Annotated in this window: 90 protein-coding genes and 3 tRNA genes (1 of these 93 only partly in view); 36 read left to right on the plus strand and 57 right to left on the minus strand. The window is 71.9% G+C overall.

What is annotated here, in order from left to right; translation table 11 throughout:
- Together CK485_RS27925 and CK485_RS27930 are read right to left on the minus strand one after the other, a co-directional pair.
- Positions 1-229, minus strand: partial view of a class I SAM-dependent methyltransferase gene (locus tag CK485_RS27925; protein ID WP_241968652.1) — the beginning only. 371 nt of this gene lie to the left of the window's left edge; 229 of the gene's 600 nt are visible here — the first part of the coding sequence; it begins with the start codon at positions 227-229; its stop codon lies off the left edge, out of view.
- 76 nt (positions 230-305) lie between these two features.
- A complete protein-coding gene (locus CK485_RS27930; protein WP_241968653.1) occupies positions 306-974 on the minus strand; it encodes a hypothetical protein in 669 nt (222 codons plus the stop codon).
- A gap of 99 nt (positions 975-1,073) precedes the next feature.
- Here CK485_RS27930 and CK485_RS27935 point away from each other — a divergent pair, with 99 nt between their 5' ends.
- Positions 1,074-1,823 carry a GntR family transcriptional regulator gene (locus CK485_RS27935; protein ID WP_109454695.1) on the plus strand — a complete coding sequence of 250 codons (750 nt, stop codon included), beginning with the start codon at positions 1,074-1,076 and terminating at the stop codon, positions 1,821-1,823.
- Between the two features lie 100 nt (positions 1,824-1,923).
- Positions 1,924-2,445: an LURP-one-related family protein gene (locus CK485_RS27940; protein ID WP_109454696.1), complete on the plus strand. Its 522-nt coding sequence runs from the start codon at positions 1,924-1,926 to the stop codon at positions 2,443-2,445.
- Between the two features lie 27 nt (positions 2,446-2,472).
- Here CK485_RS27940 and CK485_RS27945 read toward each other — a convergent pair whose 3' ends face one another.
- Together CK485_RS27945 and CK485_RS27950 are read right to left on the minus strand one after the other, a co-directional pair.
- On the minus strand, positions 2,473-4,101 hold the full coding sequence (locus CK485_RS27945) for an FAD-dependent monooxygenase (protein WP_109454697.1): 1,629 nt from the start codon (positions 4,099-4,101) through the stop codon (positions 2,473-2,475).
- A gap of 145 nt (positions 4,102-4,246) precedes the next feature.
- On the minus strand, positions 4,247-5,062 hold the full coding sequence (locus CK485_RS27950; RefSeq protein ID WP_109454806.1) for a carbon-nitrogen family hydrolase: 816 nt from the start codon (positions 5,060-5,062) through the stop codon (positions 4,247-4,249).
- A 263-nt stretch (positions 5,063-5,325) separates the two neighbouring features.
- Here CK485_RS27950 and CK485_RS27955 point away from each other — a divergent pair, with 263 nt between their 5' ends.
- On the plus strand, positions 5,326-6,150 hold the full coding sequence (locus tag CK485_RS27955; RefSeq protein ID WP_109454698.1) for a maleylpyruvate isomerase family mycothiol-dependent enzyme: 825 nt from the start codon (positions 5,326-5,328) through the stop codon (positions 6,148-6,150).
- A 141-nt stretch (positions 6,151-6,291) separates the two neighbouring features.
- Here the strand turns inward: CK485_RS27955 and CK485_RS27960 are convergent, their stop codons facing one another.
- The 6 genes from CK485_RS27960 to pdhA (CK485_RS27985) all read right to left on the minus strand — a co-directional run bounded on the left by CK485_RS27960 (position 6,292) and on the right by pdhA (CK485_RS27985) (position 12,532).
- Entirely contained in the window at positions 6,292-7,677 is a 1,386-nt protein-coding gene (locus tag CK485_RS27960) for an MFS transporter (protein WP_109454699.1), read from the minus strand.
- Positions 7,674-8,375: a GntR family transcriptional regulator gene (locus CK485_RS27965; protein WP_109454700.1), complete on the minus strand. Its 702-nt coding sequence runs from the start codon at positions 8,373-8,375 to the stop codon at positions 7,674-7,676. The genes CK485_RS27960 and CK485_RS27965 overlap by 4 nt, the downstream gene beginning before the upstream one ends.
- Before the next feature lie 105 nt (positions 8,376-8,480).
- Positions 8,481-8,675 (minus strand): hypothetical protein, encoded by a 195-nt coding sequence (locus CK485_RS27970; RefSeq protein WP_109454701.1) that lies wholly within the window; start codon positions 8,673-8,675, stop codon positions 8,481-8,483.
- Positions 8,676-8,864: 189 nt separating this feature from the next.
- Positions 8,865-10,355: a dihydrolipoamide acetyltransferase family protein gene (locus CK485_RS30120; RefSeq protein ID WP_109454807.1), complete on the minus strand. Its 1,491-nt coding sequence runs from the start codon at positions 10,353-10,355 to the stop codon at positions 8,865-8,867.
- A 57-nt stretch (positions 10,356-10,412) separates the two neighbouring features.
- Positions 10,413-11,387, minus strand: a complete 975-nt coding sequence (locus CK485_RS27980; protein ID WP_109454702.1) for an alpha-ketoacid dehydrogenase subunit beta — start codon at positions 11,385-11,387, stop codon at positions 10,413-10,415.
- Positions 11,384-12,532, minus strand: a complete 1,149-nt coding sequence (gene pdhA, locus CK485_RS27985) for a pyruvate dehydrogenase (acetyl-transferring) E1 component subunit alpha (RefSeq protein WP_109454703.1) — start codon at positions 12,530-12,532, stop codon at positions 11,384-11,386. Before pdhA (CK485_RS27985) ends, CK485_RS27980 begins: the two co-directional genes overlap by 4 nt.
- 462 nt (positions 12,533-12,994) lie before the next feature.
- Between pdhA (CK485_RS27985) and CK485_RS27990 the strand changes: the two genes are divergently transcribed.
- Positions 12,995-14,050 (plus strand): phosphotransferase, encoded by a 1,056-nt coding sequence (locus tag CK485_RS27990; protein WP_109454808.1) that lies wholly within the window; start codon positions 12,995-12,997, stop codon positions 14,048-14,050.
- 36 nt (positions 14,051-14,086) lie between these two features.
- On the opposite strand, the gene CK485_RS27995 is transcribed toward CK485_RS27990, so the two are convergent.
- Positions 14,087-15,763 carry a protein kinase gene (locus tag CK485_RS27995; protein ID WP_109454704.1) on the minus strand — a complete coding sequence of 559 codons (1,677 nt, stop codon included), beginning with the start codon at positions 15,761-15,763 and terminating at the stop codon, positions 14,087-14,089.
- A gap of 398 nt (positions 15,764-16,161) precedes the next feature.
- On the opposite strand from CK485_RS27995, the gene CK485_RS28000 reads away from it, so the two are divergent.
- Entirely contained in the window at positions 16,162-17,808 is a 1,647-nt protein-coding gene (locus CK485_RS28000; protein ID WP_109454705.1) for a protein kinase, read from the plus strand.
- Between the two features lie 208 nt (positions 17,809-18,016).
- Here the strand turns inward: CK485_RS28000 and CK485_RS28005 are convergent, their stop codons facing one another.
- The 8 genes from CK485_RS28005 to pdhA (CK485_RS28040) all read right to left on the minus strand — a co-directional run bounded on the left by CK485_RS28005 (position 18,017) and on the right by pdhA (CK485_RS28040) (position 26,612).
- A complete protein-coding gene (locus CK485_RS28005) occupies positions 18,017-18,577 on the minus strand; it encodes a bacterial proteasome activator family protein (protein ID WP_109454706.1) in 561 nt (186 codons plus the stop codon).
- Between the two features lie 132 nt (positions 18,578-18,709).
- Positions 18,710-19,150, minus strand: a complete 441-nt coding sequence (locus CK485_RS28010) for a hypothetical protein (RefSeq protein WP_146214595.1) — start codon at positions 19,148-19,150, stop codon at positions 18,710-18,712.
- A gap of 350 nt (positions 19,151-19,500) precedes the next feature.
- A complete protein-coding gene (locus tag CK485_RS28015) occupies positions 19,501-20,478 on the minus strand; it encodes an NAD(P)H-quinone oxidoreductase (protein ID WP_109454708.1) in 978 nt (325 codons plus the stop codon).
- Between the two features lie 143 nt (positions 20,479-20,621).
- Complete coding sequence (locus CK485_RS28020; protein WP_109454709.1) at positions 20,622-22,055, minus strand: molybdopterin molybdotransferase MoeA; 1,434 nt, start codon at positions 22,053-22,055, stop codon at positions 20,622-20,624.
- On the minus strand, positions 22,001-22,924 hold the full coding sequence (locus CK485_RS29955) for an NTP transferase domain-containing protein (RefSeq protein WP_109454710.1): 924 nt from the start codon (positions 22,922-22,924) through the stop codon (positions 22,001-22,003). The genes CK485_RS28020 and CK485_RS29955 overlap by 55 nt, the downstream gene beginning before the upstream one ends.
- Positions 22,925-23,002: 78 nt before the next feature.
- Positions 23,003-24,382 (minus strand): dihydrolipoamide acetyltransferase family protein, encoded by a 1,380-nt coding sequence (locus tag CK485_RS28030; RefSeq protein WP_109454711.1) that lies wholly within the window; start codon positions 24,380-24,382, stop codon positions 23,003-23,005.
- The gene (locus CK485_RS28035; RefSeq protein ID WP_109454712.1) at positions 24,382-25,407 is read right to left on the minus strand and encodes an alpha-ketoacid dehydrogenase subunit beta; all 1,026 of its coding nucleotides are present in this window, start codon (positions 25,405-25,407) and stop codon (positions 24,382-24,384) included. The genes CK485_RS28030 and CK485_RS28035 overlap by 1 nt, the downstream gene beginning before the upstream one ends.
- A complete protein-coding gene (pdhA, locus tag CK485_RS28040) occupies positions 25,407-26,612 on the minus strand; it encodes a pyruvate dehydrogenase (acetyl-transferring) E1 component subunit alpha (RefSeq protein ID WP_109454713.1) in 1,206 nt (401 codons plus the stop codon). The genes CK485_RS28035 and pdhA (CK485_RS28040) overlap by 1 nt, the downstream gene beginning before the upstream one ends.
- 196 nt (positions 26,613-26,808) lie before the next feature.
- Here pdhA (CK485_RS28040) and CK485_RS28045 point away from each other — a divergent pair, with 196 nt between their 5' ends.
- Positions 26,809-27,291, plus strand: a complete 483-nt coding sequence (locus CK485_RS28045) for an Lrp/AsnC family transcriptional regulator (protein WP_109454714.1) — start codon at positions 26,809-26,811, stop codon at positions 27,289-27,291.
- 357 nt (positions 27,292-27,648) lie between these two features.
- Here the strand turns inward: CK485_RS28045 and CK485_RS28050 are convergent, their stop codons facing one another.
- Positions 27,649-28,269, minus strand: a complete 621-nt coding sequence (locus tag CK485_RS28050; RefSeq protein ID WP_199239552.1) for a TetR/AcrR family transcriptional regulator — start codon at positions 28,267-28,269, stop codon at positions 27,649-27,651.
- Entirely contained in the window at positions 28,266-29,930 is a 1,665-nt protein-coding gene (locus CK485_RS28055; RefSeq protein ID WP_109454715.1) for a 3-hydroxyacyl-CoA dehydrogenase, read from the minus strand. The genes CK485_RS28050 and CK485_RS28055 overlap by 4 nt, the downstream gene beginning before the upstream one ends.
- 224 nt (positions 29,931-30,154) lie before the next feature.
- On the opposite strand from CK485_RS28055, the gene paaN reads away from it, so the two are divergent.
- Both paaN and CK485_RS28065 read left to right on the plus strand, forming a co-directional pair.
- Positions 30,155-31,864, plus strand: a complete 1,710-nt coding sequence (gene paaN / locus CK485_RS28060; RefSeq protein ID WP_109454716.1) for a phenylacetic acid degradation protein PaaN — start codon at positions 30,155-30,157, stop codon at positions 31,862-31,864.
- A 121-nt stretch (positions 31,865-31,985) separates the two neighbouring features.
- Positions 31,986-32,750 (plus strand): TrmH family RNA methyltransferase, encoded by a 765-nt coding sequence (locus tag CK485_RS28065; protein ID WP_199239553.1) that lies wholly within the window; start codon positions 31,986-31,988, stop codon positions 32,748-32,750.
- Positions 32,751-32,758: 8 nt separating this feature from the next.
- Here the strand turns inward: CK485_RS28065 and CK485_RS28070 are convergent, their stop codons facing one another.
- Both CK485_RS28070 and CK485_RS28075 read right to left on the minus strand, forming a co-directional pair.
- A complete protein-coding gene (locus CK485_RS28070; RefSeq protein WP_241968676.1) occupies positions 32,759-33,976 on the minus strand; it encodes an HTTM domain-containing protein in 1,218 nt (405 codons plus the stop codon).
- A gap of 104 nt (positions 33,977-34,080) precedes the next feature.
- The gene (locus tag CK485_RS28075; protein ID WP_241968654.1) at positions 34,081-34,803 is read right to left on the minus strand and encodes a DUF5819 family protein; all 723 of its coding nucleotides are present in this window, start codon (positions 34,801-34,803) and stop codon (positions 34,081-34,083) included.
- Between the two features lie 799 nt (positions 34,804-35,602).
- On the opposite strand from CK485_RS28075, the gene paaA reads away from it, so the two are divergent.
- From paaA to paaE, 5 genes are all read left to right on the plus strand, one after another.
- Complete coding sequence (gene paaA / locus CK485_RS28080; protein WP_109454717.1) at positions 35,603-36,631, plus strand: 1,2-phenylacetyl-CoA epoxidase subunit PaaA; 1,029 nt, start codon at positions 35,603-35,605, stop codon at positions 36,629-36,631.
- Positions 36,628-36,912, plus strand: a complete 285-nt coding sequence (gene paaB / locus CK485_RS28085; RefSeq protein WP_109454718.1) for a 1,2-phenylacetyl-CoA epoxidase subunit PaaB — start codon at positions 36,628-36,630, stop codon at positions 36,910-36,912. Before paaA ends, paaB begins: the two co-directional genes overlap by 4 nt.
- A gap of 80 nt (positions 36,913-36,992) precedes the next feature.
- Complete coding sequence (gene paaC, locus CK485_RS28090; protein ID WP_241968677.1) at positions 36,993-37,688, plus strand: 1,2-phenylacetyl-CoA epoxidase subunit PaaC; 696 nt, start codon at positions 36,993-36,995, stop codon at positions 37,686-37,688.
- Positions 37,682-38,176, plus strand: coding sequence for a 1,2-phenylacetyl-CoA epoxidase subunit PaaD (paaD, locus tag CK485_RS28095; protein WP_109454720.1), 495 nt, complete (start codon positions 37,682-37,684; stop codon positions 38,174-38,176). Before paaC ends, paaD begins: the two co-directional genes overlap by 7 nt.
- A 9-nt stretch (positions 38,177-38,185) precedes the next feature.
- Entirely contained in the window at positions 38,186-39,313 is a 1,128-nt protein-coding gene (gene paaE / locus CK485_RS28100) for a 1,2-phenylacetyl-CoA epoxidase subunit PaaE (RefSeq protein ID WP_109454812.1), read from the plus strand.
- Positions 39,314-39,410: 97 nt separating this feature from the next.
- On the opposite strand, the gene CK485_RS28105 is transcribed toward paaE, so the two are convergent.
- Positions 39,411-39,743, minus strand: coding sequence for a rhodanese-like domain-containing protein (locus tag CK485_RS28105; protein ID WP_109454721.1), 333 nt, complete (start codon positions 39,741-39,743; stop codon positions 39,411-39,413).
- Positions 39,744-39,832: 89 nt separating this feature from the next.
- The gene (locus CK485_RS28110) at positions 39,833-40,711 is read right to left on the minus strand and encodes a hypothetical protein (protein WP_241968655.1); all 879 of its coding nucleotides are present in this window, start codon (positions 40,709-40,711) and stop codon (positions 39,833-39,835) included.
- Between the two features lie 376 nt (positions 40,712-41,087).
- Here CK485_RS28110 and CK485_RS28115 point away from each other — a divergent pair, with 376 nt between their 5' ends.
- Both CK485_RS28115 and CK485_RS28120 read left to right on the plus strand, forming a co-directional pair.
- A complete protein-coding gene (locus CK485_RS28115; protein ID WP_241968656.1) occupies positions 41,088-43,850 on the plus strand; it encodes a SpoIIE family protein phosphatase in 2,763 nt (920 codons plus the stop codon).
- 150 nt (positions 43,851-44,000) lie between these two features.
- The gene (locus CK485_RS28120; protein ID WP_241968657.1) at positions 44,001-44,495 is read left to right on the plus strand and encodes a MarR family winged helix-turn-helix transcriptional regulator; all 495 of its coding nucleotides are present in this window, start codon (positions 44,001-44,003) and stop codon (positions 44,493-44,495) included.
- A 180-nt stretch (positions 44,496-44,675) separates the two neighbouring features.
- On the opposite strand, the gene CK485_RS28125 is transcribed toward CK485_RS28120, so the two are convergent.
- Positions 44,676-45,050 carry a helix-turn-helix domain-containing protein gene (locus tag CK485_RS28125; protein ID WP_109454723.1) on the minus strand — a complete coding sequence of 125 codons (375 nt, stop codon included), beginning with the start codon at positions 45,048-45,050 and terminating at the stop codon, positions 44,676-44,678.
- A gap of 107 nt (positions 45,051-45,157) precedes the next feature.
- Between CK485_RS28125 and CK485_RS28130 the strand changes: the two genes are divergently transcribed.
- Positions 45,158-45,805: an NAD(P)H-dependent oxidoreductase gene (locus CK485_RS28130; RefSeq protein ID WP_109454724.1), complete on the plus strand. Its 648-nt coding sequence runs from the start codon at positions 45,158-45,160 to the stop codon at positions 45,803-45,805.
- A 196-nt stretch (positions 45,806-46,001) separates the two neighbouring features.
- Here the strand turns inward: CK485_RS28130 and CK485_RS28135 are convergent, their stop codons facing one another.
- Together CK485_RS28135 and CK485_RS28140 are read right to left on the minus strand one after the other, a co-directional pair.
- Positions 46,002-46,577 (minus strand): TerD family protein, encoded by a 576-nt coding sequence (locus CK485_RS28135; protein WP_109454725.1) that lies wholly within the window; start codon positions 46,575-46,577, stop codon positions 46,002-46,004.
- A 155-nt stretch (positions 46,578-46,732) separates the two neighbouring features.
- A tRNA-Leu gene (locus CK485_RS28140) sits at positions 46,733-46,816 on the minus strand.
- Positions 46,817-47,255: 439 nt separating this feature from the next.
- Here CK485_RS28140 and CK485_RS28145 point away from each other — a divergent pair.
- The 6 genes from CK485_RS28145 to pknB all read left to right on the plus strand — a co-directional run bounded on the left by CK485_RS28145 (position 47,256) and on the right by pknB (position 55,437).
- A complete protein-coding gene (locus tag CK485_RS28145; protein ID WP_109454726.1) occupies positions 47,256-48,119 on the plus strand; it encodes a DUF3662 and FHA domain-containing protein in 864 nt (287 codons plus the stop codon).
- Between the two features lie 10 nt (positions 48,120-48,129).
- Positions 48,130-48,639 (plus strand): FHA domain-containing protein, encoded by a 510-nt coding sequence (locus tag CK485_RS28150; protein ID WP_109454727.1) that lies wholly within the window; start codon positions 48,130-48,132, stop codon positions 48,637-48,639.
- Positions 48,640-48,696: 57 nt separating this feature from the next.
- A complete protein-coding gene (locus tag CK485_RS28155) occupies positions 48,697-50,322 on the plus strand; it encodes a PP2C family serine/threonine-protein phosphatase (RefSeq protein ID WP_241968678.1) in 1,626 nt (541 codons plus the stop codon).
- 22 nt (positions 50,323-50,344) lie between these two features.
- Positions 50,345-51,745, plus strand: a complete 1,401-nt coding sequence (locus CK485_RS28160) for an FtsW/RodA/SpoVE family cell cycle protein (RefSeq protein WP_109454729.1) — start codon at positions 50,345-50,347, stop codon at positions 51,743-51,745.
- Positions 51,742-53,199, plus strand: coding sequence for a penicillin-binding protein 2 (locus tag CK485_RS28165; protein WP_109454730.1), 1,458 nt, complete (start codon positions 51,742-51,744; stop codon positions 53,197-53,199). Before CK485_RS28160 ends, CK485_RS28165 begins: the two co-directional genes overlap by 4 nt.
- A 243-nt stretch (positions 53,200-53,442) precedes the next feature.
- Positions 53,443-55,437, plus strand: coding sequence for a Stk1 family PASTA domain-containing Ser/Thr kinase (pknB, locus tag CK485_RS28170; RefSeq protein WP_109454731.1), 1,995 nt, complete (start codon positions 53,443-53,445; stop codon positions 55,435-55,437).
- A gap of 159 nt (positions 55,438-55,596) precedes the next feature.
- Here the strand turns inward: pknB and CK485_RS28175 are convergent, their stop codons facing one another.
- From CK485_RS28175 to CK485_RS28190, 5 genes are all read right to left on the minus strand, one after another.
- Complete coding sequence (locus tag CK485_RS28175; protein WP_241968679.1) at positions 55,597-56,298, minus strand: class E sortase; 702 nt, start codon at positions 56,296-56,298, stop codon at positions 55,597-55,599.
- 101 nt (positions 56,299-56,399) lie between these two features.
- Entirely contained in the window at positions 56,400-57,749 is a 1,350-nt protein-coding gene (locus CK485_RS28180; RefSeq protein WP_109454733.1) for a class E sortase, read from the minus strand.
- Entirely contained in the window at positions 57,746-58,405 is a 660-nt protein-coding gene (locus CK485_RS28185; RefSeq protein WP_109454734.1) for an aminodeoxychorismate/anthranilate synthase component II, read from the minus strand. Before CK485_RS28185 ends, CK485_RS28180 begins: the two co-directional genes overlap by 4 nt.
- Entirely contained in the window at positions 58,405-58,578 is a 174-nt protein-coding gene (locus tag CK485_RS29225) for a hypothetical protein (protein WP_199239555.1), read from the minus strand. Before CK485_RS29225 ends, CK485_RS28185 begins: the two co-directional genes overlap by 1 nt.
- A gap of 135 nt (positions 58,579-58,713) precedes the next feature.
- A complete protein-coding gene (locus CK485_RS28190; protein WP_109454735.1) occupies positions 58,714-59,490 on the minus strand; it encodes a DUF881 domain-containing protein in 777 nt (258 codons plus the stop codon).
- Positions 59,491-59,629: 139 nt separating this feature from the next.
- Here CK485_RS28190 and crgA point away from each other — a divergent pair, with 139 nt between their 5' ends.
- On the plus strand, positions 59,630-59,884 hold the full coding sequence (crgA, locus tag CK485_RS28195; protein WP_109454736.1) for a cell division protein CrgA: 255 nt from the start codon (positions 59,630-59,632) through the stop codon (positions 59,882-59,884).
- 576 nt (positions 59,885-60,460) lie between these two features.
- On the opposite strand, the gene CK485_RS28200 is transcribed toward crgA, so the two are convergent.
- Positions 60,461-61,312 carry a rhomboid family intramembrane serine protease gene (locus CK485_RS28200; protein WP_109454737.1) on the minus strand — a complete coding sequence of 284 codons (852 nt, stop codon included), beginning with the start codon at positions 61,310-61,312 and terminating at the stop codon, positions 60,461-60,463.
- A gap of 132 nt (positions 61,313-61,444) precedes the next feature.
- On the minus strand, positions 61,445-61,972 hold the full coding sequence (locus CK485_RS28205; RefSeq protein ID WP_109454738.1) for a peptidylprolyl isomerase: 528 nt from the start codon (positions 61,970-61,972) through the stop codon (positions 61,445-61,447).
- A 214-nt stretch (positions 61,973-62,186) separates the two neighbouring features.
- On the opposite strand from CK485_RS28205, the gene CK485_RS28210 reads away from it, so the two are divergent.
- Positions 62,187-62,918, plus strand: coding sequence for a DUF5324 family protein (locus CK485_RS28210; protein WP_109454739.1), 732 nt, complete (start codon positions 62,187-62,189; stop codon positions 62,916-62,918).
- A gap of 176 nt (positions 62,919-63,094) precedes the next feature.
- On the opposite strand, the gene CK485_RS28215 is transcribed toward CK485_RS28210, so the two are convergent.
- From CK485_RS28215 to CK485_RS28225, 3 genes are all read right to left on the minus strand, one after another.
- Positions 63,095-64,732, minus strand: a complete 1,638-nt coding sequence (locus CK485_RS28215; RefSeq protein ID WP_109454814.1) for an MFS transporter — start codon at positions 64,730-64,732, stop codon at positions 63,095-63,097.
- A gap of 120 nt (positions 64,733-64,852) precedes the next feature.
- Entirely contained in the window at positions 64,853-68,122 is a 3,270-nt protein-coding gene (locus tag CK485_RS28220) for a BTAD domain-containing putative transcriptional regulator (protein ID WP_241968658.1), read from the minus strand.
- A gap of 159 nt (positions 68,123-68,281) precedes the next feature.
- A tRNA-Ala gene (locus CK485_RS28225) sits at positions 68,282-68,354 on the minus strand.
- A gap of 119 nt (positions 68,355-68,473) precedes the next feature.
- Here CK485_RS28225 and CK485_RS28230 point away from each other — a divergent pair.
- Positions 68,474-69,040 (plus strand): DNA-binding protein, encoded by a 567-nt coding sequence (locus CK485_RS28230; protein ID WP_109454741.1) that lies wholly within the window; start codon positions 68,474-68,476, stop codon positions 69,038-69,040.
- A 14-nt stretch (positions 69,041-69,054) separates the two neighbouring features.
- The gene (locus tag CK485_RS28235; protein ID WP_109454742.1) at positions 69,055-70,317 is read left to right on the plus strand and encodes a serine/threonine-protein kinase; all 1,263 of its coding nucleotides are present in this window, start codon (positions 69,055-69,057) and stop codon (positions 70,315-70,317) included.
- A gap of 37 nt (positions 70,318-70,354) precedes the next feature.
- Here CK485_RS28235 and CK485_RS28240 read toward each other — a convergent pair whose 3' ends face one another.
- The 11 genes from CK485_RS28240 to dnaA form a co-directional block, all read right to left on the minus strand.
- Positions 70,355-71,650 (minus strand): hypothetical protein, encoded by a 1,296-nt coding sequence (locus CK485_RS28240; RefSeq protein WP_109454743.1) that lies wholly within the window; start codon positions 71,648-71,650, stop codon positions 70,355-70,357.
- A 147-nt stretch (positions 71,651-71,797) separates the two neighbouring features.
- Positions 71,798-71,938 (minus strand): DLW-39 family protein, encoded by a 141-nt coding sequence (locus CK485_RS28245; RefSeq protein WP_014143844.1) that lies wholly within the window; start codon positions 71,936-71,938, stop codon positions 71,798-71,800.
- 264 nt (positions 71,939-72,202) lie between these two features.
- Positions 72,203-72,276 (minus strand) — tRNA-Ile (locus CK485_RS28250).
- 58 nt (positions 72,277-72,334) lie between these two features.
- Positions 72,335-72,964 (minus strand): DUF3566 domain-containing protein, encoded by a 630-nt coding sequence (locus tag CK485_RS28255; protein ID WP_109454744.1) that lies wholly within the window; start codon positions 72,962-72,964, stop codon positions 72,335-72,337.
- A 143-nt stretch (positions 72,965-73,107) separates the two neighbouring features.
- On the minus strand, positions 73,108-75,735 hold the full coding sequence (gene gyrA, locus CK485_RS28260) for a DNA gyrase subunit A (RefSeq protein ID WP_109454745.1): 2,628 nt from the start codon (positions 75,733-75,735) through the stop codon (positions 73,108-73,110).
- Between the two features lie 45 nt (positions 75,736-75,780).
- Entirely contained in the window at positions 75,781-77,859 is a 2,079-nt protein-coding gene (gene gyrB / locus CK485_RS28265; RefSeq protein ID WP_109454746.1) for a DNA topoisomerase (ATP-hydrolyzing) subunit B, read from the minus strand.
- Positions 77,860-78,187: 328 nt separating this feature from the next.
- Complete coding sequence (locus tag CK485_RS28270) at positions 78,188-78,682, minus strand: DciA family protein (protein WP_109454815.1); 495 nt, start codon at positions 78,680-78,682, stop codon at positions 78,188-78,190.
- A gap of 206 nt (positions 78,683-78,888) precedes the next feature.
- Positions 78,889-80,028 (minus strand): DNA replication/repair protein RecF, encoded by a 1,140-nt coding sequence (recF, locus tag CK485_RS28275; protein WP_109454747.1) that lies wholly within the window; start codon positions 80,026-80,028, stop codon positions 78,889-78,891.
- A gap of 69 nt (positions 80,029-80,097) precedes the next feature.
- Positions 80,098-80,988 carry a phosphogluconate dehydrogenase (NAD(+)-dependent, decarboxylating) gene (gene gnd, locus CK485_RS28280; protein ID WP_109454748.1) on the minus strand — a complete coding sequence of 297 codons (891 nt, stop codon included), beginning with the start codon at positions 80,986-80,988 and terminating at the stop codon, positions 80,098-80,100.
- Between the two features lie 160 nt (positions 80,989-81,148).
- Complete coding sequence (gene dnaN, locus CK485_RS28285) at positions 81,149-82,279, minus strand: DNA polymerase III subunit beta (RefSeq protein WP_109454749.1); 1,131 nt, start codon at positions 82,277-82,279, stop codon at positions 81,149-81,151.
- 1,063 nt (positions 82,280-83,342) lie between these two features.
- On the minus strand, positions 83,343-85,292 hold the full coding sequence (dnaA, locus tag CK485_RS28290; RefSeq protein WP_109454750.1) for a chromosomal replication initiator protein DnaA: 1,950 nt from the start codon (positions 85,290-85,292) through the stop codon (positions 83,343-83,345).
- Between the two features lie 499 nt (positions 85,293-85,791).
- Here dnaA and rpmH point away from each other — a divergent pair, with 499 nt between their 5' ends.
- The 9 genes from rpmH (at position 85,792) to CK485_RS28335 (ending at position 92,820) form a co-directional block, all read left to right on the plus strand.
- The gene (gene rpmH, locus CK485_RS28295; protein WP_003956500.1) at positions 85,792-85,929 is read left to right on the plus strand and encodes a 50S ribosomal protein L34; all 138 of its coding nucleotides are present in this window, start codon (positions 85,792-85,794) and stop codon (positions 85,927-85,929) included.
- A gap of 18 nt (positions 85,930-85,947) precedes the next feature.
- Positions 85,948-86,325 (plus strand): ribonuclease P protein component, encoded by a 378-nt coding sequence (gene rnpA / locus CK485_RS28300; RefSeq protein ID WP_109454751.1) that lies wholly within the window; start codon positions 85,948-85,950, stop codon positions 86,323-86,325.
- Positions 86,322-86,654 (plus strand): membrane protein insertion efficiency factor YidD, encoded by a 333-nt coding sequence (yidD, locus tag CK485_RS28305; protein WP_109454752.1) that lies wholly within the window; start codon positions 86,322-86,324, stop codon positions 86,652-86,654. Before rnpA ends, yidD begins: the two co-directional genes overlap by 4 nt.
- Complete coding sequence (gene yidC, locus CK485_RS28310; protein WP_109454753.1) at positions 86,655-87,842, plus strand: membrane protein insertase YidC; 1,188 nt, start codon at positions 86,655-86,657, stop codon at positions 87,840-87,842.
- Positions 87,843-87,944: 102 nt separating this feature from the next.
- On the plus strand, positions 87,945-88,472 hold the full coding sequence (locus CK485_RS28315; protein ID WP_109454754.1) for a R3H domain-containing nucleic acid-binding protein: 528 nt from the start codon (positions 87,945-87,947) through the stop codon (positions 88,470-88,472).
- Positions 88,473-88,640: 168 nt separating this feature from the next.
- Positions 88,641-89,378, plus strand: coding sequence for a 16S rRNA (guanine(527)-N(7))-methyltransferase RsmG (rsmG, locus tag CK485_RS28320; RefSeq protein ID WP_109454755.1), 738 nt, complete (start codon positions 88,641-88,643; stop codon positions 89,376-89,378).
- 349 nt (positions 89,379-89,727) lie between these two features.
- Positions 89,728-90,822 (plus strand): ParA family protein, encoded by a 1,095-nt coding sequence (locus CK485_RS28325; protein ID WP_109454756.1) that lies wholly within the window; start codon positions 89,728-89,730, stop codon positions 90,820-90,822.
- Entirely contained in the window at positions 90,819-91,949 is a 1,131-nt protein-coding gene (locus CK485_RS28330) for a ParB/RepB/Spo0J family partition protein (RefSeq protein ID WP_109454757.1), read from the plus strand. The genes CK485_RS28325 and CK485_RS28330 overlap by 4 nt, the downstream gene beginning before the upstream one ends.
- 253 nt (positions 91,950-92,202) lie before the next feature.
- Positions 92,203-92,820 carry a GNAT family N-acetyltransferase gene (locus tag CK485_RS28335; protein ID WP_109454758.1) on the plus strand — a complete coding sequence of 206 codons (618 nt, stop codon included), beginning with the start codon at positions 92,203-92,205 and terminating at the stop codon, positions 92,818-92,820.
- An 80-nt stretch (positions 92,821-92,900) separates the two neighbouring features.
- Here the strand turns inward: CK485_RS28335 and trxA are convergent, their stop codons facing one another.
- The 7 genes from trxA to CK485_RS28370 form a co-directional block, all read right to left on the minus strand.
- Complete coding sequence (gene trxA, locus CK485_RS28340) at positions 92,901-93,224, minus strand: thioredoxin (protein ID WP_199239556.1); 324 nt, start codon at positions 93,222-93,224, stop codon at positions 92,901-92,903.
- Positions 93,225-93,282: 58 nt separating this feature from the next.
- Positions 93,283-94,260, minus strand: coding sequence for a thioredoxin-disulfide reductase (trxB, locus tag CK485_RS28345; protein WP_109454760.1), 978 nt, complete (start codon positions 94,258-94,260; stop codon positions 93,283-93,285).
- A gap of 132 nt (positions 94,261-94,392) precedes the next feature.
- Positions 94,393-95,265 (minus strand): zf-HC2 domain-containing protein, encoded by an 873-nt coding sequence (locus CK485_RS28350; protein ID WP_109454761.1) that lies wholly within the window; start codon positions 95,263-95,265, stop codon positions 94,393-94,395.
- Positions 95,262-95,948, minus strand: a complete 687-nt coding sequence (gene sigM, locus CK485_RS28355; protein WP_109454816.1) for an RNA polymerase sigma factor SigM — start codon at positions 95,946-95,948, stop codon at positions 95,262-95,264. Before sigM ends, CK485_RS28350 begins: the two co-directional genes overlap by 4 nt.
- Before the next feature lie 28 nt (positions 95,949-95,976).
- Positions 95,977-97,704: a protein kinase family protein gene (locus CK485_RS28360; RefSeq protein WP_109454762.1), complete on the minus strand. Its 1,728-nt coding sequence runs from the start codon at positions 97,702-97,704 to the stop codon at positions 95,977-95,979.
- A 120-nt stretch (positions 97,705-97,824) separates the two neighbouring features.
- Positions 97,825-100,152: a murein biosynthesis integral membrane protein MurJ gene (gene murJ, locus CK485_RS28365; protein ID WP_109454763.1), complete on the minus strand. Its 2,328-nt coding sequence runs from the start codon at positions 100,150-100,152 to the stop codon at positions 97,825-97,827.
- A gap of 43 nt (positions 100,153-100,195) precedes the next feature.
- Positions 100,196-102,754: a DUF6049 family protein gene (locus tag CK485_RS28370; protein WP_109454764.1), complete on the minus strand. Its 2,559-nt coding sequence runs from the start codon at positions 102,752-102,754 to the stop codon at positions 100,196-100,198.
- A 139-nt stretch (positions 102,755-102,893) separates the two neighbouring features.
- Between CK485_RS28370 and CK485_RS28375 the strand changes: the two genes are divergently transcribed.
- Positions 102,894-104,372 (plus strand): CCA tRNA nucleotidyltransferase, encoded by a 1,479-nt coding sequence (locus CK485_RS28375; RefSeq protein WP_109454765.1) that lies wholly within the window; start codon positions 102,894-102,896, stop codon positions 104,370-104,372.
- Positions 104,373-104,444: 72 nt separating this feature from the next.
- Here the strand turns inward: CK485_RS28375 and CK485_RS28380 are convergent, their stop codons facing one another.
- A complete protein-coding gene (locus tag CK485_RS28380; protein WP_109454766.1) occupies positions 104,445-105,089 on the minus strand; it encodes a hypothetical protein in 645 nt (214 codons plus the stop codon).
- Positions 105,090-105,129: the final 40 nt, after the last annotated feature.

Here is a 105,129-nt window from a genome sequence, read left to right on the forward strand (position 1 = left end):
ACGCCGGATGTGCCCGCCGGGCCGTCGCCACCATCGCGGGGGACAGGTCGATCCCGACGACCGCCCGCACGCCGTGCTCCGCGAGCCAGCCGGCCACGTGCCCCGGCCCGCACCCGAGGTCCGCCACCGGTGCGTCCGCGACCGCCTGCTCGACCACCGCCGCCAGCAGCGCCCGGTCCAGCGGCTTGTACGCCAACTCCCCGCCGATCCGCGCGAGATACTCCCCCACCACCACGTCATAACTCCGCCGCGCCCGAACGTGGTTGTCGGCAGTCCCCACACGGGAAGCCTGCCACGCCTCCGACTCATCCACGCAGTTCGATCACGGTGCACTCGTTCAGCCGCCGGACCAGCTGAAAAGCACGTACCCATCGGACCGCGGGATCGGTGTACGCGACGGTGACACCTTCGGGCTCCGGAACGGGCCCCCGGCCGGTCGGACGGTAGCGGATGCCGTGCACGCCGTGGACGACACTGCGCCGGACCCGGACAGCGACGAACTGCCCGCGCAGATGGGGGCAGCGCCGAACGGACTCCGTCGCGCAGGGAACGCAGACCGGCGGATGCGTCGCCCCCAGGTCCTCCGGCCAGGTGGACGTCACGCCACGGTCGTCCTTCAGCAGCCAGAGAGCGCCCTCCTCCGTCCTGTCAGCGGCGTTACCGCACACCTGACACAGCATGAGGCGCATCGCCCGCCGCTGCCTCGCCGGGTGGACACGCCCGAGCTCCGGCTTGCCAACCCCACGGCGGATCGCACTGCGCGTCCAGAGCACGCCGTGGGCGTCCCGGTCGTACGGCTGCTCGTCGGCGTAACCGATGCCGTACGGCCCACCGACGACCCGCGCCCTGGGCCCGCGTTCAGCGCTCCAAGCCGCGATGTACGGCACGACCGGCACGTTCGTCCGGCTCTTCACCTGCTGGCTCACGGAAACCCCCCTTGCCAACATCTCTAGAGATGCAGTGAATGCCATCATCTCTAGAGATGTCAAGTGGCGAGATCCGACGTCGGCGACCGCGCCCGGGTCGAGTCGGTCGACACAACTAAGCTGCCTTCAAAGGACGAGGAGAGGCGCATGCCCAGCACGGAAGCCGGTCGGCCCAGGCCCAAGTACCAGCGGATCGCCGACGCGCTGAAGGGTGCCATCGAGGCCGGGGAGTACGCGCCCGGCGACCGGTTGCCCGGGGAGAACGAGCTGATGGCCTCCTACGGCGTCGCCCGGATGACCGCGCGGCAGGCGCTCGGGGTGCTGCGCAACGAGGGGATCGCGGAGGCCCGCAAGGGCTCCGGCGTCTTCGTGCGCGACTTCCGGCCGCTGCGGCGGCTCGGCGTCCAGCGGCTGGCGCGGGAGGGGTGGTCGTCCGGGCGGTCCGTGTGGACGGCCGATCTCGGCGATCGCCAACTGGTCGTCGACCAGGTCGAGGTGGGCACCGGCGTCGCGCCCCAACGCGTCGCCGAGGTGACCGGGCAGGACGTCCTCGTACGCGCACGACGTTTCGTGCTGGACGGGAAGCCCGTGCTGCTCGCGACCTCCTACCTGCCCGCCGCTCTCGTCGCCGGATCCGCCGTCACCCGTGAGGACCCTGGTCCTGGCGGGATCTACGCCCGTCTCGCCGAACTCGGCCACGCGCCTGTCCGGTTCCGCGAGGAGGTGCGGTCCCGGATGCCGTCGCACGAAGAAGCGGACGCCCTCGGCCTCGCCGACGGAACACCCGTCATCCTCATCTGCCGTACCGCCTACGCCACCGAGGACCGCGTGGTCGAGGTCAACGAGATGGTGCTCGATTCGGCCGCCTACGTGCTGGAGTACGACTTCGACGCATGACCCGGCGTCTGAGCGCATCCCTTCACACCGCTTCCCGCGTCACTACTGTGGAACCCGGGTCAACCAGGAACGCGGGAAACGGTGGAAGGCGGGCGGCGGCGTGAAGTATCTGGTGCGCGAGAAGATGTTCTCGATCGGGGACGACTTCTGGATCGAGGACGAGCACGGGAACAAGGCCTTCTACGTCGACGGGAAGGTGCTGCGGCTGCGGGAGACGCTCGTCGTGCAGGACCCGCACGGGCGCGAGCTGGCCGTCATCCACAAGAAGGTGATCAGTGTCCGCGACGCGATGACCGTCGAGCGGGACGGCGAGGTCCTGGTCACCGTGCGCAAGAAGCTCTTCACGCCGTTCCACGACTCCTACCGCGCGGAACTGGCCTCCGGTGACGAGCTGGAGATCCGCGGCGACATCATCGACAAGGAGTACGACATCGAATACGGGGACGAGCGCCTCGCGCGCATCTCCCGCAAGTGGTTCCGGCTGCGCGACACCTACGCGATCCACGTCGACCGCGACGACGCGGACCCCGCCATGCTCATCGCCATCGCGGTCTGCGTCGACCGCCTCGTCGAGCACGAGCACGAGAAGCACGAACGCGAGCGCGAGAACCACGAACGCTGAGGACGCGGCCGACTCGACTGCGCGGAATCACGCGAACGTCAGGCGCAGGTGGTCGCTCACCCGGGCCGTCTGCGCCGCCGCGCCGCGCAGGCCCAGGTAGCCGTCGGGACGCACGACGAACGCCTCGCCGCCGAACGCCCCGTACGCCTCGCGGAATCCACCGGAGGCGTCCCGCAGCGTGGGCGGCGGTACCTCCCGCGCCGTCCACCGCGTCCCCGGCGCCAGCACCGCGAGGACGTCCACCTCACCGTGCGCCGCCTCCCGCGCCGCCGTGGCACAGGCGGCCAGGTCCGGCGTCTGCGCGTCGGCGTCCGCGTACAGCAGCACCACGTGCCGCATCCCGTCCAGCACGTCGAACAACCGCAGCGGGAACGTCATCACGTCGCGTTCCAGCCCGCCGCAGTCCGGTACGCGTTCACCCGGCGCCGGCGAAGAACCGCCATCGGGGCTGACGATCGGGCTGTCGGGATATCCGACGAGCAGCTGGGCCTCTCGCCTGATGATCGTGGAGACGTCGTTGGGGTCCGCCTCGAAGCCGGCCCTGGCGTGCCGCACGGTCCGTCCGACGACCTCCTCGCCGACCGGCCGCCGTTCCGCGTCGTACGAGGCGACCAGTCCCTCGCCGGCCTTCCCGCCGATCGCCAGCGCCAGCTTCCAGGCGAGGTTGTACGCGTCCTGGATGCCGGTGTTCATGCCCTGCGCGCCGGTCGGCGGGTGGATGTGCGCCGCGTCGCCCGCGACCATCACGCGGCCGTCCGCGTAACGGTCGACGATGCGGTGGCTGATGCGGAAGACCGACGACCAGCGCAGGGCGGAGGCCGTCGTGGGTTGCGGGGCCAGGCGGTCCAGCACGGCCTGGATGTGCTGGAGCCCGGGCGTACGGCCCGCCTCCAGGCCGTGCGCGACGCCGTCGTCCGCTGCGCCCCCGGCCCCCGCCGCCGACAGCTCCGGCGGCACCAGCATCGACATCCGGTAGCGGTTGCGGCCCGGCAGCGGGATGCACACCAGCAAGTCGTCAGTACTGCCGTCGTCGGTCTGGTGCAGGGACCGCACGCCGTAGCCGCGCGGCATGTCCCAGTCCACCTCGACGTCCCCGAGCATGTACTCCTCGGGGAACGCGTCACCTTCGAAGGTCAGCCCGAGCCCCTTGCGCACGATGCTGTGCGCACCGTCGCAACCGACCAGATAGCGTGCGGTGACCTCCCGCTCCGTGCCCGAGGCCTCCCGCAGCCGCGCCGTCACGCGGTCGGGGTCCTGCTCGAACGACAGCAGTTCCGTGCCGCGTTCCACCTGCGCGCCCAGATCCGCCAGGTGCTCGGCCAGCACGCGTTCCGTCTCGTACTGCGGCAGCGAGGCGAAGCCGTACGGGATGTCGGGCGGCAGCGTGAGCTCCAGCCGGGCCGCCTGCTCGCCGTTGACGTACAGCAGCTGGCCGAACATCGGCACCGCCGCGTCCAGCGCGCGCCGCAGGATGCCCATCGCCGCCCAGATCTCCAGCGTCCGGGGCTGCACCCCGACCGCCTTCGCGTACGGCTTGCGCTCGGTGAGCCGGTCGACGAGGCGGCACTCCACGCCCCTGCGGCACAGCTCCGCCGCCGCGGTCAGGCCGACCGGCCCGGCGCCCACCACCAGGACATCGACGTCTGTGTCGGACATGGCACGCCACCTCCGTCCTTCCAGCGCAGCACAGACGGGGAGGTTTGTCGAAGCGGCAGGCGCCCTCGTGAGCGGTGAGGGGCGCCTTCCGGGGCGGGGCGCCTTCCGGGCGGGGCCTTCGTGCGCGGGGAAGGCCGCGGGGCCGCTACGCTTCCGGCCTCTTCGGGGCCGGCAGGCCCAGGACGCGGTCGCGCAGGACCGGGAAGTCCGCCCTGGTGCGCTCCACCCGCGCCGGGTCCAGCTCGACGGTGAGGACCTGCTCGCCGGTGCCGGCCTCGGCAATCACCTCGCCCCACGGGTCCACGACGACGCTGTGGCCGGCCTGCTCGACGCCCGCGTGGGTGCCGGCCGAGCAGCAGGCCAGTACGTACGCCTGCGACTCGACCGCGCGCGCCCGGGCCAGCAGCGACCAGTGCTCGCGCCGCCGTGCGGGCCAGCCCGCGCTGACCACGACCGCCTGCGCGCCCGCGTCCACCAGGAGCCGGAACTGCTCGGGGAAGCGCAGGTCGTAGCAGGTGGTCAGGCCCAGGGTGAGGTCAGGACCGGGCAGGCGGGCGGTGACGATGTCCTCTCCCGCCGACATCAGCGCCGCCTCGCCCCGGTCGAAGCCGAAGCGGTGGATCTTGCGGTAGACGCGGCGCAGTTCGCCGTCCGGCGCGAAGAGCAGCGCGGTGTTGTAGAGGGCGTCGCCGCGCTCCGCCGCGCGCTCCACGATCGACCCCGCGTGCAACCACACGCCCGCGTCGCGCGCCGCCGCGCTCATCGCCGCCGCCGTCGGGCCGTCGAGCGGTTCCGCGCCCGGCGCGAAGTCGTCGTAGGCGAACGCCCCGACCGTCCACAGTTCCGGCAGCACCACGAGGTCGGCACCCACCTGGCCGCGTACCAGCCCGGCCGCTCTGGCGCGGCGCGAATCGACCGACTCGTCCGGCTTGACGTCGATCTGGATGAGGGATGCGCGCACGGTACCACCGCCCATGAGTCGAGCCTGCTTCTTCGAAGCCTACGATCGTCACACGAAAGCACTGCCATGGTGCCTGCCCACAGCGTAATTTGGGCGCACACCGCCACCTACGAAGCACCGTCGTACTCACGTACCCACGTACCACCGCAAGCCGCCCCGCCCGCCACACCGCAGTCCGCAACACCGCACAGTCCGCCACATCGCAGTCCGCCACATCGTCGTCTCAGCGCCGCGACCGAGCACCGATCCGTTCGAGGGGTCCCGTGACCGTCCACAGCAAGCTCCAGCCCTACATCGATGCCTGGACCCACTCCATCGAAGCGATATCCGAGTTGGTGACCCCGCTCAGCGAGGGCGAGTGGAACCGGGCGACAGAGTGCCCCGGCTGGTCGGTGCGTGACGTGGTGTCACACGTCATCGGCTTTGAGTGCGAGGCGCTGGGCGACCCGCGCCCGATCCACTCGCTGCCGCGCGACCTGTACCACGTCACGGACGAGTTCAGCCGCTACTGCGAGGTCCAGGTCGACGTCCGCCGCTGCCACACCGCGCCCGAGATGACCTCCGAACTGGAGTACACGATCATCCGGCGCTCCCGTCAGCTGCGCAACGAGACCCGGGCACCGGAGACGACCGTGCGCGGCCTGATGGGCCGTGAGGTCACGCTGGAACTCCAGCTGAGGATGCGTGCGTTCGACGTGTGGGTGCACGAGCAGGACCTGCGCCGGGCCCTCGACCGCCCCGGCAACCCCGACTCGCCCGGCGCGCTGGTCACCCGCGACTTCCTGCTGCCCCAGCTGCCCAAGGTGGTCGCCAAGGAGGCGGGCGCGCCGGCGGGTTCTGCGGTCGTCTTCGACGTGCACGGGCCGGTCGAGTTCATGCGGACGGTACGGGTCGACGCGGAGGGCCACGGGACGATCGACGGCAGCGTGTCGCTGGGGCCCGCGGTGACGCTGGCGATGGACTGGGAGACGTTCGTACGGCTGGCGTGCGGCCGGGTGCGCGGGGAGGCGGTCGCCGACCTGGTGAAGACGGAGGGCGACCAGGAGCTGGCGGCGGCGATCCTCGGCAAGATGGCGGTCACGCCGTAACGCGGTCGCCTGTCGGGGCGCCGGACGGGGCAGGGGTGCCGGGGGGGGAAGGGTGCGCCACGCCACGCCCCCGCGCGCCAGTGCCCGCCCCAGTACGGCGCCACGCCCCTGTACGGCGCCACGCCCCCCGTACCGCCCCCCCTACGCGCCGACCTCCGCCGTGTGCACCGTTTCCACCCTGCTCACCGTGATCGTCTCCCGCTCGCGCCGGGCGGCCTTCGCGCGCAGGCGGAGGATCTGGCTGAGGCCGACCGCCTGGAGGACGAAGACGCTGCACATCGCGACCGCGTAGTCATCCCCCGTGGCGTCGAGCAGTTCGCCGATGGCCAGCAGGGCGATCATCGTCGCGGTGAAGCCGCCCATGTTGACGACGCCGGAGGCGGTGCCGAACCGTTCCGGCGGATTGGCCGGGCGGGCGAAGTCGAACCCGATCATCGAGGCGGGCCCGCACGCCCCCAGCACCGCGCACAGCACCACCAGCAGCCACATCGGCGCGTGCCCCGAGGCGGCGGCGGAGGCGGAGGCCGTCGAATTCGCTCCGGCGTGCGCCCCGGTCGGCCCGCCGTGCCAGGTCAGCACCGCGACCCAGCAGGCCGCCGTGGCCAGCACCGTGCCCAGCGCCAGCGGCATCCGCGCGCCGTGGTGGCGGGCGATGACCTGGCCGAAGACCATGCCGAGCACCATGTTGGAGACCACCACGAGCGTCAGCAGCGATCCGGCGGTGGCGCGGGTCAGGCCCTCGCCCTCGACCAGGAACGGCATCCCCCACAGCAGCAGGAAGACCATCGCGGAGAACTGCGTGGTGAAGTGCACCCACATCCCCAGCCGGGTGCCGGGTTCCCGCCAGGCGTCGGCGAGTTGGCGTCGGACCGCGCCGGGCGCGCGCGGCTGGGCGGGCGGCGGTTCGTGGCCCTCGGGGTGGTCCTTCATGAACAGCAGCACCAGGACGAGGACCGAGGCCCCGCCGACGGCCGTGCCCACGAAGGTCTTCGTCCAACCCTCCGAGTGCAGCATGCGGGCCAGCACGAGGGTGCTGACCAGGTTGCCGGCCATGCCGAACAGCGCGGCGCCCTGGGCTATCAGCGGCCCGCGCCGTGCCGGGAACCAGCGCGAGCCGAGCCGCAGGACGCTGATGAACGTCATGGCGTCGCCGCAGCCGAGCACCGCGCGGGCGGCCAGCGCGGCTCCGTAGGAGTGCGAGAGCGCGAAACCGAGCTGACCGGCGGTCAGCAGGATCACGCCGCAGATCAGGACGCGCTTGGTGCCGAAACGGTCGACCAGCACGCCCACGGGTATCTGCATGCCCGCGTAGACCAGCACCTGGAGGATGGAGAACGTGGACAGCGCGGAGGCGTCGATGTGGAAGCGGTGGGCCGCGTCGATGCCGGCCACGCCCAGGCTGGAGCGGTGCACGACCGCCACCATGTAGACGAAGACGCCGATGCCCCAGACGGCCGCCGCCCGCGCGCCGCCGGGCGGATCCCCCGGCAGCCGCAGCGCCCGCCGGTCGGTCTCGGTCGTGCTCACGCGTCCTCCCCCCTGACGATGGCCTTGACCCGGCCGACGTGCCGGCGCACCGCCGCCGCGGCGCCGTCGGCGTCCCCGGCGCGGATCGCGGCGAGGATCTCGGCGTGCTCGGTGATGTTCCGGGCGATGCGGTCCGGCTCGGCGTGCATCACCTGCACGCCCATGCGCAACTGACGGTCACGCATCTGGTCGTACAGGTGCGCGAGGATGGCGTTGCCCGCGGCCCGCACGATCTCCGCGTGGAAGCAGCGGTCGGTCACCGAGGCGCGGGCGAGGTCGCCGGTCTCGCGGTGCTCCTCGTGCTCGTCCAGCAGTTCCTCGAGGCGGCGCAGCAACTGGTCCCCGGCCGGGATCACCTTGCGCACCGCGTGCTCCTCGATGAGCAGCCGGGTCTCCACCACGTCGGCGATCTCCTGCGCGGAGACCGGCAGCACCAGGGCGCCCTTCTTGGGGTAGAGCTTGATCAGCCCTTCCGCCTCCAGCCGCAGCAGCCCTTCCCGTACGGGCGTGCGCGACACTCCCACGGCGTCCGCGAGATCGCCCTCGGTGAGCAGGGTCCCGCCTTCGTACGACCGGTCGAGGACGGCCTGCTTGACGTGCGCGTAGACCCGCTCGGCGGCGGGGGCGCGCTTGACGGCGTGCGGCCGCGCCTTGCCGACGGGGTCGGGCGCTTCGGCGGTGGTGGTATCGGTAGGCATGATGCGCACATCATAGATACAACACGCATACGGAAGAAGTGCGCGCCCACGATGTGGACCGGACACCGGAGACCCGCCACGTGGACCGCCCGCCCGGCGCCGCGCCTACGGGTGCAGGTGGCCCACCACGCCCGCCGTTGCCGTGATGCCGGACTGGATGGTGGGCGCCAGGCTGGTGCCCGCCAGGGTGAAGCCCAGCAGCACGCACAGCACGGCGTGGGAGAGCTTCAGGCTCCCGGCCCGCAGCAGGATCAGCGCGAAGACCAGGAGGAGCAGGACGACGGAGATGGAGATGACCATGGTCAGTCCTTCGGCGTAACTCCGGCTGCCGGAAGTGGCGAAATCCGATGGATAGGTCTATATCGCCATACTTTCTCTCCGGTGTCCCGTAGGCGCGCGAGGGCGCACGGCACCGGGGCCCGCTCCGCGCACGGCGAAGGCCCGGACGCGGTGGACGCGTCCGAGCCTTCGCCTGCTGGAAACCGACGGCTATGACCAGGTCATGAGCCGCTTCGGGTACTCCAGTACCGCCGCGATGTCGGCGAGGAACTTCGAGCCCAGCTCGCCGTCGACCAGCCGGTGGTCGAAGGAGAGCGCCAGCGTGGTGACCTGGCGGACCTTCACCTTGCCCTTGTGCACCCAGGGCTGGTCCTTGACCGCGCCGAACGCGAGGATCGCGGACTCGCCGGGGTTGAGGATCGGCGTACCGGCGTCGACGCCGAAGACGCCGACGTTGGTGATGGTGATCGTGCCGCCCTGCATGGCCGCCGGAGTCGTCTTGCCCTCGCGGGCGGTGGTGACCAACTCGCCCAGCGCTGCCGCGAGTTCAGGCAGCGTCTTGGCCTGCGCGTCCTTGATGTTGGGGACGATCAGGCCGCGTGGGGTGGCGGCGGCGATGCCCAGGTTCACGTAGCCCTTGTGGACGATCTCCTGGTTGGCCTCGTCCCAGGCGGCGTTGACCTCGGGGTTGCGCTTGATGGCGACCAGCAGCGCCTTGGCCACCAGCAACAGGGGGCTGACCCGCAGTCCGGCGAAGCCCGGATCGGTCTTGAGTTCCTGCACCAGACGCATGGTGCGCGTGATGTCGAACGTCACGAACTCGGTGACGTGCGGCGCGGTGAACGCGCTGGCCACCATCGCCTGCGCGGTCGCCTTGCGAACGCCCTTGACGGGAACGCGCGTTTCACGTGAAACATCCCCGCCGACCGCCGGAGCCACCGCCGGCACCGTGCCGGCCTCCGGGGCGGGCTCGGCGGAACGCAGGGGCTCGGGGGCCGTCGCCGCCGGGGCGGCCGCCGCGTGGACGTCCTCCCGGGTGACGGTGTTGTGCGGGCCGGTCGGGACGACGGTCGCCAGGTCGACGCCGAGGTCCTTGGCCAGCTTGCGCACCGGTGGCTTGGCCAACGGCCGGGCCGGCCCCTCCGCCGGAGCCGCGGGCGCGGACGCGGGGGCCGCGGCGGCAGCCGCGGACGGGGCGGGGGCCGCCTGACCGGCGTGGCCGTTCAGCTCGCCCTGCACGGCCGCGGTGGCCTGCGTCGGCACCCCGGCGCCCTGCTTGCGCGGGCGGCGCTTGGTGGACGACTGGGCGACGCCGTAGCCGACCAGCACCGCCTGGCGCTTGGGCGCCTCGCCCTCGGCCGCCGCGGGCTCCGCCGGGACGGACTCGGGGGAGGTGGGCGCGGACGCCGTGGGCTCGGACGCCACGGCGTCGGTGGCCTCCAGCACCTCGGGGGACGCGGGCCCGGCCGAGGCCGCGCCGGGGGTGGTGTCCACGGTGATGATGGCGGTGCCCACGTCGACGGTCTCCCCCTCGGGGAACCGCACCTCGTGCACCACGCCGTCGAACGGGATCGGCAGCTCGACGGCCGCCTTGGCCGTCTCCACCTCGCAGACCACCTGGCCGTCGGTGACGGTGTCGCCGACGTTGACGAACCACTTGAGGATCTCGGCCTCCGTGAGCCCCTCGCCCACGTCGGGCATCTTGAACTCGCGGTAGCGCTGCCCGGTCTCAGTCACGGTCACTGCTCTCCTCGGCTTTCAGAAGGCCAGTGCGCGGTCGACGGCGTCGAGCACACGGTCAAGGCCGGGCAGGTACTCCTCCTCGACCCGGGCCGGCGGGTACGGCGAGTGGAAACCGCCCACCCGCAGCACCGGGGCCTCCAGGTGGTAGAAGCACCGCTCGGTGATCCGGGACGCGATCTCCGCGCCGGAGCCGAAGAACACCGGCGCCTCGTGGACCACGACCAGCCGCCGGGTCTTCTCCACCGACGCCTGGAGGGTGTCGAAGTCGACCGGGGAGATCGACCTGAGGTCCACCACCTCCAGGCTGCGGCCCTCCTCCTCGGCCGCCGTCGCGGCCTCCAGGCAGACCTTCACCATCGGGCCGTAGGCGGCCAGCGTCAGGTCGGTGCCCTCGCGGGCGACCAGGGCCCGGTGCAGCGGGGCCGGGACGGCGGCCGTGTCGACCTCGCCCTTGTCCCAGTAGCGGCGCTTGGGCTCGAAGAAGATCACCGGGTCGTCGCACTCGATGGCCTGCTGGAGCATCCAGTACGCGTCGGAAGGCGTCGCGGGGGAGATCACCTTCAGACCCGCCACGTGCGCGAACAGCGCCTCGGGGGACTCGCTGTGGTGCTCGACCGCGCCGATGCCGCCGCCGTAGGGGATGCGGATGACGACCGGCACCTTGACCTTGCCGAGCGCCCGGGCGTGCATCTTGGCCAGCTGCGTGACGATCTGGTCGTACGCGGGGAAGACGAAACCGTCGAACTGGATCTCCACCACCGGGCGGTAGCCGCGCAGCGCCAGGCCGATCGCGGTGCCGACGATGCCGGACTCGGCCAGCGGGGTGTCGATGACCCGCTCCTCGCCGAAGTCCTTCTGCAGGCCGTCGGTGACCCGGAAGACGCCGCCGAGCTTGCCGACGTCCTCACCCATCACCAGGACCTTGGGGTCGCTCTCCATCGCGGTGCGCAGGCTGGAGTTGATGGCCTTGGCCAGGGTCATGGCGGTCATCGGACGGCCCCTTCCTGCGTGTCGGCGAAGGACGCCCGGTAGGCGGCGAACTGCGCGCGCTCCTCGTCGACCAGCGCGTGGCCGTCCGCGTAGACGTTGTCGAAGATCGTCATGGGGTCGGGGTCGGGCATCGCGCGGACCCCTTCACGCACCCGCTTGGCCAGCGCGTCGCTCTCCGCCTCGACCTCGGCGTAGAACGCGTCGTCGGCCGCCTTCTCCTTGTCAAGGTAGGCCTTCAGCCGGGCGATCGGGTCCTTGGCCTCCCACTCCTGGCGCTCGGTGTCGAGCCGGTAGCGGCTGGCGTCGTCGGAGGTGGTGTGCGCGCCCATCCGGTAGGTGAACGCCTCGACCAGCATCGGGCCCTCGCCGGAGCGGGCCCGCTCCAGGGCCGCGCGGGTGACGGCGAGCACGGCCAGCACGTCGTTGCCGTCGACGCGGACGCCCGGGAAGCCGAAACCCGCGGCGCGCTGGTAGAGCGGTACGCGGGTCTGCTTCTCGGTGGGCTCGGAGATCGCCCACTGGTTGTTCTGGCAGAAGAAGACGACCGGAGCGTTGTAGACCGCCGAGAAGGTGAACGCCTCCGCGACGTCGCCCTGGCTGGACGCGCCGTCGCCGAAGTAGGCGATGACGGCCGAGTCGGCGCCGTCCTTGGCGACGCCCATGGCGTAGCCGGTGGCGTGCAGCGTCTGCGAGCCGATGACGATCGTGTAGAGCTGGAAGTTGTTGGTGCTCGGGTCCCAGCCGCCGTTGTTCACACCCCGGAACATCCCGAGCAGGTTCAGCGGGTCGACCCCACGGGTCCAGGCCACGCCGTGCTCACGGTAGGTGGGGAACACGTAGTCGTCGGGCCGGGTGGCGCGCCCGGAGCCGATCTGCGCGGCCTCCTGGCCCAGCAGCGAGGCCCACAGCCCCAGCTCGCCCTGGCGCTGGAGGGTGATGGCCTCGGCGTCGAAACGACGGGTCAGCACCATGTCGCGGTACAGACCGCGCAGCTCCTCGGGGGACAGGTCGATGGAGTACTCGCTGTGCTCTACGCGCTCGCCCTCGGGGGTCAGCAACTGCACCAGCTCGGGTACCTGCCCGGCTGCCCCTCGGCGCTTCGCGCCGCCGCGGCTGCTGCGCGCGGCAGTGCTCTTCACGCTCACGTCTTGCTCCTCCGTCTGGCCGGCCCCCGGGGTCCGCCGGCGGCCGTACGGGCTCACCCGACTCGGCTCGGCGCACGGGGTGTGTGCGACAAGGCCGGAGTCCGGGCGTGACAAGTGCCCCGGCTGGCGGCCTGCAAAAGAGACGTTACCCACTACTGCCGCAATAGCGCGAAGGGGCGTCTACCTGCGGTTTTGCTTGGATTTCCTAGTAAGTCACCGTGAAGGCGCCATTCCCGCAGGCCACCGGGACAACGGCACGGTATCCCGCGGATCGCGACTGCGTAAGAGGGAGACGACGCGAATCGGGTGAGCGAGTGGCAACCGTGTGAACACGGGCCAGGTCACGAGCCGGGGGCGCGGAGCACGGAGCCGGGCGCCCCCGCGCGGGCCCGGGCGCCGTCAGCGGCGGAATATGACACAGGCGTGACCACGTACGCACTCTGAGTGATCTACGATGCGCCGGTGCCCTCTCGAAGTCCGGCGACGGCGCCGCCCTCCGACCGCACGATCGGACGCCTGCTCAGCCGCTACCACCACGCCGGGACCCCGTTGTCCTGCCAGCCCGTCGCACGGGGACTGCTCAACCGCGGATACCGCGTCGCCACCACGCGTGGGCGCTTCTTCCTCAAGCAGTACCTCGACGACCCGGACCGCGACACCGCCCGCCCGGAGACCATCGCCCGCCAGCACCACGCGACGCTGCGCCTGGGCGCCCTCGGCCTGCCGGTCGCCGCGCCGCTGCGGGACGCGGACGGCCGCACGGTGGTGGTGATCGGCGGCAGCCCGTACGCGCTCTACCCCTGGGTCGACGGGCGCCACCGGGCCGGTACCGAGCTGAGCTTCGGTGAGTCGCGGCGGCTGGGAGCACTGCTCGGCCGGGTGCACACCTGCCTGGAGCGGGTCCTGCCGCCGCAGCGCGAACCGGCGACGGCGGTGCCGCACCCGAGCGCCTCCCCCGAGGACAGCTACGCGCTCATCGACGAGTTGCTGCGGCTGGCCCGCCGCCACCGCCCGCGCGACGCCTTCGACGCCCTGGCGGAGGACCGGCTGCTGGAGCGGCGGGCCCTGCTGGAGCGGCACGCCCACCGCAGACCGGCCGACGCGACGACCCGCGTCACCGGCTGGGTGCACGGCGACTTCCACCCCTTCAACCTGCTCTACCGGGGCGCCGAACCCGCCGCGATCGTCGACTGGGACCGCCTGGGCGTGCAGCCGCGCGCCGAGGAGGCCGTACGCGCGGCGGCCATCTTCTTCTTACGGGAGGAGGACGGGACGCTGGACCTCGCCCGGGTACGCGGCTACGCCGGGGCCTACCGGCGCACCGCCCGGGTGACCGCGGCCGAGCTGGCCACGGCCGTGCACCGGGTGTGGTGGGAGCGGCTGAACGACCTGTGGATGCTGCGCTGGCGCTACCAGCGGCACGACCGCAGGGCCGACCCGCTCTTCCCGGCGGCGGCCGGGCTGGTGGTGTGGTGGACGCGGGAGTACGAAGAGGTACTGGCCGCCTTCACGGGGTGAAGGCGGCCAGTGGGTGGGATACGGGGTGAGGCGGGGTCAGTCGGAGCCGGGGGAGGGACCGCCGGCGTTGCCCTGGCTCGCGCCGCCGTTGTTGTTGCCCCCCGGAGCGCCCCCCGCGGCCCCCTTGCTGGTACCGCCGTCCTGTCCCGCGGTCGCGCCGCCGTCCTGCCCCGACGTCGTGCCCTCCGTCGTGCCGTCCGTGCTGCCGCCGCCCGACGTGCTGGGCGGCGAGGAGCTGGGCGGGGCGGAACTCGGCGGAGCGGAGCTGGGCGGGTTCGAGTCGTCCGGCTGCGACGGGTACGGGTTGACCGGCTGGGTCGACGGATAGTCGCTGGTCGAGCCGTCGTCGTTCCCCGCACCCGTGCTGGGCGTGTCCGAGTCGCTGGGTGCCTGCGAGGGCTGCGTGCTGTCGCTGGGCTGCGGCGACTGCGACGTGGTGGCGGGCGGACGCTTGGCGTCGTTGGCCTGGCCGAAGTGGACGGCGAAGAAGACGCCCAGGCCTATCGCGACGATCGCGGCGACCACGAGCAGCACGGTGTTGCGGGCCCGGTGGCCGCTGCCGCCGCGCCCGCCGCCGCCCGGCCCGGAGCCGTACCCGTCATAGCCGTCGTACCCGCCCTCGCCCTCCCGCCCGGGCGGGCCCATCAGCAGCGGCGCGCCGAGCGCGGCGGTCTGCCCGGCCTGCGGGTGCGGCATCACGGTGGTGGCCGCGGTCCCGGCGGCCGGGGTGGAGGCCGCGCCGTGGTCCACGTAGCCGGTGTCCCAGGCGCCGGTCCAGCCGCCCTGCTCCTGGAGCATGCGCAGGGAGTACTGGACGAGGCCGTGCATCTCCTCGGCGCTCTGGAAGCGGTCGTCCGGGTTCTTGGCGAGGGCGCGCAGCACCATGCCGTCGAGCTCCGGCGGCACCCGGTCGCTGACCTGCGAGGGGATCTTGGGGTCGTCCTGGACGTGCTGGTAGACCACCGACAGCGGCGTCTCGCCGGTGAACGGCGGCCGCAGCGTGAGGAGTTCGTACAGCAGGCAGCCCGTCGCGTACAGGTCGCTGCGGTGGTCGACGGCCTTGCCGAGGGCCTGCTCGGGGGAGAGGTACTGCGGCGTGCCCATGACCATGCCGGTCTGCGTCATCGTGGTGGACGCGCCGTGCAGGGCGCGGGCGATGCCGAAGTCCATCACCTTGACCGCGCCCTGGTCGGTGATGATGACGTTGGCGGGCTTGATGTCGCGGTGCACGATGCCGTGCTGGTGGCTGTAGGCGAGCGCCTCCAGCACGCCGGAGACGATGATCAGCGCCTGGTCGACCGGCGGCGCCTCCTCCGCGATCAGCAGGTCGCGGATGGTGCGGCCCTCGCACAGCTCCATGACGATGTACGGAACGACGTTGGGACCGATCCGGTCCTCGCCGGAGTCGTAGACGGCGACCACGGCGTGGTGGTTGAGGCCGGCGACCGACTGCGCCTCGCGTGTGAAGCGGGCCTTGGAGACCGGGTCCTCGGCGAGGTCGCTGCGCAGCAGCTTGACGGCCACCGTGCGCCCGAGCCGTACGTCCTCGGCCGCGAAGACCTCGGCCATGCCGCCCCTGCCCAGGCGCCGGGTGAGGCGGTAACGGCCGTCACCGATCAGACCGTTCGCGCCCCACAGCTCCGGTGTGTCGTAGGTCTGGGCCTCGGGGGCCGAGGCCTTCTCGGGTTCACCGGAGGCCTGCGTGTGGTCCATCAGTCCTCGCCGTCGCTCATCGCCTCGTACCGGAGGGGTCCGTACGCGCCTCGTTGCCGTACGTTGTACGTTTCCGGTTACGCTCCGCGGTACGTGCCTCGTACAGGTGCCGTCACAGTGCTACGAGGGTGAACGCTACCGTCTTCGCGGGCCGCGGTGGGAAGCCGAGGACAGGACGAAACCACCCATAGCCGCGTGACCAGCGCATTCCTTTGCCGAGGGTGACCAATACCGGCCTGCTCACAGATCGGAAACGGTTTCCTGGGCATCCGGTGACGGATCGGTCAAGCAACTTGACGCATAACCGCTCTCCGGCAGACTGACCAGGGTCAAGCAAGAGTGGCATCGGTGTCTGGTTGCGCGTGCGGCTTCCCGTGCGCCGAGGGGGAAGCGGTTACATGAGCGGGGACGCAACTGGCGACTTCTCCGGCAACACGGTGGGACACGGCCGCTACCAGTTGCGCAGTCTGCTCGGCGAGGGCGGCATGGCCTCCGTCCACCTCGGATACGACACGGTGCTGGAACGACCGGTCGCGGTCAAGACCCTGCACAGCGAACTCGGCCGAGAAGCGTCGTTCCGCGAGCGCTTCCGCCGTGAGGCGCAGTCGGTCGCCAAGCTGAACCACACCAATATCGTCTCGGTCTTCGACTCCGGCGAGGACGAGATCGACGGCCGCTCGGTGCCGTACATCGTCATGGAACTGGTGGACGGCAAGCCGCTGCGCACCGTGCTCGACGAGGACGTGGCCACGCACGGCGCCATGCCGACCGAGAAGGCCCTGAAGATCACCGGCGACGTCCTGGCGGCGCTCGCGGTCAGCCACGAGATGGGCCTGGTCCACCGCGACATCAAGCCGGGCAACGTCATGCTGACCAAGCGCGGCGTGGTCAAGGTGATGGACTTCGGCATCGCGCGCGCCCTCCAGTCGGGCGTGACCTCGATGACGCAGACCGGCATGGTCGTCGGCACGCCGCAGTACCTCTCCCCCGAACAGGCCCTCGGGCGCGGCGTGGACGCCCGCTCCGACCTGTACTCGGTGGGCTGCATGCTCTTCGAACTCCTCACCGGGCGGCTGTCGTTCGACGGCGACTCGCCGCTGTCGGTGGCGTACCAGCACGTCCAGGAGGAGCCGCCGGTCCCCTCCTCCATCAACCGCTCGCTGCCCCCGGCCGTGGACGCGCTGGTGGCCCGCGCGCTGCGGAAGAACCCCGCCGAGCGCTTTCCCAGCGCCGAGGCGATGCAGGACGAGTGCGAGCGGGTCGCCTCGGCCGCCAAGGGCACCGCGACCCCGCTGGTCATCGGCGAGGGCCCGAAGGTCCACCACGGCGCCGCGGGCACCCCGCACCCGGACTCCTTCGCGATCTTCCCCAACGCGGCCGGCGACCCCCACACCCCGGCGCCGGGCCCGTTCCAGTCGCCCTACCAGCCGCAGCCGACGCCCGCGCCGCAGGCCGGCTACGGTCCGCCGACGCCGCCGCCGAACACCATGCCCCGGCAGTACGCGCCCGGCGGCTACCAGGCGCCCGCGCCCGCCCCGGCGCCCGCTCCCGCGTACAACACCCGCCCGCCCGCGCCCCGCAAGTCCGGGGGCAACTGGAAGCCGCTGCTGATCTTCGGCGGCGTCGCCGTGGTGATCGCGGTCGTACTGCTCGCCATCATCGGCTCGCTGGGCGGCGATAAGAAGACGCCGGACGCCGACCCGAGCACCTCGACGGTGGCCTCGACCGGCGGCACCCCCGACGGCCAGGGCGTCGTCCAGGGCGACCCGAGCCGCACGGTCGACCAGTCGGAGTGCACCAACGCCTCCGACGGCTTCGGCAGTTCCAGTACCCAGGTCGACATGCCGGACCTGACGTTCAAGTACGTCGACTCCGTCAAGTCCTGCCTACAGGCGGCGGGTTGGAAGTACAACGTCAAGTACGAGGACGAGCAGGTCTGGGGCAAGGGCACGGTGATCACCACCAACCCGGCGAAGTACACGCAGTTCAACCCGAAGAAGCAGACCATCACGCTGTGGGTCTCGACGGGCAAGAGCAGCGACTGAGCCCGCAGGTCCGCGCCGCGCCGGAACGCGGGGCGCGCGCCGGAACGCGGGAACGTACCGAGGCCCGCCACGCCTGACGCGTGGCGGGCCCCTTCGTACGCGCGCCCTTCGGGACGGGGACGGCGGGCCTGGCTCACAGGTACGGGCGCCAGGCCGGCTCACAGGGACGGGCGGCAGCCCGGATCAGAGGGACGGGCTGGGGTCCGGATCACAGGTACGGGCCGGAGCGGGTGGCGCCGGGGTGGCCGCCGCCTTCGCCCTCCTCGAAACCGCCCACGCCGGGCGGCAACGCGCGCCGCATCTGCTCCAACTGCGCCCGCGCCGCCATCTGCTGGGCGAACAGCGCCGTCTGGATCCCGTGGAACAGGCCCTCCAGCCAGCCGACCAACTGCGCCTGCGCGATACGCAGTTCGGCCTCGGTCGGCACGCTGTCGTCGGTGAACGGCAACGACAGCCGCTCCAGTTCCTCGACCAGTTCGGGCGCGAGGCCTTCCTCCAACTCCTTCACCGAGCTGTGGTGGATCTCCTTGAGCCGGACCCGGCTGGCCTCGTCCAAAGGTGCCGCCCGCACTTCCTCCAGAAGCTGCTTGATCATGCTGCCGATGCGCATGACCTTCGCGGGCTGCTCGACCATCTCGGTCACCGGCGTCTCCCGGGACTCGCCGTCCTCGCCGTCGCGGTTGCCGCCGCCGAGGGCCATCCCGTCCGGACCGACGACCAGGACGTGCGGGCTTTCCTGCTGCGACCGTTCGTTCATCGGCATATCCATGCCGCCATTCTCTCGCACACATGACTCACCTTGGGTGTGCCCCGGCGCGAACGTGATCCACCCTCGCGACGCGCACGAAGGCACGCGTGAGGACGCGGGACCACGCGTACGCCCGCGAACGCCGTCAGCGCCTCACCGGCGGCGCAACCGCACGGCGATCACGCCAAGACCGAGGCCCAGCAGAGCCAGTCCGGTGCCCAGCGGCAGCACTCTGAGCACCCGTGCGGGCCGCGGGTCGGCGATCTGCCGCCCCTGGGGCGCGGGGGTCGTCGTCGCCGCCGACGGTCCGGGGGCGGGGGTGCGCGGCGGCCGGGCGGGAGTGCCGGCCGGGCGCCGCACGGGGACGGCCGGGGGCGCGGCGGGCGGCTGAATGGCCGCCGGAGGCGCGGCGGGCAGGGCGGTCGGCGGCACGGTCCCGTCCTGCCCGCCCAGCGCCGGCTGTACGGCGTCCGGGTCCGGTCCCAGTTCGGCGGCGTCCCCGTCCCGCCCGGGATGCGGCCTCCCCTGCCCGGCCCGTGTCCCGGCCAGCGCGGCGGGGGTGGCGGTGGCGGCCGCTGGGCGGAGGGGACTCACGGCGGCGGGGTGGAGGCCGGCTGCTGCCACGGGGCGAAGGAGGCCCGCGGCGGCGGGGCGGAGCGCGGCGTGGGCCGACGCGGCGCCGGGTCTGGCGTAGGCGCCCGGCGTGAACAGCAGCACCGCGCCCACCGCACACGCGGCCGACCCACTCGCCAGCCATGCCCTGACCTGCGACGCCACGGCCTCCACCTCCCGCTCTTCCCCCGCCACCCCATCACGCAGTGACACAAGCGTCACACGTAGCGACGGAGGCGGCATCCGGAGGCGGTCGCGTTCAGGTGGTCGTACCGGACGGGAGCGCGGGCGCCGGCCCGGCCTCGCCTCAGGCGGTCAGCTCAGTGGTCAGCTCAGGTGGTCAGCAGAACCTTCCCCACGTGCCCCCCTTCCTCCAGCACCTGGTGGCCCTGGGCCGCGTCCGCCATCGGGAGTACACGGTCGATGACCGGGCGGACCTGGCCGTTCTCCAGCAGGGGCCAGACGTGTTCGCGTACGGCGGCGATGATGGCCGCCTTCTCCCCGAGGGGGCGTCCGCGCAGCGAGGTGGCCGTGACCGCGGCACGCTTGGCCAGCAGCTTGCCCAGGTCGAGTTCGCCCTTGGTGCCGCCCTGGAGACCGATGACGGCGAGGCGGCCGTTGACAGCGAGGGCGTCGACGTTGCGGCCCAGGTACTTCGCGCCCATGTTGTCGAGGATGACGTCGGCCTTGGCGCCGTCCGTCGCCTGCTTCAGCTCGGCCACGAAGTCCTGCTCGCGGTAGTTGATGAGGATGTCCGCGCCCAGTTCGCGGCAGCGCTCCAGCTTCTGCTCGCTGCCCGCGGTCACCGCGACGCGCGCGCCGACCGCCTTGGCGAGCTGGATCGCCATGGTGCCGATACCGCTCGCGCCGCCGTGCACCAGCAGCGTCTCGCCCGGCCGCAGATGGGCCACCATGAACACGTTCGACCAGACCGTCGCGGTGACTTCGGGCAGCGCGGCGGCGTGCACCAGATCGATCCCCTTGGGCACGGGCAGGAGTTGGCCGTACGGGACGGCGACCTTCTGCGCGTACCCGCCGCCCGCCAGCAGCGCGCAGACCTCGTCGCCGACCGTCCAGCCGGTGACGCCCGGGCCGACCTCCGTGATCCGGCCGGAGCACTCCATGCCCGGGTAGACGGAGGCGCCGGGCGGCGGGTCGTAGAAACCCTGACGTTGCAGCAGGTCGGCGCGGTTGATCGCACTGGCCACCACCTCGACGACCACCTCGCCCTCGCCGGGCACGGGGTCGGGGACCTCGGTCCACACCAGGGCTTCGGGGCCGCCGGGTTCCGGAATCGTGATCGCGTACATGCGGCGAGGCTACTCCGCGCCGAGGCCCCGATCCGGGTTGTCCACAGGGGGAAACAGCGGGCCGGGAAGTTGTCCACAGGCCCGGGGAAGGCACTGGCGGAGGGAGCCCAGGACCCTCACACTGGTCCCGTCGGCGGGGAATGTCAGAGGGCTCCCGTCGCGAGCGGCAGGATCTCGACCTGCGTGTGGCGCGTCATCGCCGAGTCCCCCGGCGGTACGACGGCCATGGCGTCCGCGCAGGCGATCCCGCGCAGCATGGCCGGGCCGCCGAACCGCAGCGGCCGCACGAGGGGCATGCCTTGCTCCCCTTCCTCCTCGGAAGAGCCGTGGGCGCCGTGGAGGCCGTGGAGAGAGACCGGGACCAGCCGGGTGTCGGTGGCGTGCGTGCGCACGTCCTCGGCGAGCCTGGCGCGCCGTGGCGCGGGCTGAGGGCGTCCGGCGAGCGTCCTGGCCAGCGGCGCGACGAGGGTCAGCAGTCCGCAGACCGCCGCCAGCGGGTTGCCGGGCAGGCCGACCAGCGGGCGTCCGCCGGGCAGCCGGGCCAGCAGCATGGGGTGGCCCGGCCGCACGGCCACGCCGTCGACCAGCAGTTCGGCGTCGAGGTCGTCCAGCACCGGCCGCACGAAGTCGACCGGCCCCGCCGCCGTCCCACCGGTGGTGACAACGAGGTCGGCCGTGCTGCCGGCCACGGCCCGCCGCAGCGTGTCCGCGTCGTCCTCCAGGCGTCGCACCTCGCCGGGTTCCACGCCCAGCGCGCGCAGCCACGGCGGCAGCAGCGGTCCCAGCGCGTCCCGCACGCGCCCATCACTCGGCGGCCCCGCGTCCAGCAACTCGTCGCCCAGGACGAAAACGTCGGCGTGCGGCGCGGGTACGACGGTCAGGTCGTCGCGCCCCGCGGCGGCGGCCAGTCCGAGGGCGGCGGGGCCCAGCAACGTTCCGCAGGGGAGGAGTTCGTCTTCGGCACGGCACTCCTGCCCACGCGGCCGGATGTCCTGCCCGGGCGCGGGACCGGCCGGGTCCGTGGCGTGCGCGGGCAACGCGTGCAGCCACGCGGTGGGCTGTCCTGCCGGGTGCTCGACGTGGCCGCCTTCCCGCCTGAGCACGGCGGTCGCCCCGGGCGGCAGCGCGGCGCCGGTGGCGATGCGGATGGCCCAGCCCTCGGCCAGCGCTTGCGCCGACCGCTGGCCGGCGAGGAGCTGGCCGGACAGCCGCCAGGGGCCGGGTCCCGACACCGCCCAGCCGTCCATCGCGGAGGTGTCGAAGGGCGGCAGGTCACCGGCGGCGGTGAGCGGCGCGGCGAGCACCTGGCCGAGGGCTGCCCGCAGCGGCAGCGTGACCGGCGTCAGCCGCCGTCCGGCGTCCTGGGCCACGCGCCGGGCGTCCGGCCAGGGCAGGCCGCCGTGCGGGTGGTAGGGCGGTTCTGCGGCGGGTTTGCGCGCGGTGGCCCCGGGGGCGTGGTCGCCGTGCGGGGCGCGCGCGCCGGTTTCGTGCGGGCCGGCCGTCGTGGGGTGGGCGCGGGCGGTCACGGGGCCGGTTCGCCGCCGTCCTTCTCGGGCGGCGCGGCCTCGGCGGCCCACCGCTGGGCCAGCGCGGCGGCCCGGCGCGCCGCGTCGGCGACCGCCTCCGGGCCGCCACCGCGGCCGGCGGCCGCGTAGCCGACCAGGAACGTGGTCAGCGGCGCGGCCGGGCGGGCGACGCCGTGCGCCGCGTCCCGGGCCAGGTCGAGGAGGGCGGCGACGTCCACATCGAGGTCGATGCCGAGTTCGGCCTTGGCTGTGGCGATCCATTCGTCGAGCACGCGTCCATGCTCCCTGATCCGCGACCGGGCCGCTGCCAGGGCCTCCCAGGTGTCGCAGTCGAACGACGCCTCACCGCCGGGGTCGGGCAGCCGGACCAGTGCCAGTTCGCCGGTGAGCAGGCGCAGCGGCAGGCCGCCGAGCCCGCCGTGTTCGGCGGCGAGCAGGGCGGCCTCGCGGCGCAGCGCGTTCGTGCGGTAGGCGGCGACCAGCGGGTTGTCGCGCCCCGAGGGGTCCACGAGGACGGCTCCGTCGGAGTGCTCGCCGCCGTCGCGCACGGCCTCCAGCAGCGCGGTGACGGTCGCCGGGGTCACGAAGGGCAGGTCCGCCGCGAGCAGCAGGACGTACGGCGCGGTGGCGTGCCGCAGACCGGCCGCGAGGGCGGGCACGGGGCCGCCGCCCGGCGGTTCCTCATGGGTCCACACCACCGGGCGGGCGGTCGGGCGGCGCGGGCCCACGACGACCGTGGTGGCCGCCCGGGCGCAGGCGTCCAGCACCCGGTCGAGCAGGGTGGCGCCGCCGACCCGCAAGGCGGGCTTGTCCGCGCCGCCGAGCCGCCGCCCTGCGCCCCCCGCGAGGACGACCGCATCGTGCGGCACGGTGGCGGAGCCGCCGCCCGACCCGGGTCCTCGCACGCCGTCAAGCGTCATGGGCCATCACGCCTCCTGTGGTCGTCCCCATGGCGTGCAGTATCTCCGCAAGGGGGCGATCCATGGCGGGCGAGGCGGTCACACCCCGCGCAGCAGCACCGCCGGATGCTCCACGCAGTCGGCGACGTACCGCAGGAAGCCGCCCGCCGCGCCTCCGTCGCACACCCGGTGGTCGAAGGTGAACGACAGCTGCACGACCTGCCGTACCGCCAACTCCCCTTCGTGCACCCACGGCTTGGGGCATATCCGGCCGACGCCGAGCATCGCCGCCTCGGGGTGGTTGACGATCGGCGTGGAGCCGTCGACGCCGAACACCCCGTAGTTGTTGAGGGTGAAGGTGCCGCCGGTCAGCTCGGCCGGGGCGAGGGTGCCCGCGCGGGCCGCCTCGGTGAGCCGGGTTATCTCCGCGCCCAGCTCCTCGGTGGTGCGGGCGTGCGCGTCGCGGATGACCGGCACCACGAGCCCGCGGTCGGTCTGCGCGGCGAACCCGAGATGCACGGCAGGCAGTCGTACGATCTCGGCGCGCTCGGTGTCCACGGTGGCGTTCAGCTCGGGGAAGCGGGCGAGCGCGGCCACCGCGATGCGGGCCAGCAGCGCCAGCAGCGGCACCTTGGGGCCACCGGCGGCGTTCATCGCGGTGCGGGCGGCTAGCAGTTCGGTGGCGTCGGCGTCGACCCAGGTCGTCGCGTCGGGGATCTCCCTGCGGCTGCGCGACAGCTTCTCGGCGACCACACCGCGCAGGCCGCGCAGCGGGATCCGGGTCTCCTCCAGGGTGGTCGCGGCGGCCTGGCGCGAACCGGCGTGCGCGGCAGGCGTGTTGGCCTGCGCCACGGCGGCCGGGGCGGGGGCGGACTCGGCTATCGCCCGTTCCACGTCGGCCCGCAGGATCAGGCCGTCCTTGCCGCTGCCGCGCAACGTGCGCAGGTCCAGGCCGTGTTCCCGGGCCAGCCGCCGCACCAGCGGCGAGACGACCGCGACCGGACCGGCGGGCGCAGGGGCGGCCGGAGCAGGCGCCGCGGGGGCGGGCTTGCGCGGTGTCGTGCCGGACCGCTCGCCGCCCGAACCGTTGGCCAGCGGCGTCGTCGGCCGCACCCTGCGGCGGCGCGGCGCGCTGCCTGAAGTGCCGTACCCCACCAGCACGTTGCCGGAACCGGAGTCGGCGGCGCCCGGGTCGCCGGACGCGGCGGGCTCCGGGTCCGCGGCGGCGTCGTGCCCTCCCACCGCGACGGTCACCAGCGGACGGCCGACCGGGACCTCGTCACCCGGCTCACCGAAGCGCGCGGTGACCACACCGCCGTACGGGCACGGCACCTCGACCATCGCCTTGGCGGTCTCGACCTCGACCACCGGCTGGTCGACGGCGACCACGTCGCCGACCTCGACCAGCCACCGCACGATCTCCGCCTCGGTCAGACCCTCACCGAGGTCGGGAAGCGTGAACTCCTTGACCGCGGCCATCAGTTCCCCTCCCACTGCAACCGGGCGACCGCGTCCAGCACCCGGTCGACACCGGGCAGGTGGTGGCGCTCCAGCATCGGCGGCGGGTACGGGATGTCGAACCCGGCCACGCGCAGCACCGGAGCCTCCAGGTGGTGGAAGCAGCGTTCGCTGACCCGGGCCGCGATCTCCGCGCCGGTGCCGCAGAAGCCCGCCGACTCGTGCACGACGACCGCACGGCCGGTCCTGCGCACCGAGGCACACACCGTCTCGTCGTCGAACGGCATCAGGCTGCGCAGGTCCACCACTTCGAGGTCCCAGCCCTCCTGGCGCGCCGCTTCGGCGGCCTCCAGGCAGACCGGCACCGAGGGGCCGTAGGTGATGAGGGTCGCCGAGGTGCCGGCCCGGCGCACCACCGCACGGCCCAGCGGCGGCACGGTCTCCGGCGCGTCCGCCGACCAGTCGGCCTTGCCCCAGTACAGCCGCTTGGGTTCGAGGAAGACCACGGGGTCGTCGGAGGCGATGGCGGCGCGCAGCAGCCCGTAGGCGTCGGCGACCGTCGCGGGGGTGACGACGTGCAGACCGGGGGTGTGCAGGTAGTACGCCTCGGAGGAGTCGCTGTGGTGCTCCACGCCGCCGATGCCGCCGCCGTAGGGCACGCGGATGGTGATCGGCATCGGCAGGGTGCCCCGGGTGCGGTTGCGCATCCGGGAGACGTGGCTGATCAGCTGCTCCATCGCGGGGTAGGCGAAGGCGTCGAACTGCATCTCCACGACCGGCCGCAGCCCGTACATCGCCATGCCGACCGCCGTGCCGAGGATGCCGGCCTCGGCGAGCGGGGTGTCCGTGACGCGCTCGGGACCGAACTCGGCGGCCAGCCCGTCGGTGACGCGGAAGACGCCGCCGAGGGTGCCGACGTCCTCCCCCATCACGTGGACGTCCCGGTCCTCCGCGAGCGCGTCGCGCATCGCCTGGCGCAGCGCCTGGGCCATGGTGGCCGGCTTGCGCGTGGCGGGCGCGGGCGCGGGGGCGGTGGCGGTGCCCATCACTCCTCCTCGGCGTCGAGTTCGGCCCGCAGCTGCGCGGCCTGTTCGCGCAGTTGTGAGGTCTTCTCGGCGTAGACGTGGTCGAACAGCTCCATCGGGTCGAGCACCGGCTCGGCGTTCATCTCCTCGCGCAGCCGGGCCGCCATCTCCTCGGCGGCGGCCTCGACGGCGCGTATGCCTGCGTCGTCGATCAGGCCGCGCTCGCGCAGTTCGCGTTCCAGCAGCGCGACCGGGTCGTGCGCCCGCCACGGCTCGATCTGGGCGTCGTCCCGGTAGCGGGTGGCATCGTCGGCGTTGGTGTGCGCGTCGATGCGGTAGGTGAGGGCTTCCACGAGCGTCGGTCCGCCGCCGGCCCTGGCGTGCTCCACCGCCTCGCACAGCACCTGGTGCACGGCGGGCGCGTCGTTGCCGTCGACCAGGCGGCCGGGCATGCCGTAGCCGACCGCCTTGTGGGCGAGCGACGGCGCCGCGGTCTGCTTGTCCAGCGGTACGGAGATGGCGAACCCGTTGTTCTGCACGAGGAAGACCACCGGCGCCTTCCACACGGCCGCGAAGTTGAGCGCCTCGTGGAAGTCGCCCTCGCTGGTGCCGCCGTCGCCCACCAGGGCGAGCGCGACGGTGTCGTCACCGCGCAACCGGGCCGCGTGTGCCAGGCCCACGGCGTGCGGCAGCTGGGTGGCCAGCGGGGTGGACAGCGGCGCCACCTTCGTCGCGCGCGGGTCGTAGCCGCTGTGCCAGTCGCCGCGCAGCAGGGTGAGCGCCTCGGCCGGGTCGACGCCGCGGGCGACGACCGCGAGGGTGTCGCGGTAGCTGGGGAAGAGCCAGTCCTGCGGGCGCAGCGCCAGCGCGGCGGCGACCTCGCAGGCCTCCTGACCGGTGGTGGACGGGTAGACCGCGAGCCTGCCCTGCTGGGTGAGGGCGGTGGCCTGGCGGTTGTAGCGGCGACCGCGCACCAGCTGCCCGTACAGCTCGCGCAGCAGCTGCGGGTCCAGGTCGGCGACGGCGGGCGTGCCCAGCACGCGGTACGGCTCGCGGTCGGGGAGCAGCGGTCCGGGATCGGTGCGGGGCCGCCAGTCGGGGGGCGGCGTGTGGCCCGGGCGGGTGCCGTCCGGCCGCGCGGCGGCGGGACGGCCCTGGCCGGACGACGGGCGCTCGGCGGAACGGGCGCGTTTCCCCGTGCCGGAGGCCAGGGAGGATCGGGCCATTGCGCACCTCCTCGTAGGCGGTGTCCGCGCACCCGCTCGTGGCGGGTGCCTGCTGGTGAGCGGGGGCTCCCGCTTCACCTACCGATTGTTCGGTCGTCGGCGGCATTTTGGCCACAGTCGCGATCCGCCTGTGGACAAACGGTTCTCCACAGCCTGAGATGGAGGCAGTACGTCCATGGTAGGGAGGCCCGGGGGGATGGCGAATGAACAGATGGCCGAGCCGGGCCGCCCTGACCGCCCGCTCGACTCGACGGATCGCGCCATCCTGCGGCTGCTCCAGGAGGACGGCAGGGCGTCGATACGGTCGGTCGCGGACCGCGTGCACGTCTCGCGGGCCAACGCGTACGCCCGGATCAACCGGCTGATCGACGACGGGATCATCCGCGGCTTCACCGCCCGGGTCGACCACGAGCGGGCGGGCCAGGGCGCGTCCGCGTACATCACGCTCAAGATCGTGCAGAACTCCTGGCGGACGGTGCGCGAGCAGTTGCTGACGCTGCCGGGCGTCGCCCACATCGCGCTGGTCAGCGGTGACTTCGACGTGCTGCTGCTGGTCCACACGCCGGACAACCGCAGCCTGCGGGAGCTGGTCCTCACCCGTATCCAGGCGGTCCCCGAGGTGCTGAGCAGCCGCACGCTGCTGGTCTTCGAGGAGACGGACCTGGTGGTGGGCGAATAGCGCCCTGGCGGGGGCGCCTCCAGTGCGCAAGTGGTCGGCGAATAGCTCCCGGCGAGGGACGCCTCCGGTGCGCAAGGCGCCGGCACGAAGGGCTGCGGCACGCACGGCTCGGGGCGGACACGGGTCCCCGGCATACACGGCTACGGCACTCGCCCGCCCCCGGCGGCGCCCAGTCCCGCCGGGCCCAGTCCGGCCCCGGGACGCGGAAAGCCGCAGGACGCGGAAAGCCGCGGGCTGCTCGCTCCGGGCCCGCGGCTTCCTCACGCGTTCACCGTCACGCGGTCACCGTCACGCGTTCGCGGGGCCTGTCGGCACGTCCCAACGCGCGGCGCGGCCCCACGTGCGCAGGCCGCGGTCCTACTTGCGCAGGCCCTCGAAGGCCATGCGCACGACCGTGTCGGCCACCCGTTCGTCGGTGGCGCCGGTGCCGCCGGCCGGGGGCCGGTACCACTCCACGATGGAGTTGATCATGCCGAACAGCAGCCGGGTGGCCAGACGGACGTCCACGTCCGCGCGCAGGTCGCCCTCCGCGACGGCCGCCCGCAGCAACTCGGCCACCCGCTGGTCGAACTCCCTGCGGCGCTCCATGGCCCAGCGTTCGGTGCGCGTGTTGCCGCGCACCCGCAGCAGCAGGGTGACGTACGGCAGTTCCGCCATCAGGACGTCCGTGGTGCGGTGGACGACGTGCTCCAGCCGCTCGACGGCGCGGCCCCGCGACGCGGCGGGCTCGTCCAGGATGCCGAACAGGCCGTCCAGCGCCCGGCCGACCGCGCGCTCCAGCAGTTCCTCCTTGCCCCGCACGTGGTGGTAGATCGAGGACTTCGAGATCCCCGCCGCACGCGACAGGTGCTCCATGGACGTGCCGTCGTAACCGCGCTCGATGAACACCTCCACGGCGACCGCAAGCAGCGATTCAGGCGTGTAGGTATCCCTCTTCCGGGTGATTTCGGAGGTGCTGTCGTGCTCGGCCATGGTCATGATGAGAGCACACCTTCCGGCGACGCGTACCAGCGGCGGAGTCCGACCGAGGGCGCGTAACGGCCGGTCGGGTGGTGGGCGTGCAGCGCGCGCAGGACGCCGCGCACCCAGCCGGGGGTCAGCCGGGCGCCCCATTCGACCGGCCCGAGCGGGTAGTTGACGCCGAGCCGCATGGCGGTGTCCACGTCCTCCGGGGTCGCCACGCCCTTGGCCACCGCGTCCGCGGCGAAGTCGACCAGCATCGCGACGGTACGCGCGACGATCAGCCCGGGGCTGTCGCGCACCACGCTGACCTGCTTGCCCAGCGCCTGGAACAGCCCGATCGCCTCGTCCACCGCCCCCGCGCGGGCACCGGGCGCGTGGGCGATCGCGACACGGGTGGCGGCCGCGTAGTCCAGCGCCAGGTCGTACTGCACGGTGTCGCCGCCGCTGTCGGCAGCGTACGTGCCGTCCGCGAGGGTGAGGCGGGCGCCGCCGGGAAGGGTGACCACGCCGTACCCGGCGGCCTCGTCGCGGTCCACGCCGATGCCCGCCTTCTCGATGACCGCGACCAGTTCGCGCACCGGCGGCGGGCCGTCCGTGAAGCCGACGCGGGCCGGGGGCGTGGCGGGTGGTGCCGTGTGCGGGGCGGGCCGCCCGGCACCGCCGCCACTCCCCTTGCCGGTGCCTCCGCCCCCTTCGGGGTCGTCGTAACGGAACCAGCCCGCGCCCGACTTGCGACCGTGCCGCCCGGACTCCACGAGCCTGCGCTGCGCGAGCGAGGGGGTGAACTTCGGGTGCTGGAAGAACGCCTCCCACACCGACCGCGTGACGGCCTCGTTGACGTCCTGGCCGATCAGGTCGGTCAGCTCGAACGGGCCCATCCGGAAGCCGCCGCTCTCGCGCAGCACCGCGTCGATGGTGGCCGGGTCCGCCACCCGGTCCTCCAGCGCGGCGAACGCCTCCGCGTAGAACGGGCGCGCCACCCGGTTGACGACGAAACCGGGCGTGTCGGTGCAGCGCACCGGCGTCTTGCCCCAGCCGAGCGCGGTCGCGTACCCGAAGTCGGCGACCGCCGGGGCGGTGGCGTGACCGGAGACCACCTCGACCAGCGGCAGCAGGGGCGCCGGGTTGAAGAAGTGCAGGCCGAGGAATCGTTCCGGCCGCCGCAGAGCGCCCGCGATCGCGGTGACCGACAGGGAGGAGGTGTTGGTGGCCAGTACGCAGTCGTCGCCGACGACCTCCTCCAGGTCGGCGAAGAGGCGCTGCTTGACCTCGAGCCGCTCGGCGACCGCCTCGATCACGAGCCCCGCGGGTGCCAGCCGCTCCAGGCCCGTCACCGGCGTGGCCGCGGCGCGGGCGGCGTCCCGTTGCTCCGCGGTCATCCGGCCCTTCTCCACCAGCCGGTCCAGGCGTGCGCCGATCGCCTCGGCGGCCCGTGCGGCGAAGCCCTCGGCCACGTCGTACAGCAGCACGGGATGGCCCGCGGCCAGGGCGACCTGCGCGATCCCCTGGCCCATCGTGCCGGTGCCGACGACGGCGACCGTGACGCGGTCACCCGCCGCACCGGACCCCGTCGCACCGGAGGCCGTGGCACCGGAGGCCGTGGCGCCGGAGGCGGAGTGGCCGGCCTCGCCGGAACGCCCGGAGTCATCGGAATGCCCGTAGTGAGAAGAGTTCATCGCGTCCGTTCCCCAAAGTTGTCCACAGGCCACACTTGTCCACAGGCCGCGCGGCGCGCGTCGTCCGGCGGTCCGCGTTGTCCACAGGCCGGATCGCCCCCTTGCCCCGACCGACCATTCGGTCAAGACTATGAGCGCGAAGGCGTCGGCGGAACCTCCTGACCGGTTCCGCGTCGCTCTCGTCCCGATATCCGTCCGTACCCACTCACCGAGGAGTGGCCCGCATGACCGCAGACCTCGCCGTCGCCCAGCTGACCGAACGGCACCGCGCGACCCTGGACCAGGCCCTTCAGGCGATCCGCACCCGTGAGTACTGGTCGCCGCACCCCGAGCACCCCAAGGCCTACGGAGACGGACACGGCCTGGACGCCGCCGAGGGCAAGGCGGCGTTCGAGGCGCTCCTCGGCAAGCGCTTCGCGTTCGACGGCTCCGGCCACGCCGACCAGCCGGGCACCGACGAGTGGACCGGCGCGGAGATCTCGCCGTACGGGATCGAGCTGGGCGTCAGCTACCCGCACCCCGACCTGGACACGCTGCTCGCGTCCATGCGCGACGCCATGCCGTCCTGGCGCGACGCCGGGCCCGAGACCAGGGCGCTGGTGTGCCTGGAGATCCTGGCCCGGATCAACGCCCGCACCCACGAGTTCGCGCACGCGGTGATGCACACCAGCGGCCAGGCCTTCACGATGGCGTTCCAGGCGGGCGGCCCGCACGCGCAGGACCGCGGCCTGGAGGCGGTGGCGTACGCCTACCAGGAGCAGACCCGCACCCCGTCCTCGGCGCACTGGGTCAAGCCGCAGGGCAAGCGCGACCCGCTGAAGCTGCGCACCACGTTCAAGACCGTACCGCGCGGCATCGCGCTGCTCGTCGGCTGCAACACCTTCCCGACGTGGAACGGCTTCCCCGGCCTGTTCGCCTCGCTGGCCACCGGCAACCCGGTGCTGGTCAAGCCGCACCCGCGGGCGATCCTGCCGCTGGCGCTGACCGTGCGGATCGCGCGGGAGGTGCTGGGCGAGGCCGGGTTCGACCCCAACCTGGTCTGCCTGGCGGCGGAGCGCCCGGGCGAGGGGATCGCCAAGACCCTGGCGCTGCGCCCGGAGATCCGGATCATCGACTACACCGGCTCGACCTCCTTCGGCGACTGGCTGGAGACCAACGCCCGCCAGGCGCAGGTCTACACCGAGAAGGCCGGCGTCAACACGGTCGTCATCGACTCCACCGACGACTACCGCGGCATGCTGGGCAACCTCGCCTTCGCCCTGTCGCTCTACAGCGGCCAGATGTGCACCACCCCGCAGAACCTGCTGATCCCCCGCGACGGCATCGACACCGACGCCGGGCACAAGACCTACGACGAGGTGGTCGCCGACCTCGCGGCGGCCGTCGACAAGCTGCTGGGCGACGACGCGCGGGCCAACGCCCTGCTGGGCGCGATCGTCAACCCGCAGGTGCGCGAACGGCTCGACGGCGCCGCCTCGTTGGGCACGGTGGCGCTGGCGTCGCGGTCCGTGGCGCACCCGGAGTTCCCCGACGCGCTGGTGCGCACCCCCGCGATCGTCACGCTGGACGGCGCCAAGCCGGACGACGAGGCCGCCTACCTGTCGGAGTGCTTCGGCCCGGTGTCGTTCGCCGTCGCGGTGGACTCCACGGCGGACGCGCTGGCGCTGCTGCGCCGCACGGTGCGCGAGAAGGGCGCGATGACGGTCGGCGCGTACACCACGTCCGCCGAGGTGGAGCGCGCCGTGGAGGAGGTCTGCGAACAGGAGTGCGCCAACCTGTCGCTGAACCTCACCGGCGGCGTGTACGTCAACCAGACCGCCGCCTTCGCCGACTTCCACGGCACCGGCGGCAACCCGGCGGCCAACGCGACGCTGTGCGACGGGGCGTTCGTGGCGAACCGCTTCCGCACGGTGGAGGTGCGGCGGCCGCAGTGACGCGACGGGCGGGCGGCCCGGTGCGACCACGGCGTCGTCGCCGGGCCTTCGCCCCCGCCCCGCCGCGTAGGCCCAGGTCAGGCGCGGCGGGGCGGACGCGGCGGGCCCGTAGGCTTGGCGCATGTCCGACGACCTGACCGCCGACGTGGTGCGGCACTGGCGCGAGGCCGCCGCCTCGGGCGTGCTGCTCGACGGGTTCCACGCGCTCAAGCACGCGCTGCGTTTCGGGGCGGACGTGCGCCTCGTGCTCGCCGCCGACAAGGACGCCGTGCTGGCCCTGGCGGCGGAGCTGGCGCCGGACGTGGCCGAGCGGCTGGACGCCCTGGTACGGCCCGTTGCGGCGTCGCTGCTGCGGGAGTTGCTGCCGCGCACCCATCCCACCGGGGTCGCCGCGATCGCCGCCCGCCCGGAGCGCGACGCCAACCTGGCCGCGCTGGCCCGCCGGCCCCGGCGGGCCCCCGTCGTCGTCCTGGAGAACCCGCGCAACCTCGGCAACGTAGGCGCCGTCGTCCGGCTCGCGGCCGGCATGGGCGCCACCGGCGTCATCACCACCGGGGACGCCGACCCGTGGCACCCCAACGTGTTGCGCGCCGGCGCCGGCTTGCACTACGCCACCGCCGTCGAACGCCTCGACCTCGGCTCGCTGCCGGACGGCCCGTTGTTCGTCCTCGACCCGGCGGGCGACGACATCAGGACGACGACCCTGCCCGACGACGCGCTGCTCGCCTTCGGTTCCGAACGGCACGGCGTCTCGGACGAACTGCGCGGCGTGGCGACCCGGTTGCTGGCGCTGCCGATGCGCGCCCAGGTCTCCAGCTTCAACCTGGCGACCAGCGTGGCGATGAGCCTGTACCACTGGAGCGCGGGCCCGGGAACGCGGGCGTAGCGGGCCCCTCAGCCCGGCAGGGTGTCCACGCCCGGCGGGGTTGGCGCCGCGACCGGTCGCGGTCGCCCACCGTCGCGCTGGGCCGGGATGGCGGGGCGCTCACCACGTGAGACCGCCCGCACCAGCCGGTCGCGCGCCCAGCGCAGGAAGCCGGTCGGCAGGAAGACCGCGTCGGCCGTGATCATCGCCAGGGAGAAGAACGGCAGCCCCAGGGTGACCGCGATCGCCGCGTGCTCGCACATCATGGCCACCAGCAGCACGTTCTTCACCCGGCGGTTGAAGAGCGTGAAGGGGAAGGCGACCTGCACGATCACCGTGCCGTAGGTGATCAGCATGACGACGACGCCGTTGGACGACATCAGGTGCGACAGGGCCGGCCAGGGGGTGAAGTCGTTGAGGTGCAGCGGGTAGTACAGCGCGGTGCCGTCCTCCCAGCGCGAACCCTGGATCTTGTACCAGCCGGCGGTCGCGTAGATGAAGCAGACCTCGACGACGATCACCAGCATGGCGCCCGCGTGCACGACGTTGGCGACCATCTCCATGACCGCGCGCGGCTCACCCGGCGCGTACTTGCGCAGCAGCCACCACAGGCCCTGCAACGCGAGCACGACGTAGAACGCCGACGCCCAGAACATGCTGAGGTCGCCGAGCGCGCAGACCACCAGCAGGCCGATCGCCCCGGCGACCCAAGTGACGACGCCGACCACGTCGTTCGTCTCGTACGGGTCGCGTGCCGCGCGTCGCGGATCGCGCTCGCGGCGGCGCCTGGCACGGCGGGCGTCCAGCGACCAGACCTGACCGCAGCGGGTGAAGAGCAGGTAGATCGCCATGATGTGGACGACGTTGTCGCCGCCGTCGCCCTCGAAGACGCTGCGGTTCTGCAACGACAGCACGCCGATCATGAACAGCAGCGCGGAGGTGCGGGTCCGCCAGCCGAGCATCAGGGCGGCGCTCGCCAGGATCGCGACCGTGTAGACGATCTCGAACCACACCCTGCTGTCGGACCACAGCAGTACGGTGAAGGCGTGGTTGGACGCGATCAGGCTTCGCGCCATGTCCCAGCTCCACGGGCTGCCCGGCCCGTACAGCTCGTCGCGGTGCGGCCACTCGCGCAGCAGGAACAGCAGCCAGGTCAGCGCGAAGCCGATCCGTATCACCGCCGACTGGTACGGCGCCACCGGCCGGCCGCTGACCCGGGCCAGACCGCGGCCGATCGCGCTGTCCAGTCCGCGCAGCACGCCCGCGAAGGGTGAGGGCACGGCGGGCTCGGCGCGCGGCACGGGAGCCTCGGCGCGGGGCGCGAATGCCTGCCCGGGAGTCCGGTCGTCGGTCACGTGAAGTCCTTGGAGCTGACGGTCCACCACGGCATCACGCGGTAGGTGGTCTGGGTGTCGATCCGCTCGGCGCTCCACTTGGGCGCCGCCACCGGCATCGTGGCGAGGCGCACCTGGACGCGCTGCACGGAGCCGCCGTTGAGGTGCGGGCCGAAACGGTGGGCGATGATCCGCAGCAGGTACTCCTGCGACAGGTCGCCGCGGTCCCCGATCGGGTGGTCCTGCTCGTCGTGGGTGTCGGTGTAGAAGCCCCAGGCGCGGCGCAGTTCGTTCTGCTCGGTGTGGCTGGGGATCGGGTTGTGCCGGATCTTGGCGATGTCCATGGCGGTGAAGTCGACCCAGCCGGTCGTGCTCGTCGCGCCGTTCGCCTGCCGCACCTCGGCGCGGGCCTGGACGTCGGTGTTGACCTGCACCGGGTTGGGCGCGAACAACTGCCAGTTCTGCTCGAACTCGGGGTCGACGTAGCCGTTGATCGCCGAGGCGTGCGCCTTGGAGATCGTGTTGGACGGCGCGACGCTCAGGAAGACCATGCCGAGATGGACAGCGGCGCCCACCACCACGGCGGCGACGGTGAGCGCGACGACGACCCGGGAGGGAAGCGAGAGGCGGGCTATCGGGCCGAGGTCGGAGGCGTATCCGGTGTCGTCGGCCTCGGGGCGGCCCGCGTCGGGAACCCCGGAGGCGGAGGCACTCGCGTCGCCGGAGGCGGTGCCGCCCACTTCGCCGGAGGCGGAGGCGCCTACCTCGCCAGGGGCAGAGGCGGAGGCGGGGGCGCCTACCTCGCCGGTGGCGGAGGCGGGGCCGCCCGCGTCGTGGTGGCCGGTCTCGGGATCGCCTGGGGCGTGGTCGCCGCCCGTGGTGGCGCCGCTGGGGCCCCCGGGACCGCTGGGGAGGCTGGGGCCGGCGGGGCCAGGGCGGTCTGGCCGACTGATGCGATCGGGGTGATCAGGACGCTCGGAGGCGCGGGGGTCGGCCGGGGCACGGCTTTCCGGGGCGGGATCCGGGGCGGAGGCGGCACCGGCGGGTGCCTCGCCGTCAGCCGTCGCCTCGTCCGGCGTTCCCGGTCCTCCCGGCGCCTGCGCCCCCTCCGGGCCCCCCGGCGTGGCTGCCCGATCTTCCGGCACGTGCGCCCGCGCGGGCGCGTGAGGACCGCCCGCGTCGGCGCCCCGGTCCGGTGCCGCGCCGGCTTCGGACCCGCGTCGCGCCGCCCCCTGCTCGGGTGGCTCCATCTCGTGCCCCGTTCCCTTCCCTGGCGCCCCGAAGGCCCAGATCCCCGCGGCCCGAGGGCCGTCTCCCCGGCGGCCGGTGGGCCTTCGGGCCCGGGCCACCACGCCACCGTTGGTCTTGACCACCGGAACGCTACTCATGAGGCCGCCGCTAGGACAGCCGTACGAGGTTATCCACAGGCCGCGGCCCGGCCTTGACACCCTCCGCCACCCGGCACACCATTGAACCGAACGGTCGGTCGGTAGCTCATGAGGTCCACCAGGGCCCAACGGGAGTGAGGGAGGCTTCGGCATGGCCACGGCACAGACGGCGGACGCCGTCGACCAGCAGGCGGAGTTCGACGCGTTGGTGGCCGCCGAAGGGCGGATCGAGCCGCGCGACTGGATGCCCGACGCCTACCGGGCCACGCTGGTCCGCCAGATCGCGCAACACGCGCACTCCGAGATCATCGGCATGCAGCCGGAGGCCAACTGGATAACGCGCGCCCCCAGCCTGCGGCGCAAGGCGATCCTGATGGCCAAGGTGCAGGACGAGGCCGGACACGGCCTGTACCTGTACGGCGCCGCCGAGACCCTGGGCGTCAACCGCGACGACCTGCTCGACAAGCTGCACGCGGGCCGCCAGCGCTACAGCTCGATCTTCAACTACCCCACCCTGACCTGGGCTGACGTCGGCGCCATCGGCTGGCTGGTGGACGGCGCGGCGATCACCAACCAGGTGCCGCTGTGCCGCTGCTCCTACGGGCCGTACGCGCGCGCCATGGTGCGGGTGTGCAAGGAGGAGTCCTTCCACCAGCGCCAGGGTTACGAGCTGCTGCTGGCGCTGTCGCGCGGCACCGAGGCGCAGCACGCGATGGCGCAGGACGCGGTGGACCGCTGGTGGTGGCCGTCGCTGATGATGTTCGGCCCGCCGGACGACGAGTCGGCGCACTCCGCGCAGTCGATGGCCTGGCGCATCAAGCGGCACTCCAACGACGAGCTGCGTCAGCGGTTCGTGGACATATGCGTGCCGCAGGCGGAGTCGCTGGGGCTCACCCTGCCCGACCCGGACATCGCCTGGAACGAGGAGCGCGGCTGCTACGACTTCGGGCCGATCGACTGGTCGGAGTTCCAGCGGGTGCTGCGCGGCGACGGCCCCTGCAACGAACAGCGTCTCGCCCAGCGCCGCGCCGCGCACGAGAACGGCGCGTGGGTCCGCGAGGCGGCGGCCGCCTACGCCGCCAAGCACGCCGGCGACGGCACGACGGACAGCACCGAGAGCACCGAGAGCACCAAGAGCAGCGAGAGCGCTGAGAGCACCGAGGGGGCGATGGCGGGATGAGCGGCGACTGGCCGTTGTGGGAGGTCTTCGTGCGCAGCAGGCGCGGGCTGAGCCACAGCCACGCGGGAAGCCTGCACGCGCCCGACGCGCAGATGGCCCTGCGCAACGCGCGCGACCTGTTCACCCGGCGCGGGGAGGGCGTGTCGATCTGGGTGGTCCCGGCCGCCGCGATCACCGCCTCGTCGCCGGACGAGAAGGATCCGTTCTTCGAACCGGCGGCCGACAAGGTCTACCGGCACCCGACGTTCTACGAGATCCCGGAAGGGGTGCAGCACCTGTGAACGGCGAGCCGACCCGGCCCGGCTCCCTCGCCACCTCCGCGGGCGCGGGCGTCGCCCCCGGCACGGCCGCGTGGGCCGCGGTGGCGCTGGCGGACGACGCGCTGGTGCTGTCCCACCGCCTCGGCGAGTGGGTGGGGCACGCGCCGGCGCTGGAGGAGGAGGTGGCCCTCGCCAACATCGCGCTCGACCTGCTGGGCCAGGCGCGCTTCCTGTACTCGCTCGCGGGCGACGAGGACGAGCTGGCGTACCTGCGGGAGGAACGGGCCTTCCGCAACGTGCAGTTGGTGGAGCGGCCCAACGGTGACTTCGCGTCCACCATCGTGCGGCAGCTGTTCTTCTCCACCTACCAGGAGCTGCTGTACCTGGAGCTGGCGGCGGCCGAACCGGACGGCGAGCTGGGCGCGTTGGCCGCCAAGGCGGTCAAGGAGGTCGCCTACCACCGCGACCACGCCGCCCAGTGGACGCTGCGGCTCGGCGACGGCACGCCGGAGAGCCACCGCCGCACGCAGGAGGCGCTGGACGCCCTGTGGCGCTACACCGGTGAACTCTTCGAGCCCGTCGAGGGGTTGGAGATACGCGCCGACGCGCTGCGGCAGCCGTGGCTGGCGTCTGTCACCGAGGTCGTCACGCGCGCCACCTTGACCATGCCGGAGGGCACCGACCGGATCGACTGGGCGGCGGGCGGCGGACGGCAGGGCGTCCACACCGAGCCGTTCGGCCGGATGCTCGCGGAGATGCAGCACCTGCACCGGGCGCACCCGGGGGCGTCATGGTGACGATGACGGCGCTGGAGGAGGAGCTGCTGCGCATAGCGGGCGGTGTCCCCGATCCCGAGCTGCCCATGCTCACCCTCGACGAGCTGGGCGTGCTGCGGGGCCTGCGCGTCGTCGCGCCGGGTGCGGTGGAGGTCGAGCTGACGCCGACGTACACCGGCTGCCCGGCGGTCGGGACGATGGCCGCGGACATCACCGACCGGCTCCGCGAGCGCGGCATGGCCGAGGTGTCGGTGCGCACGGTGCTGTCGCCGCCGTGGACCACGGACGCCATCAGTCCGGAGGGCCGCCGCAAGCTGGCGGAGTCCGGCATAGCCCCGCCGCGCCCGAAGGAGGCGTCGGGGCCGGTGCCGGTCGAGCTGTCGGTGCGCTGCCCGCACTGCGGTTCGCTGGACACCACGTTGCTCAACCGGTTCTCGTCCACCGCCTGCAAGTCGCTGCGGCGGTGCGAGAGCTGCCGTGAACCGTTCGACCACTTCAAGGAGTTGTGAGGGATGGCGATGACGGCGACGGCCCGCCACAGCGCGTTCCACGCGCTCCGGGTGGCCGAGGTCGACCGGCTCACCGACGACGCGGTGGCGCTCACCTTCGAGGTGCCGTCCGCGCTGCGCGAGGCGTACCGCTTCACGCCCGGGCAGCACATCGCGGTGCGGCGGTTCGTGGACGGCGCGGAGGTGCGGCGGACGTACTCGGTCTGCGATCCGGCAGTCATCGACGACGCCGGCGACGGCGCGGACGCGGGGCCCGCACGGCTGCGGGTCGGGGTGCGGCTGGTGGAGGGCGGCGCGTTCTCGACCTACGCGCTCAAGGAGTTGCGGGCGGGTGACGAGCTGGAGGTGATGACTCCGGCCGGGCGGTTCGGCGCGGGCGCGTGGGCGGCGGTGCCGGAGACCGGACGCGGCGGGCACTTCGCCGCGGTCGTCGGGGGCAGCGGCATCACCCCGGTCCTGTCGATCATGACGACGCTGCTGGCGCGGCGTCCCGAGGCGCGGTTCTGCCTGATACGCAGCGACCGCACGGCGGCCTCCACGATGTTCCTGGAGGAGGTGGCGGACCTCAAGGACCGCTACCCGGGGCGCTTCCAGCTGGTGCACGTGCTCTCCCGGGAGGAGCAGCAGGCGGGACTGCCGTCGGGTCGGCTGGACGGAGAGCGGCTGGGGAGGCTGCTGCCCGCGTTGCTGCCGGTGGACGCGGTGGACGCCTGGTTCCTGTGCGGGCCCCACGGGCTGGTGGAGGACGCGGAGCGCACGTTGCGCGGACTCGGGGTGCCGGCCGACCGGGTCCACCAGGAGGTCTTCCACGTGGACACGGGTGCCGCGGCCGACGCCACCGCCCGCCCCGCGGTCCCGGTGGGCGCCACCGTGCACGCGACGCTCGACGGCCGCAGCGGCGACTGGCCGTCGCGAGGTGGGGAGTCGGTGCTGGAGACGGTGCTGCGCAACCGCGCCGACGCGCCCTACGCCTGCAAGGGCGGGGTGTGCGGCACGTGCCGGGCGAAGCTGGTCTCCGGCGAGGTGCGGATGGACCGCAACTTCGCGCTGGAGCCGTCGGAGGTGGACGCGGGATACGTACTGGCCTGCCAGTCGCATCCGGTCACGGAGAAGGTCGAGGTCGACTTCGACGCCTGACCCGGCCGCGTGCCGTGGCCGCCCGGACGTCACGCGCCGGGGACGTCATGCGCCGGGGGCGCCCCGGGCCGCCGAGCCGCCCGTCGCGCCGCCGTCGTCACAGAACGCCGGCCGGGGCGTCCGTCTCGCTGACCAGCGGGCGCCCGGCGGCGTGCCAGGCGAGCATGCCCCCGTCGACGTTGACCGCGTCCACGCCCTGCGCGATCAGGTACTGGGCGACCTGCGCGGAGCGTCCGCCGACCCGGCACACCACGTGGATGGTCCGGTCGGCGGGCAGTTCCGCGATGCGCGCGACCAGTTCGCTCATCGGGATGTGCACCGCTTCGGGGGCGTGACCGACCGACCACTCGTCGTTCTCCCGCACGTCGAGCAGGTACCCGTCGGACGGGACGGCGGCGGCGTCCACGGCGGGCAGCGGGGCGAAGTTCATCGGTGGGCCTTCCGTCGGTTCCGGTCGGCCCATCCTCTCATCCGCGCCGGCGCCGGCCACGCGGCCAGATCCCGTTCCGCCCCGCCCGCTCAGCCCTCGGCGCGGTCCACCTTGCCGACGAGGTCCGCGAGGCGGCGTTCGCGTTCGGCGACCTGGGACAGCAGTTGTTCGGCGATCTCGTTGAGCAGGCCGTCCGGGTCCTGGGGGGCGAGCTTCATCATCTGGCCGATCGCGCTGGCCTCCAGTTCCGCTGCGACCGCGGCCAGCGACTCCTTGCGCTGGGCCAGCCACTCCAGCCGGGCGTACAGTTCCTCGGCCTTGGTCAGCGGCGGGCGCTCCGGCGCGGGCCCGGCCTCCCACTCCTCGGCGAGCGAGCGCAGCGCGGCCTCGTCGCCCTGCGCGTACGCCTCGTTGACGCGTGCGATGAACTCGCCGCGCAGCCGCTGGTCCTCCTCACCGCGGGCCAGGTCGGGATGGGCCTTGCGGACCAGTTCGCGGTAGAGGCGGCGGGCCTCCTCGGCGGGCCGCACCCGGCGCGGCGCCTGCGGATCGTCCACCTGCCGCACCCCGTCCGAGCCCAGCAGCCCCTCGAACAGCTCCTCCACGCCCGGCATCGGCATCACCAGGGCGCGCGCCTCCCAGGCACGCCGGATGTCGTCACGCTCGCCGCTGTGCGCCGCGACCGCCTCCGCGATCAGGGCGTCGAGTTCGTCGAGACGCGCGTACATCGGGCCGAGTCGCTGGTGGTGCAGCCGGGAGAAGTTCTCCACCTCGACCCGGAAGCTCTCCACCGCGATCTCGAACTCGATCAGGGCCCGCTCGGCGGCGAGCACCGCCCGTTCCAGGCGGTCCTCGGTGCCGCCCTGCTCCGAGCGGTCCTCGGTGCCGCTCGGCGGCTGGTCGGACGGCGGGCCCGCGGCCTCGCCGTCGTGCCGCCGGGTCTCCTGTGCGCCTTCCGGGTTCGTCACGCGACCAGCCTACGAGTCGGCGCAAACCGAGCCGCCCGGCCGCCGGGACCCGGCCCCCGCCGGCCGCGGGGCCCACGGCTCACGGCCCATCACCCGGGCCCGTCCCTCGCGGCCACCCGCTACCTGGGTCCCGGCCCCGCGCTCCGGCACGCAGGTCGCAGCCCCTGCCGTCGCGCCCCGGCCCGCAGGCCAGGCGGCCCGCCCGGCAAGCACAGCGCTCCGCCCCCTGTCCACACCGGGGGCCCAACCCCCTTCCGCAGGTGGGCAATCTCGGTATTTCCTCGCACTCCCATGACGTTTCGTGCTTGCCTGGAGCCAGAATGTATTCACGGCTGCCCTCCGGCGACCGTTGGCCGAGAACCGTAGGTGCACGACGTTGGACAAGACGTTGGACGACTCACACGGGACGAGCAGACCTCCGGTCACCACGGACGGCGCGGACGCCGGTCGCGGCGACGTCGAGGGCGGCGGGGCGCAGGAAGGGGTCGCGCCCGTGCCCGGGATCGCGGCGCTGCTGCGGCTGGCCGTGGTGGCCGTCGACACCGACGGGCGCGTCTCGTACTGGAACCGCGGCGCGCAGGAACTCTTCGGCCACCGCTGGGAGTCGGTGCACGGCCACCGCGCGGCGGGATTGCTGGCCGCGCCGGTGCCGACCTCGCCCGGACAGCTGCGGGACGCGACCGAACTCCTCGACGACCTGACCCGCCCCTGCTGGGCCGGCCGGTTCCCGGTCACGGACCGGGACGGCGCGGTTCGGGACGTGCTGTGGTGGTCCTACCGCGTTGCCGAACCGGCAGGCCGCAGCCTTCTGGTGCTGGCCGCGCACGCCACGCCGCTGCGCACCGGAGGCCTGCGCGTCGCGGTCGGCGACCGGCTGCTGCCGTACGCGCTGGTCGGAGAGCCGGGCACGGAGGGCGTCCGCGTCACCGCCCGGCTGGCCGCGCCCATGGATCATGAAAGCCCTGCGGGCCCCACGGAGACCGCCGGTCCCGCCGACCGCCTCGGCGCCGTCCTGCCCCGAGTCAGCCCCGGCCGCCTGGAGCGGATCACCCGGGAGATCACCCGCCTCGGACCTCCCGCGCTGGAGATCGAGGGGACCGCCGTGCTGCCGGTGCTTCCCTACGAGGCGCTCCCGTACGAGGCCGCGCGCTCCGGTGGCGCCGTGATCCGGCCGGACGAAACGGTCGCAGCCCCTGGTCGGCCCACCGCCGCCGCCACTGCCGTCTCCGCCACGCGGCGTCCCGCCCGCCGTTCCGTCCCCCGGCGCCGCGCCGAACTGCTTCCCGCCCCCCGCGACACCGCCCCGCCCACGGCGTACGACCCGACGACGACGCACGACCCGACGACGTACGACCCAGCCAGGACGTACGACTCACCCGCGGCGTACGAAGGCCCCACCGGCGTCGCCGCCGACGCGCTCACCCCCGTGCCCGCGTTCCCGCCCGTCGTTCCCGGCACGGTGCTGGACGAGCAGCTCGCGCTGCTGCGCGAGACCGGAACCCGGGTGGGCACCACCCTCGAACTCGACGCCACGGCGGCCGAGTTGTGCGCCGTAGCCGTGCCGCGCTTCGCCGACTTCGCCACCGTGCTGCTGGTCGACCAGGTCTTCTCCGACGCCGCCTCGGACACCGGCCCCGACCCGCACGGCGCCGACCCGCACGGCACCGCCACGGGCCCCCGCGTGGTGCGCCGCATCGCCGTCGCCAAGGGCAGCCCGCACGGCCCGTGGAGCCGCGCCCTGCCGGAGGGCGAGCTGTACACCATCCCGGCCGGGCACGCGCCCGCGCTGGACGAACCCTTCCTGCTGCCGGTCGTCGACCCGACGATCGCCGCCGGGCTCGCCGAGGACCTCGGGGTGCCCGCGCTCGCCCCGCTGCTGCCCGGCCGCTCCGTGCTGCTGACCCCGCTGACCGCGCGCGGCACCGTGCTGGGCAGGATGTGCTTCGTACGGGAGCCGCAGCGGCGGCCGTTCGACGCCACGGACGCGGCGACCGCCGCGGAACTCGCCGCGCGCGGCGCCGTCCACCTGGACAACGCCCGCCTGCACCGCATGGAGTCGCGCGCCGCCGCGACCCTCCAGCGCAGCATGCTGCCGACCTCCCCGCCGCGCATCCCCGGTGTGCGCATCGCCCACCACTACCGGCCCGGCGACCGGCAGGCGCAGGTCGGCGGCGACTGGTTCGACGCGGTCCAACTGCCGGGCGGGCGCGTCGCGTTGGTCGTCGGCGACGTGATGGGCCACGGGCTGCTGAGCGCGGCCGTGATGGGGCAGTTCCGCACCGCCGTGCAGACCATGGCCGCGCTCGACCTGCCGCCCGCGCAGTTGCTGCGCCACCTGGACAACCTCGCCCAGCGGCTCGGCGCCGACCATCTGGCGACCTGCGTCTACGCGGTCTACGACCCGATCCACCGCACCCTCGCGCTGGCCAACGCGGGCCACATCCCGCCGGTCCTGGTGCGCGGCGACGGCCGGGGCGAGCTGCTGAGCATCCCGGAGGGCGCGCCGATCGGGGTGGGCGGGGTGCCCTTCGAGACGGTGGAGATCCCCGTTCCTGACGGCAGTTGGCTGGTGCTGTGCACCGACGGGCTGGTCGAGGTGCGCGGCGAGGGGATAGACGCGGGGCTGGCCGCGCTGTGCTCCAACGTGATCGAACCGCAGCAGACGCCCGAGGACGTCTGCGACCAGATCCTCTCCCGCGTCCACTCCGAGGACCGCAGGGACGACGTTGCGCTGCTGGTCGCCCGTTTCGAGGGCATCGCGTCGGCGGACGTCGCCGAGTGGCAGCTCGCGCTCGACCCCTCGGAGGTGCGCACCGCGCGGGCGGTGACCCGCAAGCAGTTGGCGCAGTGGGGCCTGGGCCAGCTGTCCGACCTGACGGAGCTGCTGGTCAGCGAGCTGGTGACCAACGCGCTGCGGGTCGCCTCGCACGAGGTGCAGCTGCGCCTGATGCGGGTCGGCAAGCTGCTGGTCGAGGTCAGTGACGACAACCACAACCTGCCGCAGCTACGCCGGGCCGACGCGGTCGACGAGCACGGCCGGGGGCTGGCACTGGTCAGCAACCTCTCGCGGCGCTGGGGGACGAGCCGCAAGGCGGTCGGCAAGGTGGTGTGGTTCGAACTGCCGCTGCCGAAGGAGTAGCCGCGACCGCGGGAGGGCATGTCACCGGGGAACCGAAGAACCGTCCAGTGGGCCGCTTTCCCCTCCGATGTGTTGTATTATACAACCATCTGAAAGGGGAACCCCGTGTCAGCTTCGCCAGGCCCCGGTGCCCGGAGCGCCGAGCGCGCCGTGAGCAGCAACGACGACAGCCGGGAAGAACGGGTGGACCGAGACGCCCGGGAGGACCGGGAGGAGTCGGTCGAGACCATCCACCGCGAGCTGACCGCCTTCGCCCGGCGCGCCCGCTCGACGGCCGCCCGGATGCATCCGGAACTCTCCCTCGTCGCCTTCACCCTGCTCGCCCACCTCGCCGACCAGCGCGGCTGCCGGGCCACCGACCTCGCCGCGCACTACATGCTGGACAAGTCCACCGTCAGCAGGCAGGTCGCCGCGCTGGAGAAGCTCGGCTTCGTCGAGCGCCGCCCCGACCCCGACGACCAGCGCGTCCAGGTCCTGCATCCGACGCCCTCCGGCTACGAGGTGCTGACCACGGCACACACGCGACGCCAGGAGGTCTTCCGCCGCCGCTTCGCGGACTGGCCGCAGGACGACCTCAGCCGTTTCGCGGAGTACCTCGTCCGCTTCAACGAGGCGTCGGTGGTCTACGACGTCGCACCGTCGTAGACCGGCGCCTCGCCGGCCTCGGGAACGCGATCGGGATCTGGATGCGAGCCGGCCCCGGAAACGCGAGCCGACCCCGGAGCGCGACCAGCCCAGGACGTGGAACGCGAGGCCCCGACGGCGTCATCGAACCGAAGACGCGGGCCGTCGACGCCCTTCTCGCAGCCCACCGTTGAAGCGCCGTCAGGCGTTCTCCGTCCTGGCGGCCGGAGCACGGGGGCAGGCCGGGGCCTCGGGCATGTGGCGGGCGGCCCAGTCGGCCAGTTCGTTCATCGCGGGGGCCAGCGCGTCGCCCGCGGGCGTGAGCTGGTAGCCGACCCGCAGCGGGGGCCCCTCGTCCACCTCGCGCAGCACCAGGCCGGCCGCGGTCAGCTCGGAGAGCCGGTCGGAGAGCATGCGCTCGCTGATCCCCGGCACCGCTCGGCGCAGCTCGGCGAAGTGCGACCGCCCCTGGGCCATCAGCACAGCGATGATCACACCGGTCCAGCGCTTGCCGAGCAGCGTGAAGACGCGGGTGATTCCCTGGTCGATCGCCTTGCACTCCTGAGGATCCCGCATGCCGCCATCGTACTGCACCGACCGCAGTCACTATATTTTTGTTAGTAGGTGTGGTATCCCTAGTAGAGGTAAGACTTTCAACTAACTGGACCCGTGGAGGGACCACCATGGCCACCCTGCTGCACATCGACTCCTCGCTGAACGGCGACAACTCCGCCTCGCGTGCCGTCACCGCCACCTTCCGCAAGGAATGGGAGGCCCAGCACCCGGGCGGCACGGTGATCTACCGCGATCTCGCCGCCGAGCCCCTGCCGCACCTCGACACGGCCGCCGCCAGCGCGGGCTTCGCCGACCCGGCCACGCACACCCCGGAGCAGGCGGAGGCGTTCGCCCTGCGGGTGAAGCTGGCGGAGGAACTGGAGCAGGCCGACGCGGTGCTCATCGGCGCGCCGATGTACAACTTCACGATCCCCTCCACCTTGAAGGCGTGGCTGGACCAGGTCATCCTCATGGGCCGCACCTCCGGTGAGAACCCGTCCGCCAAGGGCACCCCGGCCATCGTCGTGGCCAGCCGCGGCGGCGGCTACGGGCCGGGCACCCCGCGCGAGAGCTTCGAGTTCGTCACCACCTACCTGGACAAGGCGCTGAACGGCGCCCTCGGCCTGGACGTCGAGTTCATCGTGCCCGAGCTGACGCTGGCCCGGGTCAACCCGGCGATGGCCGACCTGGTCGAGCTGGCGGACGCCTCGGCGGCCAAGGCCCACGAGACCGCGACCAGCCGCGCCAAGGAGCTGGCCGCCCGCCTGGCGGCCTGATCCGGACCGACCGGCACGGTAGGGGGCTACGGCCCCGGCACGGCGAAGGGCCGCGCGGAGCACTCCGCGCGGCCCTTCGCCGTGATCGGTCTCACCGCCCGCATCCCGCACCCTCGACCGCCGGCGGCCACCTCACGGCACCAGCCACCTCAATGACGCCGGCGCCGTGAACCGTCATCCATACGGAAAAAGACCCTCAAAGCGTCACGCCGAAGTCACGGGCGATGCCGACCAGGCCGGACGCGTAGCCCTGGCCGATCGCGCGGAACTTCCACTCCGCCCCGTTGCGGTACAGCTCGCCGAAGACCATCGCGGTCTCGGTCGAGGCGTCCTCCGTCAGGTCGTAGCGCGCCAGCTCCTTGCCGTCCGCCTGGTTGACGACGCGGATGAACGCGTTGCGCACCTGCCCGAAGCTCTGGCCGCGGCCTTCGGCCTCGTAGATGGAGACCGGGAAGACGATCTTGTCGACCTCGGGCGCGACGGCCGCGAGGTTGACCTTGATCGCCTCGTCGTCACCCTCGCCCTCACCCGTGAGGTTGTCACCGGTGTGCTCGACGGAGCCGTCGGGGCTCTTGAGGTTGTTGAAGAAGACGAAGTGCCCGTTGGACAGCACCTTGCCGCCGCCGTCCAGCAGGAGCGCGCTCGCGTCCAGGTCGAAGTCGGTCCCGGTGGTGGTGCGCACGTCCCAGCCCAGCCCCACGGTGACCGCGGTCAGACCCGGGGCCTCCTTGGTCAGCGAGACGTTGCCGCCCTTGGTGAGGCTGACACCCATTACGACACCCCGCACAATCCGGCGCGGGCCACGCCACTTGACGATTCCTTTGCCCACCCCGCCCAACGACCGCCCACCCGGCGAGGTTCCCGTACGGCGTTCCCGTACAACGAAGAAGACCCCGCTCCGGATCTCCGGAGCGGGGTCTCACTCTGTGCGCGAGGGGGGAGTTGAACCCCCACGCCCTTTCGGGCACTGGAACCTGAATCCAGCGCGTCTGCCTATTCCGCCACCCGCGCATTGGGTGCTGCCGTTCGATTCTGCCACACTTTCCGAGCCGTTCTTACTGGCCTTCGGAACCGGTGGGAGCGCCTCCCGACGTCCTGAAGACTAGCACGTCATCCGGGGTGGATTCACATCCGTTCCCGGGGGCAGGGCTTCCGGAGGGCGGGGGGCGGACCCGGCGACGCGGGACCTTGCGGGACACTGACAGGAGCCGCATCTACCATCCCTGTGAAGACAACGGCACCGCAGTACGACGAACGACACCGCAGCACGACAAGCGGACGGGAAGGTTCCGTCCGACCCCCGTCGGGATCGCGGTGTGTGAGGGTCGACACTGTTGTAGTCGATGGCTGAGGGGAACCACCTGATTTCCCGTCGCGTGGATACGATCAGTAAGCAGTACGAAGCGAGAACCGCACCGTACGGAAGCGGAACCGAGGAAGGAGGTGCCCCGTGGGAGTACTGAAGCGCTTCGAGCAGCGACTCGAAGGTCTCGTCAACGGCACCTTCGCCAAGGTGTTCAAGTCCGAGGTCCAGCCGGTCGAGATCGCGGGCGCGCTCCAGCGGGAGTGCGACAACAACGCGACGATCTGGAACCGCGACCGCACGGTCGTGCCCAACGACTTCATCGTCGAACTGAGCCCCTCCGACCACGAGCGCCTGAGCCCCTACGCGACCCAGCTCGGCGACGAGCTGTCGGGCATGGTCGGGGACTACGCCAAGCAGCAGCGGTACACCTTCCTGGGCCCGATCAAGGTGCACCTGGAGAAGGCCGACGACCTCGACACCGGGCTGTACCGGGTGCGCAGCCGCACGCTGGCGAGCAGCGAGTCGCAGCCGCACGCCGCCGAGGCCCGCCAGGCCCACGACGCCGGGCAGTACCCGCCGCCCGGCGGCCGTCCGCCCGGCCGTCAGCAGCGGCCCGGGGGCTACGGCTACCCCCCGCAGCCCGCCTCCCCGCCGCCCATGCCGGCCGGTCCGCCGCCCGGACGCGGCTCGGTGACCCGGCTGCCGGGCACCGGCGACCCGTCCTCCACCGCCCGGCGGTGGATCGAGATCAACGGCAACCGCCACCAGATCTCCGGCTCGACCCTGGTGCTGGGCCGCAGCACCGAAGCGGACGTGCGGATCGACGACCCCGGGGTCTCCCGCAAGCACTGCGAGATCCGCGTCGGGTCGCCCTCGATGGTCCAGGACCTCGGCTCCACCAACGGCATCGTGGTGGACGGGCAGCACACCCAGCGCGCTACGCTCCGCGACGGCTCACGCATCGTCGTGGGCAGTACCACCATCGTGTACCGGCAAGCCGAAGGGTGAAGCGGGGGCAATGTCAGAGCTGACCCTGACGGTCATGCGGTTGGGCTTTCTCGCCGTGCTGTGGCTGTTCGTCATCGTCGCGGTACAGGTCATCCGTAGTGATCTGTTCGGAACCAAGGTGACGCAGCGCGCCGCCCGGCGCGCGGAGAGCGGCCAGCGTCCGCCGCAGCAGCGCCAGCAGGCCGCGCCCGCCCCGCAGCGCCAGCAGAACCGCCAGCGCCGGGGGGCGCCGACCAAGCTCGTCGTCACCGAGGGTTCGCTGACGGGTACGACCGTCGCACTCCAGGGCCAGACCATCACCCTCGGCCGGGCGCACGATTCGACCATCGTGCTCGACGACGACTACGCGTCGTCGAGGCATGCCAGGATCTATCCGGACCGCGACGGTCAGTGGATCGTCGAGGACCTCGGATCCACCAACGGCACCTACCTGGACCGCGCGCGGCTCACCACACCGACGCCCATTCCGCTCGGTGCCCCGATCCGCATCGGCAAGACCGTCATCGAGCTGCGGAAGTAGTCGCACTATGAGCCAGCGGAGCGAGCGAGCGCGACCGAGAGGGTGGGCAGCGTGCGGATGTACCCCGAGCCGACGGGCGAGGTGCGCATGAGTCTGTCCCTGCGCTTCGCCGCCGGGTCCCACGTGGGCATGATCCGTGAGCACAACGAGGACTCCGGCTACGCCGGCCCGCGGCTGCTCGCGATCGCCGACGGCATGGGCGGCCAGGCGGCCGGCGAGGTCGCCAGCTCCGAGGTCATCTCCACCCTGGTCACGCTCGACGACGACGTGCCCGGCTCCGACGTGCTCACCTCCCTCGGCGAGGCCGTGCAGCGCGCCAACGACCAGCTGCGCGACATGGTCGAGGAGGACCCGCAGCTGGAGGGCATGGGCTGCACGCTCACCGCGATGCTGTGGACCGGGCAGCGGCTCGGCATGGTGCACATCGGCGACTCCCGCGGCTACCTGCTGCGCGACGGCGTGCTGACGCAGATCACCCAGGACCACACCTGGGTCCAGCGGCTGGTGGACGAGGGCCGGATCACCGAGGAGGAGGCCGGCACCCACCCGCAGCGCTCCCTGCTGATGCGCGCGCTGGACGGCCGCGGCCAGGTCGAACCCGACCTGTCGATCCGCGAGGTCCGGGTCGGCGACCGCTACCTGATCTGCTCCGACGGCCTGTCCGGCGTGGTCAGCCACCAGACCCTCGAAGAGACGCTCGCCAGCTACCAGGGCCCGTACGAGACGGTGCAGGAGCTGATCCAGCTCGCGCTGCGCGGCGGCGGCCCGGACAACATCACCTGCATCGTGGCCGACGTCCTGGACGCCGAGGACGGCGACACCCTGGCGGGCCAGCTCAACGAGAACCCGGTGGTGGTCGGCGCCGTCGCGGAGAACCCGCACGGCCTGGCCGACCCCCGCCACCTCCAGACCCCCGCGGGCCGCGCCGCCGGCCTCGGCCGCGGCACGCCCCAGCAGCCGCAGGCACCGCAGGGCGCGTTCGGCCCGCCGGAGGGCGAGCAGGAGCCGCAGGCCCCGCTGGGCAGCTTCGGCCCGTACGACGAGAGCGCCGCCTCGGAGGGCCACGCGAAGCCCAAGCGCAAGCGCAAGTGGCCCAAGCGCACCGCGATCGCGATCGCGGTGCTCGCGGTCATCGGCGGCGGGCTGTACGGCGGCTACCGCTGGACCCAGACCCAGTACTACGTGGGCGCCAACGGCGACCACGTAGCCGTCTACCAGGGCATCAACCAGAGCCTGCTGGGCCTGAGCCTGTCCAAGGTGCACACCGACCACCCGGAGATCGAACTCAAGTACCTGCCGACCTACCAGCGCAGCCAGGTGCAGAGCACCATGGGCGTCACCAGCCTCGCCCAGGCGAACGCGGAGGCCGGCGACCTCGGCAAGCAGGCCACCGTCTGCCGCATCGTCGCCGAGAGCAAGCAGAAGACCCCTGCCCCCGGTGGCAAGCCCAGCGGGAAGACCAGCGGCACGACCGGGACCAAGGACGGCGCCGGCGCCGCGACCGGCGGCCAGGCCACCCCCGGCGGGTCCACCATCGGCACCGACGCGGCCGTCAACACCTCGGGCCACGGCACGCCCGGCACCACCTCCCCGTCCACCAAGCCGAGCCCGAGCCCGTCGGCGCCGGCACTCTCCGCCGACGAGCAGAAGCTGGCGCAGCAGTGCGGCACCGGCCAGCAATAGCACCAGGAGGGGGCGGCCCGCAGTGAGCAGCGTCAGCAACACCACCACCATCAGCTCGGTCGGGGCACCGAACCGGCGCAACACCGAGCTGGTGATGCTCCTGTTCGCCGTCGCGATCCCGGTGCTCGCCTACGCCAACGTCGGCCTGGCCAAGAACGGCTCGATCCCCGCCGGAATGCTCGGCTACGGACTCGGCCTCGGCCTGATCGCGGGCGTCGCGCACGTGATGGTGCGCAAGTTCGCGCCGTACGCCGACCCGTTGATGCTGCCGATCGCGACGCTGCTCAACGGGCTCGGGCTGGTGCTGATCTACCGGCTCGACCTGGAGCCGTCGATCACCACCAAGGCGCTCGGCGGGCCGCGCGCGCCGGGGCAGCTGATGTGGTCGGCGCTGGCGGTCGCGCTGTTCGTGGCGGTGCTGGTGTTCCTCAAGGACCACCGCATCCTCCAGCGCTACACCTACATCTCCGGGGTGGCCGCGCTGCTGCTGCTGGTCGCGCCGATGTTCTTCCCCGCGGTCAACGGCTCGAAGCTGTGGATCATCATCCCGGGCCTCGGCTCCATCCAGCCCGGTGAGTTCGCCAAGATCATCCTGGCGATCTTCTTCTCCGGTTATCTGATGGTCAAGCGTGACGCCCTCGCGCTGGCCAGCCGCCGCTTCATGGGCCTGTACCTGCCGCGCGGCCGCGACCTCGGCCCGATCCTGGTGATCTGGGCGCTGAGCATGATGATCCTGGTCGTCGAGACCGACCTGGGCTCCACGCTGCTGTACTTCGGCCTGTTCGTGGTGATGCTCTACGTCGCCACCGAGCGCACCAGCTGGATCGTCTTCGGCCTGCTGCTGGCGGCGGGCGGCGCGACCGTGGTCGGCATGACCTCGCCGCACGTGAAGGTCCGCGTCGACCAGTGGCTCAACCCCTTCGCCGGCATCGCCCAGCACGGCGCCACCGAGGCGGCCCAGGTGATGTGGTCGTTCGGTTCCGGCGGCGTGCTCGGCTCGGGCCTCGGCCAGGGCTACTCGCGCCTGATCGGCGGCATCGGCGTGAAGTCCGACTACATCCTCGCCACCGTCGGCGAGGAACTGGGCCTGTGCGGCCTGATGGCGATCCTGCTGCTGTACGGGCTGCTGGTGGAACGCGGTGTGCGCACCGCGCTGGCCGCCCGCGACCCGTTCGGCAAGCTGCTGGCGATCGGGCTGTCCAGCGCGATGGCCCTCCAGGTCTTCGTCGTCGCGGGCGGTGTGACCGGCCTGATCCCGCTGACCGGTATGACCATGCCGTTCCTCGCCCAGGGCGGCTCCTCCGTGGTCGCCAACTGGGCGCTGGTCGCGATCCTGCTGCGGATCAGCGACACCGCGCGCCGCCCGGCGCCCGCGCCCGCCTCGTCCCCCGACGCCGAGCCGACCCAGGTGGTCCGCCTGTGAACAAGCCCCTGCGCCGAGTCGCCATATTCTGCGGCCTGCTGATCTTCGCCCTGCTGCTGCGCGACAACTGGATCCAGTTCGTCGAGGCCGACTCGCTCAAGAACGACACGCACAACCGCCGGGTCCAGATCGAGGAGTACGCCAAGCCACGCGGCGACATCATCGTGGACGGCAAGGCGATAACCGGCCACACCACCACCTCGGGCAGCGACTTCAAGTACAAGCGCACCTACACCGACGGCCCCATGTGGGCGCCCGTGACCGGGTTCGCCTCGCAGGCCTTCGGCACCACGATGCTGGAGGGCGTCGAGGACAAGATCCTCACCGGCGACGACGACCGGTTGTTCTTCAACCGGACCATCGACATGCTCACCGGCAAGCAGCAGCAGGGCGGTGACGTGGTCACCACGCTCAACGCCAAGGCGCAGGCCGCCGCGTTCAACGGGCTGGGGAACAAGAAGGGCGCGGTCGCCGCGATCAATCCGCAGACCGGCGCGATCCTGGCGCTGGCCAGCACCCCGTCGTACGACCCGTCGAGCATCGCGGGCAACTCGACCCAGGACTCCAAGAACTGGTCGAAACTGGTCAACGACCCCGACCAGCCGATGCTCAACCGGGCGCTGCGGCAGACCTACCCGCCCGGCTCCACGTTCAAGATCGTGACCGCGGCGGCGGCCCTGGACAACGGCCTGTACAGCGACGTCAACGCCCCCACCGACTCTCCGCTGCCGTACACCCTGCCCGGCACCAGCACCGTGCTGAACAACGAGGGCAACATCCCCTGCAAGAACGCCTCGTTGATGACGGCGTTGCAGTACTCCTGCAACACCGTCTTCGGCAAGATCGGCGCGGACCTGGGGCAGAGCAAGATGCTGGCCGAGGCGAAGAAGTTCGGCTTCGACTCGACCACCGACACCCCGGTGCGCACGGTGGCCAGCAACTTCGACAGCAAGCCGATGTACCCGTCGCAGACCGCGCTGTCCTCCATCGGCCAGTTCGACACCGCGGCCACCCCGCTGCAGATGGCGATGGTCGCCGGCGCGGTCGCCGACGACGGCAAGCTGATGCAGCCGTACATGGTCGACCAGCTGCGGGCGCCCAACCTGAGCGTCGTCGACCAGACCAGCCCGAAGCAGATGAGCCAGGCGATGTCGCCCGAGACCGCGCAGAAGCTCCAGCAGATGATGGAGAACGTGGTCGACAAGGGCACCGGCACCATGGCGCAGATCCCCGGCGTCACGGTCGGCGGCAAGACCGGTACCGCGCAGCACGGCGTCGCCAACAGCGCGCTGCCGTACGCGTGGTTCATCAGCTACGCCAAGACCGACCAGGGCTCCCCGGTCGCGGTCGCGGTCGTCGTGGAGGACGGAAACGCCAACCGCGACGACATCTCCGGCGGCGGCCTGGCCGCCCCGATCGCCAAGTCCGTCATGGAGGCCGTCCTGAACAAGTGACCCGGGTCACTTGGGTTCCGCGCGGGCCGGGCAAACCGGCCGGCCGGAAGTGAATCCGCTCACGTCCGACTTCTACGAAGCGTCCGTTTTCGCACGTCACGGTACCGGTCGCGTATCAGCTCGCGGTGAGAGCCCGGATCGTCTTGAGGCGGCCGGTACGGTATGGCCGAGCGCGGTGTGCGTCATGGACGCGGCACCGGACCCGACGGGAACCTCCGGAAAAGGGAGAGGCTGGAACTGACTATGGAAGAGCCGCGTCGCCTCGGCGGCCGGTACGAGCTGGGCTCGGTGCTCGGTCGCGGCGGCATGGCCGAGGTCTACCTCGCCCATGACAGCCGTCTCGGCCGCACCGTCGCTGTGAAGACGCTGCGGGCGGACCTCGCTCGTGACCCGTCGTTCCAGGCCCGGTTCCGCCGGGAGGCCCAGTCGGCCGCCTCGCTCAACCATCCCGCGATCGTCGCGGTCTACGACACCGGCGAGGACTACGTCGACGGTGTCTCGATCCCGTACATCGTCATGGAGTACGTGGACGGCTCCACGCTGCGTGAGCTGCTGCACTCCGGGCGCAAGCTGCTGCCCGAGCGCTCGCTGGAGATGACCGTCGGCATCCTCCAGGCGCTGGAGTACTCGCACCGCAACGGCATCGTCCACCGCGACATCAAGCCAGCGAACGTGATGCTCACGCGCACCGGCCAGGTCAAGGTCATGGACTTCGGCATCGCCCGCGCGATGGGCGACTCCGGCATGACCATGACGCAGACCGCGGCGGTCATCGGCACCGCGCAGTACCTCTCGCCCGAGCAGGCCAAGGGCGAGACCGTCGACGCGCGCTCCGACCTGTACTCCACCGGCTGCCTGCTGTACGAACTGCTGACCGTACGACCGCCGTTCGTCGGCGACTCGCCGGTCGCGGTGGCCTACCAGCACGTCCGCGAGGACCCGCAGCCGCCCAGCGTCTACGACCCCGAGGTCACGCCCGAGATGGACGCGATCGTCCTGAAGGCGCTGACCAAGGACCCCGACTACCGCTACCAGAGCGCCGACGAGATGCGCGCCGACATCGAGGCCTACCTCGACGGCCAGCCGGTCGGCGCCACCGCCGCGATGGGCGCGGTCGGCTACGGCTACGCGGGCGGCGGGTACGGCGACGGCGCCGCGACCACCGCGCTGCCCGCGCAGGACGGCGGCCCGAAGACATCGATGCTGCCGCCGATGCGCGACGACGACGGGGGCTACGGCTACGACGAGGACCGGCAGGGCAGGCGGCGCCAGCAGAAGAAGAGCCACACCTCGACGGTGCTGCTGGTGGTCGCCGCGGTGCTGGTGCTGATCGGCGCGATCTTCATCGGCAAGTCGCTGTTCTCCGGCTCCGGCAACGACGGCATCAGCGCGCCCAACCTCACCGGCGAGACGATGGCCCAGGCCAGGACGTCGGTGTCCAACGTGGGCCTGAAGGTGGCCGAGGGCGGCACCGACTACTGCGACCAGGACAAGGGCAAGATCTGCTCGCAGAACCCGTCGCCGAACTCCTCGGTCTCCAAGGGCACGACGATCACGGTGACCGTCTCCAAGGGCGCCAAGCCGATCGCGGTCCCCGACGAGTCGGGCCAGAACGTCGACACGGCGAAGCAGGACCTCCAGTCCAAGGGCTTCACCAACGTCGTCACCAAGGCGGACGACGGCAACTCGGGCAAGCCCGCCAACACCGTGGTCTCCCAGGACCCGGCGGCAGGCACCGAGGTCTCCAAGGACGCCAAGATCACGCTGACCTACGCGGCCACGCCGCAGCAGCAGACGGTGCCCAACGTGGTCGGCAACCAGTTCGACGCGGCCAAGCAGCAGCTGACCAGCCTGGGCTTCCAGGTCGTCGAGTCCGACGCGCAGTCCAACCAGCCGTCCGGCCAGGTCATCGCGCAGTCCCCGGGCGCCAACTCCCAGGCGAACGAGGGCGCGACGATCACCCTGACGGTCTCCAAGGGCGGCCAGCAGAGCACCCTGCCCAGCGACATCGTGGGCAAGAAGCTCAGCGACGTCCAGTCGGAGCTGTCCGGGCTCAACCTCAGCATCCAGACCTCCGGCCCGAACGACGGCAACGCCATCGTCGTCGGCAGCAACCCGCAGCCGGGCAGCCAGGTCACCCAGGGCCAGACCGTCACCCTGCAGACCATGGACAACCCGGCCGGCGGGAACGGCAACGGTGGTGGTGACGGGGGTTTCATCGGGGGCGGCATAGGGTGACCGGCTGAGCTGAGGCCCGGTCCACCTGTGCCGCCGGAATCCGCACCGGCACCGCGGCACACCGGAAGGGGCCGCCGACGGGAGTCCTCCTCCCGCCGGCGGCCCCTTCGCCGTACGTGCCGCTGTCAGCTCCGCAGGGCTGCTCAGCTGCGCAACTGCTCAGCGCAGTTCGGCAGGCGGGGTGCGCTTGGCGTCGACCTTCTCGGTGCGTACCAGCTTGCCCCAGACCACGTACCGGTACAGCGAGGTGTAGACCGGCGTGCAGGTGGTCAGCGTGATGTAGCGGCCCGGCGTGGTCACGCCGGACTCCTTGGGGACCTGGTCGATCACGTGGACGTCGTACTTCGAGGTCTGCGGCAGGATCGCGTACACCTTGTAGACGAACCAGGTGTCCCGGTCCTCGAAGACGATCGGGTCGCCCTTCTTGATCTTGTCGATGTTGTGGAACTTGGCGCCGTGCCCGTCCCGGTGCGCGGCGACCGCGAAGTTGCCGGTCCTGTCCCACGGCATCGCGGCCTTCGCCGGATCCGTGTAGTACCCGGCGACGCCCTCGTTGAGCACCGGGACCGAGGTTCCCTTCTTGACCAGCACCTCGTAGCCCTTGCCCATCGCGGGCACGTGCAGGAAGCCGATGCCGTCCCCGGTGTCGAGCGGTCCCGGCCTGCCGTCGGGCTGCTTGGCCCAGCTCTGCCGCACCTTGGCGGCCTCGTGCTGCTCCTGGCGGTCGGCGACGACGTTCGTCCACCACAGCGAGTAGACGACGAAGAGAGCGAGGACCAGGCCGATGGTGATCAGGACCTCGCCGAAGACGCTTATCGCGAAGCCGATCCTGCCGCGTGTCCGGGCGCGGGGCGGTCGCACCGCGGTCCCTGCCCCGGAACCCTCGTCCCTGGCGTCCTCGGTGCCCTTGTCGTGCTCGGTGGTCGCCACCGGTCACCTCGTTCTGTTGTTGTCCTGCGTGCTCAGCCGCCTTGCAGTGCCGCGGGGGTCCCCTGGCTGCGCGGTTGCTCGGCGACCATCTTTCCCCACACGATCATCCGGAACTCACTGGTGAACTCCGGTGTGCAGGTGGTCAGTGTGATGTAGCGGCCCGGCTTGGTGAAGCCCGACCCCGGCGGCACCGGTTCGATGACGCTCACGTTCGTCGGCGAGGTCTGCGGCAGCGCGCTGGTGATCTGGTACGTGTAGTACATCCCGCGGGTCTCGACCACGACCTTGTCGCCGGGGACCAGCTTGTTGATGTAACGGAACGGCTCGCCATGGGTGTTGCGGTGGCCGGCCAGCGCGAAGTTGCCGGTCTTCGCCCACGGCATCGCGGTCTCCTGGGCGCCGTCGTAGTGCCCGACCTCGCCCTTGTCCAGGATCTTGGTCTTGTCCACGCCCTCGGCGATCGGCGCCTTCACGTCCAGCTTGGGGATGTAGATGATCGCGAAGACCGTGCCCGAGGGGAACTTGTCCGGCTCGCCCGCGTCGGACGAGGTCTTCGTCTGGTTCCACTGGCTCTGCAGGTGCTTGGTGGCGCTGCCCGCCGCCGCGTCGGCGAGGACGTTGGTGTACCACAGCTGGTAGACGACGAACAGCAGCATCAACACCCCGATGGTGATGAAGAGTTCACCGGTGACGCGGGAGGCGACGACGAGCGGGCTCTCCTTGGCGGCACGGGCCGCCCTGCGGGCCTCCAGGCGGGAGGCGGGCCGGGCGGGGGCGTCCTGGGGTGATGCGGACGCGGCGGACTCCTCGGCCTGCGACGCGACGGCCGGACGCCTGCGGGCGCCGTGCTTCGCCGCCTTGCGGCGCTCGGCGCGGCCACCGGGCGGCGGGGTCACGGGAGCCGGCGTCACGGGGGCGGGCGTCGCCGTCGTGGGCGCTTGGTGGGCCGCCGAGGGCGCGGGGTGGGCCGCCGGGGGCGTCGAGTCCGGTTCGAAGCGCGGGAGTTCGGCGGTCGCGTCGGGGGCGCGTACGGGGCTTTCGAGGGCTGACGCGGCGGCGGGGCCGGGCGCGGGGGGCGCCTGCGGCTCGGGCGGGCGCGTCCCGTACGTCTCGTACTCGGGCGGGACCGGGCGGACCTGCGGCGGCTGGGCCTGCGGCTGGGTCTGCTGCGGGGCGAACCACGGACTGCCCTGGGATATCCCGCTGTTGGCGGTCGGCGCGGCAGGGGCGGGCGCGGGGGCGGCCTGGCGTGGTGCCGGGCGGCCGGGGAGCGGGTCGCTGAGCGGATCGGCGAGTTGCCCGACCGCGGCCGCGAACTCGGCGGTGTCCTCGTACGACGGCGGACCCGCCGCGCCCTGCGGCTCCGGCCGCACCGCGGTCACGCCGTGGTCCCGCCGACCACGGGCGCGAGCCCCGCCGATCGTTCGACGGCACCGGTGTCGCCGCAGACGGCGAGCCAGTTGGCCAGCATCCGGTGGCCCCACTCGGTGAGCACCGACTCGGGGTGGAACTGCACGCCCTCGACCGGCAGGTCGCGGTGTCTCAGCCCCATCACCACACCGTCGCCGGGGCCGGGGCCGGTCCACGCGGTGACCTCCAACTCCGGCGGCACGGTGGCGGGTTCGACGGCGAGCGAGTGGTAGCGCGTCGCGGTGTACGGCGACGGGAGCCCGGCGAAGACGCCGCTGCCCGTGTGCGAGACGCGGGAGGTCTTGCCGTGCAGCAGCTCGGGGGCGCGGTCGACCACGCCGCCGTAGGCCACCGCGATCGACTGCAGGCCCAGGCAGACGCCGAAGACCGGCACCCCGGCCCCGGCGCAGTGCCGGACCATCTCGACGCAGACCCCGGCCTCCTCGGGGGTGCCGGGCCCGGGCGAGAGCAGCACCCCGTCGAAGCCGGACGTCGCGTGGTCGAGGGTGACCTCGTCGTTGCGCAGCACCTCGCACTCGGCGCCGAGCTGGTAGAGGTACTGGACCAGGTTGAACACGAAGCTGTCGTAGTTGTCGACGACGAGGATCCGTGCGTGCGTCGTACTCATCAGCCCGCGCTGCCTCCGCCGTTCACGGTCACGTCGTTGAACGGAAGGAGCGGCTCGGCCCAGGGGAACACCCACTGGAACAGGACGAAGACGATCGCCACGGCGAGTACGAGCGAGATCAGCGCCTTCACCCACACGTTGCCCGGCAGATGCCGCCAGATCCAGCCGTACATTCGGTGCCTTCCTTCCGGTTCCGCACCAGAGTAAGGGGAGAGAGGGGCCGCGGGTGGGCCACCCGGGCAAAGCTCTCGGCATCCCTTGACCAACCGGCCGGATTCGCCGCCGGGGCGGCCCGGCGCGGTCCGCCGCTAGCCCACGGGCTGCGCGTAGTGCAGCCCCACCGTGCCCGCGTAGCCCGGCAGGGTCGTCCGCTGGTCCGCGACGGACTTCCAGCCCAGCCCGTACGCGGTCACGTACTGCCGGTAGTTGATGATCGACGGGTCGGCGTCGAGCGCGCTGCGAAGTCTGTTCTGGTCACCCACAGCGGTGATGACGTAGGGCGGGGAGTAGACGCGGCCCTGGAGGATCAGCGTGTTGCCGACGCAGCGGACCGCGCTGGTGGAGATCAGCCGCTGGTCCATCACCTTGATGCCCTGGGCGCCGCCCCGCCACAGCGCGTTGACGACCGCCTGGAGGTCCTGCTGGTGCACGACGAGGTCGTCGGGCTGCGGCTCGGGGACGCCGGGGATGCGGGCGGTGGCGTTGGGCGGTGCGTCGTTCAGGGTGACGGTGAGGCCGGGGCCGGTCAGCGGGGTGAGGCCGGCCGCCTGTTCCAGGGCCTGGGTGCGGCGCTGGTCGGCGGTGCTCTGCCCGCCCTCGCGGTGGGCGAGGCCGTCGACCTGGGAGTGCAGCGCCGCCAACTGCCGGTCGAGGGCGGCATTCTGCTGGCTCTTGGCCTGGATCAGGTCCGAGGTGCGCTGGAGGGTGGCGTCATCGCGGATGTTGGTGCCGTGCGAGGTGTCGTAGCTGGTCCAGAAGATCACTCCGGCGAGGGCGAACACCGCGGCGGAGAGTACTTTGGGAAGTACCGAGCGGCGAGCGGGGCGGACGGGGCCACCTGCTCGGGTGCCTCCCGGATTGCTCATGGGACCCTTATCTCCTTCGCACCCGCGGAAGCACTACGCTAACGGACGCCCGGGGGCGGCGCCGCCGTGCTCCCGCCCGGCGAACAGACATCAGATTCCGCCCTGCGCGTCCCGCAGCGCATCGACAGGAGAGTCCCTCGTGCCGAAGTCACGGATCCGCAAGAAGGCCGACTTCACCCCGCCGCCCCAGAAGGGCGCCGCGATCAAACTGCACAGCGGGCGCGGCTGGGTGGCCCCCCTGATGCTGGCGCTGTTCCTGATCGGCCTGGCCTGGATCGTCGTCTTCTACGTGACCACCGGCAGCTACCCGGTCGAGGCGATCGGCAACTGGAACATCGTGATCGGGTTCGGCTTCATCGCGGGCGGGTTCGTCGTCTCGACGCAGTGGAAGTAGCCCACGCGGTGGGAGGGGCCCCGGTACGGGGCGGAACACGGGCCTGAGGCGACCGCTTCGGGCCCGTGGTGTCGTCATGCCGGGCGGTGGCCGCGTCCGGCGCGGTCGCGTGCGGGCCGCGGTCGCATACGGGCCGCAGTCGCGTGCGGGCTGTGGACGCGTGCGCGGCGGGTTCGCGTGCGCGCTGTGGACGCGTGGGGGCGGCGGTTGCGTGTGCGCTGTGGACGCGTGCGCGGCGGGCTCGCGTGCGCCTCGTGCGCAGGGGGGCGGCGTGGCGTCGTCCGCAGGTGACCAGGTCGCGGGCACCCACCCGCGTCAACCTTCCGCCTCGCTTGTCCACAGAGTTATCCACAGGGACATCCACAGTGGGGAAAAGGTCGGAAGATCTGTGGATAACCTCGATGGCGTTGACGCCGGTGTGACCGGTCGTACACGGTGATCTTGCTGGGCAAACAAGGGTTCGGACCGCACCCGGCCATGGCCCACACCGTGCACAGGGCCCCGCACGGTCTGTGGATAAGTCGTACGAACCAGGGGGCGGCCTGCCCGGGCAGCGCCGTCCGGGGGAACGGGCGGTCAGCCGTTGATGCGGACCATGCCCGCGTAGACCACCCCGATGATCACCGCGAGCATGACCACACAGGTCGCCCACTGCACCACGTCCCTGCGCTCGCGCGGCGCGTGCACCATCCCGTAGCCGACCACCGCGCCGGTGACCAGCCCGCCGATGTGCGCCCGCCAGTCGATGTCGCTCATGGTGAAGGTGAAGACCAGGTTGAGCACGATCAGGATGACGATCGGCCGCAGGTCCGCCTTGACCCGCCGCATCAGCACGAAGAGCGCGCCCAGCAGGCCGAAGATCGCGCCGGACGCCCCGAGGCCCAGTTCGTTGGAGGGCGCCAGCAGGAACGACAGCGCGCTGCCGCCGAGCCCCGACAGCAGGTAGACCGCCAGGTAGCGCAGACGGCCGAGCGCGGCCTCGACCGGCGGGCCGATCCACCACAGCGACAGCATGTTCAGCGCGATGTGCGGCACCTGCTGGTGCAGGAAGACCGCGGTCAGCAGCCGGTACCACTGGCCGTCGGCGACGCCCACCACCTGGCCCGACGCCGGGTCGTACGCCTTGCCGATCAGCCCGAGGTCGGTGACCAGGGCGTCGCCGTACGCCCGTACGGCGAGGAAGACGGCCACGTTGAGCCCGATGAGGACCATGGTGACCAGGCGCGGGTTGGTGGCCACCGCGCCGCCGGCGATGGTGCGCGGCCGGACCCGCGCCTGGGCGCGGCGGGTGTCGGCGACGCACTCGGGGCAGTGGAAGCCGACCGAGGCGCTGACCATGCACTCCGGGCATATCGGCCGGCCGCAGCGGGAGCAGCGCACACCGGTCTCACGCTCCGGATGCCGGTAGCAGCAGACCGCCTGTTCCATGGCTCCTCTTCCCCGCGTTCCTCGCGTTCCCCGCGTTGCCTTGTTTCCCTGTGACGAACGCCGCCCCGCCCGTCATACGGACGGGCGGGGCTGTGAAGTTCCCGGGGCAGCCCTTTCGGGTGGCCTCCGGCGTCAGCGCTTCTCGATCTGGACCGACTCGATGACCACGTCGTTGACCGGGCGGTCGGTGCGCGGGTTGGTCTGGGTGGTGGCGATGGCGTCCACGACCTTCTGGCTCTCCGGGTCGACGACCTCGCCGAAGATGGTGTGCTTGCCGGTCAGCCAGGTGGTCGGCGAGACCGTGATGAAGAACTGCGAGCCGTTGGTGCCCGGGCCGGCGTTGGCCATCGCCAGCAGGTAGGGCTTGGTGAAGGCCAGCTCCGGGTGGAACTCGTCGGCGAACTTGTAGCCCGGGCCGCCGGTGCCGTTGCCCAGCGGGTCGCCGCCCTGGATCATGAAGCCCTCGATGACCCGGTGGAAGACCGTGCCGTCGTACAGACGCGCGTTGGTCTTCTGACCGGTGTTCGGGTCGACCCACTCGCGGGTGCCCTCGGCGAGCTCGACGAAGTTCTTCACGGTCTTCGGGGCGTGGTCCGGCAGGAGGCGGACGACGATCTGACCCTGGTTGGTCTTGAGGGTGGCGTAGAGCTGCTCGGCCACGACGTACCTTCCATAGACTTCACTGACAACCACGAATCCTCGCACGTCCCGGCCCCACTCCGGCGAACCGGTGGCGGCCGCCCGCGACACCCGCCGTGCCCCGGATGCCCGAGCACGCGTGCCGTACCGAGCGCGAGCAGGCATGATCTCCATGCGGGCGGAAAGGCGAAGAGCCAGTACGCCACCGTCGTACGCCACCGAGGAGGAGGTTCCCGTGACCCGCACAGACAGCGCGCGCCACGCAGCCGCGACGACGAAGGAAAGCGTGCGGCACGCTGCGGAGGTGGTGGCGCCCTACGTCGGTACGGCGAAGGACACCGCCGCGCACTATGCCGACGAGGCCCGGCGCAGGATCAGTCCCAAGGTCGCGGCAGTCGCGGACCAGGCGAAGGACACGGCGCTGGCGCAGTACGACAGCTACCTCGCCCCGCGTGTGGCGCAGGCCAGGGACGCGGTGCCGCCCAAGGTGGCCGCGACCACCGCGACCGCGGCCCGTCGCACCCGCGCCGCCGCCCAGCAGGCCGCGCAGCAGGCCGCCGACTACACCGCGCCCCGGGTGAACCAGGCGCTGGAGTCCGCGCGCTCCGCCGCCGAGCCGGTGCGCGACGAAGCCGTCGCCCGGGCCGGCGCCGCGCTGGCCGCGCTGCGCGGGCAGGTGTCGGCCGCCGAGGTCGAGAAGCTGGTCAGGAAGCACCAGCGGCGCGGCCGGGTGGGCCGGTTCGCCAAGCGGACGCTGGTGCTCGGCGTGCTGGCCGGTGCCGGGTTCGCCGCCTGGCGCTGGTGGAGCAAGCAGACCAACCCGGACTGGCTGGTCGAGGCGCCGTCCGCGACCGAGCCCGCCGAGGACGAGGCGCGTTCCATGCCCGGCGACGCGGAGCTGGACCCGGAGGTGCGCCGCAAGCAGGCCGAGGAGGCCGCGCACCGCGCGGAGGGCGGCGAGGACTGAGCCTCGCCTTCCGCGCGCTCTCGCGTACGACGACGTGGGGTCTCTCGCGTACGACGTCGTGGGGTGCGGGACCTACGGGTCTCGCGGCGGGACTCGTAGGTCCCGCACCGGGACCTTCCGGTTCCGCACCCCACGCCGTTTTTCCGTTCTCGTGCCCGGCGCCGTGCGACGCAGCCCTATGACACCGCTCGGGCGGGTGCCCGGCCCGGCTGGTCGCGGGTTCCGGGTCCCCGATCCTCCGGATCCTCGATGACCGCCGGGACTCCGCGCAGGGTGAACAGCGCCGCGACCGCGCCCAGCAGGAGCACCGCCGCGCCGGCGAGGGTCGTCACGTGGACCGCGTGGGTGAACGCCAGCTTCGCGCCCGCCACGAATGCCCGGCCCGCCTGCCCCGGCAGCGCCGCACCGGCCTGCACCCCGCCGCTGACCGACTCCCGCGCGAGGTGCGCGGCGGAGGCCGGAAGGCGCGCGGGCAGCGCCAGCCCGTCGCGGTAGACGGCGGACAGGACGGAGCCCAGGACCGCGATGCCCAGCGCGCCGCCGAGTTCCTGCGCGGTCTCCGAGACGGCGGCGGCCGCGCCCGTGCGGTCCCTGGGCGCCGCGGCCATGACGGTGTCCGAGGTGACGGCGATGGTGAGGATGATCCCGCAGCCGTTGACGACCACGACCGGCAGGAAGTCCCAGTAGTCGGAGTGCGGCGTCATCGTGCCAAGTCCTGCGGTGCTGACCGCCATCAGGAACAAGCCGATCGCCACCACCCTGGCCCGCCCGATACGCGGCACCAGCACGGCCGCCAGCGGTGCCGCGGCCACGGCGGACAACGGTCCCGGCAGCAGCGCCAGGCTCGCCACCAGCGGGGACCAGCCGCGCACGGTCTGGAAGTAGAGCGAGAAGGCGAGCGACAGCGTCGAGGACGCGAACATCGTCACCGTCGTCGAGCCGACCGCGCCGCCGAACGCCGGATTGCGGAAGAGCCGCAGGTCGAGCAGGGGTTCCGTGAGCCGCGTCTGCCGCCGTACGAAGACCGTGAGCGCGGCCAGTCCGACCGCTCCGGCGATCCAGGCGGAGGTGACGTGGGCCCCGTTCACGCCGAGCGTCTTGATCGCGTAGATCAGCCCCAGCAGTCCGACCACCGACAGCGGCACGCTCAGCCGGTCCAGACGGCCCGGCCGGGAATTGCGCGACTCGGGCAGCACGACCGCTCCGACGAGCACCACGAGCGCCATGACGGGGACGTTGATCAGGAAGACCGATCCCCACCAGAAGTGGTCGAGCAGCAGGCCGCCGACGACCGGCCCGAGCGCGAAACTCGCGGCGCCGGTGCCGCCGCTGATCCCGATCGCCATGGTGCGTTCCCTCGGATCGGTGAAGGCGTTGCGCACCAGGGAGAGCGTAGAGGGCAGGATCATCGCCCCGGCCGCCCCGAGCAGCACGCGGGCCGCGATGAGCGTCGCGGCTCCGGGCGCGTAGGCGGTGGCCAGCGACGCGGCACCGAACGCGGTGGCGCCCAGCAGCAGCATCCGCTTGCGCCCGAAGCGGTCGCCGAGGTTGCCCATCAACACCATCAGGCCGGCCATCGCGAAGCCGTAGCTGTCGGCGATCCACAGCAGTTGGGTGGCGGACGGGTCGAGGGCCCTGACCAGTGACGGAATGGCGTAGTTCAGCACGCTGTTGTCGATCCCGAGCAGCATGCCGGCGACGCAGCACACGGCCAGCGTGGCCCACCGCGTGCGGGCGCCCGCACCCGCGCCGCCCTCCGTGCCGGTCGCCGCGCCGCCCGGTCCGTTCGTCTCGCGTGTCTCGTTCGTCGTCATGCGGGCCAGCGTGCGAGCCACGGCTGACCGCGCCCGCACCGCTCGCTGACGGGGAGCTGACGAGCGGTGACGAGGGCTGACGAGGGCTGACGAGGGCTGACGAGGGCTGACGAGGCGGGTCTACACGGTGCCGCCCGGCTCGGCCAGCCGCTGCCCCAGCGCCGCGTACGCGCCGGCCGCGTCCAGCCGCGCGCCCCGATCGCGGGCGGCCACGTAGGCCTCCTCGCCCAGCGTCTCGCGCGCGGCCGTCTCGGTGGCGGCGGCGTCAGGGCTCGCCACGACCTCCATGCCGCGCAGCGCCCGGGCGATGCCCAGTAGTTCCGCCGCGCGTTCCGGGGCGCCGTCGCGCAGGGCCAGGTCCGCCGCGGCGTCCGCGACGGCAGCGGTGAACGGCCTGTTGCGGTCGGTCTGCCGCGCCCCGTACGCCTCGCGGTAGCACTCCCTCGCACGGTCCCGCTGCCCGCGCGCCGCGTGCAGGCGGCCACGGCAGACCAGGGCCTCGGTGCGGCTGACGTCGCCGGCGAACCACGCGGGCAGGCTCTCGGCCATCGCCTGGTCGCACCACCGGTCCGCCTCCTCCAGCGCGCCGCGCAGCCGGGCGGACTCGGCCAGCCCCAGGTGGGCCACGGCCAGGAACTCCGTGGTGCCGATCCGCCGCGCCAGGTCCGCGGCCGCCCGGAAGTCCGCGCACGCGGCGTCGTGGTCGAGCGCCCGCAGCCTGCACCGTCCGCGCTCGCACAGCAGGTCGGCCCTGCTCTCGACCGCCTCCAGCTCGTCGGCGAGCGCCATCGCCTCGTCGATCAGCCGTACCGCGCGCGGCAGTTCGCCGCGTACGGACAGGAACGAGGCGAGGTGGCTGGTGGCCAGCGCCTCACCCCAACGGTCACCGAGTTCGCAGAACTTGGCACGCGCCAGCGTGAACTCCCGGTGCACGGCGTCGGCTTCGCCCAGCACCATCCAGTTCTGGTACGCGACGCCGATGTGGTTGAGGGCCTGGAACCACGAGTCGGCCTCCACCAGCGCGAGCGCCGCCTCCTGCCGGACGTAGGTCTCCTCGTCCGGCACGCCCGCGAACGGCGCCCAGAGCAGGAACATCACGGGATATCGCGCGGGGCCGCGTTCCACGGTCGCCCGCACGCTCTTCAGGTGCTCGGCCAGTTCCCGCTGGTCGGCCACGTCCGGTGCCGCGGTCATGACGCACAGCGCGAACTCCTCCTCCAGGCCCTCCGGCGCCCGCGGCCCGACCGCCGTCACCAGCTTCCGTGCCGGAGCGGCGCCTTCGTACCGTGCGCCGCGCAGCAGCCAGTAGGTGGAGAGCGCGGCGACCAGCCGCATGCCGGTCGCCGTGTCACCGTCCGCGACGCAGCGGTGCAGCGCTGCGTGGAGGTTGTCGTGTTCGGCCGACAGCCGGCGAAGCCAGTCGAGTTGCCCGGCCCGCCGCAGGCGCGGCTCCGCGGTGACCGCCAGGTCCAGGAAGTACGCGGCGTGCCGCCGTCGCGCCGCGTCGGTCCCGTCGGCCTCGGCCAGTCGTTCGGCGCCGTAGGAGCGGATGGTCTCCAGCATCCGGTAGCGCGCTCCACCGCCGCCGTCCGGCTGATGCGCCACCACCAGCGACTTGTCCACCAGAGAGTCGACCAGGTCCAGCACGTCCCCGGGCTCGATGAGTTCGCTGGTGGCGGTGCCCGCGGGAGCGCCCCCGGCCCCCGGCGCCGGGTCCGCGCAGACCGCCTCCGCCGCCTCCAGCGTCCAGCCGCCCGCGAAGACCGACGCGCGGCTCAGCACGACGCGTTCCGGCTCGGTCAGCAGGTCCCAGCTCCAATCGATGACGCCCCGCAGGGTGCGCTGCCTGGGCTGAGCCGTGCGGCTGCCCCGGGACAGCAGCCGGAACAGCTCGGACGGGCGCAGAGCCGGTCCGCACTCCACCTCGGGCGGCGGGCCGAGCCGATCGGCGATCTCACCGGCCGACAGCGTCCGCAGTCGGGCGGCGGCCAGTTCGAGGGCGAGCGGCTGCCCGTCCAGCGCGGTGCAGATCCGCAGCACCGCCTCCCGCTCGTCGTCCAGCGAGAACGTGGGCCGCACCGCGACGGCGCGTTCCACGAAGAGCCGCACCGCGGGGAAGCCAGCCAACCCGTCCGCCGCGGCACCGAGCGGCGGAAGCGCCAACGGCGGTACGGGGCAGAGGGCTTCGCCGGTGATACCGAAGGCCTCCCGGCTCGTGGCCAGGACCTTGAGCGAGGGGCACCGGGTGAGCAGGGTACCGACGAGCCCGGCGGCGGCGTCGATCAGGTGCTCGCAGTTGTCCAGCACGAGCAGCACCGGCCGCTCCGCGAGCGCGGCCGCCAGTCGGCTCACGGGGTCCTGCGCGGGCCCGGTCGGGGTGAGCAACCCGACCTCGCGCAGACCCAGCGCCCCCAGCAGCGCCTGCGGCAGGTCGACGCCGTCGGTGACCCCCGCCAGCGGCACGAAGCACACCTCGCCGTCGAACCGCCCGGCGGCTTCGATCGACAACCGGGTCTTGCCCGCACCGCCGGGCCCGGTCAGCGTGACAAGCCGGGCGTCACGCAACCGCCCGGCGATGAGCGCGAGTTCGTTCTCGCGCCCCACGAAGCTGGTCAGTTGAGCGGGAAGCACCGCTGTTTCACGTGAAACACCCGTGGGGGCCGCAGTCGGGAAGGTCGTTGTTTCACGTGAAACACGGCCCCCTTCCCGCACGGGCGTCTCCCCGCGCAGCACCGCGAGGTGCGCGGCGGCCAGTTCCTCCCCCGGATCAGCCCCCAAGGTCTCCGCCAGCGTCTCCCGGGCGGTCTCGTAGACGGCCAGGGCGTCCGCCTGCCGCCCGTCGGCGAGCAGTGCGCGCATCAGTTGTGCCGTCAGCCGCTCCCGCAGCGGGTGGGCGGCGACCAGCTCCCGCAGCTCCGCCACGAGGTTCCGGTGCCCGCCGAGCGCCAGATCTGCCGCCACGCGGTCCTCCACCGCACCCAGCCGCAGTTCCTCCAGCCGGACCACCTGCGCCGCGGCGAACGGCGCCTCCCCGACGTCCGCGAGCGCGTCCCCCTGCCAGAGCCCCAGCGCCTCACGCAGCAGCACGGCGCCCCGCTCCGCCTCCCCGGCCGCCAGCGCCTCCCGCCCCTGCCCTGCGAGCCGCTCGAACCGGTGCACGTCCACCTCGTCGCGATCGACGACCAACCGGTAGCCACCCGGCTGGTTCTCGATCGCCTCCCCCAGCGCGGCCCGCAGCCGCGACACCTGCGACTGCAAGGCGTTGCCGGCTCCAGCGGGCGGCTCGTCCCCGTAGATCCCGTCGATCAGCCGCTGCGTCGGGACGACCCGCCCGGCGTCCAGCAGCAGCATCGCGAGCAGAGCCCGCCGCCCGTACCCCCCGACAGCCACCCCCCGCCCGTCAGCCCGCCGAGCCCACGTCCCCCCGAGAATCCCAAATCGCACACCCCCGATTCTTCCCCAGCGAACCGCCTCGCACAGGCACCGCAGGCCACCCCCTGCAACACGAAACCCCCGCCGCGCGTGTGCGGGGCGGGGGTGATCGAGGGGTGGAGCCTAGGGGAGTCGAACCCCTGACATCTGCCATGCAAAGACAGCGCTCTACCAACTGAGCTAAGGCCCCTCGGCACGGGAGGATCGCCGTGCCGGTGACCAGGGTACCGGGTGGGCGTGGGCATTCTGTACCCGGAATCGGGGCAGGCGTCTCTAGGATGGGTTTGCGGTCGTGAAGACGGGAGCCGGATGGACAGCTCGCCGCGGGACGCGGTGCGGGAGCGGCAGCGGGAGTGGTACGGGGAACCGCTGGGAGATCTGTTCCGGAGGCTGATCGCCGGCCTGGGGCTGAACCAGGCCCGGCTGGCCGCCCTCCTGGGGTTGTCCGCGCCGATGTTGTCGCAGCTGATGAGCGGGCAGCGGGCCAAGATCGGCAACCCTGCCGTGGTGCAGCGCATGCAGGCCCTGCTGGAGCTCGCCGCCGACGTCGCGGACGGCGCCGTGGCCGCCGGTGAGGCCGCCGGCCGCATGGAGCTGATCCGCGAGTCCGCCGGCGGCTCGCTGACCGGCACCACCGGCTCGGCCTCGAACACGGCCGAGGGCAGCCTCGGCCGCGGTGTGCGCCAAGCGCTTCCCGCCCGGGCCGTCGTCCGCGAGATCCAGGCCCTGCTGCGCTCGATGGGCTCGGCGCAGGAGCTGGTGACCGCCTCGGACGCCCTCGCGGCGGCCCATCCCGAGCTGGCAGAGTTCCTGAGGGTCTACGGCGCGGGCCGCACCGACGACGCCCTCAGCCACTTCGAGGCCCACCAGGACTGACGAGGAGCCGCTGCATGGGTGAGCTGTTCGCCGGGCGCTACGAGCTGGTCGACCCCATCGGGCGGGGCGGCGTGGGCGCCGTGTGGCGCGCCTGGGACCACCGGCGGCGGCGCTACGTCGCGGCGAAGGTGCTGCGGCAGTCCGACGCGCACGCCCTGATCCGCTTCGTCCGCGAGCAGGCGCTGCGCATCGACCACCCGCACGTGCTGGCGCCGATGAGCTGGGCGGCCGACGACGAACAGGTGCTGTTCACCATGGAGTTGGTGCGCGGCGGCTCGCTGGCGCACCTGGTGGGGGACTACGGGCCGCTGGCGCCGCGCTACGTGTGCGTCCTGCTCGACCAGTTGCTCGCCGGGGTGACCGCGGTGCACGCGGAGGGCGTGGTGCACCGCGACATCAAGCCCGCCAACATCCTGCTGGAGGCCACCGGCACCGGGCGGCCGCACTTACGCCTGTCCGACTTCGGGATCGCGATGCGCAAGGGCGAGCCGCGGCTGACCGACACCAACTACGTGGTCGGAACCCCGGGCTACTTCGCCCCGGAGCAACTGATGGGCGCGGAACCGGACTTCCCCGCCGACCTGTACGCGGTCGGACTGGTCGCCCTCTTCCTGCTCACCGGACGCAAGCCGGACGCGCAGGCGCTGGTCGAGCGCTACACCGCGCTCGGCGGGGTGCCGAACGCGCCAATCGGGGTGCCGGAGCCGCTCTGGCAGGTCGTCGCCACGCTGCTCAATCCCGATCCGCAGGCCCGCTTCCGTACCGCGACCGGGGCGCGCAAGGCGCTGGCGGCGGCCGTCGAACTGCTGCCGGAACCGGGGATGGACGACGAGCCGGTGGAGGTCTTCGACCAACTCGGTCCGCTGCCGGACGGGTTCGGGCCCGACGGGCCGCTCAGGCCGCGCCGGACGGACGCCGAGTGGGCGCGGGAGACCGGTGCGGCCGGCACCATAGAAGGCGTACGGCGACCACCGCGTGCGGCCCGCCGCGCCCCCGGGACCACCGCGCCCGCCGCGGCCTTCCCCGACCGGTCCTCCCCGGCGTCCCCGGCCCGATTCGACGACTACCGCATCGCGCCGCCCCGGCCCGCCCATCCCCCGCGCGCCACGGACTCCGCGACCCGGCCGTACACCGCCGACCCGGGCGCCGTCGCGGTGCGCGAGCCGCGGACCGTCCCCGTGCGGCAGGGGCCGCCGGCCAGGATCGTGGTCCCGGTGCTGCTGGTCGCCGCGCTCTGCTTCGCCGTCGGCATCTGGGCGCTCACCACGGCCGCTTGAGGCGAGCGGCCCACGTTCGGCCCGGAACACGCCGCGCCTACCCAGGAAGGCGCCGCGCCCTCAGCACCCACACCCCGATCCCCGCGACCAGCACCGTCCCCGCGCCCAGCGCCGCGTACCCCAGCGCCCGCAACCGCGGACGCGCCGTCCCGGACAGGCCAGTCCCCGGCGCCACCACGGCCCCCGTCACCCCGAAGCCCGTCCCGGTCAGCCCGCTCACGTAGCGCGGACCGGCCTGCGGCACGCCGGTGACGGCCACCCGCAGCGTGACCGGGACCGTTCCGCTCGTGTACGACGCCACCTGGGGGTGCACGCTGACCTGCACGTAGTACCAGCCCGCCACCGGCGAGCCGCTGACCCGCGGATCCCGGGACCAGCGGTTGGCGTACCTCACCCGCGGGGTCTGCGCGGTGACCGCCGCGGGCGCCCCGGTGTACGAGGCCGCGTCACCGCCCGCGTAACCGCGCGCCGGATCGTAGACGGTGACGCTCACGCCGCCGCCGGTGAACCCGCCCGCCCGCGTGACGTGCGCGGCGCCGAAGCCGGCGCTGACGGAGAGGGACTGCCCCCAGTCGACGGGGACGCGGTAGTAGTGCGTGACGCCGGGCGCGAGGCGGTCGGTGTAGACGCCCGTCCCCGGCACGCGGGCCGCGGCGTCCATGGCGACGGCGCCGGACAGCGCACGCGGGGCCGTGGTGACCGTCGGCGGGGGCGAGGAGACGAAGCCCTCGGGCGTCCCGCCGCCCCCGCCCGCCCCCGCGCCCTCGACCCCCGGCTCGGTCATGAAGCGGATGTCCAGCGGCCAGGCGTCACCGGAGGAGGTGTCCGCGCTGTCGCGCTGCACGACCAGCAGATAGGTGCCGGCCCCGTGGCAGGGCCCGTCCGCCCCGGCAACGCGGCGGACGGCGCCGCCCACCGGGGCCGTGGCGTCGTCCGCACCGAACCGGGCGTCGTACGCGTCGCACAGCGCGCCGCGCGAGCTCAGCAGCCGCAGGCTGACACCGTCGATGAAGGCGACCCGGCTGCCCGGGCGGGGGACGGCGAAGACCGACAGGTACGCGGTGGACGCGGCGTCCAGCCGTACCGCGTAGTACTTGGACTCACCCCTGACCAGGCTGTCGCGGTACGCGCGGCCCACCGCCAGCCGGGGCGGATCGCCGGGACCCGCGCTGCCGTGCACCGAGGCGCCGTCCGGCACCCAGACCGGCGTCGCCGCCGCACCCGGCCCCGTACTCGCGGCAGCAGCCGCGCGGGTGGATAACGCCACCGGCGACGTGATCGCCGCCAGCGCGGCCAGCAGCGCCAGGGCGGCGAACCGGTGGTGCCGTCTCATACCCCACCCCTCGAAACCCCCCGAGCCCACGACCCCCCGCTCCGCCGTGCTGCGGCGAAGCTATTGATTTGCTGATGCGAATTCAATAGCGGTGAGGCCCCGACCGCGCCTTGGGCGGTCGGGGCCTCACCGGAGAGTTGGGGGTTTTCAGGCGCTCGTGCCGGAACCCGCCGGTACGGAGTCCGTCGCCTCCGTCCACAGGTCCTGCTCGGCGCGGTCCGCCTGGATCTGGCGGTACACGAGGAGCCCGCCGATGGCGGCCAGTGCGACCAGGAGAAGCTTCTTCACCGCGCGACCTCGTCCTTCTTGCTTTTGGGGATCCTCCGACGCGCCCGATGATACACACCGGCCGATACCGAACAGTGACCTGCCCGCCTCACGACTCCGCCCACCCCGAACGACCCGGCCCCCCATGCAGCGCCTCCGGGCGCCGACCCCGTGGACGGGGGTGCGGGTGGGCGAAGCCCCCCGCCCAGCGCGGCGAAGCCGCGCGGAAACGACGAAGGCGAGGTGGTCCACGCTTTCCGTGGACCACCTCGCCTATCGCGCTCGTGGGGCTAACAGGACTTGAACCTGTGGCCTCTTCCTTATCAGGGAAGCGCTCTAACCGTCTGAGCTATAGCCCCGCGCTGCACCGAAAGATTAGCGCACGGGGGGCCGTGTCCCAAAATCGGTTCCCCGCCGCTACTCGTCCTCCGCCAGCGTCAGCTCCACGCCGCCCACGAAACCGGCGGAGAGGTTGTAGACGAACGACCCCAGCGTGGCCAGCGCGGTCATCAGCACGACGTCGATCACGGCGATCACCGCGGTGAACGTCACGACCCGCGGCAGCGAGAGGAACGACTGGAGGTCGAACCCGCCCTGCGACCCCGAGCCGGTGGCGTCGCTGATGGTGCTGCCCACGGTGGAGAAGACACCGAGCGCGTCCAGCACCATCCACAGCACCGCGACCGCGACGACCGTGCAGATGCCCAGCGCGATCGAGAACAGGAAGCTGACCTTCATCACCGACCACGGGTCGGCCTTGGCCACCCGCAGCCGTGCGCTGCGGGTGCGCGGAGCGGTGCGGGCCGCCGCCGGGCGGGGCTTGCGCACGCCCGCGCCGCCGCCCACCGCCAGGCCCTGCCCGCCCTCCGTGCCGGAGGGGCCGGCCGGACCTGAGGCACCGGACGACGGCAGGGGAGAGGCGGACCCGGCGCCCTCGGACGTGGTGGACGCGCCCTGGGACGGCATGGTCGCGCCCTTGGGCGGTGCGTACGCCTGCGGCGGGTGGTGCGGCTGGGGCGGGCGGGCGCCGCCTCGGGTGTCTGTCACGGTTGTCCCCCCACGGTGTGGGTCGTCGCGCTGTGGTGGTCCCTGAGCGTCGCTGGCTGTCGTGCCGACGGAGCCGGAGCGCCGCCCGCGAGGGCCGTCGCCCGCGCGTCACCCGAGGTGGCGTCCCCGGCTCCTGTCACGTCCTACTCCTGCGACTCGTCGGCCGCGGGCACGGCGCCCTCGGCCTCTTCGGCGGCCTCCGCTGCGGGGGCGCCGTCCGCGTCGACCTCTTCGGCCTCCGCGCCTGCCTCGGCGTTGCGGGCGATGCCGACGACGGCGTCCCGCTTGCCCAGGTTGATCAGTTGGACGCCCATGGTGTCACGGCCGGTTTCCCGCACCTCGCTGACGCGGGTGCGGATGACGCCGCCGCCGAGGGTGATGGCGAGGATCTCGTCGCTCTCCTCGACCACCAGGGCACCGACCAGGGAGCCGCGGTCCTCGACGATCTTCGCCGCCTTGATTCCGAGACCGCCCCGGCCCTGGACACGGTACTCATCGACCGGGGTCCGCTTGGCGTAGCCGCCGTCGGTGGCGGTGAAGACGAAGGTACCGGCCCGCACCACGTTCATCGACAGCAGTTCGTCGCCCTCGCGGAAGCTCATGCCCTTCACGCCCGAGGTCGCCCGGCCCATCGGCCGCAGCGCGTCGTCGGTGGCCGTGAAGCGGATGGACTGCGCCTTGCGGCTGATCAGAAGCAGGTCGTCCTCGGCGGAGACCAGCTCGGCGCCGATCAGCTCGTCCTCGCGGCCGTCGTCCATCGCGCGCAGGTTGATCGCGATGACGCCGCCGGCCCGCGGGGAGTCGTAGTCCTTGAGCGGGGTCTTCTTCACCAGACCGGACTTGGTGGCCAGCACCAGGTAGGGCGCGGCCTCGTAGTCGCGCACCGCCATGATCTGCGCGATGTGCTCGTCCGGCTGGAACGCCAGCAGGTTGGCGACGTGCTGACCGCGCGCGTCCCGCCCGGCGTCGGGGAGTTCGTACGCCTTGGCGCGGTAGACGCGGCCCTTGTTGGTGAAGAACAGCAGCCAGTTGTGCGTGGTGGTGACGAAGAAGTGGTCGACGATGTCGTCCTGCTTCAGCTGGGTGCCGCGCACGCCCTTGCCGCCGCGCTTCTGCGAGCGGTAGTGCTCGGTCTTGGTGCGCTTGACGTAGCCGCCACGCGTGATGGTGACGACGATGTCCTCCTCGGCGATCAGGTCCTCGATGGACATGTCGCCGTCGAAGGGCACCAGCTGGCTGCGCCGGTCGTCGCCGTACTTCTCGACGATCGCGTTCAGTTCCTCGCTGATGATGCCGCGCTGCCGCTCGGGCGAGGCGAGGATCGCGTTGTACTCGTCGATCTTCGCCTGGAGTTCGTCGTGCTCGGCGACGATCTTCTGCCGCTCCAGGGCGGCCAGCCGGCGCAGCTGCATCTCCAGGATCGCGTTGGCCTGGATCTCGTCGATCTGCAGCAGGTCCATCAGGCCGCCGCGCGCGGTCTCGACGGTGTCGCTGCGCCGGATCAGCGCGATGACCTCGTCGATGGCGTCCAGCGCCTTGAGCAGACCGCGCAGGATGTGGGCGCGCTCCTCCGCCTTGCGCAGCCGGAAGCGGGTGCGGCGGACGATGACCTCGATCTGGTGCGTCACCCAGTGGCGGATGAACGCGTCCAGCGACAGGGTGCGCGGCACGCCGTCGACCAGCGCCAGCATGTTGGCGCCGAAGTTGGTCTGCAGGTCGGTGTGCTTGTAGAGGTTGTTGAGCACGACCTTGGCGACCGCGTCCCGCTTCAGGACGATCACCAGGCGCTGGCCGGTGCGCGAGGAGGTCTCGTCGCGCACGTCGGCGATGCCGCCGATCCTGCCGTCCTTGACCAGGTCGGCGATCTTCTGCGCGAGGTTGTCCGGGTTGACCTGGTACGGCAGCTCGGTGACGACCAGGCACTGGCGGTTCTGGATCTCCTCGACCTCGACGACCGCGCGCATGGTGATCGAGCCGCGCCCGGTGCGGTACGCGTCCTCGATGCCGCGGCGGCCGACGACCAGGCCGCCGGTCGGGAAGTCCGGGCCCTTGATGCGCTCCATCAGGGCTTCGAGCAGTTCCTCGGCGGAGGCGTTGGGGTTGGCCAGGTACCACTGGGCGCCCTCGGCGACCTCGCGCAGGTTGTGCGGCGGGATGTTGGTCGCCATGCCGACCGCGATGCCGGCGGAACCGTTGATCAGCAGGTTGGGGAAGCGCGACGGCAGGACCGTCGGCTCCTGGTTGCGGCCGTCGTAGTTGTCCTGGAAGTCGACGGTCTCCTCGTCGATGTCCCGGACCATCTCCATCGACAGCGGCGCCATCTTGCACTCGGTGTACCGCATGGCGGCGGCCGGGTCGTTGCCCGGGGAACCGAAGTTGCCGTTGGAGTCCACCAGCGGCATCCGCATCGCCCAGGACTGCGCCAGGCGCACCAGGGCGTCGTAGATCGAGGCGTCGCCGTGCGGGTGGTACGTACCCATGACGTCACCGACGACGCGGGCGCACTTGTAGAAGCCCTTCTCGGGCCGGTAACCGCCGTCGTACATCGCGTACAGCACCCGGCGGTGCACCGGCTTGAGCCCGTCGCGCACGTCCGGCAGCGCACGCGAGACGATCACGCTCATCGCGTAGTCGAGGTAGCTGCGCTGCATCTCGGTTTCGAGCCCGACCGGCTCGACGCGCATCCCGACGCCCTCGACGGCGGCCGGGCCGCCCTCCGGCGTGACGGGCGTGGGGGAGCCCTCGGGGGTGATGGGGGTCTCGTCGGCCATTGCTGGTCAAAGTCCTTTCGCGGTCCGGCTGGTGGGCAGGCCGACTCAGATGTCGAGGAAGCGGACGTCCTTGGCGTTGCGCTGGATGAACGAGCGCCGTGCCTCGACGTCCTCGCCCATCAGGACGGAGAACAGGTCGTCGGCCTGGGCCGCGTCGTCCAGGCTGACCTGGCCGAGGACCCGGTGGTCGATGTCCATGGTGGTCACCCGCAGTTCCTCGGCGTTCATCTCGCCGAGACCCTTGAAGCGCTGCACCGAGTCGTCCCTGATGCGCTTGCCGGCCTGCTTGCCCAGCTCGATCAGCGCGTCGCGCTCGCGGTCGGAGTACGCGTACTCGACGTCGTTCTCCCGCCACTTGATCTTGTACAGCGGCGGACGGGAGAGGTAGACGTGCCCGGCCTCGACCAGCGGCCGCATGAAGCGGAACAGGAAGGTCAGCAGCAGGGTGTTGATGTGCTGGCCGTCGACGTCGGCGTCCGCCATCAGGATGATCTTGTGGTAGCGCAGCTTCGCGATGTCGAAGTCGTCGTGGACGCCGGTGCCGAAGGCGGAGATGAGGGCCTGGATCTCCTGGTTCTGAAGGATCTTGTCGATCCTGGCCTTCTCCACGTTGAGGATCTTGCCGCGGATCGGGAGGATCGCCTGGTACTGCGGGTCGCGGCCGGACTTGGCCGAGCCGCCCGCGGAGTCACCCTCGACGATGAAGATCTCGCACTTGGCCGGGTCGTTGGACTGGCAGTCCGACAGCTTGCCGGGCAGCGACGCGCTCTCCAGCAGCCCCTTGCGCCGGGTCAGGTCGCGCGCCTTGCGGGCGGCGACCCGGGCGGTGGCGGCCTGGATGCCCTTGCGGACGATGTCGGCGGCCTCGTTGGGGTTGCGGTCGAACCAGTCGGTGAGGTGCTCGTGCACGACCTTCTGGACGTACGTCTTCGCCTCGGTGTTGCCCAGCTTGGTCTTGGTCTGGCCCTCGAACTGCGGCTCGCCCAGCTTCACCGAGATGATCGCGGTCAGGCCCTCGCGGATGTCCTCACCGCTGAGGTTCTCGTCCTTCTCGCGCAGCAGCTTCTTCTCGCGCGCGTAGCGGTTGACCAGGCCGGTCAGCGCGGCGCGGAAGCCCTCCTCGTGGGTGCCGCCCTCGTGGGTGTGGATGGTGTTGGCGAACGAGTAGACCCCCTCGGTGTACTGGGAGTTCCACTGCATCGCCAGCTCCACCGACAGCAGCCGCTCGGTGTCCTCGGCCTCCACGGAGATCACCGAGGGGTGGATGACCTCGCCCTTGCGGGAGTTGAGGTACTTCACGAAGTCGACGATGCCGCCCTCGTAGTGGTACCGCACCGACAGCGGGTTGCCGTCCTCGTCGACGTGCTCGGCGCGCTCGTCGGTCAGCGAGATGGTCAGGCCCTTGTTGAGGAACGCCATCTCCTGGAAGCGCCGCGAGAGCGTCTCGAAGGAGTATTCGGTGGTCTCGAAGATGTCGCCGTCGGCCCAGAACGTCACCGAGGTGCCGGTCTCGTCGGTCGCCTCGTGCTGCGCCAGCGGCGCGGTGGGCGCGCCCAGCTTGTAGTCCTGGGTCCAGCGGTGGCCGTCGGTCTTCACCTCGACGGCGACCCGGGTGGACAGCGCGTTGACCACGGAGACGCCCACGCCGTGCAGGCCGCCGGAGACCGCGTAGCCGCCGCCGCCGAACTTGCCGCCCGCGTGCAGCACCGTCAGCACGACCTCGACCGCGGGCTTGCCCTCGGACGGGATGATGCCGACCGGGATGCCGCGGCCGTTGTCGACCACGCGCACGCCGCCGTCGGCGAGAATCGTCACGTCGATGGTGTCGGCGTGCCCGGCCAGCGCCTCGTCGACCGAGTTGTCCACGACCTCGTAGACGAGGTGGTGCAGACCGCGCTCACCGGTCGACCCGATGTACATGCCGGGACGCTTGCGGACCGCGTCGAGGCCTTCGAGGACGGTGATCGCACTGGCGTCGTACGAAGCGCCGCCCGCCGCCTTGCCGTTCTGCGAGGCGGTCTCGGACGCCGCGCCGTCCGCGGGCGCGCCGGTACCGGCGGTGGGTGTGCGGTTCTCGTTGGGGTTGCCGGAATCGGCCACGAAGCGCCCTTTCTGGCACAGCACGAGCCGACTCCGGGCACGCCGGAGCGGCTGCGTCGTTCGACAGGTTCCGCGAGGTCTCCCCTGCCGGTGGCAGAGGCGGGCGGACTACTGCCCAGTCTACCGGTAGCGGCGACAGAGAGGGGGGTTTGCCGGTGCCTGAGTTCCCATGTGCCGGTCCCGGAGGGCTTGCGCCGACTCCCCATACGCGGCCCTGGACTCCAGGCGGCTCACGCGGGCGCTCAGGGCTTCGCCGCGATTACAGCCCGCGCCGGTCCGGAACGGGGTGGAACGTCCCGTGATGACCACTGTGACGGCCGCCCGGCGCGAGCGGCCGAAAGTGAGACGTACGTCACCCATAGGTGTCACCCGGTCCCGTGCTGCCCGGGGCACGCAAGCGACCATAGGTACGGGTGGGGCCGGTGGGACCAAGGACCCTGATCAGCTTCACCGTGCCGTGGCCGAGATCCGCGTTGAGCCGGGCGACCAGCTGCGGGGCGAGCAGCCGCAGCTGGGTGGCCCACGCCGTCGCGTCGCACCGCACCGTCAGCACCCGCTCGCCTTCGTCGTAGCTCTCCGGCTCGCAGTGCTTGGCCACCTCGTCCCCCACGATCTGCGGCCAGCGGCCCATCACACCGCCGACCGCCGCCGGGGCCTCCCAGCCGCGTTCGGTGATCAGGCGGCTGATGGCGGCGCCCAGCGGGAGCGGATCGCGTCCGTCGGCGCGCGCTCCGGAGCGCAGACCGCCGCGCCGGGCCTGCCGGCGTTCCTGGGCGGCGGCGCCGCGGGCCCGGGCCTGCTCCTTGGCGGCGCGCAGGGCGACGCGGGCGAGGTCGACGCCGGACAGGGGGGCGCCGGCGCCGGGGACCGACGCGGGAGTGGGCGCGGGGCCGGGGCCGGATGCGGGGCCCGGGCCCGGTCGGGAGCCGGATGCGGGGCCCGGGCCCGGTCGGGAGCCGGATGCGGGGCCCGGGCCCGGTCGGGAGCCGGATGCGGGGCCCGGGCCGGGGCCGGGGCCGGATGCGCCGGGGCCGTCGGAGTGCTGCCGTCCGGTCATACGCGTTCCACCTCGCCGCCCGCGACCCGGAAGCGTGCCCCGGACAACGCCCCGGGCACGTCGTCGTCGACCGCCGCCGTCACCAGCACCTGCTCGCCCGGAGCCACCAGTTCCGCCAGCCGGTCCCTGCGCCGGGCGTCAAGCTCGGCGAAGACGTCGTCCAGTATCAGCACCGGTTCGCCGCCCGCGCGTTCGCCGTCGGCGCGCAGCAGCTCGTACGAGGCGAGCCGCAGTGCCAGCGCGTACGACCAGGACTCGCCGTGGCTCGCGTACCCCTTGGCGGGCAACTCGCCCAGTTTCAGCAGCAGGTCGTCGCGGTGCGGCCCGACCAGCGTGACCCCGCGCTCGATCTCCTGCTTGCGCGCCCCCTCCAGCGCGGTGATCAGCGCCTCGTACAGCTCCTCGCGCGAGCGCGCCTGGCCGGTCTCACTGGACGGGCGGTAGTCCAGGCCCACCGGGCCGCCGCCGGGGGCCAGTTGCTCGTACGCCTTGTCGGTCAGCGGTTCCAGGCCCGCGACGAGGTCGAGCCGCTGGGCGAGCAACTCCGCGCCGTGGCGCGCCAGATGCTGGTCCCACACGTCCAGCGTGGACAGGTCCGCCCCGCGTCCGCCGCCGTGCCTGCGGGCCAGCGCGGCGGACTTCAGCAGGGTGTTGCGCTGCCGCAGCACCCGCTCGTAGTCCTGCCGCACCCCCGCCATCCGCGGCGCGCGCAGGGTGACCAGCTCGTCGAGGAACCGGCGGCGCTCGCCGGGATCGCCCTTGACCAGCGCCAGGTCCTCCGGCGCGAACAGCACGGTGCGCACGATCCCCAGCACGTCGCGCGGGCGCACCTGCGAGGAGCGGTTGATCCGGGCGCGGTTGGCGCGGCCAGGGTTGATCTCCAGTTCGACCAGCTGCTGCCGGTCCTCGTGGGTCACGGCGGCACGCACCACCGCGCGTTCCGCGCCCATGCGCACCAGCGGGGCGTCCGAGGCGACCCGGTGGCTGCCGAGGGTCGCCAGGTAGCCGACGGCCTCGACGAGGTTGGTCTTGCCCTGGCCGTTGGGACCCACGAACGCGGTGACGCCCGGGTCGAGCGGGACCTCGACCCGGGCGTAGGAACGGAAGTCGGCGAGCGAGAGGTGCGCTACGTGCATCGCGTGCGGTGGCTCCGGCGAAGTGGCCGGCGCCGGCCTCCTGTTCCTCTCGACCTGCCTGCGGCGTGACTACTTGGCCTTGTCCGCGCTGGCCTCGACCGCGTGACCGCCGAACTGGTTGCGCAGCGCCGCGACCATCTTCATCGACGGCGAGTCGTCCTGCCGCGAGGAGAAGCGGGCGAACAGCGACGCGGTGATCGCCGGCAGCGGCACCGCGTGGTCGATGGCCGCCTCGACCGTCCAGCGGCCCTCCCCGGAGTCCTGCGCGAAGCCGCGCAGCTTCTCCAGGTGCTCGTCGTCGTCCAGCGCGTTGACCGCGAGGTCCAGCAGCCAGGAGCGGATGACGGTGCCCTCCCGCCAGGAACGGAAGACCTCGCGCACGTCGGTGACCGAGTCGACGGCCTCCAGCAGCTCCCAGCCCTCGGCGTACGCCTGCATCATCGCGTACTCGATGCCGTTGTGGACCATCTTGGCGAAGTGGCCGGCGCCGACCTTGCCCGCGTGCACCGAGCCGAAGTCGCCCTCGGGCTTGAGCGCGTCGAAGATCGGCTGGACCTTCGCCACGTTCTCCGGGTCGCCGCCGTACATCAGGGCGTAGCCGTTCTGCAGGCCCCAGACGCCGCCGGAGACACCGCAGTCGACGAAACCGATGCCGCGTTCGGCCAGCTCCGCCGCGTGCTTCTCGTCGTCCGTCCAGCGGGAGTTGCCGCCGTCGACCACGACGTCGCCGGGGGACAGCAACTGGCCGAGCTCGTCGATCGTCGCCTGGGTGGGCTCGCCCGCCGGGACCATCACCCACACCACCCGCGGGCCCTGCAACGCGTCCACCAGCGCCTTGAGGCTGGGGACGTCGGCGAGGTCCTGGTTGCGGTCGTACCCGACGACGGTGTGGCCGGCGCGGCGGATGCGCTCGCGCATGTTGCCGCCCATCTTGCCGAGACCGATGAGACCGAGCTCCATCACTGATCCTTCGTTCGATGCGTGCCTGACCGTAGGTCCGAGCCTACGTCCCGGCCCGGCGCCGGGCGCGGCGGACGGTGCGACCGGTGCCGGGCCGGGACGCGGGGGCCGCGACAGCCGGGGCGGCGGGGAGCCGGGGAGGGGCGGGCGTGGGCCCCTATCAGCCCGACAGGCGCACCGGCATGATCAGGTACTTGTACGCGTCGTCCGCCTCGGTGTCGATCGCGGGGCGGCCGCTGAGCAGCGCGGGCTTGGTCGAGGTGGTGAACGACAGCTGCGCGACCGGGGAGTCGATGGCGCTCAGACCGTCCAGCAGGAAGGTGGGGTTGAACGCGATCGAGATGTCGTCGCCCTCCAGCTGGGCGTCGACCCTTTCCACAGCCTGTGCGTCGTCGCTGGAACCGGCCTCCAGGGTCAGCACGCCTGTGGAGAAGCTCAGCCGGATCGGGGTGTTGCGCTCGGCGACCAGCGCGACGCGCTTGACGGCCTCCACGAACGGCGCGGTCTCGATCACCGCGACCGAGGCGAACTCGGTCGGGAACAGCGTGCGGTACTTGGGCAGGTCGCCTTCGAGCAGACGGGTCGTGGTGCGGCGGCCGGCGCCCTCGAAGCCGATCAGGCCCTCGCCCTGGCCCGCTCCGGCCAGCGCGAGCGAGACGGTGTCGCCGCTGGTCAGGGCCTTGGCGGTGTCCAGCAGGGTCTTGGCCGGGACCAGCGCGACGGCCGAGATGTCCGGCACCTCGGGCTTCCACAGGAACTCGCGGACGGCGAACCGGTAGCGGTCGGTGGCGGCCAGCGTGACGGTGTCGCCCTCGATCTCGATGCGGACACCGGTGAGCACCGGCAGGGTGTCGTCGCGGCCGGCGGCGACGGCGACCTGGGAGACGGCGGCGGCGAAGACCTCACCGGGGACGGAACCGGAGGCGGTCGGCATCTGCGGAAGGGCCGGGTACTCCTCCACAGGCAGGGTGTGGAGTGTGAATCGCGAGCTGCCGCAGACCACGGTGACCCGCACGCCGTCGGTGGAGATCTCCACAGGCCTGTTGGGAAGTGCCCGCGAGATGTCGGCGAGCAGGCGGCCGGAGACGAGGACGGTGCCCTCCTCGTCGATCTCCGCGTCGACGGAGACCCGGGCCGAGACCTCGTAGTCGAAGGCCGACAGGCTCAGCTGGCCGTCCTCGGCCTTCAGCAGCAGTCCGGCGAGGACCGGGGCCGGAGGGCGGGCGGGGAGACTCCGGGCTGCCCAGGCCACTGCATCCGCGAGTACGTCGCGCTCCACCCGGAACTTCACCGGAACCGCCTCCTGCTGTTTCTGGCTTGCTGGCTGTCTGTACCGACCGTCCTCACGGCCATCTGCCGGAGAACAGTCTGACGCACGCCACTGACATCAGGTGCGGGTTGGGTCAAGCCGGGACCTCGGGTCGCGGCGAGCTCGCGGCCCGGTTGTGCACAGGCCCGACTTCGATCTTGCTCGCTCGCTCTCTACGTGTAGTCGTAGTAATAGGGGGTGTGGATACCGTGGATAACCGGTTCCTGCCCAGGTCAGAGGCGATTTTTTATCCACCGCGCCTGTGGGTGGAGCCGGTGGACAACCCGGCCCCGCTGTGGACGGCCGGAAGTTGTGCACACCCGATGCACAGGTGACCCGGGGTTCTCCCCAGACTCGTCCCCAGGAATACCCACGTTGTCCCCAGGCCAATCCAGCACCTTGGTGTGACGCCTTTCACTCCATCCGGCGACGGGACCCGTTTCGTTGCCGAACAGTGGACAGAGCTGTGGAGAAGCTGTTCATAACTCCGGTCCGCCTGTGGGCGAGCAGTGGACAACCGCGAACCGCCTTGGTGGGCACGGTCGTTGTCCACAGTCTGTGGAGGAGGGTTAACCACATTTCCACACCCTTCTGACCAGCGGTGACGATCTTCCGGCGGACACCGCTGTGGAGAGATTCGGGACAACTCCGCTCTCCCCAGGCTGTGGACAGCGGGTGCGCCCGGATTCTGTGGACGAGGGGTGCTCTGACCTGCGGATTCGAACAGAGGCCTGGCGGCCCTGGAGGTTCTGGCGGGCCTTCGGAGGCGCGGAGGGAGGCGGGATGGAGCGGGGAGGCGGGGCCGGGGGTGCCGTCTTCAGGTGCCCCGTCGTCCTCAGAAGCCGCGCCCGCTGTCCTCAGGCCACGCCGTCCTCTGGCACTCAGGCACGGTTGCCGCCGTGCTCGGGGCGCCAGGCGGACCTCAGGCGCCACCGGGCAGGCCTCACGCGCGGGCGGCGCCGTCCCGACCCTCAAAACGACTGTGGGCGTGGGGAGGAAGTCCTCCTCACGCCCACAGGCAGGTCCGGCCCGGCGGGCCGGACGGCTAGCTCTTGATGCGGTTGGTCAGCTCCGTGACCTGGTTGTAGATGGAACGCCGCTCCGCCATCAGCGCGCGGATCTTGCGGTCCGCGTGCATCACCGTCGTGTGGTCGCGGCCCCCGAACAGCGCGCCGATCTTCGGCAGCGACAGGTCGGTCAGCTCGCGGCACAGGTACATCGCGATCTGCCGCGCGGTCACCAGCACCCGGCTGCGGGACGACCCGCACAGGTCGTCCACCGTCAGCCCGAAGTACGCGGCCGTCTCCGCCATGATCGCGTTGCCGGTGATCTCGGGCACCGCGTCCTCGCCGCCGGGGATCAGGTCCTTCAGGACGATCTCCGTCAACTGCAGGTCCACCGGCTGCCGGTTGAGGCTCGCGAAGGCGGTCACCCGGATCAACGCGCCCTCCAGCTCGCGGATGTTGCGCGAGATCCGTGACGCGATGAACTCCAGTACCTCCGGCGGCGCGTTCAGCTGCTCCTGCACCGCCTTCTTGCGCAGGATCGCGATCCGGGTCTCCAGCTCGGGCGGCTGGACGTCGGTGATCAGGCCCCACTCGAAGCGGTTGCGCAGCCGGTCCTCCAGGGTGACCAGCTGCTTGGGCGGCCGGTCGGAGGAGAGCACGATCTGCTTGTTCGCGTTGTGCAGGGTGTTGAAGGTGTGGAAGAACTCCTCCTGCGTCGACTCCTTCTGCGCCAGGAACTGGATGTCGTCGACGAGCAGGATGTCCATCTCGCGGTAGCGCTTGCGGAAGGTGTCGCCCTTGCCGTCGCGGATGGAGTTGATGAACTCGTTGGTGAACTCCTCCGAGCTGACGTACCGCACCCGGGTGCCCGGGTAGAGGCTGCGCGCGTAGTGGCCGATGGCGTGCAGCAGGTGCGTCTTGCCCAGACCGGACTCGCCGTAGATGAACAGCGGGTTGTACGCCTTGGCCGGCGCCTCGGCGACCGCGACCGCGGCGGCGTGCGCGAAGCGGTTCGAGGCGCCGATGACGAAGGTGTCGAAGAGGTACTTCGGGTTCAGCCGCGCGGTCGGCTCACCGGGGCCCGGCGCGGGCGCGGGCTGCGCGGCCAGCGGACCGGGGGCGCCGCTGGGGGCGGGCAACGGGGGCTGCTCGCCGGGGCGCACGCCGCCGCCGGGGCGTTCCGGGAGCTGGTGCGGCTGCGACTGCGGGTAGCCGGACTGCCGGCCGTAGCCGGGCTCGGCGTACTCGTCCCGCTTGTACGCGTCGCGATCGTCCCGCTTGCCGTAGTCCTTGCCGTACTCCTTGCGCGGTCCGGGCGGCGTGGCGTTCCCGTACGGATCGCGGCCGTCGAACCCGTCGTGCAGCGGCTGCTGCCAGTCGCCGGAGTCCCTGTGACCGCGGCCGTGACCGTGGTCCTGGCCGCGACCGGGACCCTGTCCGGCAGGGCCTGAGGGGCCCCCTGGGCCGCCGCCGACCGCTCCGCCGCCGTACGGGTCCGCCCCGCCGGGGCGCGGCCAGGCACCGGGCAGCTCGCGGCCACCCGGATAGTCGGGGTAGGCGCGCCGCATCGTGGGCTCGTCGTCACCGGCCCGCCCGTAGTCGTCGTACTCGGGCCGCTGCTCGCGTCGCTGTTCCCCGTAGGACGGCGGCGCGGACGCCTGCTGCGGCACGGGGGCCGTGCGCTGCGGGGCGGGCGCGGGCGCCGACGCACCGGGGTCGGCGCTGGAGTCGACGGTGATCGCGATCCTGATCGGACGGCCGAACTCGCGGCCCAGTCCCTCGGTGATCACGTCAAGCAGCCGGCCCTCCAGCACGCCCTTGGCGTACTCGTTGGGCGCGGCCAGCAGCGCGGTGTCGGCGACCAGGGCGAGCGCCTGGCAGGCGTTGAGCCAGCGCCGGTCCTTGGCCTCGACCCCCTGGCCGTCGGCGAGGAGCTGTTCGAGCACCCGCGGCCACACTGCGGCAAGATCGGCAGTCACATCGGCCACAGTGCACGCTCTCTCGATCGGTCGGTGGGGTGGGCGGTCGGCTCTCGGTCGGGGCGGGCACCGGCTCCGCCCCTGGCACCCTGGCGTCCTTGGCCTCCCACGAAGGTGTGATTCCTGGGATGTGCGGGAAAGATGCCGGGTTGGGTCGGAGTTACTGGGTTCGGCCACGGTAGTCAGCGCCGCGTACGTGGTTCAAGTCGTTGTCCACAGGGTGTGTACAAATGTGCCATGCCCGGGCGGGGTGTGGTTCGGTGGGAGGGGTCGGCGCGTCGCGCCCTCCGGCGCGGTTTGACCGGATGGCGTAGCCCCGCGTACCGTGGCGAGGTCGAGTTGTCGATGGCTGCTGCCGCCTGCCTTACGAAGGGCACAGACCACCTCGAGTGGCTGGATCAGCGGTGCACCTAGGGCGTATCGCGAGACTTCGTGGGCGCACGGTGACAGCCAAGCGACGCCCCACGCCCGTCTCGACCGAGACGACAAGCATTCCTGGAGTCCCCGAGTGAGCAAGCGCACCTTCCAGCCGAACAACCGCCGCCGCGCGAAGACCCACGGCTTCCGGCTGCGCATGCGCACCCGTGCCGGTCGCGCCATCCTCGCGTCGCGCCGCAGCAAGGGCCGCGCGCGCCTGTCCGCCTGAGTTCGCACGGGTCATGCTGTGCTGCCCACCGAGAACCGGCTGAGGCGGCGCCAGGACTTCGCGACCGCGGTACGACGCGGGCGCCGGGCCGGACGCCCGCTGCTCGTCGTGCACCTGCGAGAAGGTCAGACCACGGACCCGCACGCTACGGGGGGGAGTGCTCCCCCGGCGCGTGCGGGTTTCGTCGTGAGCAAGGCCGTCGGCGGTGCCGTCCAGCGCAACCTGGTCAAGCGGCGCCTGCGGCATCTCGTGCGCGATCGGCTCTCCGCGCTGCCCGCGGGTAGCCTGGTGGTGGTACGGGCACTGCCAGGCGCCGGTACCGCGGATCACACAGCCCTGGCCCGCGACCTGGACGCCGCACTGCGGCGGCTACTGGGGGGAGGGGGCGTGAAATGAAGTATCCGTTGATGTGGCTGATCAAGCTGTACCAGTGGACCATCAGCCCGCTCCTCGGGCCGGTCTGCAAGTACTACCCCTCCTGTTCCCACTACGGGTACCAGGCCATCGCCACGCACGGGGCGGTGAAGGGCACGGCCCTGACCGTCTGGCGCATCCTGCGATGCAACCCGTGGTCCCTCGGCGGCGTGGATCACGTGCCGCCCCGCAAACGCCCGCCGTGGCACGCTCGGCTTCGCCAAGCCCTGCGGAAGACACCCAGCGGCCAGCCGGCCGCCGGCGCCGACCGGGCCGCCGAGACCCAGCCCACTGCCCAAGGAGCCTGTTAAGTGGGAACGATTCTGAGTCCCCTCTACACCGCTGTTTCCTGGATCATCGTCCAGTTCCACTCGCTGTACAGCCTGGTCTTCAATCCGGACAGCGGCTGGGCGTGGGGGCTGTCCATCGTCTCGCTGGTGGTGCTGATCCGCATCTGCCTGATCCCGCTGTTCGTCAAGCAGATCAAGGCGACGCGGAACATGCAGGTGCTCCAGCCGAAGATGAAGGCGATCCAGGAGCGCTACAAGAACGACAAGCAGCGCCAGTCCGAAGAGATGATGAAGCTGTACCGGGAGTCGGGTACCAACCCGCTCTCGAGCTGCTTGCCGATCATCGTCCAGTCGCCGTTCTTCATGTCCCTGTACGGCGTGCTGCACAACATCGCCAGCGGCCACCAGGTCGGCGTGATCCACGCGAACCTGCTGGACAGCGCGCGTAAGGCGCACATCTTCGGTGCCCCGCTGTCGGTCAAGTTCACCGACAGCGCCAGCAAGATCACCTCGCTCGGCGCCTCGGCAACCGATGTGCGGATCGTCACGATCGTCATGATCGTCCTGATGTCGGCGTCGCAGTTCTACACGCAGCGCCAGCTGATGACCAAGAACGTCGACATGACGGTGAAGACGCCGTTCATGCAGCAGCAGAAGATGCTGATGTACGTCTTCCCCGTGATGTTCGCCGTCTTCGGCATCAACTTCCCCGTCGGTGTCCTGGTCTACTGGCTGACCACCAACGTGTGGACCATGGGTCAGCAGATGGTCGTCATCCGCCGCAACCCCACCCCGGGCAGCATCGCGTTCAAGGAGCGCCAGGAGCGCCTGAAGGCCAAGGGCAAGCTGGCCGAGGAGCCGGCCGCCAAGGCCCGCACCGCCGAAGGCGGCCAGCCGGTCCGCCGCCAGCAGCCGAAGCGGCAGACCAAGGCCCAGCGCCAGCACTCCGGCACGACCGGTGCCCCCTCGTCCACAGGGACGTCCGGCTCCGGTGAACCGACCGCCGCGTCCTCCGGCTCGTCCGACTCCTCCGTCTCGTCTTCGTCTTCCGCTTCCGCTTCCGCCGACGGAGCCGGTACGAAGAAGGAGACGCCGGCCAAGGACGCCCCCGCCAAGGGTGCGGCCAAGCCGGGGAAGTCCTCGGGCGGCGCCAAGGGCGGCCCGCAGCGCAAGGGCCAGCAGCGGCCCAAGCACCCGTCGAAGAAGTAGTCCGCGGCGCTCCAGCCCCCCGTGGCGCCAGTGGTACGGCGTCCGGCGGTACAGCGCACGCACGCAGGATCCGGGCGCCGGATCCGCAGCACGGATCCGCATATGGATAGGAGTCCATCCGTGACGGAAGGCAACACCCCCGTCGTCGAGGGCGAGGACGCCCTGACCCGCCTGGAGCAGGAAGGCGAGATCGCCGCCGACTACCTCGAAGGGCTGCTGGACATCGCCGACCTCGACGGGGACATCGACATGGACGTCGAGGGCGATCGGGCCGCCGTGTCGATCGTCGGTGACTCCACGGGCCGCGACCTGCAGAAGCTGGTCGGCCGGGACGGCGAGGTGCTGGAGGCGCTCCAGGAGCTGACCCGCCTCGCGGTGCACCGGGAGACCGGTGACCGCAGCCGCCTGATGCTGGACATCGGTGGCTTCCGGGCCCGCAAGCGTGCCGAGCTGACCGAGCTGGGCACCAAGGCGGCCCAGGATGCCAAGACCTCCGGTGAGCCGGTCAAGCTGCGGGCGATGACCCCCTTCGAACGCAAGGTCGTGCACGACGCGGTGGCGGCGGCGGGGCTGCGCAGCGAGTCGGAGGGCGAGGAGCCGCAGCGCAGGGTGGTCGTTCTTCCGGCCTGACCGCAGTACGCGGGGTCCTTGCGGGCTCCGTTCCTCATGTGAATTCCTCTAGGCCCCGCCTGCGGTTCGGGAAGGCTCCCGACCACGACGCAGGCGGGGCCGACACCTGTCAGCCTGGTAGTGAGCGGATTCCCTACTGCGATCCGCCGTAACCGAAGGGACGTCCCCGTGACGGAGGCAGCAGCCGAGCTTCCCCCCGCACCCGAGCAGGCGCGCGAGATCTTCGGCGATCGGTTCGCCGACGCCGTGCGGTACGCCGAGCTGCTCGCCGACGCCGGGGTGCGCCGAGGGCTGATCGGGCCCCGCGAGGTGCCGAGGCTGTGGGAGCGCCACCTGCTGAACTGCGCCGTGCTCTCCGACGTGGTGCCGGACGGCGTCTCGGTGTGCGACGTCGGCTCCGGTGCCGGACTGCCGGGAATTCCGCTGGCGCTGGCCCGGGGCGATCTGCGGATCACCCTGCTGGAGCCGCTGCTGCGTCGCACGACCTTCCTGGAGGAGGTCGTCTCCCTGCTCGGACTGGACAACGTCGAGGTGGTGCGGGGCCGGGCCGAGGAGATGATCGGCCACCTGCCGCAGGTGGACGTGGTCACGGCCCGCGCGGTCGCTCCGCTGGACCGGCTGGCCGGCTGGGGTCTGCCCTTGCTGCGGCCGCACGGCGAGATGCTCGCGTTGAAGGGCGACACCGCGGAGGAGGAGCTGAAGGCGGCGCGTGCGGCGCTGGACCGGCTCGGCGCGGTGGAGACCGGTGTGGTCCTGGCGGGCTCCGGTCTGGTCGACCCTCCGTCAACTGTGGTGCGTGTGCTGGTCGGTGAGAGCCCGGGCGGGGTGCGGGCGGCAACGCGGCGTGCCAAGGCCGCCCGCGCGAACCGCCCGGTGCGCAGCAGCGGTAGTCGTCACCGCCGCTGACCTGGCGGTCGGGTCGGGGTCGGCTCGCTGAGTGCGCCGGGATCGGCTGCGTGCTCCAGTCGGACCCGCCATGACCGCGCGGTCGGGTGGGGCTCGCCTCCGCGCGGGCGTGGCTGTGCTCCATACAAACGGCCAAACCTACATATTTCGGAGTGTCGTGGACTGAGCGGGCGCCGCTCTGTGCATCGTGTTTCACGTGAAACGTCGCTCCTTGCTGCCAGGAATCCTCAGCCGTGGCCGCGCTGCGGCCGAGGCGCGCTCGCGTAAGCCCAACCAGGTGACGGATCTATCCACAAAAGCAGATTCATCCACAGGAGAAGGGACCTCACTGGTTCACAACCCGGAAAGCATGGCAGGCTCTTCGCATCACGAGCTTGCAGTCGAGGAGAGTGAACCCTTGCGGTCCGACGCCAATGCCGCGGGACCGATGACCGACCCGGTCCCCGGCCCCCGTAGTGAATCGACAGGGGGCGATGTTTCACGTGAAACGCTGCCCCCCATGGATGACACCCCGATCGGCCGGGCCGCCCAATTGGCCGTGGAGGCGCTGGGCCGGGCCGGAGAAGGCCTCCCTCGCCCCGACCAGACCCGAGTGATCGTGGTCGCCAACCAGAAGGGCGGGGTCGGCAAGACCACGACCACCGTCAATCTGGCCGCCTCGCTCGCCTTGCACGGTGGCCGGGTGCTCGTGGTCGACCTGGACCCTCAGGGCAACGCGTCCACCGCGCTGGGCATTGACCACCATGCCGAAGTGCCGTCCATCTACGACGTTTTGGTGGAAGGCGGGCCACTGTCCGACGTGGTCCAGCCGGTCCATGACGTCGAAGGCCTCTTCTGTGCGCCCGCCACCATCGACCTGGCCGGCGCCGAGATCGAACTGGTCTCCCTGGTGGCTCGCGAGAGCCGCCTACAGCGTGCCATTGAGGCGTACGAGCAGCCGCTGGACTACATCCTCATCGACTGCCCGCCGTCCCTCGGCCTGTTGACGGTCAACGCGTTGGTCGCCGGTGCCGAGGTGCTGATCCCCATCCAGTGCGAGTACTACGCGCTGGAGGGGCTGGGGCAGCTGCTGAGGAACGTCGACCTCGTACGCGGTCACCTCAACCCAAAGCTGCACGTCTCGACCATCCTGCTGACCATGTACGACGGCCGGACCCGGCTCGCCGCCCAGGTCGCGGAAGAAGTCCGCAGCCACTTCGGCGCCGAAGTGCTGCGTACCAGCATCCCGCGCTCGGTCCGCATCTCCGAGGCCCCCAGCTACGGGCAGACGGTGCTGACCTACGATCCGGGCTCCAGCGGTGCGCTGTCCTACCTGGAGGCGGCGCGCGAGATGGCGCTGCGGGGAGCCGGCGGACTCAACGTCGAATACGACGGCCAGGATGCTCACATCGCTCGCCAGAACAATGAGTACGGCCAGCACAGCATGTCGGAGGGGATCAAGTGAGCGAGCGACGCAGGGGATTGGGCCGAGGGCTCGGTGCCTTGATCCCCGCAGCACCGAGCGGCGACAAGTCCGTGCCGAAGGGGGCAGGAGCCACCTCACCGTCGGCCGTTCCGGTACTGACCCAGGAACGTGGCGTCGCGGCGGCCAAGGTCGCCGGTCTGCCGGACCACGGTGACCGAGCGGTCTCCCCCGTGGTGGACATCCCGGTTTCACGTGAAACCGAGGCAGCGGCCATGCCGGACGCGGAGTCGATGGCCACGGTCGCCGGCGCTCACTTCGCCGAGCTGCCGATCGACGCGATCAAGCCCAACCCCCGTCAGCCGCGTGACGTCTTCGATGAGGACGCTCTGGCCGAGCTGGTGACCTCCATCAAGGAGGTGGGTCTGCTCCAGCCGGTCGTGGTGCGCCAGACCGGGCCGTCCGCGTACGAGCTCATCATGGGCGAGCGTCGCTGGCGAGCCTGCCGCGAGAGCGGTCTGACGCGGATCCCGGCGATCGTACGCGCCACCGAGGACGAGAAGCTGCTCCTCGACGCGCTGCTGGAGAACCTGCACCGCGCGCAGCTGAACCCTCTGGAAGAGGCCGCGGCCTACGACCAGCTTCTCCAGGACTTCAAGTGCACCCATGAGGAGCTGGCCGACCGGATCGGACGCTCCCGCTCCCAGGTCTCCAACACGCTGCGGCTGCTGAAGCTCTCCGCTCCGGTCCAGCGTCGGGTGGCGGCGGGCGTGCTGTCCGCCGGACACGCCCGCGCCCTCCTCGCGCTGGACGACGTCCAGGAGCAGGACCGGCTGGCCCAGCGCATTGTGGCCGAGGGGCTCTCGGTGCGCTCCGTCGAGGAGATCGTCACCTTGATGGCGTCGGAGCCGAGCGCGGCGAAGAAGCCGAAGGGCCCGCGCGCGGGTCGTCGGTTGTCGCCCGCCCTCAGCGATCTCGCCACGCGGCTGTCGGACCGCTTCGACACCCGGGTGAAGGTGGACCTGGGGCAGCGCAAGGGAAAGATCGTCGTCGAGTTCGCGTCGATAGAGGATCTGGAGCGCATCCTCGGCACCATCGCCCCGGGAGAGGGAAGGGTTCTCGAACAGAGCCTGGCCGAGGCCGAGTCGGAGTCCGACGCGGACGAGTGAAGCAGGACCCCGGCGGCCAACGGTCGCCGGGGGGCGCGTGACGGGCGGTTGGTGTTCCACGGGAACACCAACCGCCCTTTCGCTTCGTCCATGGCGGGTTGTCCGTCGGTTCCACGTCGTCCCGGGAGTCTCGGTGTCCGAGTGGTCTCGGCCCGGTTACGATGCGGATGGGCATGGCGCATCCCCGCGCTCGCTCCGGCGCGCCACCAGCGCAGCCGGGGTGCACGGACACACAGAGATGAGGTCTGGACCCATGGGCCGCCGACTCGTCCCGCTCACTCTGGACAACCTCCCCGATCTGCCTAAGCGCTGCCGGGCCTGCGTCTATTGGGAACTCGACCCCGTCAGCGGCGAGGCAGCCGCCCAGGCCGGGAAGCCCGAGCTGGAGAAGGAGGCGTGGATCTCCGCCGTGCTCCTCGAATGGGGATCATGCGGCCGGGTGGTCTACGTGGATGATGTCCCGGCGGGCTTCGTGCTCTACGCCCCGCCCGCCTACGTGCCGCGCTCGACGGCGTTCCCCACGAGCCCGGTCTCACCGGACGCCGTGCAGCTGATGACCTCGCGCATCCTGCCGGGGTACCAGGGGCAGGGGCTGGGGCGCGTGCTGGTGCAGACGGTGGCCAAGGATCTCGTCCGGCGTGGCTTCAAGGCCATCGAGGCGTTCGGCGATGCCCGCTGGGAGGAGCCCGCGTGCCTGTTGCCTGCCGACCACTTGACGGCGGTGGGTTTCAAGACGGTGCGGCCGCATCCTCGCTATCCCCGCCTGCGTCTCGATCTGCGGTCGACGCTGTCGTGGAAGGAGGACGTCGAGATGGCCATCGACCGGCTCCTGGGCGCCGTCCAGAAGGAGCCGGCACTGCGTCCGCTCTAACTGCGGCCTTTCAGCCTCCTGAACGAGAACAGGCCCGCCCCTTCCGGGGCGGGCCTGTTTCACGTGAAACAGTGCGGCGGTCAGCCGATGTAGTCGCTGAGGTCACGCTCGATGGCGGCCTTCGGCTTGGCGCCCACGATCGTCTTGACGACGTCGCCGCCCTTGTAGACGTTGAGCGTCGGGATCGACATCACGCCGTACTTCGCGGCCGTGGCCGGGTTCTGGTCGATGTTGAGCTTGACGATCTCGATCTTGTCGCCGTGCTCGGCGGCGATGGCCTCCAGCGACGGAGCGATCTGACGGCACGGACCGCACCAGTCGGCCCAGAAGTCGACGAGCACGGGCTTGTCGCTCTTGAGGACGTCCTCGTCGAACGTCGCGTCGGTCACGGCCTTGAGCGCCATGGTCACTTTCTCCTCTGGTCTGGCGATGTGGGGGCGGTGGGTGGATGAGGCGGGTCGGTCAGACGGTGGCCGCGGTCTTCTCCGGCTCGGCGGTCTTCTCCGAGTCGGTGAGCGCGGCGAGGTAGCGCTCGGCGTCCAGGGCGGCGGAGCAGCCGGTGCCCGCGGCGGTGATCGCCTGGCGGTAGGTGTGGTCGACGACGTCGCCGGCCGCGAAGACACCCGTCACGTTGGTGCGCGTGCTGGGGGCGTCCACGGTGAGGTAGCCCTCGTCGTCCAGCGTCAGCTGGCCCTTGAACAGCTCGGTGCGCGGGTCGTGGCCGATCGCGATGAACAGACCGGTCACCGGCAGCTCGGACGTGGCGCCGGTGCGGACGTTGCGCAGCGTCAGGCCGGACAGCTTGCCCTCGCCGTGGATCTCGGAGACCTCGCTGTCCCAGACGAAGGAGATCTTCGGGTCGGCGAACGCCCGCTCCTGCATCGCCTTGGAGGCGCGCAGGGTGTCACGGCGGTGGACGACGGTCACGGACTTGGCGAACCGGGAAAGGAAGGTGGCCTCCTCCATCGCGGTGTCGCCGCCGCCGATGACGGCGATGTCCTGGTCCTTGAAGAAGAACCCGTCACACGTGGCACACCAGGAGACGCCACGGCCGGACAGCGCGTCCTCGTTGGGCAGGTTGAGCTTGCGGTGCTGCGAGCCGGTCGTGACGATGACCGCCCGGGCGAGGTGCACGGTGCCGGTGGAGTCGGTGACCTTCTTGATGTCCCCGGTGAGGTCGACCTCGGTCACGTCGTCCGGGACCAGCTCGGCACCGAAGCGCTCGGCCTGGGCGCGCATGTTGTCCATCAGGTCCGGGCCCATGATGCCGTCACGGAAGCCGGGAAAGTTCTCGACCTCGGTCGTGTTCATCAGCGCGCCGCCGGCGGTCACCGCGCCCTCGAAGACGAGCGGCTTCAGGGAGGCCCGGGCGGTGTAGAGCGCGGCGGTGTAGCCCGCCGGTCCGGACCCGATGACGATCACGTTGCGGACATCGCTCACGGCTGTCTTCCTCGTCTCTGACGACTACTGGCTGCGGAACCCTCGCGGGGACGTCTCACCCCGCCTAACGGATCCTACGGCGCGGGCATTCCCGGGCTGCCCACCGCTGCGGCGTGCGCTAAGCCGTGTACGTCAGCGACGGTAGGTCTGCTCGGCCAGGACCGTACCCGTCCCGGACGGCGGCACGCTCTCACAGGTCGCGTCCACCACGTAGGCGTCGACGCGGGAGGGATCGGCGGGATGCGGCAGGACCAGCAGATAGGAGGAGTGGCCGTCGTAGCTGCCGCGCGTGAAGGCGATCGGGGTGTCGGAACGCCCGGTGGCCTTCAGCACGCACCCCGGCACCGGCGGCGTGGCCTGGGTGGCGAACGGTGTGTTCTGCCCCACGTGGCCGTTGGGCTTCATGGACGAGGCGCTTCCCGCGGACCCGAGCAGTTGGTGGACACGGGTAGGCAACTGCGTCCCGGAGAAGGTGCCGACCTGCGCGGGATGGGGGCTGCCCGCGACGTCACCACCGGAACCCCCAGATCCCAGGGACGTGACCAGGACCCCGCCGAGGCCCAGAACCGCGGCGGCGCAGGCTGCGGCCAGCACGACACGTACGCGGCGGCGCTTGGGACGCACCCGTCCCGGACCGGTGGCGGATGCCGCGTGCCCTGGCGGGCGGCTGCTCGCAGACGCTGTTTCACGTGAAACACCGGGCGCGGCGTCGGCCGTTTGCGACGGCTCCGGGGTGCCGGCGTTGACCAGCGCCTCGGCGGCCAGCGCGGCATCGATACGCCGCGCCACGTCGTCCGGCATGCGCGGTACGCCGGGGAGGGTACCGAGCAGGCCACGGATCTCGTCCAGCGAGTCGCGGACGTCGGCACACAGCTCACAGGCCGCGAGGTGGTCGCGCACCCGGGTGGTCTGCTCGGGGGGCAGGATGCCTTCCGAGAACGCCGAGATCTCCGCGACCTCGGGATGCACCTGGGCGGATCCGTGAGTGCCGGGCGTGGTTGTCACTGCTGCCCACCTCCGCCCTTCACGGCGTCCTGACGATTCGCTGCCGTCCCTGGGACGGATGTCGCCTGCGTCCGGTTCCTTCCCCCGCCCTGGCCTGCGCTATCCCTGCTCGTGGCCCGCAGGTGGGTGAGGAGTGGCAGCAATCGGGCGCGGCCGCGGGCGCACCGGCTCTTGACGGTCCCCGGGGCCACGTCCAGGATCTGCGCCGCTTCCGCGACCGGATAGCCCTGCATGTCCACCAGCACCAGCGCGGCCCGCTGGTCGGGTGGCAGGGTGGCAAGAGCGCCGATCAGTTCCCGGTGCAGTTCCCCTCGCTCGGCCGGGGCGGCGGCGGACTCGTGAGGTTCGAGCAGCGTCTCCAGCTGATCGGTGTCGGACACGGCGTCGGTGCGACGCGAGGCGGCCTTGCGGGCCCGGTCGAGACAAGCGTTGACCGTGATCCGGTGCAACCAGGTGGTGACCGCCGACTGCCCCCGGAAGGTGTGAGCGGCCCGAAACGCCGAGACGAACGCGTCCTGGACAGCGTCGGCCGCCTCCTCGGGGTCGCCGAGGGTGCGTACCGCGACCGCCCAGAGCCGGTCGCGGTGCCGCCGGGCGAGTTCGCCGAAGGCGTCGGGGTCGCCCGCCACGTGCCGGGCCAGGAGCTCCGCGTCACCGGACTCCTGCGGCGGGCCCTCGCCCAACGTCACGCCCCCTCCTCGTACAGGTGGCTCAGCCGGTGAATGACACTTCGGCGATGCCCTGCTTGTAGCCAGGGCTGCTGAAGCCGTCAGCCCCGGCCTTCGGCACGGCCGTCAACCACAGCACGACGTAGCGCGTCGAGACGGGACTGCTCACCGACAGCTTCGCACTGGTGGTGTCGGTTGTGACAGTGCCCAGCTTGTGGAGGCTGGAGGGAGACGCCGAGGTGGAGAGCGAATCAGCCGCGTAGAGGGTGGCGGTGGTGTAGCTGCCCCCATAGTGGAAGGTCAGCGAGGCGCTGCCGACCTTCTGCGCGGAACCGAGGTCGTAGACGATGCCGACGCCCGGCTTGAACGGGGCGAGGACGGGACCGTCGTCGAACGACTTGGTGTGCCAGTACGTGGACGGATTGCCGTCGTAGGTCAGGCCGACGTCGCCCGGGTCCTCGGTGATCCCGTCCGGTGCGTACTCCTGTGCGCCGACGATGCGCAGAGGCTGGTTCGTCACGTGGCCTGCGCCCCCGGTCGCGCTGCCCTTCTGCGGCTGGACGGACGGCGTGGGGGCCGGGGTGTCCTCGCGGTTCATCAGGGTGTCGGCGACCTGCCAGCTGCCCAGGCCGAGAGCGGCGATCAGCAGGGCGGCGACGCCCCACTTGAGCACCTTGCCGGTCCGGCCGGCCAGCGGGGGCGGTGGGGGCTGCGTGGCGTGAGCGATCGGACGGGTCGCGGCGGGCTGGGCGGGCCGGGCCGGCGGCTGCCGGTAGCCGGGCTGCGGGAACGCCGGGGCGACCGGCTCCGGAGGCCGGATGCGCGGCAGCGCCGCGACCGCCTTGGCCAGTTCCTCGGGCGTGGTGCAGGGCTGCTCCTGGCGTGAGGGGGTCGCGCCGTCGTTGACCAGCGCCCGCATCGCCAGCTCGGCCAGCCCGCGGTGCACGCCGGCCCGCACCTGGTCGGGGGCGACCAGACCGAGGTCCTCCGGGAGTCCGGTGAGCCCGTGGGCGTCCTCCTGGTACGGCCAGCGGGCGGTGAGTGCCGCGTACAGCAGGGCGCCGATCGCCTCGGTGTCGGTGCGCTTGGGACGGTCAGAAGTGACGCCCCTCAGGGCCGCGGCGACAGCGAGCCCGCGGATGCGGTACTGGCCGGACTCCGAACGCAGGACGCAGCCGGGGCTGAGCAGCAGATGTGACAGGCCTTCACGGTGGGCGGCGGTCATGGCCTGGGTGACCTGGCTGACGAGCTGGTAGGCGTCGTAGGCCTCCATCGGCCCGGCGGCCAGTACGGCGCTCAGTTCCGTGGCGTCCGGCAACCATTCGTGGACGACGTAGACGAGGTCGTTCTCCTCGACGGCGTCGAGGACCTGGACGAAGCGCGGGTCGCCCAGCAGAGCGGCGGAGCGGGCGGCGGACAGGACAGAACGTGCTCTGGGGTGGTCGGCGGGCAGCAGGTGGACACCCACCGCGCGGCGCAGCTTCTCGTCGACGGCGCGCCAACTGCTGAAGCCCTCAAGGCGGGTGACGCATTCCTCGAGACGGTAGCGGCGGGCGAGCTTGTGGCCGCTGTGGAGTTCGGGTGGTTCGGGGGTCGGCGTGCTCGGCGCGGTCTCCTCGATGCTGATCTGCTCCGCGTCCTGTCCCCCAGCGTCCTGGGTTTCGCTCTGGCCCTTGTCGCTGTCGCCCGTGGCCCCGCCCGCACCGGCGGCGAGCGGCGCCTCGCCGCTCTCGTTGGCCACGTCGACGGCAGCCGTGCTGCGCTCCGCCACCGTCGTTCCTGCCTCCCCATCCGTTGCACGCTCTGTCTTCAAGCCAAGGACAATTGTGCCCACAGTCCGCCGTCATGCACGACACATGACGGCGGACGATGGTTGCCCGCCGATGCCGCCTCAGCGCCCCAGACGACCGCGCACCATACCCACCATGGCGGTCATCTCCTCGATCCGCATCCGACGAGCGGCCACGTAGAAGACGGCCAGAAGTACCACCCCACCACCGATGACCGCTGCCAGCGAGCCAGTGAACCCGTACCCCAGCACACCGGTGATACCGAACGCCGCAGCCCCTCCGACCAGGGCGGCAGGCAGGCTGGCGCCGATCAGGCGGGCGTAGGTGCGCATCACGCGGGCACCGTCGAGGTCGCCGCCGATGCGGTTGCGCAGGCGCTTCACGGCCACGCCGACGCCCACCAGGTAGGCCAGCCCGTACGAGGCGGCCATGCCGGTGACGGCCCAGCGGGCGGGCAGCGCGACGAAGCAGAGGGCGGACGCCACGGCGTTGACAGTGGCGACAATCACCGTGTTGTAGAAGGGAGTTCGGGTGTCCTCGTAGGCGTAGAAGCCGCGAAGCACGACGTACTGCACCGAGAACGGAATCAGGCCCAGACCGAAGGCCATCAGGATGTACCCGATGTTCTGCGCGCCCGCCTCACCGGAGCTGGAGTACATCAGCGTCGACAGAGGCACGCCCAGCGCCATGAAGGCGAAGGCGCACGGCACGATGGCGACCGCCGAGGTGCGCAGTCCGTAGGAGAGGTCGTCGCGGACCGCGGAGACGTCGCCGTCCGCCGCCGCCCGGGAGATGCGCGGCAGGATCGCGGTCATCACGGAGACCGTGATGATGGCCTGCGGCATCTGCCACAGCTGGAGGGCGTACTGGTAGCCGGCGAATCCGGTGCCCGGGTGGCCCTGCTTGGAGGCGGCCAGGCCCGCCGCGGTGGACAGCTGGGTCACCACGATCAGGCCGACCTGGTTGGCCAGCACGAAGAAGAAGGTCCACTTGGCGAGCTTCGCCGCGTGCCCCAGGCCGTGCCCGCGCCAGTCGAAGCGCGGCCGGATGCGCATCCCCGTCTCCCGCAGGTACGGGATCATCGCCAGCGCCTGCACCACCAGGCCGAGCAGCGTGCCGATGCCGAGCAGCCGCACGCCTTCGGGAGAGATGGTCGTGACATCGACACCGGAGGTGCGCGCGCCGCCGTAGACCCAGATGAAGGCTCCGAAGGCGGCGATGATGACGACGTTGTTCAGGACCGGCGTCCACATCATGGCGCCGAACCGGCCGCGAGCGTTGAGGATCTGCCCGAGTACGACGTAGACGCCGGAGAAGAAGATGGTCGGCAGGCAGTACCGCGTGAAGGCGACGGTGACCTGCATGCTCGCCGGGTGCGAGGCGATGTCCGGCGACATCAGGCGCACCAGCAGCGGTGCGCCGATCACCATGACCGCCGTGACGCCCGCCAGCCCCACCACGACCAGCGTCAGCAGCCGGTTGGCGTAGGCCTCGCCGCCGTCGTCGTCGTTCTTCATGGCACGGGTCAGCTGCGGGATGAAGACCGAGTTGAGCGCGCCGCCGCCGACCAGGATGTAGATCATCGTCGGCAGGGTGTTGGCGATCTGGTAGCTGTCGTTCAGCGTGGCCACGCCGATGGCGGCGGCGACGACCAGGTTGCGCAGGAAGCCGGTGATCCTGGAGACCAGCGTGCCCGCGGCCATCACCGCGCTGGACTTCATGAGGCTGCTGACCCGGCCACCACCGGAGGCGGGCTCGGCGGGCTCCTGCGGAAGCGGCGCCGGCACCTCCTGCGTCTGCCCGGCCGCGTCCGGCGGGGGCTGCGGCACGGGCGGTTGCGGCACGGAGCCGTCGACCGCCGAGCCGCCGGGGGCGGTCGCGTGCAGTTGGCGGGTGGCGTCGTCGCCCTGGTCACGGAAGAGATGGGCGTACGGATCCGCCGCGCCCGGGCCACCGTGGGCGCCGTGGTCATCGGGAGCGGGCTGGTCGCCGTAGGACGGCGGATAGGGCTGCTGCGGCGGGGGCTGGTGGTACTGCGGCGGCGGGTAGGCCTGCTCCTGCGTCTGGTCGTAGACCTGGTCCGGTGCGTAAGACGGCTGCGCCTCGCCGTAACCCTGCGGCGGATACGGCTGCTGACCGTACGCCCGCGGCTGCTCGCCGTAGTTCTGCGGGGCCTGACCGTCGTAGCCCTGCGCGGGCTGCTCGCCGTACGCGGGGCCGGACTGCTGTCCGTACGGGGCCTGCTGCTGTGCGTAAGGATTCGCGGCGTACGGGTCCTGAGGGGCGTACTGCTCCTGCCGCTGGGCGTACGGGCCCTGGAGATACGGGTCCGGCACGGCACGGGGGTCGGGCGGGGGCGGCGGGGTCGCGGCCGAGGCGTCGTCGTACGACGCTGCCCGGTCACGCTCCTCGTCGTACGGCGCGTTCATCACTGCCCCACCTTATGGTCCGTGTTCCTGTGCCTGCTGCCGACTATCTGTCCACCTTCTCACCCGGTGCCGGGGGCTCCGTGCTTTCCGCCGCGGTGTCCGGCTCCGGGTCACTCGGCTGCTCGGGCACCGCGGTCGCCTCGTCCGCATCGGCTTCCGCGGGCCCCGGAGCCTCGTCCACGGAGCTGCCGGGGGCGTCGTCCACGGCGCTCCCGGAACTCTCGGCGACCGGGTCCTCTTCGTGCGCTGTCGCCTTCTCCGCCGTGGGGTTCTTCTCCTCGGCCTCGGCGTGCACTCCGGCTTCGGGGTCCGCTCCGGCCTCGGGGTCCGCTCCGGCCCCCGCGCCTGCTCCGGCTTCGGCGTCGCCGTCAGCTTCGGCGCCTTCGGCCTCTTCCCCGGCCCGTCGGGCCGCGAGCCGCTTGCGCTGCCGGTACATCCGCACACCCGCCAGGACGAGCAGCAGCAGACCGCCCGCGATGACCAGCATCACGGTGTCCGTGATGGAGGTGACGTTCACCTGGAAGGTCATCTTCTCGCCGTACGGCGCGCCGTCCTGCGTATAGAGCTGGGCCGTCACCCACGCCTTGCCGTTGGCGCTGGCCGTCGTGGTGAACTTCAGCGAGCGACTGCGCCCGGCGCCGATGTCCAGGGCCTGCGGCTTGCCGGGATCCAGCCGGTTCGACTGGTTGGAGGTCAGCCGCAGAGTGAGCCCGGTGACCTCCTGCGCCAGGCTGTTCTGCACGGTGACCGGGATGGTCGCGGTGCGCCCGGACAAGGTGATCGACTGCTTCGCCAGGATGTGGACGTCGCCGCTGAGCCCGGTGAGGTACGAGGAGATGTCGTCGCGGAATCCGGCGGCGCCCGCGTCGCCGCGCCACTGGGTGGACATCGAGCGCAGCACCGCGTTGCCGAACGGCGTGGTGACCCGGTCCTTGCGGGAGAGGATCACCAGGAAGCCGGCCAGCTGGTTCTGGATCGACTGGATCTGCCGGAACGCGGCGGTGCTCAGCTCCGTCCTGCGCAGCGCCGAGGGATAGGAGGAGGTGCTCGGCACCGTCTGCTCCGCGCCGGGGTCAGGGGTCTCCGCCGAGGCGGAGCTCAGGCTCTCCGACTGCGCCCAGCCACCGGCGAAGACGGACGAGATCGCCGCGGCCATGGTCTGCGCCTGACTGGCGGTGGGCATGCGCTGGGGCGCGATGACGATGCTGCGCTGCTTGCCCGGCACCTGCTCGTCGATCATGAGCGACTGCGCGAGGAACCGCTGCACGGCGAGCGTCGAACCGTCCGCCGTGGTCATGTCGCCGGTGAAAGCGGTGGACAGGCCGGCGTCGGCGACGATGGCGGTGTTGCCGCCTCCGATGGGTCGGGCGGCGGTCGGTGTGTAGTTCAGCGATCCGTTCTCGCGGAAGCTGTCGCTGCGCGCGAGGATCTTGTCGGCACCACCCGCGGTCGCCACGTTCACGATGGACGGGTCCACCGCGCCGTCCACCGGCCAGGCGAAGTCCGTGCTGGGGGTGACGCCCAGGATCGTCTGCACGGTGACGTCGGCGAGGTCGGTGGCGGTGCGCAGATGGCTGATGGTGCCTGGCACGCTGCCGCCGTCGTGGGCGATGGAGGCGAGATCGGGGTCGCCGAACGGCAGCGCGACCACCTCGTCGCCCTGGATCGCCGACTGGAGTTCGTCCAGCCACTCCTTGGCGTAGGCCGTTCCGGTGCCCGGTGTGGTGTGCTGCGTGTCGCCGCCGGGGCCCAGGACCCGGTACGGCTTCGTCATGGCGTCCACCGTGGCCAGCAGGTCGGGATCGACCACCCAGGTGACGGGCAGGTCCTTGCCGAGCGCGACCATCTGCTGGAGTCGACCACCCGGCGCCAGCTCGGACGCCAGGTCGTCGTCACGGAACAGCGGAGTCTGCGTCTGGTCGGCGTCCGCGGAGCGGAGGTCCAGGTGCGGCTGGTCGATCAGTGGCCACAGGAACGTCGTCTTGGTCTTCTGGCTCCCCCCGCGCGCGTACCAGGGAAGGAAGGTCCGCTTGATGCCCACCACGTGCTGGTAGCCCTCGGCCGGGGTGGTCCCGGAGGCCGTCACTCCGAGCTGGTAGACCCCGTCGTCGCCCAGGCCGAGGTCGCCGGCCGGCATGTCGATGGTGAAGGGGACGCTGATTCCGGGAGGAATGTCGGGCAGCGTGGCAGTGTGCCCAGGGATCTCAGCGCCGTCCGACACCGAGAAGCCGCCGGTCGCCGCGGTTCCGCTGATGTCGTCACGGCTGCCCATCGGCCCACCGCTGCCGATGCGCAGACCGACGTGGGCGGAGGAGACGGTCTCGTCGCTCTCGTTGGTCACCGTCCCGCTGACCTTGAGCGTGTCGCCCTTGGTGGGGACCGTGGGGGTGAGCGAGTCGACGTCGACCAGCGCGGTGCTGGAGCCGGTCGGCTGGGCGGTGTGGGCCGCGGATGTCGTCGCACGGGGGGCGGCGTGTGCGGCGGAGGCTCCCGGGAGCTGCACCAGACCGGTCAGCAGGGCCGCTCCGACAAGGGTGGCGGCGGCACGGCGCAGCCAGCCGTGAGCAGGGGTGCTTACGGGGTGCAGTGCCGCCTCGCCCACGCGGTCGTCCGTTCGTCTCTGGTCGCCATCGGATGTGCGTCCTGGCATGGTAACGACGACGGCTGAGACTAAGTGCTGCGGAGTCCCCGGCAAGATCACCGCGGGATGCGAACCGTGCGGCACCGTATCCTGTTCTGTTGTGCCGAACGCCAACGATGACTCTCACCCCAAGCCGTCCGCCGAGGCGAGCGCGCTGAACCAGGCGCAGCGCCGTGCCGTCGGCGAGCTGCTCCGTGTCTCCCCGGTCGCCGACGACCTCGGTCGCCGCTTCCAGGAGGCCGGCTTCCGACTCGCTCTGGTCGGGGGGTCGGTCCGGGACGCGTTGCTCGGTCGGCTCGGCAACGACCTGGACTTCACCACTGACGCCCGCCCCGAGCAGGTCCTGAAACTGGTGCGCGGCTGGGCGGACGCGGTCTGGGAGGTCGGCATCGCGTTCGGCACCGTCGGTTGCCGCAAGGCCGACGCGCAGGGCAACGACTTCCAGATCGAGGTGACGACGTACCGCTCCGAGGCGTACGACCGCACCTCCCGCAAGCCCGAGGTCTCCTACGGCGACACCATCGAGGACGACCTCGTACGCCGCGACTTCACCGTGAACGCGATGGCGGTGGCGCTGCCCGGCAAGGAGTTCATCGATCCCCACAACGGCCTCGAGGACCTGGCCCAGCGAGTGCTGCGTACGCCCGGCACGCCGCAGGAGTCCTTCTCCGACGATCCGCTGCGCATGATGCGGGCAGCGCGTTTCGCGGCGCAGCTCGACTTCGAGGTGGCGCCCGAGGTCGTGTCCGCCATGACGGACATGGCCGACCGTATCGAGATCGTCTCGGCGGAACGGGTGCGTGACGAGTTCAACAAGCTGATCCTCGGCGACCATCCGCGCAAGGGACTGGAGCTGCTGGTCGAGACCGGCCTGGCGCAGCGTGTGCTGCCGGAGCTTCCCGCCCTACGGCTGGAGCGCGACGAGCACATGCGGCACAAGGACGTCTACGAGCACACACTGACCGTCCTGGAACAGGCGATCGCCTTGGAGGAGGACGGCCCGGACCTGGTGTTGCGGCTCGCCGCGCTGCTGCACGACATCGGTAAGCCGAAGACCCGGCGCAAGGAGCCGGACGGCCGGGTCTCCTTCCATCACCACGAGGTGGTGGGCGCGAAGATGACCAAGTCCCGGATGACCAAGCTGAAGTACCCCAATGACATGGTCAAGGACGTCTCGAAGCTGGTCGAACTCCACCTGCGCTTCCACGGCTACGGGACGGGCGAGTGGACCGACTCGGCGGTACGACGCTACGTGCGGGACGCGGGGCCGCTGCTGGACCGGCTGCACAAGCTGACGCGCTCGGACTGCACGACCCGCAACAAGCGCAAGGCGGAGGCACTGGCCCGCACCTACGACTCCCTGGAGGGGCGGATCGCCCAGCTCCAGGAGCGCGAGGAACTCGATGCGATCCGGCCTGACCTGAACGGCAACCAGATCATGGAGATCCTGGGCGTCCCGGCAGGACCGGTGGTGGGCCGGGCGTACCAGCACCTGCTCGAACTGCGCCTGGAGAACGGCCCGATGGAGCATGACGAGGCGGTGGCCGCCCTCAAGTCGTGGTGGGCGGAGCAGGAGTAGCGCCGAGCTCGGAGATGAGGGAGGGGCGATGTTTCACGTGAAACATCGCCCCTCCGCCGTATGCGGTCTCGCTCAGCCCCGGGCGGCCTGGATGATGATCACTACCACCAGTGCTACCGGAAGGATCGCCACGAACGCCCCCGGGCGCTCGAAGATTGGCTTGCCCGGGTTCATCGGCGGGCGGAATCCGGTCTGCGGCTTGTCGAGCTTGTTGAACTTCGAGCGGGGGATGAGGTTGTAGAGGATGGTCAGGGGCGCGATGACCCAGGAGCAGTAGCTCCACCATCCCTGCCACATCGTCTTGGTCGTCATGTCGCGGTGCGCGGCGATTCCGCAGTCGCGGCAGAACGGGCCCTTGAGGGACATGAAGCGCATCAGGACGATCATCCCCTGGTGCCCGCGGACGGTCGCCCGCACGGCGGGGAAGCCTCCGCAGAACCGGCAGCGTGCCTCACCCGTCGGTGCGCCCTGCGGCTGACCGTACGGGTTCTGACCATAGGGGTTCTGGTGGTACGGGCTCTGCTGCCCATAGGGATTCTGGCCGTACGGGTTCTGGGCGTACGGGGCCTGCGCGTTGGGGTCCGGCGGGTACGGAGCCTGTGGCGCCTGCGGGTTCTGCGCGTAAGGGTTGGGTCCCTGCGGTGCTACAGGCGGTGGAGGCACCTGCTGGGGCGCGGGCTGCTGGGCGTACGGATTGGAGCCGTAGTCGTTCGACATAGGTGTCCTCGAAGGCGGCGAAAGCGACGGAGCGGCGGGG

Source organism: Streptomyces sp. ICBB 8177, from assembly GCF_003144095.1.
Classification (GTDB): Bacteria; Actinomycetota; Actinomycetes; order Streptomycetales; family Streptomycetaceae; genus Streptantibioticus_D.

Bases quoted from the DNA above. Each gene is read 5' to 3' on its own strand.
- paaE (WP_109454812.1), top strand. From the start codon at position 38,186: ATGACGGCGACGGCCCGCCACAGCGCGTTCCACGCGCTCCGGGTGGCC.
- CK485_RS27980 (WP_109454702.1), bottom strand. From the start codon at position 11,387: ATGACCGCCATGACCCTGGCCAAGGCCATCAACTCCAGCCTGCGCACC.
- paaA (WP_109454717.1), top strand. From the start codon at position 35,603: ATGGCCACGGCACAGACGGCGGACGCCGTCGACCAGCAGGCGGAGTTC.
- paaB (WP_109454718.1), top strand. From the start codon at position 36,628: ATGAGCGGCGACTGGCCGTTGTGGGAGGTCTTCGTGCGCAGCAGGCGC.
- CK485_RS28000 (WP_109454705.1), top strand. From the start codon at position 16,162: ATGAGCGGGGACGCAACTGGCGACTTCTCCGGCAACACGGTGGGACAC.
- CK485_RS28035 (WP_109454712.1), bottom strand. From the start codon at position 25,407: ATGGGCACCGCCACCGCCCCCGCGCCCGCGCCCGCCACGCGCAAGCCG.
- CK485_RS28325 (WP_109454756.1), top strand. From the start codon at position 89,728: ATGGCAGGCTCTTCGCATCACGAGCTTGCAGTCGAGGAGAGTGAACCC.
- CK485_RS27930 (WP_241968653.1), bottom strand. From the start codon at position 974: ATGATGGCATTCACTGCATCTCTAGAGATGTTGGCAAGGGGGGTTTCC.
- CK485_RS28200 (WP_109454737.1), bottom strand. From the start codon at position 61,312: ATGGAACAGGCGGTCTGCTGCTACCGGCATCCGGAGCGTGAGACCGGT.
- CK485_RS28045 (WP_109454714.1), top strand. From the start codon at position 26,809: ATGGCGAATGAACAGATGGCCGAGCCGGGCCGCCCTGACCGCCCGCTC.
- CK485_RS28230 (WP_109454741.1), top strand. From the start codon at position 68,474: ATGGACAGCTCGCCGCGGGACGCGGTGCGGGAGCGGCAGCGGGAGTGG.
- CK485_RS28380 (WP_109454766.1), bottom strand. From the start codon at position 105,089: ATGTCGAACGACTACGGCTCCAATCCGTACGCCCAGCAGCCCGCGCCC.
- murJ (WP_109454763.1), bottom strand. From the start codon at position 100,152: ATGAACGCGCCGTACGACGAGGAGCGTGACCGGGCAGCGTCGTACGAC.
- CK485_RS28015 (WP_109454708.1), bottom strand. From the start codon at position 20,478: ATGTACGCGATCACGATTCCGGAACCCGGCGGCCCCGAAGCCCTGGTG.
- CK485_RS29225 (WP_199239555.1), bottom strand. From the start codon at position 58,578: ATGTACGGCTGGATCTGGCGGCATCTGCCGGGCAACGTGTGGGTGAAG.
- CK485_RS28130 (WP_109454724.1), top strand. From the start codon at position 45,158: ATGGCCACCCTGCTGCACATCGACTCCTCGCTGAACGGCGACAACTCC.
- CK485_RS28125 (WP_109454723.1), bottom strand. From the start codon at position 45,050: ATGCGGGATCCTCAGGAGTGCAAGGCGATCGACCAGGGAATCACCCGC.
- pdhA (WP_109454713.1), bottom strand. From the start codon at position 26,612: ATGGCCCGATCCTCCCTGGCCTCCGGCACGGGGAAACGCGCCCGTTCC.
- gnd (WP_109454748.1), bottom strand. From the start codon at position 80,988: ATGGAGCTCGGTCTCATCGGTCTCGGCAAGATGGGCGGCAACATGCGC.
- CK485_RS28135 (WP_109454725.1), bottom strand. From the start codon at position 46,577: ATGGGTGTCAGCCTCACCAAGGGCGGCAACGTCTCGCTGACCAAGGAG.
- CK485_RS28215 (WP_109454814.1), bottom strand. From the start codon at position 64,732: ATGACGACGAACGAGACACGCGAGACGAACGGACCGGGCGGCGCGGCG.
- gyrA (WP_109454745.1), bottom strand. From the start codon at position 75,735: ATGGCCGACGAGACCCCCATCACCCCCGAGGGCTCCCCCACGCCCGTC.
- CK485_RS28150 (WP_109454727.1), top strand. From the start codon at position 48,130: ATGTCAGAGCTGACCCTGACGGTCATGCGGTTGGGCTTTCTCGCCGTG.
- CK485_RS27970 (WP_109454701.1), bottom strand. From the start codon at position 8,675: ATGGTCATCTCCATCTCCGTCGTCCTGCTCCTCCTGGTCTTCGCGCTG.
- CK485_RS28030 (WP_109454711.1), bottom strand. From the start codon at position 24,382: ATGGCCGCGGTCAAGGAGTTCACGCTTCCCGACCTCGGTGAGGGTCTG.
- CK485_RS28185 (WP_109454734.1), bottom strand. From the start codon at position 58,405: ATGAGTACGACGCACGCACGGATCCTCGTCGTCGACAACTACGACAGC.
- trxA (WP_199239556.1), bottom strand. From the start codon at position 93,224: ATGGCGCTCAAGGCCGTGACCGACGCGACGTTCGACGAGGACGTCCTC.
- CK485_RS28190 (WP_109454735.1), bottom strand. From the start codon at position 59,490: ATGAGCAATCCGGGAGGCACCCGAGCAGGTGGCCCCGTCCGCCCCGCT.
- CK485_RS28155 (WP_241968678.1), top strand. From the start codon at position 48,697: ATGTACCCCGAGCCGACGGGCGAGGTGCGCATGAGTCTGTCCCTGCGC.
- recF (WP_109454747.1), bottom strand. From the start codon at position 80,028: ATGCACGTAGCGCACCTCTCGCTCGCCGACTTCCGTTCCTACGCCCGG.
- CK485_RS28335 (WP_109454758.1), top strand. From the start codon at position 92,203: ATGGGCCGCCGACTCGTCCCGCTCACTCTGGACAACCTCCCCGATCTG.
- CK485_RS28315 (WP_109454754.1), top strand. From the start codon at position 87,945: ATGGATAGGAGTCCATCCGTGACGGAAGGCAACACCCCCGTCGTCGAG.
- pknB (WP_109454731.1), top strand. From the start codon at position 53,443: ATGGAAGAGCCGCGTCGCCTCGGCGGCCGGTACGAGCTGGGCTCGGTG.
- CK485_RS27945 (WP_109454697.1), bottom strand. From the start codon at position 4,101: ATGTCCGACACAGACGTCGATGTCCTGGTGGTGGGCGCCGGGCCGGTC.
- CK485_RS28055 (WP_109454715.1), bottom strand. From the start codon at position 29,930: ATGAACTCTTCTCACTACGGGCATTCCGATGACTCCGGGCGTTCCGGC.
- yidD (WP_109454752.1), top strand. From the start codon at position 86,322: ATGAAGTATCCGTTGATGTGGCTGATCAAGCTGTACCAGTGGACCATC.
- CK485_RS28105 (WP_109454721.1), bottom strand. From the start codon at position 39,743: ATGAACTTCGCCCCGCTGCCCGCCGTGGACGCCGCCGCCGTCCCGTCC.
- paaN (WP_109454716.1), top strand. From the start codon at position 30,155: ATGACCGCAGACCTCGCCGTCGCCCAGCTGACCGAACGGCACCGCGCG.
- CK485_RS29955 (WP_109454710.1), bottom strand. From the start codon at position 22,924: ATGACGCTTGACGGCGTGCGAGGACCCGGGTCGGGCGGCGGCTCCGCC.
- CK485_RS28050 (WP_199239552.1), bottom strand. From the start codon at position 28,269: ATGACCATGGCCGAGCACGACAGCACCTCCGAAATCACCCGGAAGAGG.
- paaD (WP_109454720.1), top strand. From the start codon at position 37,682: ATGGTGACGATGACGGCGCTGGAGGAGGAGCTGCTGCGCATAGCGGGC.
- CK485_RS27965 (WP_109454700.1), bottom strand. From the start codon at position 8,375: ATGCCTACCGATACCACCACCGCCGAAGCGCCCGACCCCGTCGGCAAG.
- CK485_RS30120 (WP_109454807.1), bottom strand. From the start codon at position 10,355: ATGCCCGACGTGGGCGAGGGGCTCACGGAGGCCGAGATCCTCAAGTGG.
- CK485_RS28065 (WP_199239553.1), top strand. From the start codon at position 31,986: ATGTCCGACGACCTGACCGCCGACGTGGTGCGGCACTGGCGCGAGGCC.
- CK485_RS27935 (WP_109454695.1), top strand. From the start codon at position 1,074: ATGCCCAGCACGGAAGCCGGTCGGCCCAGGCCCAAGTACCAGCGGATC.
- CK485_RS28235 (WP_109454742.1), top strand. From the start codon at position 69,055: ATGGGTGAGCTGTTCGCCGGGCGCTACGAGCTGGTCGACCCCATCGGG.
- CK485_RS27995 (WP_109454704.1), bottom strand. From the start codon at position 15,763: ATGGACCACACGCAGGCCTCCGGTGAACCCGAGAAGGCCTCGGCCCCC.
- CK485_RS28240 (WP_109454743.1), bottom strand. From the start codon at position 71,650: ATGAGACGGCACCACCGGTTCGCCGCCCTGGCGCTGCTGGCCGCGCTG.
- CK485_RS28005 (WP_109454706.1), bottom strand. From the start codon at position 18,577: ATGGATATGCCGATGAACGAACGGTCGCAGCAGGAAAGCCCGCACGTC.